This window comes from Mesorhizobium sp. WSM4820 (assembly GCF_055811075.1).
On sequence record NZ_JBVVQN010000007.1, the window covers coordinates 90,557 to 205,899 of the forward strand.

General features: G+C 59.8%; 92 protein-coding genes and 2 pseudogenes (2 of these 94 running past the window's edge). 57 read left to right on the plus strand and 37 right to left on the minus strand.

The genetic code is table 11. The features are described 5' to 3' along the window. On the plus strand, positions 1-1,037 hold the 3' portion of the coding sequence (locus AC0L2R_RS13535) for an SLC13 family permease (RefSeq protein WP_128172146.1). Its footprint begins 313 nt before the window's first position; only the last 1,037 of its 1,350 coding nucleotides appear in the window; its start codon lies beyond the left edge, outside the window; its stop codon occupies positions 1,035-1,037. A gap of 164 nt (positions 1,038-1,201) precedes the next feature. Here AC0L2R_RS13535 and hutC read toward each other — a convergent pair whose 3' ends face one another. The 8 genes from hutC to AC0L2R_RS13575 all read right to left on the minus strand — a co-directional run bounded on the left by hutC (position 1,202) and on the right by AC0L2R_RS13575 (position 9,366). Further along, positions 1,202-1,936: a histidine utilization repressor gene (gene hutC / locus AC0L2R_RS13540; protein WP_287307349.1), complete on the minus strand. Its 735-nt coding sequence runs from the start codon at positions 1,934-1,936 to the stop codon at positions 1,202-1,204. Next, complete coding sequence (locus AC0L2R_RS13545) at positions 1,933-2,955, minus strand: zinc-dependent alcohol dehydrogenase (protein WP_473509479.1); 1,023 nt, start codon at positions 2,953-2,955, stop codon at positions 1,933-1,935. The genes hutC and AC0L2R_RS13545 overlap by 4 nt, the downstream gene beginning before the upstream one ends. 6 nt (positions 2,956-2,961) lie before the next feature. Further along, the gene (gene hisD / locus AC0L2R_RS13550; RefSeq protein WP_473509481.1) at positions 2,962-4,284 is read right to left on the minus strand and encodes a histidinol dehydrogenase; all 1,323 of its coding nucleotides are present in this window, start codon (positions 4,282-4,284) and stop codon (positions 2,962-2,964) included. A gap of 35 nt (positions 4,285-4,319) precedes the next feature. Next, complete coding sequence (locus AC0L2R_RS13555) at positions 4,320-5,120, minus strand: ABC transporter permease (RefSeq protein WP_473509483.1); 801 nt, start codon at positions 5,118-5,120, stop codon at positions 4,320-4,322. Beyond that, positions 5,117-6,061: an ABC transporter permease gene (locus AC0L2R_RS13560; RefSeq protein ID WP_027156433.1), complete on the minus strand. Its 945-nt coding sequence runs from the start codon at positions 6,059-6,061 to the stop codon at positions 5,117-5,119. Before AC0L2R_RS13560 ends, AC0L2R_RS13555 begins: the two co-directional genes overlap by 4 nt. Positions 6,062-6,189: 128 nt before the next feature. Next, positions 6,190-7,296: an ABC transporter substrate-binding protein gene (locus AC0L2R_RS13565; protein ID WP_473509484.1), complete on the minus strand. Its 1,107-nt coding sequence runs from the start codon at positions 7,294-7,296 to the stop codon at positions 6,190-6,192. Between the two features lie 35 nt (positions 7,297-7,331). After that, a complete protein-coding gene (locus AC0L2R_RS13570; protein WP_473509486.1) occupies positions 7,332-8,477 on the minus strand; it encodes an ABC transporter ATP-binding protein in 1,146 nt (381 codons plus the stop codon). 115 nt (positions 8,478-8,592) lie between these two features. Continuing rightward, the gene (locus AC0L2R_RS13575; RefSeq protein WP_473509487.1) at positions 8,593-9,366 is read right to left on the minus strand and encodes an SDR family NAD(P)-dependent oxidoreductase; all 774 of its coding nucleotides are present in this window, start codon (positions 9,364-9,366) and stop codon (positions 8,593-8,595) included. 237 nt (positions 9,367-9,603) lie between these two features. On the opposite strand from AC0L2R_RS13575, the gene AC0L2R_RS13580 reads away from it, so the two are divergent. Continuing rightward, on the plus strand, positions 9,604-9,852 hold the full coding sequence (locus AC0L2R_RS13580; RefSeq protein ID WP_473509489.1) for a plasmid stabilization protein: 249 nt from the start codon (positions 9,604-9,606) through the stop codon (positions 9,850-9,852). Between the two features lie 212 nt (positions 9,853-10,064). Here the strand turns inward: AC0L2R_RS13580 and AC0L2R_RS13585 are convergent, their stop codons facing one another. After that, positions 10,065-10,307 carry a hypothetical protein gene (locus AC0L2R_RS13585; RefSeq protein ID WP_473509491.1) on the minus strand — a complete coding sequence of 81 codons (243 nt, stop codon included), beginning with the start codon at positions 10,305-10,307 and terminating at the stop codon, positions 10,065-10,067. Positions 10,308-10,831: 524 nt separating this feature from the next. On the opposite strand from AC0L2R_RS13585, the gene AC0L2R_RS13590 reads away from it, so the two are divergent. Together AC0L2R_RS13590 and AC0L2R_RS13595 are read left to right on the plus strand one after the other, a co-directional pair. After that, positions 10,832-11,458 carry a transglutaminase-like cysteine peptidase gene (locus AC0L2R_RS13590; RefSeq protein ID WP_473509493.1) on the plus strand — a complete coding sequence of 209 codons (627 nt, stop codon included), beginning with the start codon at positions 10,832-10,834 and terminating at the stop codon, positions 11,456-11,458. 302 nt (positions 11,459-11,760) lie between these two features. Beyond that, positions 11,761-12,498 carry a TylF/MycF/NovP-related O-methyltransferase gene (locus AC0L2R_RS13595; RefSeq protein WP_023799626.1) on the plus strand — a complete coding sequence of 246 codons (738 nt, stop codon included), beginning with the start codon at positions 11,761-11,763 and terminating at the stop codon, positions 12,496-12,498. 135 nt (positions 12,499-12,633) lie between these two features. Here the strand turns inward: AC0L2R_RS13595 and AC0L2R_RS13600 are convergent, their stop codons facing one another. Then, positions 12,634-13,035 (minus strand): class I SAM-dependent methyltransferase, encoded by a 402-nt coding sequence (locus tag AC0L2R_RS13600; protein ID WP_473509495.1) that lies wholly within the window; start codon positions 13,033-13,035, stop codon positions 12,634-12,636. A gap of 172 nt (positions 13,036-13,207) precedes the next feature. Further along, the gene (locus AC0L2R_RS13605) at positions 13,208-14,140 is read right to left on the minus strand and encodes a GSCFA domain-containing protein (RefSeq protein ID WP_473509497.1); all 933 of its coding nucleotides are present in this window, start codon (positions 14,138-14,140) and stop codon (positions 13,208-13,210) included. A gap of 405 nt (positions 14,141-14,545) precedes the next feature. Here AC0L2R_RS13605 and AC0L2R_RS13610 point away from each other — a divergent pair, with 405 nt between their 5' ends. The 8 genes from AC0L2R_RS13610 to AC0L2R_RS13645 all read left to right on the plus strand — a co-directional run bounded on the left by AC0L2R_RS13610 (position 14,546) and on the right by AC0L2R_RS13645 (position 24,185). Next, positions 14,546-15,193 (plus strand): FkbM family methyltransferase, encoded by a 648-nt coding sequence (locus AC0L2R_RS13610; protein WP_473475395.1) that lies wholly within the window; start codon positions 14,546-14,548, stop codon positions 15,191-15,193. 161 nt (positions 15,194-15,354) lie between these two features. Further along, a complete protein-coding gene (locus AC0L2R_RS13615; RefSeq protein WP_473509499.1) occupies positions 15,355-16,335 on the plus strand; it encodes a glycosyltransferase family 2 protein in 981 nt (326 codons plus the stop codon). 305 nt (positions 16,336-16,640) lie between these two features. Beyond that, a complete protein-coding gene (locus AC0L2R_RS13620) occupies positions 16,641-18,446 on the plus strand; it encodes an ABC transporter ATP-binding protein (protein ID WP_473509501.1) in 1,806 nt (601 codons plus the stop codon). Positions 18,447-18,452: 6 nt separating this feature from the next. Then, positions 18,453-19,631, plus strand: a complete 1,179-nt coding sequence (locus AC0L2R_RS13625; protein ID WP_473509503.1) for a hypothetical protein — start codon at positions 18,453-18,455, stop codon at positions 19,629-19,631. Between the two features lie 8 nt (positions 19,632-19,639). Next, the gene (locus tag AC0L2R_RS13630; protein WP_473509505.1) at positions 19,640-20,824 is read left to right on the plus strand and encodes a glycosyltransferase family 9 protein; all 1,185 of its coding nucleotides are present in this window, start codon (positions 19,640-19,642) and stop codon (positions 20,822-20,824) included. After that, positions 20,814-21,986 (plus strand): glycosyltransferase family 9 protein, encoded by a 1,173-nt coding sequence (locus tag AC0L2R_RS13635; RefSeq protein WP_473509506.1) that lies wholly within the window; start codon positions 20,814-20,816, stop codon positions 21,984-21,986. The genes AC0L2R_RS13630 and AC0L2R_RS13635 overlap by 11 nt, the downstream gene beginning before the upstream one ends. 154 nt (positions 21,987-22,140) lie before the next feature. After that, positions 22,141-23,214: a hypothetical protein gene (locus tag AC0L2R_RS13640; RefSeq protein ID WP_156942598.1), complete on the plus strand. Its 1,074-nt coding sequence runs from the start codon at positions 22,141-22,143 to the stop codon at positions 23,212-23,214. Between the two features lie 284 nt (positions 23,215-23,498). Next, positions 23,499-24,185, plus strand: a complete 687-nt coding sequence (locus AC0L2R_RS13645; RefSeq protein WP_473509508.1) for a sulfotransferase family protein — start codon at positions 23,499-23,501, stop codon at positions 24,183-24,185. Between the two features lie 21 nt (positions 24,186-24,206). Here AC0L2R_RS13645 and AC0L2R_RS13650 read toward each other — a convergent pair whose 3' ends face one another. Continuing rightward, positions 24,207-25,124, minus strand: coding sequence for a sulfotransferase family protein (locus AC0L2R_RS13650; protein ID WP_287258369.1), 918 nt, complete (start codon positions 25,122-25,124; stop codon positions 24,207-24,209). A gap of 174 nt (positions 25,125-25,298) precedes the next feature. Between AC0L2R_RS13650 and AC0L2R_RS13655 the strand changes: the two genes are divergently transcribed. The 7 genes from AC0L2R_RS13655 to AC0L2R_RS13685 all read left to right on the plus strand — a co-directional run bounded on the left by AC0L2R_RS13655 (position 25,299) and on the right by AC0L2R_RS13685 (position 34,845). Continuing rightward, positions 25,299-26,468 (plus strand): glycosyltransferase family 4 protein, encoded by a 1,170-nt coding sequence (locus AC0L2R_RS13655; RefSeq protein ID WP_473509510.1) that lies wholly within the window; start codon positions 25,299-25,301, stop codon positions 26,466-26,468. A gap of 107 nt (positions 26,469-26,575) precedes the next feature. Then, entirely contained in the window at positions 26,576-27,391 is an 816-nt protein-coding gene (locus tag AC0L2R_RS13660; protein WP_287341683.1) for a glycosyltransferase family 2 protein, read from the plus strand. Positions 27,392-27,469: 78 nt separating this feature from the next. Then, a complete protein-coding gene (locus AC0L2R_RS13665; RefSeq protein ID WP_091589996.1) occupies positions 27,470-28,201 on the plus strand; it encodes a glycosyltransferase in 732 nt (243 codons plus the stop codon). Positions 28,202-29,645: 1,444 nt separating this feature from the next. Continuing rightward, the gene (locus AC0L2R_RS13670; protein WP_473509511.1) at positions 29,646-30,365 is read left to right on the plus strand and encodes a Crp/Fnr family transcriptional regulator; all 720 of its coding nucleotides are present in this window, start codon (positions 29,646-29,648) and stop codon (positions 30,363-30,365) included. 409 nt (positions 30,366-30,774) lie between these two features. Next, positions 30,775-31,545: a response regulator transcription factor gene (locus AC0L2R_RS13675; protein WP_473509512.1), complete on the plus strand. Its 771-nt coding sequence runs from the start codon at positions 30,775-30,777 to the stop codon at positions 31,543-31,545. Between the two features lie 59 nt (positions 31,546-31,604). Then, the gene (locus tag AC0L2R_RS13680) at positions 31,605-33,545 is read left to right on the plus strand and encodes a GNVR domain-containing protein (RefSeq protein WP_236473250.1); all 1,941 of its coding nucleotides are present in this window, start codon (positions 31,605-31,607) and stop codon (positions 33,543-33,545) included. 433 nt (positions 33,546-33,978) lie between these two features. Further along, on the plus strand, positions 33,979-34,845 hold the full coding sequence (locus AC0L2R_RS13685) for a sugar transferase (RefSeq protein ID WP_236473089.1): 867 nt from the start codon (positions 33,979-33,981) through the stop codon (positions 34,843-34,845). Between the two features lie 73 nt (positions 34,846-34,918). Here AC0L2R_RS13685 and AC0L2R_RS13690 read toward each other — a convergent pair whose 3' ends face one another. Together AC0L2R_RS13690 and AC0L2R_RS13695 are read right to left on the minus strand one after the other, a co-directional pair. Further along, positions 34,919-35,161, minus strand: coding sequence for a hypothetical protein (locus AC0L2R_RS13690; protein ID WP_473509514.1), 243 nt, complete (start codon positions 35,159-35,161; stop codon positions 34,919-34,921). Between the two features lie 438 nt (positions 35,162-35,599). Continuing rightward, the gene (locus AC0L2R_RS13695) at positions 35,600-35,818 is read right to left on the minus strand and encodes a hypothetical protein (protein WP_473509516.1); all 219 of its coding nucleotides are present in this window, start codon (positions 35,816-35,818) and stop codon (positions 35,600-35,602) included. A 365-nt stretch (positions 35,819-36,183) separates the two neighbouring features. Between AC0L2R_RS13695 and AC0L2R_RS13700 the strand changes: the two genes are divergently transcribed. Together AC0L2R_RS13700 and AC0L2R_RS13705 are read left to right on the plus strand one after the other, a co-directional pair. Next, positions 36,184-37,833, plus strand: a complete 1,650-nt coding sequence (locus AC0L2R_RS13700) for an FG-GAP repeat domain-containing protein (protein ID WP_473509732.1) — start codon at positions 36,184-36,186, stop codon at positions 37,831-37,833. Positions 37,834-37,868: 35 nt separating this feature from the next. Then, complete coding sequence (locus tag AC0L2R_RS13705) at positions 37,869-38,195, plus strand: hypothetical protein (protein WP_473509517.1); 327 nt, start codon at positions 37,869-37,871, stop codon at positions 38,193-38,195. Here the strand turns inward: AC0L2R_RS13705 and AC0L2R_RS13710 are convergent. Continuing rightward, the gene (locus AC0L2R_RS13710; protein ID WP_473509519.1) at positions 38,181-39,878 is read right to left on the minus strand and encodes a glycosyltransferase family 39 protein; all 1,698 of its coding nucleotides are present in this window, start codon (positions 39,876-39,878) and stop codon (positions 38,181-38,183) included. The two genes, AC0L2R_RS13705 and AC0L2R_RS13710, sit on opposite strands and share 15 nt — an antisense overlap. Before the next feature lie 396 nt (positions 39,879-40,274). Between AC0L2R_RS13710 and AC0L2R_RS13715 the strand changes: the two genes are divergently transcribed. The 5 genes from AC0L2R_RS13715 (at position 40,275) to AC0L2R_RS13735 (ending at position 45,874) form a co-directional block, all read left to right on the plus strand. Beyond that, a complete protein-coding gene (locus AC0L2R_RS13715; protein WP_473509521.1) occupies positions 40,275-41,735 on the plus strand; it encodes a UbiA family prenyltransferase in 1,461 nt (486 codons plus the stop codon). A 23-nt stretch (positions 41,736-41,758) separates the two neighbouring features. Continuing rightward, positions 41,759-42,184 carry a GtrA family protein gene (locus tag AC0L2R_RS13720; protein ID WP_473509522.1) on the plus strand — a complete coding sequence of 142 codons (426 nt, stop codon included), beginning with the start codon at positions 41,759-41,761 and terminating at the stop codon, positions 42,182-42,184. A gap of 68 nt (positions 42,185-42,252) precedes the next feature. Continuing rightward, positions 42,253-43,497 (plus strand): FAD-binding oxidoreductase, encoded by a 1,245-nt coding sequence (locus AC0L2R_RS13725; RefSeq protein ID WP_236473090.1) that lies wholly within the window; start codon positions 42,253-42,255, stop codon positions 43,495-43,497. Next, positions 43,494-44,240, plus strand: a complete 747-nt coding sequence (locus AC0L2R_RS13730; RefSeq protein ID WP_473509524.1) for an SDR family oxidoreductase — start codon at positions 43,494-43,496, stop codon at positions 44,238-44,240. The genes AC0L2R_RS13725 and AC0L2R_RS13730 overlap by 4 nt, the downstream gene beginning before the upstream one ends. Positions 44,241-44,461: 221 nt before the next feature. Further along, positions 44,462-45,874, plus strand: a complete 1,413-nt coding sequence (locus AC0L2R_RS13735) for a hypothetical protein (protein WP_473509526.1) — start codon at positions 44,462-44,464, stop codon at positions 45,872-45,874. 205 nt (positions 45,875-46,079) lie between these two features. Here the strand turns inward: AC0L2R_RS13735 and AC0L2R_RS13740 are convergent, their stop codons facing one another. From AC0L2R_RS13740 to AC0L2R_RS13755, 4 genes and pseudogenes are all read right to left on the minus strand, one after another. Next, a complete protein-coding gene (locus AC0L2R_RS13740) occupies positions 46,080-46,670 on the minus strand; it encodes a flavodoxin family protein (protein WP_473509527.1) in 591 nt (196 codons plus the stop codon). 213 nt (positions 46,671-46,883) lie between these two features. Beyond that, positions 46,884-47,192: pseudogene (locus AC0L2R_RS13745) on the minus strand (ATP-binding protein); the annotation flags it as partial. A 222-nt stretch (positions 47,193-47,414) separates the two neighbouring features. After that, positions 47,415-48,611 carry an acyltransferase family protein gene (locus AC0L2R_RS13750; RefSeq protein ID WP_473509529.1) on the minus strand — a complete coding sequence of 399 codons (1,197 nt, stop codon included), beginning with the start codon at positions 48,609-48,611 and terminating at the stop codon, positions 47,415-47,417. A 121-nt stretch (positions 48,612-48,732) separates the two neighbouring features. Next, a complete protein-coding gene (locus AC0L2R_RS13755) occupies positions 48,733-50,169 on the minus strand; it encodes a polysaccharide biosynthesis/export family protein (RefSeq protein WP_473509531.1) in 1,437 nt (478 codons plus the stop codon). 466 nt (positions 50,170-50,635) lie between these two features. Between AC0L2R_RS13755 and AC0L2R_RS13760 the strand changes: the two genes are divergently transcribed. The 4 genes from AC0L2R_RS13760 to AC0L2R_RS13775 all read left to right on the plus strand — a co-directional run bounded on the left by AC0L2R_RS13760 (position 50,636) and on the right by AC0L2R_RS13775 (position 55,137). Beyond that, a complete protein-coding gene (locus tag AC0L2R_RS13760) occupies positions 50,636-51,919 on the plus strand; it encodes a glycosyltransferase (protein ID WP_473509734.1) in 1,284 nt (427 codons plus the stop codon). A gap of 233 nt (positions 51,920-52,152) precedes the next feature. Continuing rightward, positions 52,153-53,136: a class I SAM-dependent methyltransferase gene (locus tag AC0L2R_RS13765; RefSeq protein WP_473509533.1), complete on the plus strand. Its 984-nt coding sequence runs from the start codon at positions 52,153-52,155 to the stop codon at positions 53,134-53,136. A 25-nt stretch (positions 53,137-53,161) separates the two neighbouring features. Then, positions 53,162-54,121, plus strand: a complete 960-nt coding sequence (locus tag AC0L2R_RS13770) for a glycosyltransferase family 2 protein (RefSeq protein ID WP_473509535.1) — start codon at positions 53,162-53,164, stop codon at positions 54,119-54,121. 26 nt (positions 54,122-54,147) lie between these two features. Continuing rightward, positions 54,148-55,137, plus strand: coding sequence for a hypothetical protein (locus tag AC0L2R_RS13775; RefSeq protein ID WP_473509537.1), 990 nt, complete (start codon positions 54,148-54,150; stop codon positions 55,135-55,137). Here the strand turns inward: AC0L2R_RS13775 and AC0L2R_RS13780 are convergent. Then, positions 55,124-55,372, minus strand: a complete 249-nt coding sequence (locus tag AC0L2R_RS13780) for a hypothetical protein (protein WP_473509736.1) — start codon at positions 55,370-55,372, stop codon at positions 55,124-55,126. The two genes, AC0L2R_RS13775 and AC0L2R_RS13780, sit on opposite strands and share 14 nt — an antisense overlap. A 106-nt stretch (positions 55,373-55,478) precedes the next feature. Next, a complete protein-coding gene (locus AC0L2R_RS13785) occupies positions 55,479-55,625 on the minus strand; it encodes a hypothetical protein (RefSeq protein WP_473509539.1) in 147 nt (48 codons plus the stop codon). A gap of 21 nt (positions 55,626-55,646) precedes the next feature. Between AC0L2R_RS13785 and AC0L2R_RS13790 the strand changes: the two are divergent. Continuing rightward, positions 55,647-55,875 (plus strand): annotated as a pseudogene (locus AC0L2R_RS13790) (transposase); the annotation flags it as partial. A 26-nt stretch (positions 55,876-55,901) separates the two neighbouring features. On the opposite strand, the gene AC0L2R_RS13795 reads toward AC0L2R_RS13790, so the two are convergent. The 4 genes from AC0L2R_RS13795 to AC0L2R_RS13810 all read right to left on the minus strand — a co-directional run bounded on the left by AC0L2R_RS13795 (position 55,902) and on the right by AC0L2R_RS13810 (position 60,748). Then, the gene (locus AC0L2R_RS13795) at positions 55,902-57,347 is read right to left on the minus strand and encodes a lipopolysaccharide biosynthesis protein (protein WP_473509541.1); all 1,446 of its coding nucleotides are present in this window, start codon (positions 57,345-57,347) and stop codon (positions 55,902-55,904) included. A gap of 788 nt (positions 57,348-58,135) precedes the next feature. Further along, entirely contained in the window at positions 58,136-59,359 is a 1,224-nt protein-coding gene (locus AC0L2R_RS13800) for a class I SAM-dependent methyltransferase (RefSeq protein ID WP_473509543.1), read from the minus strand. Continuing rightward, positions 59,356-60,609 carry a class I SAM-dependent methyltransferase gene (locus AC0L2R_RS13805; protein ID WP_473509545.1) on the minus strand — a complete coding sequence of 418 codons (1,254 nt, stop codon included), beginning with the start codon at positions 60,607-60,609 and terminating at the stop codon, positions 59,356-59,358. Before AC0L2R_RS13805 ends, AC0L2R_RS13800 begins: the two co-directional genes overlap by 4 nt. 10 nt (positions 60,610-60,619) lie before the next feature. After that, on the minus strand, positions 60,620-60,748 hold the full coding sequence (locus tag AC0L2R_RS13810) for a hypothetical protein (RefSeq protein ID WP_473509547.1): 129 nt from the start codon (positions 60,746-60,748) through the stop codon (positions 60,620-60,622). A 535-nt stretch (positions 60,749-61,283) separates the two neighbouring features. On the opposite strand from AC0L2R_RS13810, the gene AC0L2R_RS13815 reads away from it, so the two are divergent. After that, complete coding sequence (locus AC0L2R_RS13815) at positions 61,284-61,703, plus strand: PIG-L deacetylase family protein (protein ID WP_329608778.1); 420 nt, start codon at positions 61,284-61,286, stop codon at positions 61,701-61,703. Positions 61,704-61,737: 34 nt separating this feature from the next. Further along, positions 61,738-64,017 (plus strand): FG-GAP repeat domain-containing protein, encoded by a 2,280-nt coding sequence (locus AC0L2R_RS13820; protein ID WP_473509549.1) that lies wholly within the window; start codon positions 61,738-61,740, stop codon positions 64,015-64,017. A gap of 207 nt (positions 64,018-64,224) precedes the next feature. Here AC0L2R_RS13820 and AC0L2R_RS13825 read toward each other — a convergent pair whose 3' ends face one another. Beyond that, positions 64,225-65,565, minus strand: a complete 1,341-nt coding sequence (locus AC0L2R_RS13825; RefSeq protein ID WP_473509550.1) for a nucleotide sugar dehydrogenase — start codon at positions 65,563-65,565, stop codon at positions 64,225-64,227. A gap of 324 nt (positions 65,566-65,889) precedes the next feature. Here AC0L2R_RS13825 and AC0L2R_RS13830 point away from each other — a divergent pair, with 324 nt between their 5' ends. Both AC0L2R_RS13830 and AC0L2R_RS13835 read left to right on the plus strand, forming a co-directional pair. Continuing rightward, a complete protein-coding gene (locus AC0L2R_RS13830) occupies positions 65,890-66,852 on the plus strand; it encodes an NAD-dependent epimerase/dehydratase family protein (protein ID WP_027153593.1) in 963 nt (320 codons plus the stop codon). 23 nt (positions 66,853-66,875) lie between these two features. After that, positions 66,876-68,165, plus strand: a complete 1,290-nt coding sequence (locus AC0L2R_RS13835) for a glycosyltransferase family 4 protein (protein ID WP_473509552.1) — start codon at positions 66,876-66,878, stop codon at positions 68,163-68,165. 583 nt (positions 68,166-68,748) lie between these two features. Here the strand turns inward: AC0L2R_RS13835 and AC0L2R_RS13840 are convergent. Continuing rightward, positions 68,749-69,792 (minus strand): NAD-dependent epimerase/dehydratase family protein, encoded by a 1,044-nt coding sequence (locus tag AC0L2R_RS13840; protein ID WP_473509737.1) that lies wholly within the window; start codon positions 69,790-69,792, stop codon positions 68,749-68,751. Further along, on the minus strand, positions 69,728-70,567 hold the full coding sequence (rfbF, locus tag AC0L2R_RS13845) for a glucose-1-phosphate cytidylyltransferase (protein WP_036262410.1): 840 nt from the start codon (positions 70,565-70,567) through the stop codon (positions 69,728-69,730). The genes AC0L2R_RS13840 and rfbF overlap by 65 nt, the downstream gene beginning before the upstream one ends. Positions 70,568-70,656: 89 nt before the next feature. Between rfbF and AC0L2R_RS13850 the strand changes: the two genes are divergently transcribed. From AC0L2R_RS13850 to AC0L2R_RS13865, 4 genes are all read left to right on the plus strand, one after another. Further along, the gene (locus AC0L2R_RS13850) at positions 70,657-71,481 is read left to right on the plus strand and encodes a PIG-L deacetylase family protein (RefSeq protein WP_473509553.1); all 825 of its coding nucleotides are present in this window, start codon (positions 70,657-70,659) and stop codon (positions 71,479-71,481) included. 510 nt (positions 71,482-71,991) lie between these two features. Beyond that, positions 71,992-72,267, plus strand: coding sequence for a hypothetical protein (locus AC0L2R_RS13855; RefSeq protein WP_473509555.1), 276 nt, complete (start codon positions 71,992-71,994; stop codon positions 72,265-72,267). 42 nt (positions 72,268-72,309) lie between these two features. Further along, the gene (locus AC0L2R_RS13860) at positions 72,310-73,173 is read left to right on the plus strand and encodes an FkbM family methyltransferase (RefSeq protein ID WP_236473096.1); all 864 of its coding nucleotides are present in this window, start codon (positions 72,310-72,312) and stop codon (positions 73,171-73,173) included. A gap of 153 nt (positions 73,174-73,326) precedes the next feature. Beyond that, positions 73,327-75,411 carry an oxidoreductase gene (locus AC0L2R_RS13865; RefSeq protein ID WP_473509557.1) on the plus strand — a complete coding sequence of 695 codons (2,085 nt, stop codon included), beginning with the start codon at positions 73,327-73,329 and terminating at the stop codon, positions 75,409-75,411. A 551-nt stretch (positions 75,412-75,962) separates the two neighbouring features. On the opposite strand, the gene AC0L2R_RS13870 is transcribed toward AC0L2R_RS13865, so the two are convergent. Next, entirely contained in the window at positions 75,963-77,174 is a 1,212-nt protein-coding gene (locus AC0L2R_RS13870) for a glycosyltransferase family 4 protein (RefSeq protein ID WP_473509559.1), read from the minus strand. A gap of 456 nt (positions 77,175-77,630) precedes the next feature. On the opposite strand from AC0L2R_RS13870, the gene AC0L2R_RS13875 reads away from it, so the two are divergent. Further along, complete coding sequence (locus tag AC0L2R_RS13875) at positions 77,631-78,536, plus strand: glycosyltransferase family 2 protein (RefSeq protein ID WP_473509561.1); 906 nt, start codon at positions 77,631-77,633, stop codon at positions 78,534-78,536. A gap of 173 nt (positions 78,537-78,709) precedes the next feature. On the opposite strand, the gene AC0L2R_RS13880 is transcribed toward AC0L2R_RS13875, so the two are convergent. Further along, positions 78,710-80,290, minus strand: coding sequence for a DUF4214 domain-containing protein (locus tag AC0L2R_RS13880; protein WP_473509563.1), 1,581 nt, complete (start codon positions 80,288-80,290; stop codon positions 78,710-78,712). A gap of 270 nt (positions 80,291-80,560) precedes the next feature. On the opposite strand from AC0L2R_RS13880, the gene AC0L2R_RS13885 reads away from it, so the two are divergent. The 4 genes from AC0L2R_RS13885 (at position 80,561) to AC0L2R_RS13900 (ending at position 83,144) form a co-directional block, all read left to right on the plus strand. Then, entirely contained in the window at positions 80,561-81,721 is a 1,161-nt protein-coding gene (locus AC0L2R_RS13885) for a glycosyltransferase family 4 protein (RefSeq protein ID WP_473509739.1), read from the plus strand. Positions 81,722-81,885: 164 nt separating this feature from the next. After that, the gene (locus AC0L2R_RS13890) at positions 81,886-82,140 is read left to right on the plus strand and encodes a FitA-like ribbon-helix-helix domain-containing protein (RefSeq protein WP_473509565.1); all 255 of its coding nucleotides are present in this window, start codon (positions 81,886-81,888) and stop codon (positions 82,138-82,140) included. Continuing rightward, positions 82,137-82,574 (plus strand): PIN domain-containing protein, encoded by a 438-nt coding sequence (locus AC0L2R_RS13895; RefSeq protein WP_473509567.1) that lies wholly within the window; start codon positions 82,137-82,139, stop codon positions 82,572-82,574. Before AC0L2R_RS13890 ends, AC0L2R_RS13895 begins: the two co-directional genes overlap by 4 nt. Before the next feature lie 114 nt (positions 82,575-82,688). Continuing rightward, the gene (locus AC0L2R_RS13900; RefSeq protein ID WP_473509568.1) at positions 82,689-83,144 is read left to right on the plus strand and encodes an NUDIX hydrolase; all 456 of its coding nucleotides are present in this window, start codon (positions 82,689-82,691) and stop codon (positions 83,142-83,144) included. A gap of 82 nt (positions 83,145-83,226) precedes the next feature. On the opposite strand, the gene AC0L2R_RS13905 is transcribed toward AC0L2R_RS13900, so the two are convergent. Together AC0L2R_RS13905 and AC0L2R_RS13910 are read right to left on the minus strand one after the other, a co-directional pair. Beyond that, on the minus strand, positions 83,227-89,256 hold the full coding sequence (locus AC0L2R_RS13905; RefSeq protein ID WP_473509570.1) for a DEAD/DEAH box helicase: 6,030 nt from the start codon (positions 89,254-89,256) through the stop codon (positions 83,227-83,229). After that, positions 89,253-92,477, minus strand: a complete 3,225-nt coding sequence (locus AC0L2R_RS13910) for an STY4851/ECs_5259 family protein (protein WP_473509572.1) — start codon at positions 92,475-92,477, stop codon at positions 89,253-89,255. The genes AC0L2R_RS13905 and AC0L2R_RS13910 overlap by 4 nt, the downstream gene beginning before the upstream one ends. Positions 92,478-92,833: 356 nt before the next feature. Between AC0L2R_RS13910 and AC0L2R_RS13915 the strand changes: the two genes are divergently transcribed. The 8 genes from AC0L2R_RS13915 to AC0L2R_RS13950 are packed head-to-tail and all read left to right on the plus strand — an operon-like array spanning position 92,834 to position 105,838. Then, on the plus strand, positions 92,834-95,887 hold the full coding sequence (locus AC0L2R_RS13915) for a BPTD_3080 family restriction endonuclease (RefSeq protein WP_473509574.1): 3,054 nt from the start codon (positions 92,834-92,836) through the stop codon (positions 95,885-95,887). Continuing rightward, a complete protein-coding gene (locus tag AC0L2R_RS13920) occupies positions 95,884-97,794 on the plus strand; it encodes a GmrSD restriction endonuclease domain-containing protein (RefSeq protein ID WP_473509576.1) in 1,911 nt (636 codons plus the stop codon). Before AC0L2R_RS13915 ends, AC0L2R_RS13920 begins: the two co-directional genes overlap by 4 nt. 7 nt (positions 97,795-97,801) lie before the next feature. After that, entirely contained in the window at positions 97,802-98,230 is a 429-nt protein-coding gene (locus tag AC0L2R_RS13925; RefSeq protein ID WP_473509578.1) for a hypothetical protein, read from the plus strand. Continuing rightward, positions 98,227-99,219: a PGN_0703 family putative restriction endonuclease gene (locus AC0L2R_RS13930; protein WP_473509580.1), complete on the plus strand. Its 993-nt coding sequence runs from the start codon at positions 98,227-98,229 to the stop codon at positions 99,217-99,219. The genes AC0L2R_RS13925 and AC0L2R_RS13930 overlap by 4 nt, the downstream gene beginning before the upstream one ends. Next, positions 99,219-102,188, plus strand: a complete 2,970-nt coding sequence (locus AC0L2R_RS13935; protein ID WP_473509582.1) for a site-specific DNA-methyltransferase — start codon at positions 99,219-99,221, stop codon at positions 102,186-102,188. Before AC0L2R_RS13930 ends, AC0L2R_RS13935 begins: the two co-directional genes overlap by 1 nt. A gap of 4 nt (positions 102,189-102,192) precedes the next feature. Then, a complete protein-coding gene (locus AC0L2R_RS13940; protein ID WP_473509584.1) occupies positions 102,193-103,038 on the plus strand; it encodes a hypothetical protein in 846 nt (281 codons plus the stop codon). A 56-nt stretch (positions 103,039-103,094) separates the two neighbouring features. Continuing rightward, positions 103,095-103,742 carry a hypothetical protein gene (locus AC0L2R_RS13945; protein ID WP_473509586.1) on the plus strand — a complete coding sequence of 216 codons (648 nt, stop codon included), beginning with the start codon at positions 103,095-103,097 and terminating at the stop codon, positions 103,740-103,742. A 2-nt stretch (positions 103,743-103,744) separates the two neighbouring features. Then, the gene (locus tag AC0L2R_RS13950; protein WP_473509587.1) at positions 103,745-105,838 is read left to right on the plus strand and encodes a 3'-5' exonuclease; all 2,094 of its coding nucleotides are present in this window, start codon (positions 103,745-103,747) and stop codon (positions 105,836-105,838) included. A 156-nt stretch (positions 105,839-105,994) separates the two neighbouring features. Here AC0L2R_RS13950 and phnF read toward each other — a convergent pair whose 3' ends face one another. Together phnF and AC0L2R_RS13960 are read right to left on the minus strand one after the other, a co-directional pair. Next, positions 105,995-106,780 (minus strand): phosphonate metabolism transcriptional regulator PhnF, encoded by a 786-nt coding sequence (gene phnF, locus AC0L2R_RS13955; RefSeq protein ID WP_236378600.1) that lies wholly within the window; start codon positions 106,778-106,780, stop codon positions 105,995-105,997. Continuing rightward, positions 106,777-107,958: an alpha-D-ribose 1-methylphosphonate 5-triphosphate diphosphatase gene (locus AC0L2R_RS13960; protein WP_473509589.1), complete on the minus strand. Its 1,182-nt coding sequence runs from the start codon at positions 107,956-107,958 to the stop codon at positions 106,777-106,779. Before AC0L2R_RS13960 ends, phnF begins: the two co-directional genes overlap by 4 nt. A gap of 120 nt (positions 107,959-108,078) precedes the next feature. Between AC0L2R_RS13960 and AC0L2R_RS13965 the strand changes: the two genes are divergently transcribed. From AC0L2R_RS13965 to phnE, 3 genes are all read left to right on the plus strand, one after another. Beyond that, positions 108,079-108,936 (plus strand): PhnD/SsuA/transferrin family substrate-binding protein, encoded by an 858-nt coding sequence (locus tag AC0L2R_RS13965; protein WP_473509590.1) that lies wholly within the window; start codon positions 108,079-108,081, stop codon positions 108,934-108,936. A 79-nt stretch (positions 108,937-109,015) separates the two neighbouring features. Then, a complete protein-coding gene (locus AC0L2R_RS13970; RefSeq protein ID WP_473509592.1) occupies positions 109,016-109,765 on the plus strand; it encodes a phosphonate ABC transporter ATP-binding protein in 750 nt (249 codons plus the stop codon). Further along, positions 109,758-110,552, plus strand: coding sequence for a phosphonate ABC transporter, permease protein PhnE (gene phnE / locus AC0L2R_RS13975; RefSeq protein ID WP_473509593.1), 795 nt, complete (start codon positions 109,758-109,760; stop codon positions 110,550-110,552). The genes AC0L2R_RS13970 and phnE overlap by 8 nt, the downstream gene beginning before the upstream one ends. A gap of 68 nt (positions 110,553-110,620) precedes the next feature. Here the strand turns inward: phnE and AC0L2R_RS13980 are convergent, their stop codons facing one another. Then, positions 110,621-111,730, minus strand: a complete 1,110-nt coding sequence (locus AC0L2R_RS13980; protein WP_473509595.1) for a calcium:cation antiporter — start codon at positions 111,728-111,730, stop codon at positions 110,621-110,623. Between the two features lie 396 nt (positions 111,731-112,126). Here AC0L2R_RS13980 and AC0L2R_RS13985 point away from each other — a divergent pair, with 396 nt between their 5' ends. Next, the gene (locus tag AC0L2R_RS13985) at positions 112,127-112,783 is read left to right on the plus strand and encodes a TerC family protein (RefSeq protein ID WP_473509597.1); all 657 of its coding nucleotides are present in this window, start codon (positions 112,127-112,129) and stop codon (positions 112,781-112,783) included. 111 nt (positions 112,784-112,894) lie between these two features. Here the strand turns inward: AC0L2R_RS13985 and AC0L2R_RS13990 are convergent, their stop codons facing one another. Beyond that, a complete protein-coding gene (locus AC0L2R_RS13990) occupies positions 112,895-114,025 on the minus strand; it encodes a site-2 protease family protein (protein WP_473509599.1) in 1,131 nt (376 codons plus the stop codon). A 441-nt stretch (positions 114,026-114,466) separates the two neighbouring features. Beyond that, positions 114,467-114,904 carry a CBS domain-containing protein gene (locus AC0L2R_RS13995; protein ID WP_473509601.1) on the minus strand — a complete coding sequence of 146 codons (438 nt, stop codon included), beginning with the start codon at positions 114,902-114,904 and terminating at the stop codon, positions 114,467-114,469. 283 nt (positions 114,905-115,187) lie between these two features. Here AC0L2R_RS13995 and AC0L2R_RS14000 point away from each other — a divergent pair, with 283 nt between their 5' ends. Continuing rightward, a protein-coding gene (locus tag AC0L2R_RS14000) for a DUF427 domain-containing protein (protein ID WP_473509741.1) crosses the window boundary here: on the plus strand, positions 115,188-115,343 show its beginning. Its footprint extends 255 nt past the window's final position; 156 of the gene's 411 nt are visible here — the first part of the coding sequence; it begins with the start codon at positions 115,188-115,190; the stop codon falls past the right edge of the window.

The window sequence follows — 115,343 nt, forward strand, 5'->3', positions numbered from 1 at the left end:
TCACCGGCTTCGGTGCGCTCGGACCTGCGGCGGTCGCCATCCTGGCCCCGGTGGCGCTGGGTTTTGCGTTCCAGTACCGCATCAATCCGGTCATGATGGGATTGATGGTTATTCACGGTGCACAGGCGGGCGGCTTTTCGCCGATCAGCGTCTATGGCGGCATCACCAACCAGATCGTCGAAAAGGCGGGGTTGCCGTTCGCGCCGACATCACTGTTTCTCTCCAGCTTCTTCTTCAACCTGGCCATCGCCGTCCTCGTATTCTTCGTCTTCGGCGGCTCGAAGGTGCTGCGTAAGTATTCGGTCGCGTCGGGACCGCTGCCTGACCTCCACCCCGAAGGCGTGACGCAGTCAATCGTCGGCCACGGCGGCACGCCGGCTACTCCGATCAGCCATCACGTCTTTGAGGAGCAGACAAAAAATGTGTCGGCGCTTTCCGGCCTGACTACGGAAAGGCTGACGACATTAGTCGGCCTAACCGCGCTCGCGGTCGGCGCACTTGTCTTCAAGTTCAATGTCGGCCTGGTGGCGATCACCGTCGCGGTCGCGCTCGCGCTCCTCTCGCCGAAGACCCAAAAGGCAGCGATCGACAAGGTCAGCTGGTCGACGGTGCTCCTGATCGCCGGCATCATCACCTATGTCGGCGTCATGGAGAAGATCGGCACGATCGACTACGTCGCCCAAGGCATTTCAAGCCTGGGCATGCCGCTGCTGGTTGCACTCCTCCTCTGCTTCACCGGCGCCATTGTATCGGCATTCGCCTCGTCCACGGCATTGCTGGGAGCCATCATTCCACTGGCCGTGCCCTTCCTCCTGCAGGGACAGATCAGTGCCATAGGTGTGGTTGCGGCGATCGCGATCTCCACCACCATCGTCGACACCAGCCCGTTTTCGACCAACGGTGCGCTGGTCGTCGCCAATGCCCGGGAAGCAGAGCGCGAGGGCGTGCTGAAGACGTTGCTGATCTACAGCGCGCTTATCGCCATCATCGGCCCTGTCATCGCCTGGCTGGTTTTCGTGGTCCCCGGTTTGGTTTGAACGGTCGGCCAATCAGTCTGGCCGCTCCGGTGCAATTTGACCGGCGGCCAGGCTTGACCCGAAATGATCTGATCGGCGGCGGCGCAGGCGGAGCTGATTGCCTATCAAGGCAGCCGTTTGGCCGATAGCGCCGCCGCCCGCCCTGCCTGGCGGGCCGTCGCTGCTCATGCGGCGGGTGAGGGCGCGTAGCGGCTGCCCAGCGAATAGCGGCTGCCGACATAGGTGAGCTTGTTGACGGTGGCGACCGCCGCGCCCGACCAGGTCCGCCGATGCAGGAGCAGGCAGGGGTCGCCGGGTCGGATCATCAAATGGCGGGCCGCCATCTCTTCTGCGGCGACGGCCGAGATCACATGCTCCACTTCCGTCAGCGGCGTCGCCCGCTGCAGGTAGTCGTAAGTGGTGGTCGCCACGAAATCTTGCCGATGGTAGTCGGGTGCGAGCGCCGGATTGACAAAGCGTTCCTCGAGCTGGACGGGCACATCGTCTTCGAAATGCACGATGATCGAATGGGCGACCGGTCTGCGGCGCGTGAACTCGAAGGCGACGACGAGGTCCAGCGCCGGATTGCGGATCTTCTCGAGGACGATGACCTCGGCCCTGTGGCGTGCGCCGCGCGCGGCGATCTCGCCGGCGATGTTCCTGATTTCGATGAGGGCCGATTGCGGTTTCGGCGGCGCCACAAAGGTGCCTACGCCCTGGATACGCAGCAGGTGGCCTTCCGAGGTCAGTTCCCTCAGCGCCCGGTGCACCGTCATCCTCGAGACGCCGAGCGTGCTGACCAGCTCGTTTTCGGAAGGCAGCCTGCGGTCCTTCGGCCAGTTGCCGCTGCCGATATTGCCAAGCACGTAGTCCTTGACCTTTTCGTAGAGCGGCCCGGCGGTTTCGGTAAGCCTGATCATCGTCCGCTCTCCATCCGGACGATGGTCTTCAACCCGCCGCTCACGCCGGCGATCAGGCGCTGGTAAGCGGCGGGAATTTCGCCGATCGCGATCTCGTCGGACACGAAGCGCGACAGCGCGGGCGCGAGATCGCCAAGCATCGAGACGGCCGGCGCAAGCTCGTCGGCGAAGGCGTGGCAGCCGACAAGCGCGATCTCGCGCTCGACCAGCAAGTTGGGGTCGAGGTCGAGGCGGCCATGCGAAATGCCGACCAGCGCCAGCGTGCCGCCGCCGGCCAAGACATCGAGCAGCCGCGCCATCACCGCCACGCTGCCCGTCGCGTCGATGGCATGGCGCGGATTGGGGGCATGGCGCAGATTGGGATCACAGGGCAGGGCGTCCAGGTCGACGACGGTCGCGCCGCTCACCTCGGCCACAAGCTCCGCACGCGCTGCATTGCGGTCGGCGACGAGCACCGGTCTCTCGCTGCGCCGCGACAGGAGCAGCGCCGCCAGCCCGCCGATCGGGCCGCAACCGGCAATAAGCACCGGCGCCCCGGCCGGCGCCGACAGCCGCCGCACTGCGTGCAGGGCGACCGCCAGCGGCTCCGCCATGGCGGCGATTGCGGGATCGAGCATGGGGTCGTGGCGCACAAGCAGCCGCGCCGGCAGCTGCGTCTCTTCCGCGAAGCCGCCGTCGCAGACCTCGCCTACAAAGCCCAGTGTGGCACAGACATTATGCCGGCCGCCGCGGCAAGCAGGGCATTCGCCGCACCAGAAGCGCGAATCGGCCACAACCGGGTCTCCGAGCGCAAACTGGGACACGCCGGCCCCCACGGCAGTCACTTCGCCAGCGAACTCATGTCCGGCGACGCTCGGCGCGCGGCTGATCCACTGACCGGTCCGGAAGTTGTGGAGGTCGGAGCCGCAAATGCCGGCGGCCGTCACCTTGAGCCGCACCCAGCCAGGCGCTGGTTCGCCGGGAGATGGCACGTCCTCAACCCGCAAATCACCCGCCGCATGGAGTCTGGCCGCCTTCATCGTCCGCTACCGCGCCAAATATCGGTCGCGCACGTCGGAGACGGCGTGTTCATGCGAGGAGAAGCCTTCATAGCGGGCAAGTGTGCGGGCATGGCGCGCGAATTCCGGATAGGCCGCGGCCGTCACGTAGCCGATCGAAGAGCGTTTGACGAAATCCGTGACCGAGAGCGGTCCACAAGTACGCGCCCAGCGACTGGTCGGCAGCACGGCGTTGGGGCCTAGCCCGAAATTGCCGATCGAGACCGGCGTGTGCGGTCCCATCAGGATCTCGGCAGCTTCGGTGATGTGGCCAAGGTGCGCGAAGGGGTCGGTGGAGAGGATCTCCAGGTGCTCCGGTGCGTAGTCGTTGATGAAGCGGTAGCTCTCCTCGATCGAGGCCGTCAGCACAATGCCGCCACAGGCGCCGGTCAGGACCGCGGTGGAGAACGCGACCCGTTGCTCGCTCATGCGCGCCCAGTGCTCCGGCAGCGCCGCCAGTGCCTCCTCCGCCACGCGGCGGCTGTGGGTCACCAGATAGGCAGACGAGTCCGGTCCGTGCTCCGCCTCGATGAGGAGGTCGAGCGCGGCCAGCCCGCCATGCACGCTGTCGTCGGCGAGGATGATCGCTTCGGACGGGCCGGCGGGAAGGCCAGGGTCGATGACGCCGGCGAGCAGCCGCTTGGCCGCAACCACCCAGGGGCTGCCCGGACCGACGATCTTGAGCGCGGCCGTGACCGTCTCTGTGCCGTAGGCGACTGCGGCCACCGCCTGCGCGCCGCCGCATTTGTAGACCGTTTCGACGCCGGCGAGGCGCGCCGCAACCAGCGTCGCTGCGTCCACCGAACCATCGGGCGCCGGCGGCGTGACGATGGCAAGCTCCGGGACGCCCGCCACCACTGCGGGCACTGCGGTCATCATTGTCACCGAAGGGAACGCCCCTTTGCCGCGCGGGACATAGAGCGCCACCGAGCGGATCGGCGTGAAGCGGTCGCCGGCAAAGGCGCCGGGCCGCATTTCCTTGAGCCACATCGCTTCCGGTTTCTGCTCTTCGTGGAAATGCCGGATGTTGTCGATGCCGAAGCGAATGGCGGCGATCACGTCCTCGTCGACCATGCCGAAGGCGGCGTCGAACTCGGTGGGGCTGACCTTCAGTCGCCTGGCATCGAGATCTGCCTTGTCAAAGTCGCGGGCGAAGCGAACGAGCGCGGCGTCGCCTTCTGTTCGGACCGCCTCGATGATCGGTGCGGCCTTCTCCATAAAGCCAGAGAGATCGGTCTCTGAGCGCCGCATCAATGCCGAACGAGCGGCGGCGTCGAGTTGGCTCAGATCGTGGAATGATACGTTTGGCATAGGATTTCCTTTGCGGCCCGACGAGCCGGCTTTCCTCATTTCGATTTCAGGAAGATGTCGAGCCCGACCAGCCTGTCGAGCAGGAAAACGGCGACGGCCGAGCAGGCGATGAAGACCACGGAGATCGCGGCGAGATCCGGCGTGATGATCGAGCGGATGGAGTTGTAGATCAGCACCGGCAGCGTCACGATGCGGGCATCGACGAGCAGCAGGCTGACCAGGAATTCGTTGAGCGCAAGGATGAACATCAGCAGCGAGCCGGTGATCACCCCCGGCATGACCGCCGGCAAGGTGACGGAGAAGAACACCTGGAGCGGCGGCGCGCCGCAATTGGCGGCGGCCAGTTCAAGGTCCGGGTCAAGCCCGGTGGCGCTCGCCGTCACCGCCCAGATCATGAAGGGCAGGTTGATGACGCAGCAGGCGATGCCGACTGGCCAGAGCTGGCCGAGAATGCCGGCGTTGCCGAAGATCAGCATGAGGCCGATGCCCGATCCGATCAGCGGGATGGTGAATGGCAGCAGCAGATAGATCTGGATCGTCTTCTCAAAACGCACCGCATATTTCGCCAGCGCGATACCGGCCAGCGTGCCCACTGGAATGGCAACGATCGTGCAGACCGTCGCGACCTGGAGCGTGCGCAGGAAAGCGTTGCGCAGGTCGGAGGCCTGCGAAATACGCGCGTACCACCGCAGCGACAGTCCATCCGGCGGAAACGTAATGATGTTGCCGCCGGTAAAGGAAGCGCCGAGCACAACGATCGTCGGCGCCGAAAGCGTCACCAGGGCGATCGTCACCAGGGTCCACAGGACAATCGATTTGCTGCGCGAGCCGATCACGCCCGCGACCTCCCCATGGCGAGCGTTCCGGCTCCAAACAGCGCGAACACCAAGCCGACAAGGATTGACCCGAGAGCGACCAGCATAAGCGCCAGCATCGCGCCGAGACCCTGGTCGGAGGTGCGGAAGAACTGGTCGTAGATGGCGTTGGCGATAAAGTCCTGCGAGCCGCCGCCAAGGATCGCAGGGACTGCGAAATCGGTGAGCGAAAGCGTCAGCACCACCACGCCGGCGCCGACGAAGCCTGGACGAGCGAGTGGCAGCACGACGTGGATGAACGTGCGAACCCAGTTCGCGCCGAGCGATCCAGCGGCTGCTTCCAACTCTTCGGGAATGGCGGTGAGTGCCGGCGCCAGCATCAGTACGGCAAACGGCAGCATGTATTGCACGAGGCCGAACAGCACGGCGGGGTAGTTATAGATGAGCCGCATCGGGGCCACCCCGACAAGGCCGAGCGCCTCGTTCACCATGCCCTGGTTGCCGAGGATGATCAGCCAGCCATAGGCACGCACCACCTGGCCGATGAAGAACGGCAGGAACAGCGCGATCAGCAGGAATTTGCGCAATCCCGGCGAACGCGTGCGCACCATCAGATAGGCGTAGGGAAAGGCGAAGACGAGCGTCACCGCGGTGACGATCAGGGCGGCAACGAGGCTGCGCTGCGCGACGACCAGGAACAGTGGCTCGGTCAGCGCGCGGCGGAAATTGGCGATGGAATAGTCGTCGGAGAACTGGAAGGTGGTGGTGTCTAGCGTGCGCAGGCTGGCATCCGCGATCTGGATGAGACCAAGCACGAGCAGCCCGACAAGCAGCACCGCCGGAAGCAGCATCAGATAGGGCGTAGCGCGCCTGAACCGCGCCGGCCAGATAGCGGCGGCAACGCCTTCCAACGCATCCATGATGCGCCATGTCAGGGGATAGGCTGTCCTGGCTGCCCGCATGAAAATCCGTATCCGACGTCGTCAAGGAGCCGGTGCCGCGCTAGAGCAATTCCAGGAAAAGTGTATAGCGGTTTTCCGTCCGGAATTGCGTAAAAACAAAGAGTTAGCGCAGCACCGGCCGACCGGCGTCAGCCCTGCATGATCGCCTTGAACTTGGAAAACCACTCGCTCTCATTCTCGACCTGGATCTTCGACGAGATGCGGATGAGGCGCTGGAAATCCGCTTCGGTGGTCGGATAGGACGGATCGCCCACCAGATCCTTCGGCGGCGTGAGGCCCGGCACCACGCCCGGCAAGCCAAGCCCGTCCAGCCAGATCTGCTGGGCTTCCTTGGTCAAGGCGTGATTGATGTACTGCTTGGCCCAGTAGAGTTCGTTTTCCGGCAGGCCCTTGGGGATCCACAGACCGTCAGTGTCGAATTTTGCACCCTCTTCCGGCACCACCCATTCGATTTTGACGCCGTTCTTGCGCGCCTCCCGGGCGTTGGTCGAGATGGTGCAGGCGGCGTCGATCTCGCCGTTCTGGAACCAGGTGGTGAAGTCGGGATCCTCGCCCAGCAGCGGCTGCTGTGCCTTCATCTTGGTGATGAAATCCCACGCCGGCTGCATGTTGCCGGGAATGTCCTCCAGCTTGCCACCACCGGCGACCTGGGCGGGGAAATGGAAGCCGATGCCGTCATTGTAGAAGGCAAGCCGACCCTTGAACTTCGGGTCGAGCAGATCTTTCCAGGACTTGGGCGGTCCATCCGGGAATGCCGCAGGCCGATAGGCAAGCACATAGACATAACCGTAGGTATTGACGATCGGGAAGCCTTCCAGGCCGGCCGGCTTGGCAAGGTCCGTCACATTGGCGAGGTTCGGCAGGTCGGAGAGGTCTTCCGTCACGCCGCGCAGTGCCGATTTCGTGGCATTGGTGGTGGTGTCCCAGTTGATATGGATCGGCGGGACGCGTTTCTGCGCTACGGCCGCCCAGACCTTGGGCTGAATCTCGTTGTCTTCGGTCAGGTCGTGACGGACAGCAATCCCCGTCATTTTGGTGAAGCTGTCGGACACGCCAGCCTTCAAACTATCCACCCAGCTGCCGCCCCAGGCGCGCACGATGATCTCCGCCGGCTTTTCCGGCTCCTGCGCATAGGCGCCGCGCAGGCCGAGCGCCGAGGCGCCGCCAAGCGCGGCGGTGGCCTGAAGGAAGGTTCTGCGGGAAAGATGGGATATCTTCGGCTTAAAGCGCTTCATCTGCATTCTCCTCTGGGTTTGACCGGTTTCCGGTTCTATCGAAAAACAAGCATGTCCCTGGCGTTCCACCCCAGGAACACGCTTTCGCCTATGTCGAACTGCGTGTGCGCGGCGGGATCATGGTCGAAAACGCGAATGACCTCGTCGCCAATCGCGGCGCAGGCGACCTCGTAGACCATGCGCTCGCCTTCGAAGATGGTGTCGGTGACAGTTCCGGCCAGCATGCAATCGAGCTTCGACAGCTGCGCAGCATCGCCGGCGAGACGGATCTGTTCGGCGCGGATCGCTCCCGATGCCTTGTCGCCCTCGGCAGGCGGATTGACCGGATCGCCGACCTTTCCGGCAAGCATCAGATCGCCCCGAAAGATAGAGACGTCGCCCGCTTCCGATACGGCCCGTACCGTGCCGGCAATGAAGTTGGTGACGCCGATGAAATTGGCGACGAAGGCGTTGCGGGGCTGGCGGTAGGTGTGGATCGGCCGTGCCTTCTGCTGGATCTCGCCCTGATCCATGACGACGATATCGTCGGAAACCACCAGCGCCTCGCGCTGGTCGTGGGTGACATTGATCGTGGTGACGCCGAGCTCACGCTGGATGCGGCGGAATTCGAGCTGCATTTCCTCGCGCAGCTTGCGGTCGAGTGCGGCGAGCGGCTCGTCGAGAAGCAGCAGGTCGGGCTCAAACACCAGCGCGCGCGCAATCGCGACGCGCTGCTGCTGCCCGCCGGACAGTTCGTGAATGCGCCTGCCGCCGTAGCCTCCGAGCCGGACCAGCGCGAGATATCGCTCGACGCGGTCGGGAATGGTGCGTGCGTCGCGCCGACGCATCTTCAGTGGGAAGGCGACATTCTCGGCCGCCGTCATATGAGGAAACAAGGCAAGTCTCTGAAAGACCATGCCGATCGACCGCTTGTGCGGTGGCACCGCGCTCACCGCTTCACCGTTGATGAAGATCTCGCCGCTGCTCGGGGTCTGGAACCCGGCGATCATGCGCAGGAGGGTTGTCTTGCCGGACCCAGACGGCCCGAGAATGGTGAGAAACCGGCCCTTCGGCAGATCGAAGGACGCATTCTTGACGGCTTGAACCCCATCGAAGTCCATCCCGACGTTGCGGACCGTGACGGCGATTTCCCTGTCGCCTTCCGCTTCGTGCGAAGCTGCGGCCCGAAAACGCTCCTGCATTGTGGTTCCCCTTTTGTCGCCGGTCGCATGCAAGAACGTCCAGCGTGTCAGGTGGTATATACAACCATATACAAGCTCGGTCTACACAGTCCTCGTTGCGCCGCATCTCAGTCGCTCAGATGGATGCGAGATAGCCGCCGTCGACCGGGAGGCAATGCCCGGTGACATAGGCGGATGCCCCGCTCGCCAAAAACACGACGGCGCCGGCCAGATCCTGCATCGTGCCGAAGCGCCGCTGAGGGATCTTGGCCAGCATCGCCGTCTGCCAGTCGGGATCCTGGTAAAAGGCGTCCGTCATCGCCGTATGGAAATACCCCGGAGCGATGGCGTTGACGCGGATGCCGAGCGATGCCCATTCCGCGGCGAGTGCGCGGGTCATGCCCAGAAGCCCGGACTTGGACGAGCCGTAGGGCACCGCGGTCGGAATGCCGACATAGGAGGTCAGCGAGCAAAGATTGATGATCGCGCCACCGCTGTTGTCGTCAGCCATCCGCCGCGCCGCAGCCTGCGCGCAGAAGAAGGCGCCCTTCAGATTGGTCGATACGATGCGGTCCCATACCGCCTCGTCCACGTCGAGCGAGGGCTGGACTTGTTCGTAGCCGGCGTTGTTGACCAGAATGTCGAGCCGACCAAAGGCATCCGCGACCTCGTCGACCACCACGCGGATGCGATCGGTGTCGAGCACGTCGAGAGACCGGCAAAGCGACCTTCGCCCATGTGCGCTAATTCGGTCCGCCGTTTCACGAAGGGAATTTTCGTCGCGGGCGGTCACCGCCACATCGGCGCCGGCCGCCGACAGCGCCTCCGCCAATGCCTGGCCGATGCCGCGGCTGGCGCCCGTCACCAGCGCCTTTTTTCCCGTCAGGTCGAACAGGCGAGCGGCGTCCATGGCGGTTTCCTGCATTCCCGAAAAAAAACCATGCGGTCGGATTGGAAACGAACACCAGTTGCGGCCGGTTGTCTATACATCTTGCGCTATTGCGGGGGGTGCCACCAAACGGCGCGGCGCCGGTTTGCGGCGATCGCTTGAACGACGGCATCCCGGATGGCCCCCCATCAGAACGCCATCAACTGGCGTCTCGCTAGCAAAGCCATTAAGCTCTATCAACGGCAAAGGGAGTCCCATATGGTCGAAGCGCGGCTTTCCGTGCGCAGCGCAAAGGCGCGTGATCTTGCGCACCGGCTGGCTCGGCGCGAGAACCGCTCGATCGCCGACGTGGTTGAGCGCGCGCTAGAATCCTATGAGGTCCGGCACGCCGGTCGTGAGCCGGCGTCGACGTTCTACGCGCGTATCGCTAGCGCTTATGGCGTCGAAATCGACCTTGAAGCGACGATCAGGGGCGCTCGGCAGGTTGATTCGGGACCTGAGCTTTGATCTTCCCCTGCTGCCAGGGTCATTTCCGAGACGCTGAAGAAGTCGCCCGAGCCTGCCTTGTCGCATGGTTGTTCGCCATGGCGCCTCGACACGCTCGCCTGAGACATTGAATTCACCCTATCGGCGCGATTTTCCCGGGCGCCCTTGTCCAACCACCCCCGCTGAATGCGGGGTGATTGGACAATTTTGCATGGGAGGAAAAGTTCAGCGCATCAACGGCCGCCCGCCCATGGCGCACGACCCCTAAGGACCTTGCCGGGCTGTGGCTGTTCTTCTTGCGGAGCGACCACCGGTTGAGGCAAGGAAGCCGTGTGACTGGTATCCAAGGTCATTCCGCTGTTGTCGACGCCAGTAGCGAAGCCGCGGGTCGGGTCGCGGTCCGGGTTTTGATTGGCAGCGAGCGAGACTCCTGTCGACAGGCCGAGGAGGGCGATAGCAGTTACAAGTTTGTTCATCGTACTGTCCTTTCATAATGAGCAGACCCGCCGACGGCGGCTCGCGCGGAATTGACTCCTGCTTTGCGAAATCCCGTCGGCTCTCTGTCTCGCCATCATGACGAGGCTTCCTGCTCACGGATGAAACTACGCTGGGCCTGTCGCAGAGGTTTGCCCGAGTGCTATCGAAGTGTATCCGAATGTATGAGAATCCATGCGAGGTCCCGCAGCTCTTGGACTTCGACAAATTTGGCTACAATTTTTTTGGCCGCCTGTCGGCGTTTGCGCGGCCAGATACCTGTCGGGCGCCGTCATCAGGTCCAGGTAAGCGGAGCTGCCGAAGAACGCCGATGACGTAAAAGCGGGACAATTCCCCTGATCGGGTGAACGCATAATTTGCTGATCGGGCGACCGCGCGGCGCCCACCATCAGGTGGTTCGCGACCGTCGCTTTAAAATGTGCGGCGGCTGTGTTGATGCGCTTATGAAAAGATGGTAACGCGGTATTAAAGATTGTTTCGGGTTGTTACCTCTGGGGCGGGGCGAATGGGATTGGTGGTACCGCGGGCATGGCTGTGTGCCGGCCTACTGATAGGCTTGATGATGTCCGCGACGCCGATGGAGAAGGCTTCGGCCGACGTCGTGCCTGGCGCCATGGCCACCGGGCAGCCAACCTCCATCCCTGTCGGCTACATCGAATTCTGCAGACGGCGGGCCGCGGAGTGCGCGATACGATCAGGCAGGAGCGCTCCAGTCCTTCTGTCGGCGGGCATGGAAGGCAAGCTCGCCTCCGTCAACAAGCTGGTGAACAGATCGATCAGGCCCGCGAGCGATTTGGACGTTCACGGCATGATGGAATTCTGGTCCTATCCTGACCACGCGCTCGGCGACTGCGAGGATTATGTCCTGCTCAAGCGCCAGTTGCTCAGGCAGCAGGGCATATCGCTGTCGAACCTTCTGATCACCGTCGTCAGGAAGCAGGACGGCGAGGGGCACGCGGTGCTGACCGTCAAGACCGACAAAGGCGACTATGTGCTCGACAACCTCAACGACGATGTGAAGCCTTGGTCGCTAACTGGATATCGATTTATAAAAAGGCAGTCGTCTACGCATACCGGGCGCTGGGTCGCGATAATCGAACACCCCGATGTTCTGGTCGGGGCAGTCGACTGAACCTCCCGAATTAGCGATCGACAATGCCTGGCGCTGGCGCTCATGCCGGAGAACGGCCAGGGAAGCCCGGCTGCGCGCCTGTTTCCGCACCGGCCCAGGCACATGACCCGTGATCTTGAGTCGCACTGCATGGGAGTTCCATTCCAGGCATAGGCTTATTACGAGCACCGGAAAGCGCTTCCTTGCGGCGCTCGATAAGCTAATGTCCCTCAGCCGGAACTCGATTTCATTCCGCGCCTGATGCCGGTAGAGCTTACTCTTCTGCCCGTGTTATGGACATGTCGAATGCTGGAGGATACAGGATGAAATTGAGAGACGCGGCACTTGCTGTCATTTCGAAAAAACGCAGAGGCGTGGCCTGGTATAAGGTCTCTCAGAAGAAGGCCGACAAATACGGCTTCTATGTTTATTCCAGTCATATGGTCTGGAAAGACCAGCCGTTTTTCCGAAAGGCGCTGCAGCGGGTCAAAAACATCCGTGGGATTCCAGATCCCCGGGCTTTCGTCCTGCAAAGCTGCTTGCGATCGATCGAGCGTATCGACGGCGATGTGGCCGAATGCGGCGTAAGGCAAGGCCGGTCGACGATATTCATGCTGATGAGCGATCTTCGGCCACGGCACTACCACCTTTTTGACTCGTTCGCTGGCCTCTCGGAACCGACCGCAGAGGACCGCAAGCCAAACGGCCGAACGCCATGGAAGTCCGGCGATCTCAGCACCGACGAGAAGGTAGCCAGAGAGAATATTTCCGACTTCAGCAACACCACTTTTCATGTCGGATGGATACCGGAAACTCTTTCCAACGTATCTGACCGGCGTTTCGCCCTGGTCCATATTGACGTCGATCTTTACGAGCCGACACGTGACGCGCTCGCCTTCTTCTACGATCGGGTCTGCGCGAATGGCATGATCATATGTGACGACTACGGCTCTGCGCTCTGTCCTGGAGCCCGAAAGGCCTTTGATCAATTTTTCGAAAACCGCCCGGAAGGTGTCATCGAACTTCCAACGGGGCAGGCGATTGTCGTAAAGGCAAGCTAGTGCGCGGCATTCTAGTGGCGATGAAAAGCCTGAACCGTGCAACCGCGCGGCGACTGGTGGCGATGAGATATGCTGAATCCAGCGCCCTCGATTAAAGACTGAAGACGAATATCTTTTTCTTTTGGAACCGCGCCACTACGGTCTGTGCGCGGTTGACGATGTCGGCAAAGATGCGATCAGCCTTATCCTGGCCCAATCCCTGCGGACATGCTGGTAAACAGCGAGGAGCAGAACGACATCATAGCTGTCCCTGAGAACGGATGGAAGCTTTCGGCTCCCCAAGTTCATGGCATCAAATCGGCTTTCGACGCCAGATCCCAGAAAGATCGAGCGAGCCACGCCGATATGCGGTTTCAGGATATCGATGCCGTGGATGTAAGCCGGCCTATGCTTGGCGATTTCATAAGCGACGATGCCCATATTGCAGCCGACGTCGAGGATCGTCTTGCCGGCGTAGTCTACCCCGCACGAAAACAGCCCGTCGAGTCGATCCTCCCACGTTCCTGCGAATTTCTTGCGGGTGTTCCAAAACGGCATGAATTAGCCTCTCATGGCTGGATAGGTCGGCGGCGCTATATCGGTCAAGAGCGCGCTGCGCTAGTCTAGTTTCCGTCCACAAACGTCTAGCGCTGAATGGCTGCGGCTACTCTCCATCGACACGAAGAGACGATGTCACGGCGGCAGGCACGGGGTGTCCGTACGATGACGCCTACGACGGAGCAAAGTACGCGTTGAAGAACTGTTCAACGATGTCGTCGACGACTGATCTCTTTACGTGCCGTAAGTCCTCTTCGTAGCTACGAGTGAGGCCTCCATAGGTGACAAGCTCGAATGAGGGAAGGTAATGGACATTGTCCCGTTCCCGGCAGACTTGACCAAGCACAGCCCGAAGAACGGATTTGCCTTCAGTGTTCGCCGTGACGACATCCGCGTCTTGAAACGTCCGAGCCAATGCAACCGGTGAGACTGTGAGAACTATCGGTGCATCGGGTTTGTGTTGACGGACCATGTCCACGGTAGCCATCACGTTGGCATAATTCTCCTGAAAGCTGCTGACGTGAAGCGTCGTTTCCTGCATTCCGCCTCCGCCACGATAAAGCGGTTTCTGTGCTGCTACCTTGCCACTGGCCCTGTTGATGAAGACCTCAGTCATTCCGAAGGTAAATATGAATGCCGTGGCCGAATCGAAGCCAGCCCGCATCTCCCTGTTCATGCTCTCGATCACCTCTTTGAGAACTTCCGGAGATTTGGCGAGGATGAGACGGCGGTAGGGGTCCTGAAAGCAGATCGGACCCCAAGGCGCAGGTTTTTTGATCTGCCACCAGTCGTCATTGGCTTGATCCCACAAGCCGAGCATTTGCTCAATCTGAAGGCGAACAGTGAAGGTGTTATAGAAGTTCATATGCTCTCGCCCGGGCAGCTCATCTACAATGGCTTGCGCTGGGTCGAAACTGATATTTCTGTAAGACGGAACGCAGGCGACCTGCTTGCTTGTTAACGCAAGACGAATTTCCTCCGCAAAGCAACTTCCCATCGTGAAGAATATATCGTTTCGAGTGAATACTGCGTTTTTACGGATTGTAATGACGCCTGAACTGGAAAAATCGCCATACTTGTTATTCAGTTTGTCCGCAGCCGCCAAATGGATAGGTTGAATGTACCCTAGTCGCTTGCGGAGCCGAAGATACTTTCGTCGAACTCGCTCTAGCAATGTCACATCGCTCCATGATCGTCATACTTGGCCGCTGACAGCAATGCCCGACATTTAGCCCGCTTCCCCGCTGGCCGCAATCCGGCCGGCACGCCGCCAAAGCCGTCGTGCGGAAGCCCATTATCGTCGCAAACGCTCGCTTCAAAGCCAACCGAAAATAGGCCCCAAGCCCCGATCATTAAAGCGACTGCTCTAAGACACGCCAAGAATCGCGGCGACGCTGTTGCAGAGCAGCACCAAAATTGGCATAGAACGTCTCCCTCTCGTCTGGATTTTGCGCATAGAGGATTTTGGTGCCGACGTTCAGTGGAGTCGACAGGATCTTTTTGTGTGACTATGAACGTTAAATTGCTAAAATATCACGCTTACAGCCGTTGGTTCGGGCGTCCCTCATGGAATGCTTCGTATCTGTTCGGACGGGCCTGCCGGCGGCTGAAGCCAGGCGATATTGTCATAGATGCCGGCGCGAATCTGGGTGAGATCACCTCGGCCTTGGCTAAGACGGGCTCGACGGTTCATGCCTTCGAGCCAGACCCCTACACCTTCGAACGGCTGCGCAAGAACGTTGGAGCGTTCAAAAATGTCCATCTCTATCAGCAGGCGCTTGCCGACCAATCCGGGACTGCGAAGCTCTACCGGTCACGTAAATTCAGTTCTGACCCAGACTTTTGGTCGCAATCCTCTTCCTTGTATGCCGACAAATCTAACATCTCGAAAGACGACTACACTGAGGTTGAGCAGTTAAGCATAGTTGATTTCGTTAGAGGGCTTGGATCTCCAGTGCGGATACTGAAGATTGATGTAGAGGGCGCGGAAGTGCCAATGCTCGAATCGATATTATCCTGCGGATTGATGAACAAGATCGATATGATCTTTGCTGAAACCCACGAGAAAAAAATCCCACAGCTTGCAGAACGTACGCGCGCGCTCCGCGAAGCAATCAAACGAGATTGGGCCAATAAAATCAACTTGGACTGGCACTAGTAATCTCCACTGGATGTTGACGAGTTGGATCGCGCCTTCATAGCACCTTTGCCATCACCTATAACAAGTCGAGTGATGAGCGACGTTCGAAAAAAACATGGCGATCCGAACATGGCCGCTGCGACCTTGTGCGGACAGCCCCTTGAAATTCGTGAGCTCAAATGAAGAAAAGAAGCCAGTTTCATATTTTCCGTAGATCGATTGCCGACACAATTCAGTATAGATTTCGCAATGCGCTGAGGAAAGACGATTTAGAAGCGCGTGGAAATCTATCGCCAGTTTCTCAAAAAGAAATCTTGCTTGTGGCAGTCGTCAGGAACGAATACCCTGAGATAATTCCATTCCTTGATCACTATCGATCGATCGGCGTTTCCAGATTTGCCATTGTCGATGACCGTTCTGAGGACGGGACACGGGAATTTCTGTTGAGCCAACCAGATGTGGACGTATTCATCTCACGAAAGACCTATGGAGAAGCAGGGCGCGGAACTTTCTGGCGACAGGATATAATCCGCAGATACGGGTTCAACCGGTGGTACGTGATCGTGGATGCGGATGAATACCTGGTTTATGATGGCATGGATCGCCACGATCTGCATGACCTTGCCGGTTGGATCCGAAAAAGAGGCATGAAGCACTTGCTGGCGCCGATGATCGACATGTATCCAGCAGGAGACTTAAGGGACTTTCCGTTTGACCCAAAACGCACTCCTTGGGAGATAGCCGATCATTTCGATGCTTCGGGATACGACTACACAACGAGCCCGCAAAATATCAAAATCCGAGGTGGCCCGAGAAGTCGGGTGTTTGGTACGCACACCCTAACGAAATATCCGTTCGTATACGGGGATCGATTGACGATCTTAAATTCAATTCACGCTCCGCTACCCTATTGGCGTAACCACGTGGAGAGTTATGGCGCTCTTCTTCATTTTAAGTTTTTCTCTAATTTCACGACGAAGGCTCAGGTCGCCGCCGATGAAGGCCAATATTGGAACGGTGCTTCAAAATACAAGGAATACCTTTCCGCCACTATCGACAAGCCGGACTTCAATGTGATGAGCGATATTTCGCAAAGCTATTCGGGTATTCAGGATATAATCGGTGCGGGCCTGACCCAAGCTATTTCTTGGAATGATTAGATCGATAACCCGGTCCTTGGCTGCTCACCAATTCTCGCGGTTGGGAGCCCGATTTTGCCGGAGGCTCTATTCCAAAGCCCAGGCGATCATTCCTCTTGGACCCGGAGAGTTGTGTATGCTCCCATGGTCGCCGATCCCGTCAACGCGGGCTGGCATCCGGATTCGGCATTGACTGCACGTCCGAACAAAGTCACAGACAAGCGATCCGACATAGATTTATAGCAGATGTGCGAGCGGTGTCGCGAAAGTCGCATGGATCGGCAAAGGCCAACTGACACCGACGACACATCGCAGCAGGAAACCGAATGAGCGCAAAGAGACGAATTTCAGCGGCCTTGGCGTACCCGCTGGTCAAGCGCCTGATCCTCGAGAACCTGCCGCCGCACATAAAGCTGTATCTCGCCGGTTTGCTGTGCACGATTGCCGGTGCGGCGGCGACCTCCGGATTTGCCTGGATCATGCGCGACATGATCAACAGCGTCTATATCGACAGGAACGCCGCCGCCGTTTGGGGTATCAGCGCGGCAATCATTGGACTTTCCGCTGTCAAGGGCATCGCGGCATACGGTCAAACCATTACGACCGGAAACGTCCGCAGGGCCATCGTGTCGGACCTCCAACACCGGCAGTTTTCCCGGGTGATGCGCCTCGACATTGGCCATTTCGTCAATCAGCATCCCGCCAAATTCATTTCCAAGATAATGTTCAATGCGCGCGCCGGTGCGTCCGTCATCATCACGCTGACGAGCAACACGGCCTCCGACGTTTTGACCCTGGTCGGACTGGCAAGCGTCATGGTCGTACAGGATCCGACCATGTCGCTTGTATCGGCGGCTGCTTTGCCGGTGATCTTCCTCTCGGTGAGCACGATCACGCGAAAGATCAAGTCGCTGGCAAGGGGCGAGACAGAGCTGGCGGCACAGGTTCAGTCGATCGGCACGGAAGCCATAGACGGCATTCGCACCATCAAATCGTTCCAGCTCGAGGACAAGGCGATCGCCAGCTTCGCTAAGGCTGTCCGCAAGATGGAAAGGCGCGGCGTCCAGATCAACCGGACATCGGCGTTGATGAGTCCATTGATGGAGACAGGCGGTGGCTTCATCATCGGCCTTTTCCTCATTTATGCCAGTTGGCAGACCCTCGGCAACGGCAAGACCCCGGGCGAATTCATGGCCTTCATAACCGCCTTTCTGCTTGCCTATGAGCCCGCCAAGCGGCTCGCCCGGGTCAATGTCGACATTCAGAAGCAAATGGTTGCCGTCGAGCAGATGTATGATTTGATCGACACGCCCGAACAGCGACAACTCGCAACCGCAGGCGAGCACCTCACCGGCGCCGAGGGCGGTATCCGTTTTGAAGATGTGGCTTTCTCCTATGGCGGCAACAGCCCGGCGCTGCACGGTGTTTCCTTCGAGGTCCGACCTCGTGAGAAGCTGGCGATCGTTGGCCGCTCCGGCGCTGGCAAGACCACCATCGTCAATCTGATCCTGCGCCTGATGGAGCCGGACAGGGGTAGGATCTTCATCGACGACAAGGACATTGCGAAGATCAGCCTGGCTGACGTTCGCGACAATATCGCACTGGTGTCACAGGATATCTTCCTGTTCGAAGGTTCTATCCGTGACAACATTCGTGACGGACGCCCGAACGCCACGGATCAAGAAATCGATTCCGCGGCGGAACTCGCCCGGGTCACAAGTTTTGCTTCGAACCTTGAAAACGGGCTCGACACCCTGGTAGGGCCGGGCGGTACCAATCTGTCGGGCGGGCAGAAACAACGAGTTGCCATCGCGCGCGCCCTGCTCAAGGATGCGCCCGTGATTGTCTACGATGAAGCAACATCCGCGCTCGACGGCGAAAACGAACGGGCGGTCATGGAGGCTGCGTTCGACGATGCATTTCAGCGTACGGTGATCTGCATTGCGCACAGGCTTTCAACGATCAAGGCGGCCGATCGTATTCTGGTGTTTGACGCTGGCATCCTCGCGGACTCCGGGACTCATGACGAGCTCGCCAGGCGCAGCGAAATCTATCGCTCGATCTTCCATCTGGAGGCGTCCGCTCCGCTCGTCGAAGGCGGCAAAACGCTGCGGCAGAGCGTATTGCGCTGAAGGCCGATGACCAGTTTTTACCACGGTTCCTACATCCGGTATGTGATTAGTGGATTGGGCCTGCAGTTGCGCCGGTACACAAAGGCCGTGCGGACGCTGTTTGCCGGCTCCAGGCCTCGTTCCGTTCTTGAGCAGCAGGCCAAGGTCGACGCGCTGATTGCGCGCCGGGACTGGACAGGGCTTGAAGCAAGTACCAATGAAATGGCCATCATGGCCGATCGTGCCCGCGACCCCGAAATGTTGCAGACGGCGGGCCAGGCGTTCGAACGGCTGGGCAACTTCGCACGGGCGGCCGAGCTTCGGCTTTCCGCTCGCCGGCAACGAAAAGGGAAAGGTGCCAATGAGTGGACTGGAGAAGACCTCGGTTCGGATAGGCTGCTGATCGATCTTGTGGAGGATGACCCTCGCAGTCTTGGCCGGGTTATCCGCCATGCGCGACTGGCCGGCGCCGCCGCTGCATGTGCGCAAAGTGCGACGATTAGGGTCGAGCCGCGCCTCGTATCGCTTGTGCAGCGGACGTTCCCCAACGCGACCGTGGTCCCAGCGCAGCAGAATGTCGTTGGTGACAAATTTGCGACCTTCGAAAATCTCGCCTGGATTTTCGGCCGCGATGCCGAAAGACTAGCCGCCGACTTCGTGCCGCTGCGGGCAGATCCTGAACTCGTCGAGATCTTCCGCAAACGCTATCGCTCGATGACGGACCTGCCACTGGTGGGTCTGTCCTGGGGCAGCAAATCACACACCAAGGACGTCCCTGATTTCCCCGAATGGGCACGGTTCGTCGCCCGGACACAGGCGACGTTCGTTTCCCTCCAATACGGACAGATCAAGCCGGCGCTGCGGCGCCTGCGCAACGGCAATGACGCACGGCTTATCTATGATGACAGTGTCGACCAGATGCTTGATATGGACCGTTTCGCCGCGCAGATCGCCGCGCTCGATGCCGTGGTGACGATCAGCAATACGGCGGCCCATCTGTCCGGAGCACTCGGCGGGCCGACCATTTTCCTGATCGATGACAAGTTTCAAACAGCGTGGCCGGTGACTGGCAATCGAACGCCCTGGTATCCGACCGCCGTCGTCATGCGCAAGGAAGGACGTCCGTGGCCGGTGGTGCTCGACGACGTCGGCCGGCGGCTCTCGTCGATTCTGACGGCGCGTTCGACGCTGTCTAGCGATAGTTGAGGGTCGCTGTGCCGAGCAGACGGTCCATCCTTGAAAAGGCAAAAGCCGCCGACCTGCGCCCGCAAGGTGTTGACGGCAAGCGGCTGCAGAAGGTTCTCGATCGGGCAAAGAAGTTTTTTAAGCGCCCCTCGCGCCATGCTGACGAAAGCGTCAAACGGCATGCGAGCCTGATGGCGCAGAGTGTCGAACGGCGTGACTGGCAGGCGGCCCGGGAACATGCGCTGGCACTCGGCCTGCTCGGTGAGCAGCTTGGCGATCGCGGGCTTGTCAAAAAAGCCGGGCGTGGACTGAGACGCCTCCGCGGCGGCAATCGTGCCTGGCAGTTGATTGCGTCGAGCAAGCAAGTGCCCGGCCGGCCCGAATGGGATGGCAGTGATCTTGCGGGTCGCAGGCTTGCCGTCGAGCGGCGCGAAGGCGATCTCGCAATCTTCCTCCAGTTCGCGTCGCTGCTTGACCCGGTGATCGCGGCCGCCGACCGGTGCACCGTCCTGATCGAGCCGCGACTGGCGCCACTTTATCGCAGAACATATCCCGCGCTCGATGTCAGACCAGAGGCGGAAGCGGCGGCGGCGGTCGACGCCGATGTCTTCGCCTGCTTTGAGACACTGGCGAGGCACTTTTGGCCGGATGAGCCGACAGCGCGTGCGCCCTTCCTTCCGTTGGAGCCGGACCGCCGGCTTGTCGCCGAGTTGCGCGGCGCCTATCTCGATCATGGCCCGGGGCCCCTGATCGGCTTTGCCTGGGGAAGTCTGAACAAAAGCAAGGACCTGCCGGTTCTGGATGACTGGCGGGCGCTGCTCGGCGGTCTGCCGGGCCATTTCGTCAGCATGCAATATGGCGATGTCGGGCCGGCGCTCTCCGAATTCGAGCGGTGGGCGCCGGGACGCATCATCCATGACGCGTCCGTGGACCAATTGTCGGATATGGACCGCTTCGCCGCGCAAATCGCCGCCCTCGACGCGGTGGTGACGATCAGCAATACCGGTGCCAATCTGGCGGGAGCGCTCGGTGTGCCGACCGTCGTCCTGCTCGACGATGGGTTTCGGCTGTCGTGGCCTGCCTTCGGCGAGACCGTCGCCACATATCCAAGCGTTCGACTGGTGCGAAAGGGCGGCCGGGCGTGGGCGTCCGCGATGCGGGAAGCAGGTGGACGGGTTGCGCAAATCATCGGTGGAGTTGGTGATGGAAGCTAGTCAACTGCTTCGCCGGGTTCGCCGCTTTGTCGCGCTCGCAGGCTACAATTACAAGGTCTGGTTCCGTCGTCACCGGCGGCAGCTTTTCCTGCGCTGGCGCGATGGCGACATTGCCGATCAGATGGCGGATTATAGGCGAAGCATCGAGGCGCGCGACTGGTCGGCGGCGCTGCCGAAAGCCCTGGCGCTGGGATCGATCGCGAAGTCGAGGCGCGAGGTCCACCTTCTGGACGAGCTCAGCAAGGCGCTGATGCGCATGGGCGCCTACGGCCCGGCGGCCGAACTCAAGATCGCCCGGCGCCACATCGTCGAGGGCCGCGCCGACGGCGAATGGCTCGGCCAGGATATCTCGGGCCAGGTCCTGCTCGTCGATCTGATGGAGACCGAAAAGCAGGGTCTGGCCACCGCGATCCATCATGCGAGTTCCGTCGGCCGCGCGCTCGCCCGGGCCGCTCGTCTGATCGTCCTGGTCGAGCACCGCTTGGTGCCGCTGTTTCAGCGGACATTTCCCGCCGCCGATGTGCGGGCCGTCGGTCAGGGGACCAAGGCAGCCTATGGCGAGGCCCACCTCTTTGCCGGCGTCCAGCATCTGACCGCCGTGTTCGAGACGGATGAGACCACGATCCGGGAGCATTTCGTCCCGCTGAAGCCGGACCCGGCGCGGGTCGCTGACCTTCGCGCCCGCTATCGCAGGAACGGCCGGCCGTTGGTCGGCGTCGCATGGGGCAGCTCCAATCCCGGCAAGGACCTGCCGCCACTCACGGCATGGCGCGGCCTGCTCGGTCGACAGGACCTGCAGTTCGTTTCGCTGCAATATGGCCGGATCGAGCCCGACCTGAAAATCCTGACCGATGGTGATCCCGCGCGCATCTTGCACGACGTCTTGGTGGATCAACTCATCGACATGGATCTTTTCGCCGCGCAGGTCGCGGCGATGGACGCCGTCGTAACCATCAGCAACACCGGGGCGCATCTGGCCGGCGCACTTGGCATCCCTTCGGTCTTCATCCTTGGTGACGGCTTCAAACGTTCCTGGCCGGTCGAGGGCGACCGCACGCCTTACTATCCTTCCGCCGTGCTGGTCTCGAAGCGGGAACGACCCTGGGCTGCGGTGATGGAAGACGCACAAAACCACATGGGCTCACTCATCAGCACTGTTTGAATCCACCACCCAAGGCATCGCGAGTGTCCCAGGCAGGTTACAACCAGCGGACAGTCAAGCGCCTTCTTGACGGCGAGACCAGTGTAAACTAACCGGCGGGCGGCCGTTCTAAATTTTCACGGGCAAGAGGCGATGCATATCTTTGGGTAGTAGTTTGGGAAACAAGGCGTCTTCTCCTGTCAGCGATGGCTTTGTGCAGCGGCTCCTCGCGGCGTACCGGCTTGTGCATCCAGGAAATCTGTTCAAGCGCGGGCGTATCTACGCTCGCGGCAGGGCAGCGACGAGGACGGTCTACTTCGTCCCACACAACCGCAACAATGTTCGGCTGCTGGCTGACGCGGCAGAAATTCTGGGTGACCGCGGCATCCGCTGCGTGTTCGCGCATCTCGATGGATTGAAACGCGGCGGCGTAGCGCGACCTGAACTCAACGCCCGAGGAATATCGCATATCGGCTTTGCTGACCTCGAGCGGATGATCAGGCCCGGTGACATGCTGGTGACTGGAAGTGACTTTGCGCCGCAATTTTTTAGGCGATTCATCGACTCCATCAACTTCGGCATGGTCCGTGTGGTCGGCCTCATCGGAGGTGCGCGAGAGCTGCGGCCGCATCGATTTGTGAGAGCTGACTACATCCTGTCGATGGGACCAGCGGCGCTGCAGCAAAGGCGACAGCCGACATATGTTGTCGGCTCCCCGGTCATTGAGCGTGCCGCCGCAAGCGCTGGTGCCAGGCACGACGAAGGGCTTTTTGTGCTGGTGAACTTCAAGGGGAATATCGAGGACCCCGCAGATCGCCAGGCGATTGAAGCCGTGGCAGCCGCATGTGCGAAACTCGGCCTTGCCCATGTCGTTAGCGTCCACCCCACGATGTTCGCAAAAGTCGACATGCCGAACAAATCGCCGCTGGATTTCGCACAGCTGCTCCCGGACGCTCTGGCGCTCGTAACGCGCCCAAGCACCACTGTTTACGAAGCAATCGCCTGCGGCATTCCGGTGGTGCTGTTTCCGCCGGTTTCGCCCATGGTCGAGTTCGACAGGCCCATGGGCGCCTTCAAACCAACATTGTCGGAGCATGACCTCGTCGAGGATATCCGCGCTGCGGTCAGGTCAAGACCGACCTATTTTGAGCAAAGCCGGGATTTCCTCAATGCCAATCTGTCGATTGATCCAAAGGTGCCGGCTTCGCAACGGATCGCCGAAGCCTTAATCGATATTTACAATCGCTGATCCTCTCGGAGTAGTGCTTGACGATCTGGGCGTGGCCGAACAGAAAAGCCTGAGGGACATTGCGCAAATCGACCCGACAAATCTCGCAGCAAACGGCTCCTAGCGCGACACTGCGGTGTCTGATATTTCAGGCGCAAGTCACGTGCGAAAGATTGCGCTTTCTGCGCTATGAAGATATGCGGCGGGATACAAATGATGCTTGCCCGGCTCGACTACTGGAAATGGCTCGATGAAGCCTTTCAGCGGCATGGCAGATCTCATGCCGACGACAGGGCAGGTGTGAATTGATCCGATGCAAAGGCTTTGTCTGCGGATGCGGGCATAGCGGCACCACGCTGATAGCGACGATCCTTGCCTCGCATGCCGATGTCTTTTTGCCATTCGAAGAAACCAACGTGTTTTTCAAATGGACCCCACTTGCGCTGTATCGCTACTCGAAGCTGAAACAGGCGGCCATTGGGGCGGGCAAGTCGGTGCTGCTTGAAAAGACACCGCGTCATATCAGGCGTGTCGACCGGATACGACGTCTGGTGCCGGGCGCGAAGTTCGTGATGCCGGTACGCGATGGGCGCGATACCGTTGCTTCGCTGACCAAGCGGCTTGGCGATGCGACCGAGAGCCTGGATCGCTGGATTTCGGACAACACAATGGTGCTTGCCGAGCTCGGCAGCACGGACGTCCTGATTTACCGCTACGAAGATCTTGTCAATGACCCGGAAGCGACCATCGAAAAGATCTGCACCTTCCTGGGATTGTCGTTCGACCAGAGTTTGCTCGACTATCATCGGAACCCGCAACGATGGTTCACACTCGATGCGCAACCCCAACATGCCGCGCTCCGCAACCAGCAGGTCAACAAGCCAATTTATGATGGCCGCGGCCGCTGGAAGACCGAACTGGGTCAAATGGAATTGAAGGAGCTTACCGAGGGACGCGGCAAACCGCTGATGCAGGCGTTCGGGTATGTTTGAGGGTTCCGTCGCGCGGATTGTTCACTCTGGAAGCGCGCGCGGATAGCCAAACTGATCGAAGTCGCGCTCATAGGCGCGGTAGATCGTATCGGCCAGTTCTGGCGTGAAATAGTCGGCAAGCCTGCGGCGCGAGGAGGTGTGCAGAGGTGGCATCGCCGCGCGTCGCATTTCCTCGCTTGCACCGACATGATCGAGAACCCGTTCGAAATCTCGTGCGAAAGTCTCGGTTTTGCCGATGAGGTCGAACACAACGCCTGGAAGGTCGACGATGTCGCTTTGCCTCTGCCAATGCTTGTCGATGCGCCATGTCGAGGTCGTGCAGGCAAAGGCGACGAAATCAGCAAACGACAGGCTCTTGTCAGCACCGACAGGCAGCGACGGATCCGCCCTTTCGCGATGGGCCAGATAGACCTCCACCCTGCCATAGCCAGGCACAAGGGGGCGGTCGCGATATTGGTCGGCCCAGCACGACAACAGCCTTGTATAGGGATTGCGAACGAAGGTGAACCGCAAGGCTTCGGGACTTGTGGCCATGCGATGGAACTGCACGATGCCATGGCGAGGCGCCTGCAAGCTCGACGCTTTTCGGTTGTGCACCTTCCAGTTCTGGTCGCTGCGCCACTCCGACACGGTGTCATTGCCGATCATGGCTGCAAGGTTGCTGCGAATGCGGCTGCTCGCCGCCTTCGGCGTGGCGAGATACAGGATCTTGAGTTGCGGGACGACGTCGATCAGGTCGTCCGGCAGATAAGCGGTTTGCATCGCTCTGCGGTAGAAAGCCAGAGCTTCCGGATGCGCCCAGGCTAGAAACGGCTCCTTGACCAGACCGCGGAGATTTCGCAGCCCCGGTCGCAACGAGCGCTCCAGGCGGCGGACCACGCCGACTTTGCGTTTGCCCGAGACGGTCTTGTCGGCGGGCGAGACATGGCTGGTGGTCATCGGCAAAAACCCTCGCCTTGAAAGCAGTCTACCGTCGTGGCATAGCCGCAACCACGCGGAACTATACGCCAGCGCCCCTATCCAGGACCGGCTTGCCACGCTTAATAGACTGCGAGCAAAGTCCCGCCAAGTTCGAAAGCTTGATCGGGGTGCAAAAGGGCGTAGCGAGGTCGCATGGATTTGTCACGGCATGATCAACGGGATCAAGCTGACCCGAAGAAGCCTATCCTGTTCGTGCGCCAGCGTTACGCGCCCTTTGGCGGAGGCGAGATCATGCTGGAAAACATCATGGCGGCGTTCGCCGCGCGTCAACGGCCGGTGGCCGTGCTGTCAGGCGACTGGCCGCGACACGAAGGCATAGAGTTCATCCAGTGCGCCGGCCGCCGCTTTCCCCGCTCCCTGCGGGCGACGTCCTTTGCTCGAGCCGCCTGCCGCAAGATCGCCGAAATGCCGCCGGCCCTGGTGCAGAGCAACGATCGCCTTCCGTGCTGCGACGTCTTCCGGGCCGGGGAAGGCGTTCATGCCGCCTATCTTGCCGAGCGACGGCGTTTCGAGACGCGGCTTGGCACGGCAGCGATGGCGCTGAGCCCGTTTCACCGCCAGACGCTGCGCCTCGAGCGCGCGACCTATGGCAGCCCACGGCTTAAAGCGGTGATTGCCATTTCGAAAATGGTGGCGCAGGACATTGTCCGTCACTACGACTATCCGGCCGAACGCGTGCACCATATTCCCAACGGCGTCGACCTGGAGCGCTTCAACCCTAAGTTGCGCCAACAGCATCGGGCCGTGGTCCGCTCACGGCTTGGCGTCAACGATGACAGGCCGGTCGTTCTCTTCGTTGGCTCGGGTTTTGCGCGAAAAGGACTTCTTGCCTTGATGAAGTCTGTCGCAATGCTCGATGGTGAGCCGGAGTTATGGGTCATTGGCCACGATTCGCGCGCCGATACGTTCCAGCGGGCCGGTGACAGGCTTGGTCTTAGTGCAAGGCTCCGCATGCTGGGGCCGCAAAAAGATACGCTGCCATGGTACGGCGCCGCCGACATTGCGGTGCTGCCTTCCATCTATGATCCATTCGGCACAGTGGTGATCGAAGCCATGGCCAGCGGATTGCCCGCCGTCGTCAGCACCGGGTGTGGGGCGCGCGAGCTTGTCGATCGCTTCGAGCCGACGCTTGTTTGCGACGCAGCCAGCGTAAACGACCTCGCCGCCGGGCTTGCCCGCGCCTTGCTGCTGTCGTCACGGCCCGAGACTGCGGCCAGGGTCAGGGCGGCAGCCGAACACTACGATTTCAACGTCATGATCAGGAGAATGATAGCGCTGTACGAAAATCTCGACCTGAAATAATTTTCGACATATTTTTTGAATCCGTTAGGATCACCGGAGTGCCAACCGGCCGGGGGACAGTTTCATTTGAACAACAGTCGCAGTTTTGATGCCGGAACCGTCTGACCGTGCCGGCGCTCTCAGTCGTCATAATCAGCCGCAATGAGGAAGCGTGCATTGCACGTTGCCTTCGCTCGGTACTTTTTGCCGACGAAATCGTCGTCCTCGACAATAACAGTACTGATCAGACCAGGGACATCGCCAGCGGGCTCGGGGCCAAGGTGCTGATCACCCTCGATTGGCCGGGTTTCGGCGCGCAAAAAAACCGCGCCCTCGCCGCGGCGACAGGCGATTGGGTCCTTTCGCTCGATGCCGACGAATGGGTCGAGCCGCCGCTGGCCGCGGAAATCAGGGCCGCAATCGCCAACCCGAAAGGCTGTGACGGCTTCGAAATACCAAGACGATCGCGTTTTTGTGGGCGCATTGTCCGCCATGGCGGCTGGTCGCCCGATCTGGTGCTTAGGCTTTTCCGTCGCCAGTCCGGCCGCTTCAGCAACGACACCGTGCATGAGAAGGTGGTGGTGAATGGCAAGGTCTCGCGATTGTCCCATCCCCTGGAGCATGACTCCATCGCCGACCTGGCGGACGCGCATGACAAGATCGGCAGATACGCGCAAGCGTCCGCCGCGCGGATGCTTGCCGAGGGGAAAAAAAGCTCGATCAGCAAGGCGGTTTTGCGCTCGGTCTGGGCTTATATGAACAGCTATGTCTTCAGGCTGGGGTTTCTGGACGGTTCGACCGGTGCGATGGTCGCCGCTTATTCGGCCGGCTACACCTATCAGAAATGGGCGCTTGTCGCGTTGGGTGGCAAGTCGAGGTGCGCCGAGGAAAGCCGGGCCGGGGTGAACGGCAAATCCGCGGGTTTCAGAAATCGCCCTGGCTAATTTCCGCGCCATTGTTGCCGAGTTGTTGCCAGACAGTTAGTGTGTGCCCGTTTTGAAATTGGAGCCAAGGTACTGAATATGACTGATGCGTTTAGGGTATTCGTTGGATGGGACAGCCGTGAGCCGATCGCCTACGACGTGGCGCGGCACTCTTTGCTCAAAAACGCTTCGGTGCCCGTCTCCGTCATTCCAATCAAGCAGGACGAGCTGCGTGCCCGTGAACTGTATTGGAGGGAGAAAGATCCGCTCGCGTCAACAGAGTTCACTTATACGCGGTTTCTCACGCCTTTTCTCGCCGACTATACGGGCTGGGCTTTGTTCTGCGATTGCGACTTCCTGTGGCTCGGTGACGTTGCAGGTCTGCTGGAATACACGAAGTCGAACAAGGCGGTCTATTGTGTCCAGCACGACTACACGCCGAAGGCCACCACCAAGATGGATGGCGTTGTCCAGACATCCTACCCTCGAAAAAACTGGTCCTCGCTGATGCTGTTCAATTGCGCGCATCCTGCGGTTAAATCGCTTACGCCGGAGGTCGTGAACCGCGAAAGCGGCGCCTACCTCCACCGAATGCAGTGGGTCGCCGATGAGGATCTGGGCTCGCTGCCGGTAGAGTGGAACTGGCTTGAAGGTTGGAACGAAAAGCCGGCGCATGGCACACCCAAGGCGGTCCACTATACAAGTGGCGGTCCGTGGTTTGCCGAGTGGCAGAATGTCGACTATGCGGATCTGTGGATAGCCGAACGCGACGAATTCCTGAGCAGTGCCGATCAAGCAGAGGCTGCTCTTTCGCGCTCGGCGAGCCGGTAGCCCAGCCAAAAAGCCCCAGCGGCTGGCGGTGGCGATGCCTAACGCCGCTTGGGGTTCCCGCGCAGACGGCCGGTCTTCGCGCCGTGCTGCGGCACGACCTCGCCGAACACCGGGTTGGGCGCGCTCTTCGCGGGCGCCGGGACGGCCCGTATCGTTTCGACCAGGGTCGGGCGCTGCTTCGCCCCGGCACAAGCGCCCTCTACATCTGCCCGTCCAGCCATTCCCGCAAATCGCGGTCCTGCTTGTTTTCGGCAACGGGCAGCGAGGGCCGCCTCCAGACATACCAGATGGCGGCAAGCACCCCGGCAGACCACGTGCCGGCGAAAACATTCGCAATGAGGTCGATTGGAACCTCCCAAGCCGGCTAGAACATTAGCACGGCATCATTTAGGAGGGCGACACCAATTAGGAGTAGAGCAGAGCGGGTGGAGCCGTAGGAGCCTCACGGCCATCCACCGTCTCAACCAGCTGTCCCTTGCGAGGTCGCGGCCAAGAAGGCGATGAGCAACAGCCATGCGGTCACCTTGAAGACGGCGCGTAGCATTCTTCGTCAATGGCAACGATCGGACGCAACGCTGCTCAACATGTCAAGGCGCCGAGCAATCCAGTGCGGTTGAAGCGGCCGCTCGCAGCGTCAGACATACCCCCTCTTCAGGGTACGTGGCGAGTGGTCTCTTCGCAGTTGCGAGGCAAGCGGGGGGCGAAGCTAACGCGAATGGAGTATACCTCGCGCCTGTGTCGCGGCTGAACCCGGAGACAATTTGGCTCGAAGGAGGGACTGTCAATCGACCTGTTCCGGTCCTGGAACTGCAGCGAAGGTTACTCATCGAGTCGCCGAACCTGTGAACGAACGCTCTTGTCCGTTCAAACCTCGTCACCGCAATGAGGAAATCTCGAACCGGGCCCAGCGCGACCTGCCGGTTTTGTGACGCATCTGGCCTGCGGCGGTTGCACTTGAGTGACCCGGTGTTGCTCGATCTGGCGGAACCCCGAGGTGCAATCTGCGAGTGAAATCAGAACGTTGCATGGATGGGGTAGCGGCACGTTCCGCCCGATTTTGAACGACCGCCGGTTCGCCCCCGACAACGTCAGCGCGACCGCAAGTCAGCAGCAATGCCTGGCATTGCTGTCGGTAGGGCGAGCCAGTCACGCCGAAAGCCGTAAGCGATCCGGAAGGGTGGCGTGTTCGAAAGTTGCACGGTGCCACCAATCGCATCGGACCGCCGGAGGCCATGCCATTCGAATGGATGGTGCAGAAAGTCGGTCGAATTCTATGATGAATTCGGGTCGTACTGCGCTCGACCAGGCGTGATCCTTGCTTTTTTGTGAGAGTGCAGTGCAACATCACCCAATGGTTGTAGCCCGTGCAGGGTACTCAACACGTCAAAGCTGGAGTACGTTTTTGCCCAGGGAGGTATCTAGGGGAGGATTGGCGGGGTTTCGAATGACGTATGCTACAAGCCTTTCATTGAGTGAGAATGAAAACCGTCCGACGTCAGTCGCAGTCAAAAGCGACGATAAGGCGTATATCAAGGCGCTAGGCTTCGTGCCGAAGCGATATGCGGCGGAGACCGCTATCGTCAATCAGGGGGAGGACGGCGATCGCGTCTTCATGATCGAGTCTGGCTGGGGTTGCATTTCTCATGACCTTGCCGGTGGACAGCGACAGATTTTGGACTTTGCCCTGAAGGGCGACATTGTCCTGCCACAGACCTACACGGGCGCTGCTCTTCAGACATTTGTGGCTCAAACCGACCTTGCGGTGCTGGAAGCCTCGGCTAAGACGCTTGCTCTTGGAGCAGCGAAGTCGCCACACATAGCCTCGCTTTTTCTTGAAACGCTCGCGCGCCAGCGAGCGCTTGTTGCCCAACACCTCACCAATATAGGCCGACGCAGCGCCCTGGCGCGTACAGCGCACTTGCTGCTCGAACTGAGAGCGCGCTTGGAGCGCGTCGGCGCTGCCAGCCGCACTGGCTTTGCATGCCCTCTCACCCAGTACGACCTCGCGGACGCGCTCGGCCTGACGCCGGTCCATGTCAATCGAATGCTGCGGGAATTACGGGAACGCGGTTTTTTGGAGTTCCGCCAAGGTCATGTCCGCGTGCTGGATCGGCTGGGCGTAACGAAGTTTGCCGAGTTCGACGACAGGTATATCGATGGTTGACACTTGTTTTGGCGCACGATGCAAACGCGGCGCGACGCGCCTTGAAGCCGCACTGGCTATCGGCGACGACGACTGTCTTTACCGACGGGCTACCCGCGCCTGGCAAACAACGCGCGGTCCAGATCGCGGTCGGTGTGTTCTCTGGCTAACCCCTCCTAGACCAAATTACTACGGCCAAGTGAAGGGGTAAAATTTTTTTACGTTTTGTTAACCTAAATTAGTGAAGGCACAGCTTTTAGGCTATAAACATTAGTGACGGGGTAGTGCTGTCCAAGGTGGGGCTTTGGGAAATCCCGCAGTTATAGTGAAGGCGACGCGAACAGAACACTGTTCGCGGGAAATAGTATTTGCCTGAAGTATATCTCGTACTGGATCTCGAAACGTTGGGTAGAGTTTGGGGAGTAAGTTCATGGTTCCGACAATTCAACTGGATAACAAATCACCCGGTGCACTGGAATTCGTATCGCGCAAGGCCGGGAATGGAATACATCTGCATAGACACGGCTTGACCGAATCCTGCCTGGCTCTGCTGGACGAGCGAGTGCTTGACCGACAATGTCTTGCGCAATGCCTGACCGCCTATGGCATCGGGAAGGAAATCCTGTCGTTCGGTTCGATCGAAGAGTGGCGGCATCAAGAGAATGCACTGTCGATATCGGCCATTCTGCTGAACGTGGGCAGCCGAAAGGTGACAGATGCAAGGACCGGCAGCGAAATTGCCGATCTTGTGAATGAGGCCCACCCGGTTCCGGTGGTGATTTTGGCCGATACCGACGATCTGGAGCAGATTCTCAAGGCGTTGAATTATGGCGCAAAAGCCTACATCCCTTCATCGATCCGGTTCGAGATCTGTGTTGAAGCCGTAAATCTTGTCCTTGCCGGTGGCACATTTGTCCCTGCAAGCAGCGTGCTTGCCCAGCACAAGGCAATCGACACGTCAGTCGAAATGACAAGGCCCATGGCGAGTGTGTTCACGGAGCGGCAAGAAGAGGTCGTCCAGGCTCTCAGGCGTGGGAAGGCGAACAAGATAATCGCTCATGAGCTCAACCTCCGCGAGAGCACGGTCAAGGTCCATATCCGCAACATCATGAAGAAGCTGAAGGCGACGAACAGGACGGAGGTCGTTTACAAGCTCAATGAGATGTTTCCTGGCGCCCACCTGTTGGGCCGATCGAGCTAAACGGTTGTCATCATAACAGTGGCGCGGCTGCATGCTCGAACCGGGACCCATCGGTGGCGATGCTGCTCGACCGTTGCAGTTCGCCGCTCTTTTTGTTGCAGATATGGATTGAAGCCATGCTAGACCGGCCGTCGGCGGCAATTGCTCACAAGCCATGGCTCGGGGCGGACGCACCGCAGGACTTTATCAGCCTCGCTGACGTCGTCTCGTTTGCTCGGCAGTATCTTTTCTCGATTCTGGCGTTCGTCGTCGCCGGAATCGTTTTCGCCACGTTCTACTTTGCAACCTCGGATCCGATTTATTCGGCGCGCACCCAGATCCTAATCGAACCGAAGATACCCAAAAACCTTCAGCAGCAACCCGCCGAAGTGAACCTGTCGCTCGATACCGCTCAGGTCGAGAGCCAACTTGCAGTGCTGCGCTCCCAGAAGATCGCGATGATGGTGATCGATGACCTTGGACTCATGGACAATCCAACTTTCGGAGATCTGGACGGTCCGACCATAGGCGAGAGGTTTCGCAGAGCCTGGACGAGCATCGTCGATGCCGGCGGGCTCCATGCCGGCAATGCTGCGCTGACGGATTTCTTCCATCGCGTGCTTCCCTGGCCGGATCGAATGGAGGCGAACAGCCCGCAGCTGGAATCCGAGCGTCGGCGTCAGGCGGTGGAGATGTTCAGCGATGGCCTGGATATCCAGCGTGTCGGTGTCTCCTATGCAATGGACATCACATTCCAGTCTCAGGATCCGGCATTGGCGGCACGCATCGCGAACGCCACGGCGGAAGCGTTCGTGCGCGAGCAAGTGCAAACGACAACGGCAACGGCTAGCGAAGGCATCGCATGGTTGGAAAGGCGGATGCGGGAGGTCGGTGATCAGATGAACCGGGCGACCCGGGTCGCCCAGCAGTTTCGCGCAAAACACGACTACAGCATAGGTCAGGACGAGACGTCCGTCGCCGGACAGGACCTCGCACACAGCGAAGGACAGCCAACACACCAGATTACGCTGGAGCAGTTGGAGGTTACCGCCGACACCTATCGAAAGATGTATGAGAGCCTGCTCGCGGCGTATACAAACTCGGTCGACCAACAGCCTTATCTGATCGCCAATGCTCGCGTCATCACGTCCGCGACGAGCCCCAAGACGGCAAGTCGGCCGCGCAAGACGCTGATCCTCGCCTTTGGCACACTTGCCGGGATGGTAGCTGGCATCGGGTTCGCCGTGGCGCGACGCGGGCTCGATCGGAACGTGAGGACCCCGCGTCAGATCCGTCGCGAACTGGGCCTGGCCTGTGTTGGAGAATTGCCGCCGGTCAGCTTCAGGCGGGGTGGTTTTGGCCGGCTTGACGAGGTGCTCAGGAACCCGGACTCTTCATTCAGCGGCAGCCTCAGGAGCGTCAAGGCGATCATGGGCCTGGCCGGGGCCAACCCTTCACGGCGTCGCATCGGAATTACATCCGTGTCCCCCGGCGACGGAAAGAGCACCATTGTAAGCAATCTGGCGGCGCTGTGTGGGAGAGCGGGCACAGCGACCCTCGTGATCAACGCCGACGATAAGTCGGCACTGGCCAACGAACGTCTCTTTTCCGCCGATTTCAATATGATCGATCGGGATTCCGGCAGCCCCAAAGACATCGGCAAGCAAATCCGATACATTGAAAAGGCATCGTTTTATTACTTGAAGAACGATGCGTCGAATTCGGCGAATTTGCTTGTTCCCGATAATATGGAGAAATTGCTGAACGAAGTTGGTAGTTACAATATCGTCATTGTTGAACTCCCGCCGTTTAGTTCAGGAGCCGAAGGCCTTGCTCTCTGCCCGCTTCTTGATGGCGTGATTGTGGTGGCGCAGTGGGGCGTGACGTCGCTTGATCAACTGGAAGACCTGACGCAGACACTCAAAAGCACCAATTCTTCCGTCCTTGGCGTGTTGATGACACGTGTTCGTACTGTTTCGGCTCGGCGTTACCGGAAGCGCGCAAGTCAGGCGCCGCGCTGACATCCTGTCCTCCTCGCGGTGGCGTCGAGCTAATGCATGTCGCGCAAAAGCATGCCCTCCGGCTCGAACCGAGGGTGCGCAGCGGTCTCGCGCGACGACGACATGCATCAGACAAGAACTTAAAGCGCGTCGCATGAATCCGTTCAAACGCGACGCGCTTTAGAGCCCAGCGGCAAGTCTCGACGCCGCCCCGTCAATCCGGCACCTGTCAAAGTGAATCCGCGCCCCTTCAGGGCGTCGCGAGCCGAACAATCGATTCCGAAATCATGCCAGGCATTGGACGGAGCAGCCATTCGTCCGTACCCGGCCTAGCAACTAAGCGGTAGGCCACGCTGCCAAACACCCCCGATCTACCACCTTTTCCCTGCTTGCCGGAGATCAACCGTCGTCGCCAAAATGCAAACGAAAAGTTGAAATCGAGCGCAAGCGGAAAATGTCCAACGTGATCGAAAGTAACCTGCGGCAGTGCGAAGACCTGGCTATTGAAGGCTGGGTTCTACTGGTCGGAGCCAGGCCCGCCGCGACTTCGCTTCTTCGGCATGAAAGCGATGCGGCCGCGAGATCGAATACGCCAGACCTGTCGTCGCCTCAACTCAACGCAAGCCATGACCATGGCGCCGTTCCGTTTGAGCCGGACATGCGCACGGCGAGCATTGACGATGGTCCGCGGAGCGAAGGCCGACAGCCGCTCGGCGGTTGGGCCAAGAGGCTGCTGGATCTGATGGTAGCCTCGACAGCGCTCATCCTGGCCGGTCCGATCCTGGTTGTGATCCCGCTTCTGATCAAGGCGACCACAGGCGGTCCGGTGCTGTTCGTTCACCAGCGCATTGGTTTCGATGGAAAGGCCTTCGACTGCTACAAGTTCCGCACCATGGTGCGGAATGCCGAGGAGGTGCTCGAACAGCATCTGAGTTGCAATCCACAAGCCGCCCAGGAGTGGGCGGCCAATCAGAAGCTGAGCTGCGATCCGCGTATCCTGTTTTTCGGAAGGATGCTTCGCAAATCGAGCCTGGATGAGCTGCCGCAGTTGTTCAATATCTTGCGGGGCGACATGAGTTGCGTCGGCCCGCGTCCTGTCGTTGCCGACGAATTGCAACGCTATGGCGCAGCATCGCATGAATATTTGAAGACGCGGCCAGGACTGACCGGCCTCTGGCAGATAAACGGGAGAAACACGACCGAGTATTCGCATCGCGTATTGCTGGACACGCAGTACGTTCGGACATGGTCTCTACGCCGCGATCTTTCGATCCTGATGCGGACGATACCGGCCATGATGAAGTTCGATCAGACCTCCTGACCCTTGGCTATGTCAGAGGGCGCGGCAGAAACGGCCTCAAGCGATTGTCGCCCACAACGCATTGTCGCCCACTCTATTGTCGCCTTGGGCGATGCCGCAGCACGGCAATTGCAAGGCCGACCAGGTAGGCAATTTGGGTGACGACAACGAGATAAAACGTCGAGCGGATGGTGTTTGGAACAGACAGGTGAAGAAAACTGCCTACAGCGACGCTGGCGACGATCACCACCAAGGTCGCCACGATCAGCGCCGGCGCGCGCAGCGTAAACCCTATTGCCAGGGCAAGACCGGCAACGCCGACAATGGCAAGCAACACGGCGACCTCCTCCCAGGGTCAATCGACGCCGCGCAGATGAACCCTGTCCCAAGGAAATCAGAGTCGCTCGTTTTTGTGAAGCCCAACCTTTTAGCTCGGCGGTTCCGGCGGCGCAGTCAGGGTCTGGACCATCGATCGTCGGAGTGTGAAATGCAGGTTTCCGTCGTAGTGGCATTGATTTGCACGGGAATCCTGGCCCTCGTCGTCTATATGCGCTGGTCGATGATCACTGCGCTCATAGCCTCTCTGGCGTTTGCTGCGACGGCAATCGGGACAATAGCCTCGAGTCTCGCTTGGCGGCTCTTCTGTTGGCAATGCCGGTGGGGGCGGGGTGGCCGCGGAGGTCGACCCGATCGCGTCGAGTGTCCGCGCTTGATCCGCAGCCGAACCCTCATCAGGCCAACGATCTGGCTTTTTTGGCGGGCAAACGCAGCCACTTCAGTCTGCTCTGTACGGAACCTCGTCGAACATGAAGCCGGCGAGTTTAATGATGCGTAGGGCTTCCATCACCTGACGATCATCTATCGCGCCTTCCCAACTGGAGAGTATGGTGTCGACTTCGAAGTCGAAGCCGTGCAATCCCATGACATCGGCCAGGTTCCTGCGGATTTCGGCCCTGATGGCCCCATCCAAAGAAATGATGTTGTCCTTGCTCATCGCCGAACAACATTAGCGGATCTTAATATTTCCGGTACTTGACCGAAAGGGGGAACCCTTCATTAGCCAACTCGCGAAGGAGCCGATCGCCTTCACCTCAACCACGGTTCCGGCTTTGCCAGGACCGCGCCCTCAAACGTGGTACACATACTCCCTTTGGGCCTCTAACGGCCGCCTAGCCTCACGTGCTTTGCTCGGGCGACTTGGAGGCCGGATCATTCTCGGAGAAACGGTGGCCAAAAAGGCCCAGTCGAGGTTTTCCTATTCGAGCCGATGTCGTGAGCATTAAGGTCTTTCAGATGCTGTTGAGCACATTGGAACGGCGGAGACGGCACTGTGCCGCTTGGTGGACCTGCTTGCTGGCAATGGCCGTGATAGTGGGGTGCACGAAGTTCACGGCCAGCGAGCCGGTGTCGCTGTCGTCGGCTGCGCTGTGGGATGGCCTCGAATTTCGAATGCAAGTCGTCGACGATCGATCCGGCGACGTAAAGATGGTTGGTGACATTGACGGCGACGGCCTCTTCGACCTCGTGATCGGAGGCGAAGTCAAGGAAGCGTTGGTCTGGTATCGTGCACCGGGTTGGCGTCCATATCTGATCGGACGGCCCAAAAACCAGTTTACGACCGACGGTGCGTTGGGCGACATCGACAGTGACGGCGATCTTGACATAGTCGTTCCCGATGGGCCGGAAGGTGCCAATCTAGTGGGGTTCCAGAATCCACTGCCAAGCGGAGACCCTACCGATGGCGCACAATGGCTCCGTCGCGAGATCGGAGAGATCGGAGGTTGGGGCAAGGATGTCAAACTCGCCGATTTCGATGGTGACCGACGTCTAGATATTGCAACGCGGTCGCAAGATAGCGTCATCATCTTTTTCCAGAATGCTGACGGATCATGGATGGGCCGCCCTTTGACGAGCCGCGACTTTGGTCAGGAAGGGTTGGGTATAGGGGACATAGATGCTGACGGCATACAGGACATCGTCGTAAGTGGAGCCTGGCTAAAAAATCCAGGATATGCACAAGCACGAGTGGACAAATGGGAGAGTTATTCGATAGGGCCGGCACCTGAAAACTTCAAAACGGTCGTTGCAGATATCGATCAAGACGGCCAACCCGACGTCTTGTATTCATCCTCGGAGGACGTTGCAGACATCGTGTGGTACAAAGCCAAGGATGGAAATCCCCGAGGATATTGGAAAAGCAACAAAATATTGCCTCTCGTCGAGAAGGCGCACACCCTGACCGTCGGCGATCTGGACGGAGATGGCGATCCAGACCTCATGGTGGGTCAGATGCATACCTCCAGCGACCGATTGATCGCCGCTGTCTACAATATCGACGGGCGTGGTGAGATGTGGAGGGTCCAGGTCATCGGTCAGGGTGGAGTCCACAATGGCGTTCTCGCTGATCTCGACGCTGATGGTGATCTTGATGTTTACGGCTCCAATTGGGTGACGAATCCGCCAGTTCACATCTGGGTCAATGCGCTCGATTTGCCCCGCGACCGGTTGCCTCTGGACCGATGGGAACTCGCGGCTTCAATAGACACAGGGCAGCAAACATGCACCCTCTCAACAGACGACGTCGATGGAGATGGTGTGACCGATGTGGCTTGCGGCGCATTGGCATGGCGCAACACTGGAGGCGATCTTGCAGAGGGCTGGCCACGAGCAATCAACGCCAAGATCAAAAACTCCGCAAACGATGAATCGAATGGGCCGCGGCTAGTGTCACCCGATCTTGCGCCTCTGTCGGCTGCCGACCTCAACAGCGACAATGCGCCGGATGTGATCGCGGCGGGTACTACTGGGTTGGGCGGCCTTTATATCCTCGCCGACCATGGCAACGGTCGTCGAGGCCTGCAGTATATTAGCTCCGGCAGTTTTGTGGCCGCGCGAGCCGTTGACCTCGATGTCGACGGCGATCTCGATATTGTCGCCCTCTCCAATGGCGAATTTCCGTCGCTTTGCATTCTGCGCAATCTTGCGATTTCTCGCGATCGTCGGGGCTAAGAGAGTGCCGTCCACAAAACGGCTGGAGGCACTTTTTGAACAGCCTGCCGCGAACTGCGGGTAGACATCGCAACAAAAAGAAAATGCCGGGATCCGGCGACAGCAAGGAGCGGTCGCGCTTCACCGTAGAATGCGGCCCGTGGCTCCGCCTGCGGCATGCGCGTCGGCTTCGACAGGTCGAAGCTGACGCAAAAAAGCAATGTCATATTTCGGTCGACCTGCCCCATGCTTCGGAGCTGCACTCAGGAGAATGTCCGCTTGCTTCGAAACTGCAAAGGATTAACAGGCGCCGTTCGGGCACGCGCAAGCCGCCTGCTGCGTTGGTATGGCACGCCGAAGGTCAAACCTTAATCATCGCGTAGTTCACCCTGTGCCGTCGGATCGTGAGCGGAGTAGCAGGTATACTTTGACCAGGGTCCGGTTTGTGTCGCGTGGCAATCAACGCCCTCAATATCCTCCATGACGGTATGATCATATACTGCCGAGAATCCGCGCTCGCGAATTCGCCTGATCTTGCCTTCGAGGTCAGACGGTATGGGGTCGGGAGAGGGCCCCGGAAAAATGCTCCAGATGAGACCACGTCCAGGCTTCTCACTGAGAAAGCTGATGAGATGCGGCCTCGGATCGGAGTATCCCTGATAATCGGGAACGAACTCCCGGACCCTTACGTCGGCTCCGGCGCGGGAAAAATAAAAGCCGAACACTTTGGGATGCAAAAATTCGGGGTAGGGAGTTGGGAAGCCCTGATCGAGGATGAAAAGGACTTCCGAGACTCCAGCGTCCTTCAAGATCGCGCTTTCGTGCTCCCATGTCAGGTGTTTGTTAATTTCTGTAGAGCTTTGGACCCCCCAGATCAAGGCACCTGCAAAGAACACGGCAACTGTCGCGTAGCGTGCGCATAAGCGAGTGCTCGGCATTGCGTCGATGAACCATATCAAGCCGAGGAAAAGGCCAGGTGCAAAGGGGAACAGGAAGCGAGGCATGAAAGTAGGTCGAAGTACTGCAATGCCGAGAAAAAGGCATAACCCAAGGAAGCTTACCAAGGCGGTCAGGAATAGCGGGGATGATCGGATGGAGTTGCGCAGGCGCGCTATCCACAACAACGCGACGTTGGTCACGCGATAGCGGCGCAGCGTGCCTTCATTAGCCGCGTTTTTGGCATCGATGAGAAGCGCCGCACCAATGATGCAGACCAGGAGGAGGGCGACATAGATTTCGCCTGCCAGGAACTTCAACGCACGTCCGAGATCGAAGAGCGACAACGGCTTGAGCCAGAAGTTCTGAGAAGTGGTTATGTGCAAAATGGCTTCGTAGTGGCTCAGGAAGACCGCGGCAACTGGCGTGTAGGCAAAACCTGCAAAGGCAATCGCGAGGGGCCGCGTTCGCCAAAAAAGAAGAAGAAGCGACACCCCCTGGACTGCTGACATGACCAAGGTCGTGTAATGGTTCAGTCCGAGAAACAGCCCCGACAGCGCCCACCCGGTGATGTCCCCGGTCTCGTCTTTGCCCCGTAGCGCACGAAAGAAGAAAACGGTTTGCAACACGGAACCGAGCACCGTGAAGGCGTAGCTTCTCGCCTCTTCGGCGTAATACAAGCTGGGAATCCACAGCGCGATGATGATCGTGAACAAGGCCCTTTGATGCAGTGGCATCCGTCCGCGCAGCAGCATCCATGCCATTAATGGCGCAGCGGCGGTGGCAATCATGCCAGGCGCACGAATTGCAACGTTAGACACGCCGAAGAGTTGCCCCCACCCCCAGACAGTCAGGTAGTAGAGGGGTGCGTTTACATCGATCCCCAGAATCTCACGTGCCCCGCGCCAGTCCTGCAGTGCAATCGTCGCGGTCCACACCTCGTCATACCAAAACGCCTCGTCTGAGTTGACGAGCCAACGCAACATTGCCCCCATTGCAATGGCGGCAAAGACGCAAAATAGGGTGAACTTCCTGTCAATTCCGTCCTTGGGCTCTGAAGCGACACTGTTACCATCGATGGAATTGTTCTGAATGTTATTACCTGGCTCGACTTTGAGAACACTCACCATTGCCCCTGATCCCGCCATCGTTATTCAGGACGCATTTGTAATATTGGCTAACATAGAGATTTATCGCCGTTATGGATGCAATTTTGAACGCGGTCTAAACGTCTGGAGCTCCCGCGGTGCGCTACCAAGTTTTTGAACATCGCTGTGGCCCGTTCGAGACGAATTTCCATATGTGCCAAAGCTTTGTGCGGCCCAGCCGCCCCCGCTGCAACGCATCATAATTCGTCGAAACTCACACGATGGTGGTATCGTTTACTTCGTTTTGCGCGCTACGCTTCGTCAATGAGCGCAAAACTCACACGATGGTGGTATCGTTTACTCCGTTTTGCGCACTACGCTTCGTCATGCGCGCGTGATCTGCTCAGCTCTGCAAACTGCAGAGTGGGCGAAGCGCAAATGGCGCAAGAATCGATAGATGTCGAAGTTGCGGCGCCGCAGCCGGCTTGCCGTCGCCCGCTCGTTGTTGATATGGACGGGACACTGGTTCGTTCAGACCTGTTGATAGAAACCGCCCTGTCGGAGTTTGCACGCCGACCTCAATCTGCGGTCGACATGTTAAAAGCACTGAGGCTTGGCAAGGCTGCGTTAAAACAGTGCGCTGCTTCCTCGGTAGAGTTCGACGCGTCTGCGCTTCCATACGACGAAGCTGTGCTCAAAGAGATTGAGGCGGCGCAGAAGGACGGGCGGCAAGTCTACCTTGCATCCGCCGCTTCCGAACGCATCGTCAGAGCTGTTGCAGATCACTTGGGCGTTTTTGATGGGTACATCGGGTCGGATGCGACCACGAACTGCTCGGGCAAGACGAAAGCAGCCAAGCTGGTCGCAGTGTTCGGCGAGGGAAGGTTCGACTACATTGGCAACGATGCCGACGACCTGGCTGTCTGGTCAAAATGCGGAACGGCAATTGCAATCCGCACATCTGGACGGGTTTCCAGAAGGCTTGCGGCAATGCCTGTCGAAAAGGAATACCTGCCCCACCAGAAACCAAGCTGGCGGACATGGGCGCGCCTTTTGAGGGTGCACCAATACACAAAGAACCTTCTGCTGCTGGTTCCGTTGCTGGCTTCCCACCAGTTCACTGCCGAGAACCTGATCGAGCTCGGAATCGCATTCCTCAGCTTTTGCCTTTGCGCTTCGAGTGTCTACATTATCAACGACCTCGTTGACCTTCAGGCCGACAGGGCGCACCCGACCAAGCGGCATCGACCGCTGGCGGAGGGCAGAATCCAACTGATCCACGCGTTGCTCGCCGCGCCGCTGCTTTTAATCGCGTCATTCATCCTCGCTACTGGTGTGTCTCCTGCCTTCTTTGCCGTCCTCCTTGGGTACTCCGTCCTTACCACGGCCTATTCGTTCTACCTCAAGCGCAAGATGCTCATCGACGTCGTTACGCTCGCGATGCTCTATACGGTGCGCATCATTGCCGGGGCTATCGCGATCGGAGTGCACGTCTCTCCGTGGCTTCTGACCTTCGCCATCTTCATTTTCTTGGCGCTGGCCCTGGTCAAGAGATATGCCGAACTTGCCACACGCCTAGATCTCCAACTGTCCGAGCCTTCGAACCGGAACTACAAGTTCGAGGATCTCGGCGTGGTTGCCGCGTTTGCAGCGGCCGCGGGCTACAATTCCGTCACCGTGTTCGCGCTGTACATATCCTCGCCGGACGTGAACGTGCTCTACCAACGGCCGCAAATGCTCTGGTTCGTCTGCCCCGTGCTCATCTACTGGACCAGCCGTCTGGTGATGATTGCTCACAGGCGCAGCATGACCGAGGATCCGATTGTGTTTGCGATGACCGACCGCAACAGCCTGCTGTCATTCCTCATTGCCGGGCTAGCTGTCGTGGCGGCGGTCTAGGCAACGCGAAATGGTGTAACGATATGCGTTCCCTTCAATTCACAACATACGCGACCCGTTATGCGACTTTCGCAGTCATCGCGACGGCAGCCAACCTCCTGTTGCAGGAGGCAACAGTTCGCGCCGCACCGTTTTTCACTCTCTTCGTTTCAATCACGGTCGGCACCGTCGGGGGATTTGTCGTCAAATATGTTCTCGACAAAAACTACATCTTCTTTGATCCGTTTGAAGGCAGGTACCAGGAAGCCCGCAAGGTAACGCTCTACGGGGTGTTCAGCGTACTAACGACGATTATCTCCTGGGCCTTCGAAATAGGATTCTGGCACATTTGGGGGACGTCTCTTGCCAAATATTCGGGCGCGATTCTCGGACTTGCCATCGGCTATGCAACCAAGTTCGCCCTCGACAGCAGATATACCTTCCGTTCCGGGAGGCCACAGTGGAGCTAAGCGGGTGGGGACGGTATCCGAGGCACAGCAGCAACGTCGTCAGCCCGGGATCTCCTCGCGAACTGGCGATGCTGCAGCGGCACATACCGACCTACGTGGCGCGAGGCAACGGACGCTCATATGGCGACGCCGGTATCGGTGCAGGAGTGACGCTCGATATGCGGCGCTTCGACCGAATGAAGGGTTTCGACGAAACCTCGGGCTTACTGACAGTCGAAGCTGGTGTGTTGCTAGCTGACCTAATCGACAGGTTCCTGCCTCGAGGGTTCTTCCCTGCCGTGGTACCGGGCACGCGCTTTGTCACGATCGGCGGCATGATTGCTGCGGACGTTCACGGCAAAAACCATCATTGGGTCGGGGGCTTCGGCGATCATGTAGAAGCGCTGAAACTGATGTTTCCCTCGGGACAGACGGTCCGATGCTCCCGGGATGATAATTCTGACCTCTTCAAAGCTACGATTGGGGGGATGGGCCTGACTGGAACGATTGTCGAGGCTACGATCCGGTTGATCAAGGTCGAAACAGGATGGATGAGGCAGAACACTGTACGAGCTGAGAATATATTATCGGCCGTGCAGCTACTGACAGCTAATGAAGGCGCCAGCTATGCCGTAGCTTGGGTCGATTGCCTTTCCAGGGGAAACGCGCTTGGCCGCTCGCTGGTTTACCTCGGCGAACATGTCAGCCTTGACGCTCTCCAGGAAAGAAACCCGGGTGCACCGATCTACCCGAATACCCGTGGTCGCGGGATTGCTGTGCCATTGGATGCCCCGGGATTTCTTCTCAACAGGCACTCCATCCGAGCCTTTAATGCGCTCCGTTACGCCCGCGCACGCACCAAGGATGAACTGGTGACGTGGCAATCCTATTTCTTCCCCCTGGACGGCCTTGACCAATGGAACCGGCTCTACGGCCGCCGCGGGTTCCTGCAATACCAATTCGTTCTCCCCCATCAGACAGCGTCACGCGTCTTGCCTGAAATCATGGGAGAAATTGCCACAACGAGGGACCCGTCGTTCCTTGCCGTCCTCAAGACGTTGGGCAAGGGTGGCGGCCAGCTTTCATTTCCTATGCCGGGAGTCACGCTGGCTCTCGATTTTCCCGTATCCGACAGCATCTTCTCACTTCTGGATAGATTGGACCGCTTGGTCGTCGAAGGGGGAGGGCGGCTCTATCTGGCTAAGGACGCCCGCCAGCGGCCCGAAACGTTCGAGGCGGGCTATCCGAATCTTTCTGTATTTCGTCAGCAGCGCCGCGCGATTGGGGCCGAAGGACGGCTCGCGTCGATGTTGTCGAAAAGGATCGCAGTATGACGACACAACCGGGAACCGCCTTGATCATAGGCGGCACTTCGGACATAGGGAGGGCAACGGCCCTCGTCTATGCCGAGCATGGCTGGAAAGTGATCCTTACGGCCCGAAACGACGAAGAAGGCCTGCGGGAGGTCAACCACCTTCTCACCGCCTCGCAGGCCAAGGCCGAACTTTGCCGCCTCGACATCTTGGATACTGAGTCGTTCGGGCCGTTCATCAATTCACTCGGCACATTGCCCAATACAGTCGTCTGCGTGGTGGGAATGCTTCCAACCCAGTCGAGAGCGGTTGCCGACACGGCATACGCCTCACTGTCACTCCGTACGAATTTTGAGGGACCCGCAATTCTCCTTGGCATGCTGGCGGACCGATTCGAGAAGCGGGGCACCGGCACCATCGTTGGTGTCAGTTCGGTCGCCGGAAACCGCGGCCGCGCCTCCAACTATGTCTACGGCTCCGCCAAAGCCGGATTGACTGCTTTCCTGTCGGGGCTTCGAGGTCGATTGTGGCGCTCAGGCGTGAGGGTGGTGACGGTCATGCCGGGTTTCGTCCGGACCCGAATGACAGACGGGATGAAACTGTCACCATTTTTAACGGCAGAACCTGATGAAGTAGCCGAAGCCATCTACGAGGCTGCGGAATCGCGGCACCGCGACATCATCTACGTGAGAAGAAGCTGGCGTCTTGTCATGGGGGTAATCGCCGCGATGCCTGAGGGCGTTTTTAAGCGGGTCAAGTTCTAGGGGCATTGTGCAGATGAAGCCATTGCGCGCCGCTGCTGGCGAGATAGCTTCGGCAAAAGGGTTCGAAGCCTGCAACGATATTTCCGCCCCAGCGCTCGAATTTTGCGTACAGACTATCTGGATTTCTTATCCTGAACGATGTCCCGCGTCGCTGCAATGTTCCTACTATCCAAACGCAAGTCAAAGCGATCGGTTCACGCCGCTGGGTTGGACATAGCGTCATGCAGGTCTCGTTCATCGGTCTCTTAGTTTGTACTGGAATATTGCTTCTAGGATGCTATTTCCGGGCTCCATTAATCATCGGGCTCATTGTGTCGCTGACATTCGGTGCAACAGCCGTTGTTACGCTAAGTTCGCTTGGGGGATCGTCGCCACTCATCTTCACGTTCTTCGCTGCGCTTCTGGTGACTGCCGTCGCCTTCAGGCGACGAATTTGGCGGCACCTCGGCGATGTATTCGGCGAAATCCGACCGATCTGGGCCCTCTGCGCGCTGATGCTCTATGCCATGGTCGGCGCCTGGTTGTTCCCGCGCTTCTTCGCGGGAGATACTATTGTCTTTGTACAATCGACAATGCGACGCGGAGTCGTGGAGGCTCCGCTTGCACCCGTGTCGGGCAATATCTCACAAACCGGATATTTCGTTTTGGGGGGGCTCACTGCTATCGCCCTGTGCGTTCTGCTTCTGCACAAGGATAGAATGGACCAAATTCGGCGCGCATTCCTTCTCTCATGCGGTCTCCACTGCGGGATGGGATTGATCGACCTAATCGGCAAGCTAGCAGGAGCAGGAGATGTCCTTCGGCCGATCCGCACAGCCAACTACGCGATGCTCTCAGAAGTTAAGACGGGTGGTTTTTGGCGCATTGCGGGTGCCGCCTCCGAGGCATCGGCCTTCGGCGGCGGATCACTCGCCTGCTTAGCATTCTGTTATGTTTACTGGCGCAAAACGAAGTCGCGGCTGGCGGGGGGGCTGGCTGTTCTGGTGCTTGTCCTTTTGGCCCTTTCCACGTCTTCGGTGGCCTATGTGGGACTAGCCATACTGAGCATTCCTGTTGCGATCTCTATCTTGCGCTCATTCCTTTCCGGCCGCTTCGACAAGACCGAAATCTTGATCCTCACCGTCGTTTCGCTTGGTGTTTGCATGGCCTTGGCGATCGGCCTTTATGATGAGGGTTTCTTCACTCCATACGTCCAACTACTTGATTCTATGGTTATAAATAAGGGAAATTCCTCCTCTGGCCAGGAGCGAGCGTACTGGAATGCTAAAAGTATGGAGGCGTTCTTCGAGACGAGCGGTCTCGGTGTAGGCTTGGGCAGTTCGCGTGCATCTAGCTGGCCGATCGCAGTTGCGTCACAGCTTGGCTTGGTCGGCGGCCTGATGATGGTAGTACTCTTGGTGGTGGTTTTTCGGGGCATGGGAAGCCTCAAACAGTATATCGATCCAGAAACCAACGCAGTGGTGTCAAGCGTACGAGCTTGTGCTCTGGCTTCCATTGTTGCCGGCTCTCTGGCCGGTGGGAGCGCCGATCCGGGTATCGGCTTTTTCATTGCTGTTGCGGTCATCTGCGCAACCAGGGTCCGTGCTCTAGGCGCAAGTACGCCCGTCACGCGGCTCCCGACGCAGGACTCCTAGGTTCGGCCCGCGACCGGCGGGTCGGATCGCCTGAAGGCTCCTGATACGGAGATCCTTGTCAAACGGCGTTGAAGATTGACCCCTTATCGGCGTGCAATATTGACCCCTAAGGTCGGTGAGCTGATCCGATCCGTCGAGGCTGCTCGGGGTTGCGCACCTGGGCGGTCGTGTCTCACCACGCGAGGAGGTAAGAGATGTGCCGGTATCACCTGCTCCCGACCCACTGCCGGATCTCGTCAGCCAATTGCTCGAGAACGCCCATCGTCCCGTCGGGGAGCGGGTCCGGAAACCGTTGCTCGGGATACGCGAGCGTTCCCCCCAGATGGACCGGCTGGACGCAGGGCATCTCGTGCTGTTCGAAAAACTTGATCATGTTGTCCGCGCATAGGCGCACACTCGGATCGTCCGCGGGATCGGTGGCGCCGTTGACGATGACCGCTCCGAGTTTTCCTTTGAGCTGTTGTCCGTCGCGCCACAGGGGATCCGATCTGTTAAGCAAGACGACGCCCAGGGCCGGCGGCATTCCGAAGCAGGTGGGAGTAGCCATCAGAATCACGTCCGACTCTTTCATGAGTGACAGAACACGATCGATCCCGTCGCCGTGGTATCCGAACGTTTGATAACACTGCTCGCACCCGAGACAGTCGATACGCTCATCGGCCAGACGCACCTGTTCCACGACCTTCACCCGCCGATTTCTCTCGAGCGAGCGAAAAACCTCGCCGAGCATCCGCGCTGAGTTACTGGACGCGCGTGGGCTGCAGTCTATTCCAATGATGGTCGTCGCTTTGTCCATGTGAGGATCCCTAGTAAGGCGTGACAGCTCGATACCGAATGGCACGGGGCGAAGTTTTGAGTATCCCCACCTATGGCCTCAAAGTCGACGATACTCGCTCTTTACCTTTGAATTTTCCGGATCACAATATTGACCCCCCTAAGGTCGGTGAGCTGATCCGATCCGTCGAGGCTGCTCGGGGTTGCGCACCTGGGCGGTTCAGCGGGTTGGGGTTCAGGCGCGGTTCTTGAAGCGCCAGCTCTCGTTGCCGGTCTCGACGATATCGCAGTGGTGAGTGAGCCGGTCGAGGAGCGCGGTGGTCATCTTGGCGTCACCGAAGACCAAGGGCCATTCCCCGAAGGTCAGGTTGGTGGTGACGATGACCGAGGTCTGCTCGTAGAGGCGGCTGACCAGGTGGAATAGCAGTTGGCCACCGGACTGGGCGAATGGCAGATAGCCAAGTTCATCGAGCACGACGAAGTCTTTGCGCCCGAGATAATCGGCCTTGCGTCCCTGCCGGCCGGCTCGGGTTTCGGCCTCGAGCGAGCCCATCGGCAACATGCCGCCGGCCGAAGCCGAGGAACGCTACGACGCCATGTTGGATGAACCAGCCATAGCCGCGTGACTCAAACGAAACAGCTTCGATCAACTCGGGGCGGTTCACATTTACGGGCGCCGGCTCTTTGCAAAGGTGTTGCTCCCGCGCCGCGCTGGCAGAGTTGGCAAACAAAAGCGAGAGGAAAGCAAGAGCAATACGCACTGTTGTCATGTCGGCATCTCGGAAATTTGCCCGGTGGGAGATCGCAGATTGTGGATATCCAGGAAGCGGCGTTCGAAAAATCGGAATGAAAGTTCTGCGGCGACAATCGTCAGAAGGTATGCCAACAAGAACAACGCGATCCACGTATGGATTGGCCTCGGGTTCGCCGAAAAGTCCATTATCGGAGAGAGGGCCAACTTGGCCGCGACGACCGCAATCGCATGGTAAATGTATGCGCCATATGAAATCTCTCCAATATGTTGGAGAGATTTCAGTCTCAAAAGCCAGTGAACGGAACGGTGCTCCACAGCGGCAAGGCTTACAAGGCCGGCAGAGGCGGCGGCTAGCGCACTGTAAAGGAATACTTCGCGATACTGCCCCCACAGAATTCCGGAGAGGACGTTTTTTAGAATGTCGATGCCCCGCGCTTCCACGACATAGTAGTTAATGCTTGTGTAAAGTATTACATAGATGAAAAGTAAGCAGGTTCCAACTATTGCAACAAATGGAGCTTTTCTTTGGAGCATTCCATATTTACTTAAAAAAGCTAGCAAACAGCCCGTCGCAAAGGCGTCGGTATGAAGAAATGATCCAGCGTAGACCGCGTACGCGCTGGTTTCGGCACCCCATCCGATTCTGGTTAGGCCAATCGATACGGCTAGGCGCAACATAGGCGCCAAGATGAGCATAGAAAGTAGCAGCAAGACTACGGTGCGGCGGGACATCAGGAACAGCGCAAAGCCGTAGATGACGTAGAACTGCATCTCCACTGAGATAGTCCACAGGTGCCCGACGGGCCAAGAATCAAGCTCACCTCGCCCAAGCGTCATGGCCAGATTGTTGATAAACCCCAGTAGCGAGCCAAGAGCGATCAGGTCGAGGCTACTCCCACTCACAAGGATGGTCACGACACCTGCGCAGATGTAGGCGAAATAGACAGGGACGATCCTAAGTGCGCGCCTGCGAAAAAACCCTACCAACCTTTCTAGCGCCGGTTGATCGCTTTCCCGGCTTATCACCGTAAGGGTAACAACGTATCCGGAGATCACGAAAAAGAGCCACACACCCGTCCATCCAAATGGTAACAATCCGCAATGCTGTGCCACGACCGCCGTCATGGCTAAGCCTCTCAATGCGTCAACTGGGCCAACTCGCTGGCTGTTTTTCGGCATGTACGGAGACATCATCGACTGCGTTGGCATGCTCATATTCCTTCGGTCCGAGCTTCTCCCTCCTGCTCAGGTGGCTGAAGGCGCTTTTGTGGCTTCTCCTCGTCGCCTCTCAAAGTCGTCTGCCTCATCCTGCCAAAAATCCGCCGGGAGGCTACGGAATGCCTACAGTGTCGCCGGCGGTCTCTGCCTTGAGTTCTATTCCCGGCGCCTCATGCCGCTCGGTCGATGTCAGGTCCAGCGCGCCCGTTTCATCCTCAGCCAGTGGTATTTCAACCTTGATCGTGTCTCCGGGCTCGACGGCACTCGTTTCGTCAGCTTGGATTTGCACTGTCGCACCGTCCGCCGACGGCCGGAAAATCGTGTAGATCGGCGCAGCCAGCTCCGCGTCGGCTCGGCGGGCAAGAAGGCTCGGGGCAGATACCGCGGACTCGTACAATAGCCGCCTTGTCGTCTCTGTCTTGCTTTCGAGAGCATCGAGCTCAGCTTGCGTTTGACGCAGATCGACCGTTATCTCATTTTCGCGCCCATCCTGGAGCTCGAGAATTGATATGTCAGTTTTACTGATTTCCTGGCGCCCGCGCAGCAGACTGGTTTCCGCCGACAACCTCTCGCTCTGCGCCTGGGCAAGGGCCCGCTCCAGAGAAAACTCGCGCGGCGCCGCCGCAAGACCTTTGGCGACAAGCGCCGAAACCGCTGTCAATTCTTTCTGGATTGAGCCGATCTGCTTGTCGAGAAAAACGAGTTGCGCTTCCAGCGAGGCAAGTTCCTTCTGGAGGAACTCGCGGAGACCAAGAAGCGCCTTGACCTGAGTGTCCAATCCCTCGCTGCGCGCCTGGAAGATCAAGCGTTCCTGCTTCAAGAGCACGGCAAAGACGTCGTCCTGAATACGCGACGTCAACTGGGCCGGAAACTGAATGTCGCTGGCATGCGAGAGTTCCGCCTCGAGCCGTGCCTTGCGAGCGAGGAGACTGGCCTCGCTCAGTCTAAGCAGGCTCACATCCCCTTGGCCCTGGATCACCTCGCGCTCGAACCTGGCATCCCTGTCCTCTCGAGTCCGCAACCCGCCCGCGATGCTCAATGCCTGCAAGATGGTCAGCCCGGGCCGGTATGCGAATTCTCCCGACTGCGTCACCTTGCCGACGACGTAGAACGGTCGGAACTGGACGATTTCAACAGCGGTGTTCGGTTTTCGCGAGAGGCCGACGCTTTTCATGAGGCTGTCGCCGATCGAGTTCGCGATCTCACCGGTGGTGAGTCCGGCAGCCTTGATTTCGCCGACCAGCGGTAGCGAAACGGAGCCATTGGGACCGACTATGTATTCGTCATTGAGAGCATCCCAGCCAAAAATCTTGTCGCGTGATGCACGCCATTCGTAGACCTTGACGCGGAGCTTGTCCTGCGGGCCGAGCACATAGTCTGTGGGGTTTGCAGCCGAGGCACCCAACATGCAGGCCAGGGACATCCCCGCATACACCACGACGTGGAGAATGCGCCAACCGTTGCGCCGAGCCGACAGGTTGCCCAGGCGCCGAACTCGATGATTTGAACGAGCGCCGCTGTCGACGGAAAAAGGCAGTTCCTGGAGCATCTCTTACCTCTGCACTAGATCTTCAGATTCTACTCGGGCTCCACCCAGCCCCTTGCGACTGTGAAAGAAGCCGAGTCACTTGTTCCTTGCGACCAAACGTTGCGACGATCACGACCACTATCATCGACGATCAACTCTCCTCGCGGGCAATGGGTACAGATACGGCGCGCGACCACTGCTTGCGAAGTGAGCGCGCCATGATCCTAATCCGCCGGTCGCGCCGATACAGCCTGCGCATAAGGTTAGCGTTGATGCGTGCTTAGACCCATCGAAGTAGGAGGCGTACCTCGTTGGAGTACATCGGGCCTCGGGAGGGTGCGGCGCTTAACCCGATAGGCAGCTTGTTTGGACGGGGCGGACGACACACAGTCGCTGAGCATCCGGGCAACAAAGAATTCCGGAAAAAGGTGCCAACATTCCGGGAGGGCAATGCATGCGCCATGTGCGACAGCCGAAAGCAACCACCATGGTGGGCCGGGATACCAAACATTTGCGATCGATCAGCAAGACGCCATTTGCCGGCATCGACCGCAACGCGCGCATCGCCGTCGTGCATGATTGGTGCCCGAACTTTCGGGGAGGGGAGCAGGTCCTTGCCCGGATCTGCAAGATTTTTCCGAGAGCCGAGGTTTTCACCCTGTTTGATTTTCTCCCGAAGGAGATCAAGGAAGAGTATTTTCCAGGCGTAATTTTCCACGTTTCCGGCATGAATCGACTTCCCTTCGTGGAAAAGTACTACAGGTCACTATTCTTTCTCTGCCCGTTTATGATCGAACAATTTGATGTCACGGGTTATGACGCGGTAATTTCCTCTTCGGCCGCATTCTCTCGAGGCGTTCTGACCCGCCCGGACCAACTACATTTGTGCTATGTGCACAGTCCGGTGCGATATGCGTGGGACGAGCAATTCTCCTATTTGCAGCAGGCCCGCTTGGGATTTGGGCCGAAGGGTCTCGTCTTTCGCTACATGCTTCACAGGCTGCGGACCTGGGACACGAGAACGGCGCACGGTCCTGACCTGATGCTGGCAAACTCGAATTATGTCCGCTCTCGAATCGAACGGATTTACGGCCGCGACGCGCGGGTCGTCCATCCGCCCGTCGCCACCGAGGATCTTAAACTCGTCGTCAACAAGGATGACTACTACGTCACGGCCGCGTTCCACGCCCCGTATAAACGAACGGATCTGATAATCGAGGCGTTCAGCAAAACGCCGTTGCGTCGCTTGGTTGTTGTCGGCGACGAAGTACAATCCAAACATCTGCGATCGCTTGCCGGCCCCAACATAGTCTTCACCGGCTATCTGCCGCGGCATGAATACATCGAAAAAATCGCCAAGGCTCGTGCGATGGTGTTCGCCGGATGCGAGGACTTCGGGATAACGCTTGCCGAGGCCCAGGCGTGCGGCACGCCATTGATCGCTTTCGGCCGCGGCGGCGCGCGCGACATTGTCCGGCCGCTTGGCGAGAGCGCCCATCCGACAGGTGTGCTCTTCGACCGTCAGGCCATCGATTCCGTAGCTGGGGCCATTGATCTATTCGAGAAAAATGCGCTGTCCATTACGCCGCACGCCTGTCGCGTGAACGCGACCCGGTTCTCCGAGGAAAGGTTCGACCTGGCGATACTCGACGCCCTTGGCCTGGCCCAGTCTGTCCAACTCGCTCGCGCGACCGAGTACAATGAACTCTTCGGAGCCGAGAGCTCGACGCGCGATATAACCGGTTCACTTGTCGAGCCAATTTTACAATGAATTCGGTTGACCTTCACATGGCAAGCAACAGAAAAGCGCTTCGACCGGCCGCGTGCCCGTGCTGCTCGGCGCCGGTCAGCGGGTCAATCTACCGGGTCGAATCCATCCCGGTGCATAGTTGTGTCCTGCTGAACTCGGCCCGAGAAGCCCACGCCTTTCCCCGCCGCGACCTTGACCTCGCATTCTGCGACGCATGCGGATTCATATTCAACAGGGCCTTTGACGAGACGATCATGGGTTACTCGACCAATTTCGAGGAATCCCAGCATTTTTCCAGCACCTTCAACAGTTTCGCGAAAGGACTTGCACGCGAGATTGCACAAAAATGTGCGATAGCCGGCAAGCACGTGTTGGAGATCGGCTGCGGCAAGGGTGAATTTCTCCGCGAACTTTGCATATCGGGCGGCTCCACCGGGCTCGGTATTGATCCAGCCTATCGAGCCGACAAAGGCCGCAATGATGAGTACGGCGACGTCAAGATCATCGTCGACTATTTCGGACCGGACTACCAGCATCTCCAGGCGGATACGGTCCTCTGTCGCCACACGCTCGAACACGTCAGCTCGGTGTCGAGTTTCGTGCGGCTGATCCGCAAGATGATCGGCAAAAGGACCCAGGATTGGGCGGTCTTCGAGACGCCTGATGCAAAACGTGTGCTCGTGGAGAGCGCGTTCTGGGACATTTACTATGAGCATTGCTCCTATTTCAGTCCTGGCGCGCACGCACGCCTGTTTCGCCAGGAAGGTTTCGACGTTACTGATCTGGAGCTCGTCTATGACAACCAGTACATCGTTCAGTACGCCCGGCCCTCAGCCGGCCGGACGATGCCGAGACTACCGCTCGAGCACGATCTGGAAGTGATGCACCGTTTGGCGGAAACCTTTCCCGCTCGCGTGCGTGCGGTTCAGGATTTCTGGCAGGAGCGCATCCGCGCCGCATACGCCGCCGGCCGGCGGGTCGTCCTGTGGGGCGGCGGCTCCAAGGCAGTGTCGTTCCTGACGACCTTGCAGCTTGGAGACGAAGTCTGGGCAGCAGTCGACATCAACCCATACAAGCAAGGCAAGTTTACGCCCGGGACCGGTCACCCGGTCATCGCGCCAAGCGACTTGTTGGACGCTCCCCCTGATCTCGTCATCGTCATGAACCCGATATACGTGAACGAAGTGGCGCAATCCTTGGTTGCACTGGACCTGCGGCCGGAAGTTGTCGCGGTCTGACGTCCACCCCAGAAGGAGCCTGGAAATGGAACATTCCAAGTCGCCAAAGGTATCCCTTGGTTTACCCGTCTACAACGGCGAGAATTTCCTGTCCGATGCGATTCAGTCGATCCTCGAGCAAGATTTCGGCGATTTCGAACTTGTCATCACCGATAATGCTTCGACGGACAGGACAGCGGATATATGCTTGGAATTTGCGCAGCGGGACAGGCGCATACGCTATGTCCGAAACGTTCGCAACCTGGGAGCCGGTGCCAATTTCAATCGAGCGTTCCAACTGAGCACAGGCGAATATTTCAAATGGTGCGCGCACGATGACCGCTTGAGCAGTGGTTTCTTGACAGACTGCGTGCGTGCGCTTGACGCGAATGCCCGCCACGTCATTGCCTACCCGCGACTGCTGGGGATCGACGAAACTGGTCAACTGACTTCCTATGTCGAAAGGGTGCTGCCGGACATGGGAGGATCGACGCCCGCATCCCGCTTCCGGTTGATGGTTGCTGCGCACGGTTGGGATGCTGCGATGTTCGGCCTCTGGCGCCGGGCGTCGTTAGCTAAAACGACACTGCACGAGCCCTACTACGGTTCGGATTGTGCGCTTCTGGCCGAGATGGCTCTTCTCGGGACGTTTGTTCATGCGCCCAGCGCGATACTATACAGCCGTGATCATCCGACGCGCTCGGTGCGATTGCCAAGCTCCGAGCGACTGGCTTGGCAAAATCCTGGTGGCTCCACGGCGAATGCCTTTGAGTTGTCGAGGCGGATAAAACACCTCGTCGCAATTGCCTATCGGCACAGGCGCAAAGCACCGTTGGGCATGACACTGCTTCATCTGGTTGCGTGGATCTTGCATCCGCTGCTTATCGCGAGACTGTTCCTGGAACTTGTAGGCGCTGTTTCTCCGCAGCTTCGTACCAAGCTCCGCGGCGCTGGCTTGGGAGCGCTGAAGCGCATTGATGCCGCGTCCAACCGATCGCCTGTCTAGAAACGTGACCCGCCGGGAGGCCTTGTATGAACCTTCGCCAAGTCACGCCCGCGGCCGCAGCAGTGTCAGCCTTCCGAAAATTGCCAGAGGGTTCGGGCAAGAGAAATCTGGTGATCGTCCGGGCGGGGCGTAGCTCTTTGCATGCCGGCTGGACTGAGGGGGCGGGCGACGCCGACTTCGATCTTCTCGTCGCCGCCTACGAGGCTGGCGTCTCCCATGGACAGAACGATTTCAGTGTATTTCTCCCGGGGCGCAAGATCGCCGGCTATCATGCCTTGTTTCAATGCTACCCCGAAATTGTGACGCGATATGATCTCATTGCACTGATCGACGATGACATCGAGACGACGAAGCTGGACTTGAATCGTCTGTTCGCCATCGGCCGCCGCTATAAACTTGATCTGTTTCAGCCAGCACTGTCTTGGGACAGCTATTTCTCCTACGCAGCGACGCTTGTCAGCGGCAAGCGATACTTGTTGCGATATACCAACACGGTCGAGATGATGTGCCCGGTGTTCAGCGCCAGGTGCCTGCAAACGGCGTTGAAATTGTTCGGGCTCGGCTACGAGACGGGAATAGACCTTCTTTGGACCCGCCTGACTGACATGCCTTGGTTGCGGTACGCCATCGTTGACGATGTCGTTGTAAGACACACGCGGCCGGTCGGGACAACAAAGTCGCTTCAAGGTTTCGCCGCCAACGAGCCTTATGACGTGCAGATGGATGCTGTGCTCAAGAGGTTCGGCGCTGCGTTTCGCGGGTTCGTAACCTATGCAGCGGTGGACCGGCGCGGGCAGCTCATCCGGTCTCGCTTTCTGATCGGCCTTAACTCCCTGTCCCTTTGGCGGGCGCTGTCCAAGACGCCACTTAGATGGCCGCAGTTTATGCGCCGCTCGACCGACTATACGCGACACTGCTGGCTGAGGCCGGTCAACCTGCAACGGATCGACGTCGATGGAGTGATAAAGTCAGGCCATCAGCCGCAAAGGGTGGATCGCAGGATCAGGCAACGATGATATCGGGGGCAAGACCAAGCTCGTGTGCCGCCTGGGCAACTTCGTCTCGATACAGCGGGTTCATCACGATGATTGACCGCACGGGTCGGCCGCGCAGGCTCTCCGGCCCAACCACAGCTGTGCCTGTGCCTGGAGCAAAGCGCCCTTGCTTGTGCGGGTTGACGTCGACGAGAGCGCTTATCCGCGCTCGGGAACGACGTTGACGAAAGTGATGCCCTTTGATCCCGCACCCCAGACAAGGTAATGGGTAATCGCGCCACCAGGGGCGACTTTGTCGCGATAGTTTTGGTCGAAGCGGCGGACCAAGGTATCAATCCTTCCAGGGCTTGAAAGACCAGCGGTCATCCCGGTTTCGGGAGGCTTGCTTCGATGAAGAGATACTGGTCACGGTCGCGTCCCCACAGGTGGTGTAGCTCGGCGGTAGTGAAGCCGCTCGCGAGCGCGCCCTCGATAGCGCTGGAGCGAGCGAGCGGCTTTGCGGTGGTCATCAACAGAACCTACGCGCGCTCGTGGAGAAGACTCCGGAATTCCGATCTCTTGCGCGAGATGATTGGCTTTACCGCCGAGCGGCTGATGGAGCTGGAGGTTGGGGCCGCCACCGGCGCCGGCTATGGCGAGAAGAACCCCTTGCGCACGGCCCAGCGCAACGGCTATCGCGAGCGCGACTGGGAGACGCGCGCCGGCACCGTCGAGCTGCGCATCCCCAAGCTCAGGAAGGGCTCCTATTTCCCCGGGTTCTTCTAGAGGTCGCGCCCGACACCAAACTAGCCGCGAAGCCTGAGGAACAAGTCTCGCGCATTGAACAGGTCAGAGCGCACCAGCACGAAGAGAGCCGTACAATAGACAGCGGCTCCAAGGCCAATAGCGCTAATAAGAAGCGTCTCCTGCGCGGCGTGCTCAGGCGCGCTGCTTAGCCACGCGCTGACGGCGCCGAACATCAGGAGGGCGGCGAGAGCCAGTCGTGGGAAGATCTCAAGGGGTCTCAGCACGTCGATACGCGCGATGCGCTGAGCGTAGAAGAGGAAGACTGGTAGGAGGACCAGGCCGCAGGCTACGAGCGCCACCATCGTCATCTCAAGGCTGATCTGCGCAGTGACGGACAACAGCATCGTTGCGACAACAGAGTAGGCAATGTTCAACTTCAGGATCAACCTGGAGTGACCCATTGCAAGGATCGTAAACGCGCAGAGGCTGTCAATCGTGCGTTGCAGGCCCAGCAGCATGAGAATCTGGACAGCGACGACCCCGCTGGCCCATTGCGGGCCGAAGATAAAGGGAACCGCGATCGGTGCGATCGCGGCAAATCCGATGAATGCAGGAAACCCTGCTATCCCGGCGATGCGGACGGTCGTGTTGAAGAAACGGTCGATCTTTTCGGGTTGATCTTGAATCCGTGACACGGTGGGCATAGTGACAGCCATCAGCGGACTGAGGAATACTTGCACCAGAAGGTCGAGCGGACGACGGGCGAGAGCATAGACTCCGACCGCGTGGGGGCCGAGGAACGTGCCGAGTAGGACCTTTGGAATTTCCTCATTCAAAAAACTCCAAAAAGTCTGGACGATAAGCGGGCCGCCAAATCCTAATAGGTCACGAACCTTTGCATAGGAGAAGGTCAGACGGGGCCGCCAAGAACTGCCAACGAGAAGGACAGCGGTTTCCACAGCCGCTTTTGCAAGGTGCATCCAAATCATGCTCCATACGCCGAAACCGGCTATTACCAAGACGATGCCGAGTGTGCCGCCGACGACGGTGCCGGCAAGTGTACGCAACGCGAACAAGCGGAACTCGAGTTGGCGCTTCAACACAGCCGCAGGTACCGACGAGAGGGCCTGAATTACGACGACCACGCTGCTCCAGCGGATGAGATCTTCGAGAATGGGCTGTCCGAACGCTGCAGCAATCAAACCGGCAGACATCCAGATGAGCCCGCTAATCACTGCGCCGCTCGCGGCGAGAAGCCAGAAGGCCGAGTCAAAGTGTAAGGACTCAATTTTAGGGTGCTGAATGAGTGCCTCCGGTATTCCGATCGTGACCGGAACAGCAAGAATGACGGGTACAACCATGGAGAGGGCGGCGAGGCCGAATGCCTCAGGTCCGAGGTGCCTGGCCAATACGACAAAAATGGCAAACATGGCTGCTTGCCGCCCCCATGTTTCGACTGCTGTCCAAGCTGCGCCGCTGACAATCTTCGCGCCGATCGATGTCATCGCATGTCTCTTTGCCCGTTGGAGGACGGAACTGCGACCTTCGATCGCGCAGTCAAGGCTTTCCGTCTTCGTCTCACGGCTGCGCCGTTAGCGATCTGGCCTGGTCTACGTGAATAAAAAGGAGAGCCGTCGATCTCTCTCCGGCCATCGTTTATCGAGCTGGAATCTCGCGAACGCAGAGTCGTCGCGGGACACAGATGGCGTTTCGCATGTTTGCTCGTCATTCTATTCCACCATCCACAAGCACGCATGGCTGAGGATGCTGTGGTTAGCGAGGAAGGGTGGCTGCATCCAGTTCTTATTGGTCATAGGCAGCTCCTCTGGAAATCCTCTTTGTAGCGCAATCAAATTAGGCGGTGTTGGCTGATATCCTGATGATATCGCTGCGGCCGCGTTGCCGGGATTCGAATTCGTTCGAGTGCATCTTGCAAACCTTACGCCGGAGCGTGGGAACGTAAACGTCCCCAAACGACGTATGTCTTACGCACCCGTGGCAGTTTGGTGCAGTCCGATTACCGATGGACCATCCCGCGTCCCACACGCCCATCCGCGCAGGCGATCAAGAAGCGCCTCTTTCAGCGCTGGCTGATATTCAAGGGCAAACGAGGTGCGCCGCGGCAATCAAAGTGAGAGCGCCTCTCTGCCAGATTGTCGGGCTATAACGTGGCGAGAATGTCCGATGACCCTTGGTGGAATGGCCATGTTGATCTCGACCGGCACGGTCATTGGACTGTATCCCCCACCAATCCCGTTCTGCGCTTTCGTGCCGCCGCGGTTGAATTGAACTTTCATGCAACCGCAATCTCGGGTGTGAAGCCGAGTTCCGCTACGAGACTGGTGATCTCCTCGCGGTAGAGCGGGTTCATGACGATGATTGATTCGACTGGCTGGCCGCGCAACGCCTCCGGAGCAAGGATCGGAGTGCCGGTTCCTGGCGCAAAACGACCTTGCTTGTGCGGATTCACATCGATGATCGCGCGGATCCGATCGGCGCCTGGCACCACGTTGACGAATGTAATGCCCTTCGATCCCCCTCCCCAGACGACGATCTGCTGGGGATTGCGTCTCGCGATGTAACCACCCAATCGCTCGATCTTGTCGCGATAGGCGCGCTCGAAATCGCGGACGAGCATCTCGATTTCGCGGCTGTCAACGGAAGTAGCGTACTTGGGGGCAGCCGGCCGCGCCTCAATGTAAAGATACTGGTCGCCGAAAGACGTCCCTGCATCCAGCACTCGAAAGCCAGCCATCTCGAACGCCGCGTTCAGCGAAGCTGGCGTGAAATAGGAGGCGTGCTCATAAATGAGGTCCCAGATTCCCATATCCCGGAGCGTGTAAAGGACATTCGGGACTTCAAAGAAGAACACCGTCTCCGGTGCGATGCCCGGATGGGCGCGAAGGGCGCGCAGGAATTTCACCGGCTCGGCGATATGTTCGAGAACCTGGCGGCATACCACCAGGTCAGGACGCAGATCCGCGTAGGAATCGCCGAACCAGTCTTTGATAAATCGTACTCCAGGGACCGCGTCCCCCCGGTTGTCCTCGAAGCTCTTGTCGAAACCGATTCCCTGCGCACCGCTGATCAAGCTTAGCCGCTTCAGGAAATCCCCCTTGCCGCATCCAATATCGACGATCGTCTTCCCCGAGAGCGCGTAGGTCCTGCTCAGGCGCTCGGCCAGCGTTTCAACAAACGCCACGAAACGGGGGGAGTAATGAAGCGAATTCTCGTAGCTTTGCGTATAACCGATGCGATTTTCCTCGAATGAGGCGTTGAAGACGTGCGTGCAGCCGAGGCAGAAGGTAGTCGCAAATCTGCCGGTCTGTGCCGCGCGCGCCGATGCCGCGTCCGCACAAAGCGCGTTGCAGAGCAGGGGCAACGCTTCGAATAGCACCGAATTGAGCAGATTTCGCTGACCGCAGACCAAGCAATCGGTTCGAATGGAACCCGTCGACTGCGTCGGTCCATCGGCTTTCAGGCAAGCTATCTGTGCGCGGTCCGCCTGTTTTGTCATATGATTCTCGGCGTTGGGACGGGGAGGATGAATTTTCCGCCGCGTGCACGATACTCGGCCTGTTGATCGAGAATTTCGTCTACGAAATTCCAAGCAAGGAGAAGCACGTAGTCGGGTTGCACCTCGAGAAGCGCTTCAGTCGAGCGGATCGGCAGGCGCTGTCCGGGCATATATTTGTTGTGTTTATAGACGTTGCGATCCACGACGAAGTCCACGAGGTCGCGTCCGATGCCGACGGTGTTAATCAGCGTTGCTCCCTTGGCTGCCGCTCCATAGGCGGCAATCGTGGCACCCTGCGACTTTAACCGGCGTAAGAGCGTGGAAAGATCGCGCTTCAGCGCGTCGACCTTGGTGGAGAAATCGCGGAAATAGCCGATCGCATCGATCCCGCGCGAGGCTTCATGGGCAAGCTGGTCCTTTACTGTCGCACCCACGTTCTCGCGCGATTCCACATAAAGGCGCAGCGAACCGCCATGGATTGAAAGGTGCTTGACCTCATTGAGGTAAAGCCCGTGGCGGCGAAAGAGCTTATCCAGTGCAGTAACTGAAAAATAGCAAAGATGCTCGTGATAGATCGTGTCGAACTCACAATGTTCGATCAAAGGTTCGACATAGGGTGCCTCGATAACCGCCACACCGTCATGCTTGAGAAGTCGGGCAATTCCTGCCACAAATCCGTTGGTGTCGGCCACGTGGGCGAGCACGTTATTGGCATGGATAATGTCCGCGCGCATGCCTTGCGCGCGCAGCGTTTCAGCGACATCGCGGGTGAAGAATGCACAGCGCGTGGGCACGCCGACCCTCTCGGCAGCGGCGGCAGGTCCGTCGGCCGGATCAATTCCGAGCACCCGAATTCCCGCCTCGACGTAGTTCTTCAGCAGATAACCATCATTGCTCGCCAATTCGATGACAAGGCTCTCCGGGCCAAGACCGCGGCGATTGATCAGATCAAGCGCATTCGCACGCGAATGCTTTAAGAGAGCAGGGGAGAAAGAGGAATAATATGGATAGGAATCGGCAAAAAGAATTATCGGATTCACCGTCTCGGTGATCTGGACGAGGCTGCAGTCTTTGCAGAACGCGACGCGCAGCGGAAAAATGGGCTCCGGTTCGCCGATGTCGCTGCTGGTGAGAAGGCGATCGGCCAGTGGCGTTTTACCGAACTCGAGAAACGTCTCAATGGCAGTTCCACCGCAAGATCGGCAGGCCCGCTCGGTTACCGACTTCGCATCTAGGCACATCATGTCCATATCGTCCCCCTTAGCCCGGCTCAGTCTGCTTTGGCCAGAACGGGAACGCGACCAGGTGCTCGTCCAGTTCGCAATCGCGGATCAGCTTTTTCACGTGGGCGATGCGCTTGAAGCGCTCCCCCTCGAACTCTTCAAGCAAGAGACCAACAGTGCCGAATGCCTCATAGAGCTGCGCGACGTCGCGTCGGGCCGTCCGTTGCGGCTTGAACGCGTGCAGGCTCTCTGTTCCTCGGCCAGCCGTGTCCCAAATCCGCCCGCGAGGATACCCACTTTCATAAAGTCTTCCCCACCAACAAACACACGTCTCGAACGTCCGTGAGTTCTGTTACCATGGGCGATCGGCGTTCAACAACGCGAGCGAACGGATGATGGAAGCGCACCAATGTGGACCTTTAGGCGGACCTTCAGCACCATGCTTGATAGTCAATTGCGACTGCGACTTAGGCCGTTTGAAGTAGGCGACTGGTCAGCGTCGGCTGTCATTGTTGCGCCGCATCCGGATGATGAGACGCTGGGTTGCGGTGGCGTTGCGGCCAAAAAGATTGCCTTGGGTGCCTAGGTCCGTTTTGGTTTTTGTCACCGATGGCGCCGCGTCCTCATCGCGACCTTAGGCATCCTGAAACCTTGCGGACGACACGCGAGGCCGGAGCCATAGAAGTGAAGTAGTTCATCGTCTGGGCGCATCATCCGAAAGTGTTACATTCTTACGACTTCCAGGCGGGGCGGCCAATCATCACGTTCATGCGATAACACATGCGGTCGTGTCGATGCTCAACACATGGCGGCCGCAGAGCGTTTTCGTGAACTATGCAAAGGATCCGACTTCCGATCATGTCGCCGTCAATGCAGCAGTTCGCGCGGCGCTTCGTGCTTATGGTCGCCCTGTTACGGTATTCGAGTATCCAGTCTGGATTGGTACCATTGCGTCGTCCACGCTCAATAGCCTCGCCTGTCTTGGCGATGTTATCGGCGTAATGCGGGAAGCGCTGGCGGCGCATGCGTCGCAGATGCAGCGCCTGGAGAACCAAGATGAATGGCGGACGCTGTCGGACTTGTCGGGGGGAGATTTCGTCGGGCGGTTGCTGGCCGACTAGGAAATGTTCACACGCTACGAAATCAACATTTAGCATGTTCGGCCGCCTGATCGCGGTCCTGATGATCGGCTACACCCTCGCAAGTTGCGAGGCCGCTCAGGGACAGGGACCTCCCGAAGAAATTCTACAGTCGGGTCTTGTTTTTGAACGCAAAGAGATTGCCCCCTATTCAGGAGACGTAAAGCTTGTTGGCGATATAGACGGCGACAGTCGACTGGATTTCGTTCTTGGCGGCTTCCCCGAGGATGCGATGTCTTGGTGGCGGTGGCCCGATCTGGTTCACACCGTAATCGCGAGGCCCCGCGTCGAGTTCACCACCGACGGAGTGCTTGCCGACATCGATGGGGACGGTGATCGCGACATCGTCACGGCCGATGGGCCCGATGCTGTCAATCTCGTCTGGTTCGAGAACCCGCGGCCGAATGGTAACCCGACCCACGGTCCCAGCTGGAAGCGTCGGGAAATCGGTGCAGTCGGCAGCTGGGGCAAAGACATCAAGGCCGCTGATTTCGACGGGGACGACCTCGTTGATATCGTCGTTCGAGCGCCTGGCGAAGTGATGATTTTCTTCCAGGAAAGCCCCAGCTCCTGGGCCCGCGTGGGCTTGTTCTTCAACCTTGGCGAAGAGGGAATGGCAATCGGCGATATTGACGGCGATGCTGATGTCGATCTCGTCCTGCACGGAGTATGGGCGTCGAATCCAGGCGCAGCGGCAGCACGCGATGCAGCACTATGGCGCAGCTACGAGCTTGGTCCGTTCAATCCTGCATTCAAGGCGCTCGTCACCGACCTTGACCAGGACGGCCGCGCCGACATTCTGACTTCAAGTTCCGAGCACACTGACGACGTTGCCTGGTTCCAGCCCCTCGCCGGACCGACGGGCCGCTGGATCCGCCATGTCATTCAGCCTTCTGTCGCGGGCGCCCATACGCTGCAGGCCGCCGACATGGACGGAGACGGGGACAACGATGTCGTTGTCGGGCAGATGCATACGACCGAGGAGCGCAAGCTCGCGATCCATTACAATGTCGACGGGCGAGGAACGCGCTGGGCCCGTCAAGTGATCGACGATGTGGGTCTCCACAACGGCGTCGTCGCCGATGTCGACAGGGACGGTGATTTTGACATCTATGGGGCGAACTGGGTGGGCAACCCGCCTGTCAGAGTGTGGATCAATCGGCTGGATCCGCCTGCATCGGTCCGCCTCGACCGCTGGACCTATCATCGCATCACGAACGGGCACGTCCGCTCCTTTGGGATCGCTTTTTCCGCCATGGATGGTGATGATCTCACTGACATCATCTCGGGTCCGTTCTGGTACCGTCAACCGTCCAAAGCCTGGAACACAGAATGGGAACGGACCCCGCTTGCCGAGGGTGTGGACGCGGTCGCAGCCCTGGATCTCGATGGTGACGGGCGCGGGGAGGTCATAGCACAGCGCGGCGGAGGTAGGGCGCTGCACCTGGTGTGGCTCCATGCCGAGGACATTGAAGCGCACCGCTTTGAAGAGCACGAGATCGGAGAGGTTCCCGCCGCCAGTCATGAGCTCGGCTCTCAGGGCCATGTGCTAGCCCAGGTCGTAAAAGGTGGGAAGCCGGAGCTGGCGGTCTCGAGTGGCGGTGGGGTTTTCTATTTTAAGATTCCTGACGATCCAACAGTCGAGCCATGGCCGCGCACCCGCATCTGCGCCGAAGCGTCTGATGAAGGGATCGCATTCGCCGATATCGATAGGGACGGTCTACTTGACCTTGTCGCCACGACCGGCGATGCAAAGACGGCCGCATGGTGGCGCAATCCGGGTGACGGCTCGCCAGACTGGGAGCTTCGGCATGTTGGAAAAGTTCCTGAAATGGTCTATCCCGACCGCGTCGCGGCCGCCGATCTTGATGGCGACGGACGTGCGGACATCGTCGTGACCGAGGAAAATGGCAAAGCCGACAGCGCTAAGGCGTATTGGTGGCACAACCCCGGCGACAGCTCCTCCGACTGGGAGCAACACGAAATCACCTCGCGCGGTTCCCTTAATAGCCTTTCAGTGTCCGATATGACTGGCGACGGCAGGCCGGATCTTATCATGGGCGAGCATCGCGGCGCACTTCGTCTCTCGAGCTGGCATAATCTGGGTGGGGGACGGTTCATCGAGCAGCTGGTCGGCGAAGGGATGGAAAGCCATCTGGGAGCAAGGACGGTCGATCTCGACGGTGACGGGGATCTCGACATTGTGTCGATCGCATGGGACGCATTCGAAGCGATCCATGTCTGGCGGAATGACGCGGTCGGCAAGGATGCTGATGGCGACCAAAAGGCCCGCTGACGAGGAGGGGTGAGCACCTGCCGGCGCCGCATGAACCGTAGCGAGCTCAGCCGGCTCCACCTGTTTGCACGGCTGCGCAGGCGCTCATGCCTCGACGCTCAAGTCCGGGAAAGTGCGATGCGCTGAATGAATTCAACCGCTCGACGTGCTAAACCATTCGACGTTGTCGCTAGCAGGTTCACCAAGCCAGTGCGCAAGTCGGGTCGCTCATGCCTTTACGACGTTGTCGGTGCGTGACTGACTACGCGCACACGCATTTCGGGTATCGAGCACCAGCTTTGCGTGCTTGGTGATGTTCTGCCAATCGATCGCATCGTGATCTGTCGAGATGACAACGGCATCATACGATGCCAAACTGCTAGCGCAGATATCCACAGAGGGGCGACCTGCTAGGTTGGCGTACTCTCTTGTTCCGGGTATCTCCGGTACGTAGGGGTCGTGGTAATCAACGACTGCCCCGCGTCGCTCCATGATGTCGATCAGCTTCAACGATGGGCTTTCTCGTGTGTCACCCACGTTTTTCTTGTAGGACATCCCGATCACCAAGATCCGCGAACCGCTCAGGCCGCGGCTCGCTCGCCGGTCCAAGGCCTCCACAAGGCGGTCAACCACATAATGCGGCATGTTCGTGTTGATTTCACCGGCAAGCTCAATGAAGCGTGTTGTTACTTCGTACTCTCTTGCCTTCCAGGTCAGGTAGAATGGGTCGATCGGGATGCAGTGCCCGCCGAGGCCGGGGCCTGGATAAAACGCCATATATCCGAACGGCTTGGTCTTGGCGGCTTCGATCACCTCCCAGACGTCGATGCCCATCCTGTCAAAAATCACCTTTAGCTCATTGACCAACGCAATGTTCACAGAGCGGAATATGTTCTCGGTCAGCTTCACAGCCTCTGCCGTTGCGGTGGAGGCCACGGGAACGGTTTGCACAATGATCTGATCATACAGCTCCTTGGCAACTTGTAGGGACGATGGGTCGTCGGCGCCTATCACCTTTGCAACTTTGGCGGTGGTGTGTACGTCGTTGCCTGGGTCGACCCGTTCGGGCGAATAGGCGAGAAAAAAGTCCTTTCCTAGAGAAAGATTCGTCGCCTCGAGCAGCGGCTGCACGACCTCACGCGTCGTTCCTGGCCAGGTCGTCGACTCCAGGACGACAAGTTGACCAGGGCGCAGCCGCTCCGCGATCGCACGTGCGCTGTTTTCGACGAACGAGAGGTTCGGCTCCCGGTTTTTGGTAAGCGGCGTTGGCACCGCTATCAAGATCGCGTCGGGTTCGCCTAGGTCGGCGAAATCGCTGGTGGCGCGAAACCGCTTGCTGTCGACAGCCACTTTGATGGCAGCGCCAGGCAAATGATCTATGCCTGTTTCTCCGCGGTTAAGAAGTGCAACCCGAGACGCGTCAATGTCGAACCCGATGACTTTGAACCCCGCGTCCAGCGAGATCATGGCGAGCGGCAGACCAACGTAGCCGAGGCCCATGATGCCAATGGTGTAGTCCCGCGTTCGGATGCGGTTAACCAGTTCCTGAAGGTCTGGAGCAGTCTGCATGGGATGCTGGCAACTTTCGCTTCAATGTCGACAATAAAGGATCGCCTCAATTACCGCGGGGAAGCAGTTCACAGCAATCAGCAAAATGTATGCGCTTAGCCAACCCCAGAGCTGAAAACAGCACGGATTGCACCATTGGGAGAACAGCCGAAATGCTTACCCCAAGCCACGTTGTCAAATAAACCTGGCGCTGCCACATTTAACTTTCAAGCGACGTCCGAAAGGATCTGGGAGCCACCTTCGCTCGCGAGAGCGAAGATGTCGCGTTGGCGAAGGGACGCACCCTGCGTCAGTCGATTAAACTGTTCGGTTGAGGTGGGGAATATGACGCAATCGATCCTGGTAACTGGTGGAGCGGGCAATATCGGCAGCGCCCTCACTCGCGCGTTGGTCAAGCTACCTCAGACCCAGGTGGTCGTCGCTGACAACCTGTCGACCGGTAGTCGAGACAAGGTACAAATAGACGCGGGCAATCTGACCGTAGTAAAGGCGGATGCGAACGATTTCGACGACATCTCATCGTTGTTCTACCGCTTCCATTTCACCCACGTCTTCCACTTCGCAGCCGTGGTCGGTGTGCAGCGGACTTTGGCAAATCCGTTGCTCGTGCTGCGCGACATCACCGGTATCGAGAACGTGCTGAGGCTATGCAAGAACACCGGCGCCGAGCGTGTCTATTTCGCTTCGTCATCGGAGGTATATGGCGAGCCTTTCGAGATTCCTCAAAACGAGAGCACCACGCCGCTTAACTCTCGTCTGCCGTATGCAGTGGTGAAGAATCTTGGAGAGGTCTATCTGCGCACTTTTCAGCGTGAGTTTGGACTGCCATTTACCATTTTTCGCTTCTTCAACACCTACGGACCACGTCAGAGCGAGGATTTCGTTCTGCCGCGATTTGTGCGTGCCGCCCAGCGCGGCGAGCCCCTGACGATTTACGGGGACGGTTCGCAGACCCGCACCTTCTGCTATGTCGACGACACGGTTGACGCCTGCATCGCGGTTCATCGAACGCGCGCGCACGAGAACGAAGTGATCAACGTGGGCAGCGACGTGGAAATGAGCATTCGACAGCTGGCCGAGTTTGTCATCGAAGTGCTGGGCTCGTCATCGAAGTTGGAATTCCGACCGCCCCTTGCGGAGGGCGACATGACGCGCCGCTGTCCTGACACGAACAAGATGAAAGCTATATTGAACCGTCCCCTGGTGCCGCTCGAAGAGGGCATTCGCCGCCTCGCCGACCACCTCTCCCGACCGGAAGACCGCCCTGCACTTAGAAGAGTCGCCTGAACGAGCTGACGGTGGGGAGTGACATGAAGCTCGTATACGTCGGTCAGCCGTACGATAGACTTTTTCCGCCTGTTCAAAACTCAATCGGTCTGATCGTCTACAATACGGCGCTGCGGCTCGGCGAAGGCCTGCAGATTACGCTCTATGGCAAGCATTATCGAGACGACACGGTGCCCGCGGACCTGCCGTTCGCGGTGCGGCGGGCTGCGGCGCGGCGTGACCGCGCGTTGCAGCGGATCATCCGCCAGTTTCCGCGCCTGGCGCGCTGGCTGCGGCTGGATCGGAAGGCCGATGACCACTCGCAATATCGTAACAAGGTTCGTCGCTACCTCGCCGTCGATCGACCAGATATCGTCCATTTGATGAATTACTGGGCATGGTGCCGGGAACTGAAGGCAGCCAGCTCATCCCATCGGCTCGTGCTTGAGATGCAGTGTGAGTGGCTGTCACAGCGTGACCGCGATCAGGTGGCCGGTCAGCTCAAGGTGGTGGATGCGGTGGTCGCCGTCAGCGACCACATCGCAAGCACCTTTCGTTCTGCATTCCCGGACTATCCTGGCGTCGTTGCCACCGTCGGTAATGGCGTGGACGTTTCTTACTTTCGGCCGAGCGAGCAGCGGGCCTCCGCATCCACCAGAACCCGACGTGCCATCTTGTTCGTTGGGCGGGTATCGCCAGAGAAGGGGCTTCACACACTGATCGAGGCCTTCAGTGAGGTTGCGGCCAGGTTTGCGGACGTCGACCTTCGGATCGCAGGGCCGCAATCGCCGCTTTCCGTAGACTTCCTGACCAGCCTCTCGTCGGATCCGCGGGTTACCGCATTGAACCGTTTCTACGATTTCTGGGGCAATTGCAAATATCGGGAACACTTAGAAGAACTCATCGAGAGCCACGGGTTACGTGATCGAGTTCACTTCATGGGCAACGTGCCCCACAAGGACCTCGTAGCGACGTACCATGAGGCCGACATTGTGGTGAATCCGTCACTCAGCGAGAGCTTCGGAATATCGGTCGTGGAGGGCATGGCCTGCGGGATACCGGTGGTTGGAACGCGCGTGGGCGGGATGTGTGAATCCATTCTAGCTGGCAACACCGGGATGCTGGTCGAAGCCGATGCTCCTGGCGAGCTCGCCCAGGCATTGATCACGATGCTGGAGGATACGGTCCGGGCAAGCGAAATGGGCAGCGAAGGGCGCAAGCGTGCCGTCGAGCTGTATTCGTGGGAGGCGCGCGCAGAACGGCTCAAGTCAGTCTATCAGAAGCTGCGCCCAGGCACGCCGGTCCATGTTTCCACAAAGGTCGTGAGCCATTGAGCCTTAGCGGTGGGCGGCGCTCGCCAAGTGCCTCACAGCATGTGTAGGCCGATGTGATGAGCATGCGGCGACCCTCAGTGTAGCGCTCAACGCGGTGGGAGTATCGGTTTACCGGCCAACCCGTATCGGATTGAAATGGGCCCGTCAGGCCCGCCGTTCTTTCCCTAACGGGCGTCAGGGGCACCCAGCCCAAAGGGCGGAGAGAGGCCGAGTGAACCTGTTCTACAATTCGCAACACATTGCTGGTGGCGAGGCGGTGGTCTCGGGATCGTAACGCGACGCGGCGACCAGATTTTGCGCGACGCATCCAGAAAAGCCGGCGTATGGGCTGGTCGGAGTTCGAGACCCTGACGGCGCGCGGGTCGCGAAGAGCCGAGTGCGGGAAAGCCGCACGCCCGGATCTGTGAGGGCGAAAGCCGAATGGCTGAGCTACTCGACCTTGAGGGAAAGCCTATCGGCTAGGGGCGTCGTGCCGAGCTTCAGGAAAGTGTCGATGTGACTTCCGCCGCAGGAGCGGCAAACCTGCTCGGTTACAGAGCCTGCACCAGCAATCATCATGGCCATGGCTCCCGGCTGTGTTTGTTCAAACCGCTACCGCTAACTGCGACGTGCGGCGCAGATCGGTATCCAGTTCGCCATCTTGGATCAGCTTCTGCACATGGGCGATGCGCTTGAACCGCTCGCCCTCGAAATCCCCAAGTGCAAGACCCGCCGCGCGAAATGTGTGATAGAGCTGTTCGATACCGCGCCGCGCTGTCCATTGCGGCTTAAACCCGTGCAGGCGGCGACCAATATAGGTGCAGTCGACGCGATAGCACCGTTTGTCTGGCCCGGCGTCGGGCGCGAACTTCACCCGGCTGTCGGGAACGATCGTTTGCACCAACTCCGCGATCTCCCGAATCTGATAGTTTTCCGTGGTCAAGCCGACATTGAATGCCTCGTTGTGGACCAGCTCTCGCTCGGCCTCGAGTACCGCGGTATAGGCCAGCGCAATGTCTTCCACATGGACGATCGGACGCCATGGCGAACCGTCGCTCTTGAGATAGACCAGGCCGGTCGTGTAGGCCCAGGCGGTCAGGTTGTTGACCACCAGGTCGAAGCGGATGCGAGGCGACAGGCCGTAAGCAGTGGAAGCACGCAGGAATGTCGGGCTGAACGATCGATCCGCCATCGGCGCGACCGCTCGCTCCACATTTGCCTTCGAGGCGCCGTAAGGCGTAACCGGGTTGAAGGGAGCATCTTCAGTTAGAAAGCTGTCGCCGGCCGCGCCGTAATTGCTGCAAGAGGAGGCATACAGGAACCGCTGGACGCCGGCGGCCTTGGCGAGCTGCGCAAGCCTTACCGAAGCGCCGCAGTTGATTTCCTCGGTAAGCAGGGGTCGGTAGTCCCCCAACGGATCGTTTGACAGTCCGGCGAGATGGATGATCGCGTCGAAGCCGGCGACGTCGTCGATGTCGATGTCGCGGATGTCTTTCTCGATCGTCGGCACTTCGGCCAACGTCCCTACGAAAGTGCATGACCGGAAGATGTCGCTGTCTAGGCCGGTGACGTCATGGCCGCGTTCAAGCAGCATCGGAGTCAGGACGGAACCGATGTAGCCGAGGTGGCCTGTAACCAGAACTTTCATCGATCGATTCCCATGTTTTCCAGGGCGCTTGCCCGCTGTCCCACAATTTTTGAAGGAGATGCTTTTCACGGATGGTGTCCATGCATTGCCAGAAGGATTCGTGGCGATATGCCATCAGTTGGCCGTCAGTCGCGAGCCGCTGCATTGGCGCGTGTTCGAACATGACATCGTCGCCGTCGATATAGTCCTTTATGCCCGGCTCGAGCACGAAGAAGGCGCCATTGATCCACCCCTCCGAGGCCTGTGGCTTTTCCGTGAAGTCGACGACGCGATGGCCATCGAATTCGATGTGCCCGTAGCGTGCTGGCGGACGCACCGCCGTCATCGTTGCAAGCTTGCCATGCGATTTGTGGAAGGCGATCAGCCTATCAAGGTTGACGTCCGAAACGCCATCGCCCCAGGTGAGCATGAACGTCTCGTCGCCCATCCAGTCGATCAGGCGTTTTATGCGGCCGCCCGTCAGCGTATTCAGTCCCGTCTCCACAAGATCGACGGACCAGTCAGGCAGCGAGTTCGAGTGGCGCTTGACGCTTCCCGATGCGGCATTGACAGTCAAGCTGCCATCGAATGCGACATAGTCGCTGAACCAGCGTTTGATGTATTCGCCCTTGTATCCCAGGGCGACGGCGAATTCGCGGTGTCCATAGGCATAATAATGCATCATGATATGCCAAAGGATCGGCTTTGCTCCGATTTCGACCATTGGTTTCGGCCGGATCTCGGTTTCTTCCGCCAGCCGTGTTCCCAGTCCGCCAGCAAGAATTCCTACCTTCATTGTTTTCTCACCCCAATCGCCTACAGTGTTTTGCTACCATGCGCAGGTCGGGTTGAACCACACCGAAGAAGGGATGATCGGAACCATCGATGCATGACGTCAGGCATACGATTGGCGCTATGCTCGATAGAGCGATGTGTAACCAGTCTCATCCATTCGACGTAGCAGACTGGCAGGCATCGGCGGTCATCATCGCACCCCATCCCGATGATGAAACGCTGGGATGTGGAGGGGTCGCCAGCAAGAAGCTTAGCTCGGGCGCCGATGTCCAGTTTATTTTCGTCACCGACGGCTCGGCGTCGCATGCACATCGGGTTGAGGGCCAGGCCCTACGGATCATCCGTGAGGGCGAAGCGATCGAGGCGGTTTGCCGGTTGGGCGGATCTGCTGATCGGGTGAGATTCCTGCGTGTTCCCGACGGCATGGCTAAGCATCATGTCGGCAAGATCGCAGACGCGATCGCTGAGTTGCTTTTCGCTTGGCAACCACAGAGCGTGTTCGTCACCCATGCAAAAGAGCCGCCGGCGGACCATGTTGCCACCAATCTTGGCGCGCGAGGCGCGCTGCAACTGTATGGCCGGCGCGTGACCGTGTTCGAATATCCCGTCTGGTACTGGTATCAGTGGCCGTGGGTTCGTCTGCACGATCGAGTGCGTGGATTCAATCGCACCGCATTGCGGCAAACGGTCCGGACCCTTGCCGGCTTGCGGGGCGTTAAGATGTTCAACTCCCACGCTTTTATCGGCGACGTGATAGATGTAAAACGTCACGCGCTGGCAGCTCACCGGTCCCAGATGGAGCGGCCGGCGGGACTCGACGACTGGCCTATCCTGGCGGACGTAGGTGGGGGCGATTTGCTGAATCGGCTGCTGAGCGAGCACGAGATGTTCACGCGATACGAGCTTAATGCGTGAACGTAGGCGGCCTGAAGCGTCTCGGGAGGAAGTCGGCGGGTGGTCATGACCTGTTCGGGTTCGACCCAAAGCTGCGGTGCGGCTTCGATCCCTCTGCGACTTTACTTGCGGCCCGTTTTGGATGCGCCGCCGTTCCATCCAAAGACAGAGCCTCGGGTCCGTTCTGGTATCGCCGGCCGGCCGATCCCTGGCAAGGTGAATGGGAACAGATACGGCTCGGCGTGGGAGTGGATGCGATCGCGGCAATCGATGTTGACGACTGATGCGCGGAAGTGATCGCCAGCGCGGCGCAGGCGAGACGCTGAACTTGGCGTGGCTTCAGGCGCAGCAGGCGTCAGCGCGGGGCTTTGAGGAACGTGCATCGGCGAGGCCGGCAGCCACGAGCTCGGGGCTCAGGGCCATGCACTGGCGCAGATCGTCGAAGGCGGCCGGCCCGGCGACCTCAGGCCAAACTGGGAGCAGCAGGAAATTACCTCGCGCGGCTCGCTCAACAGTCTTTCGGTGGCCGATATGAATGACGACGGCCGGCCGGACCTCGTCATGGCCGAGCACCGCGGCGCCCTGCGCCTTTCGCTCTGGCGCAATTTGGGCGGCGGGCGGTTCATCGAGCAGGTGGTCGACGAGGGCGTCGAGAGCCATCTCGGCGCCCGAACGGCGACCTCGACGGCGACGGCGATCGTGAGATCGTTTCGATCGGGTGGCGATGCTCCCCACGCGATCCATATCTTGCGCAACGATGCCACCGTTCCATCGGACCGGGAGGCCGGGCAGGTACCCCCAAGATGAGATATGGCCCGACAATCGGAGTAGCGATCAGCCGGAGGGAGTATGAGCCGGCGACCGTTGTCGGGCTCGATCCCGAGCGCACAATCTGTCACCTTCGCGGCGAGCGGCATGGGCTGGCCCCGTCCCGAGGCGTCGCAAAATGGGGAAGAGCGCGTGACATTGACGGCAAGGTTCCTCAGCGTGTTCGGCGACGCGCGCGTCATAGCCAAGGGCGAGGCCGCCGGTCTCAAGCTCGTGGCGAAGCGCGCCGACCCCAACTTTGTTCGCGGCACCTACGAGCCGCCCATCCAACAGGCGATCGCGGCAAACCTGGCGCCTGGGGACGCCTTTTTCGACATCGGCGCGAATATAGGTTTCTTCAGCCTCATCGCCGCGCGCCGCGTCGGGCCGCGCGGCCAAGTCTATGCGTTCGAACCTGTTCCCCGCAACGCCGCCGCTGTCGCAGAAAGTGCACGGCTCAGTGGGTTCGACACGATACGGGTGTTTGCCGAAGCCGCCGGCGCCACATCCGGCCGTGGCCAGCTTCTGCTCGCCCATCACATCGGCGGCGCCGCGCTTGCCTCGGCGGGAGCACCGCCGGACATGAGTGGCCGGCTGGAGGTCAGCATAGTCGCTATCGACGATGCCATCGCCCACCGAGGCCTCAGGCCGCCCTCGCTGGTCAAGATCGACGTGGAAGGCGCCGAAATCGACGTCCTGGGCGGTATGACGGAGACGCTGCGGAGTCACCGTCCGAAGGTGATTTATGAGGTCGACGATGCAACGCGCGAGGGGCTCGACCGCAAGGCCCGAAAGATCGCGGAACTCCTGACTGCTTCCGGCTACGCATTGAAACCGCTGCCAGCCTCCTATGGCAATGGGGAATGGCGGGTCGAACACGTCTTGGCGCAGCCGGTGGGCGCTTAAGAACTGGATTTGCGGCGTCATGGCAGGGATTCCACGCAGGGACAGCAAGCCTGATCAACGGGACAAGCGAGGCAGTGCGCGACTTCTGTCCGGGACTGCGACACGACATCGATGCCTTGAAGAATCTCGTACGACGACGTGAGGAGGGTCTTGTTGTTGCACCGTCATGACTGGGTAGAAACTGCTGAAGAGGCTGGGTCCGGAGTTGCCCGGCCGGAGGTTCTTGTCGCAGACGATTTTCAAGATGAACGCGCCCGCGGTGCGGTAATTGGCACCTTGGCAGTCAAGGGAGGCGTCAGGCGAGGACGCGACATCGAACGCCAGATCGCGATCGATCACGGCGCACTTCGTTTCCAGCCGCTCGTCAGGCCAGGTTGGGGCCGGCAAGGGATCTCCTATGGTCCCTTTCAGCGAGAGGCTGGTCTGGTGCTATTGGTCTCGATCACCAACGGCCACAACACATCGCAGGGATCGCCATTGCCTGATGACCTCGCCAGGCGAGTCTACCGTTGGCTGCGAGGACCCGGCATTGATCCATGGCCCGGCCGTCTGGTTTCCCTGATATATGCGCCGCGAAAGAGGCTCACCCTTCGCCGTTTTTGGTGGTGGACGCTTAGCACCTCCAGAACCTACCGGGGACCGAACATCGACGAGAACCTGGCTGTCGGTTGGTTCCCCAGTGAGGCGCCGATTAATCCCGTGGAAGAGGGCTGCGGCTTTGTCGTTCATGCCGCCGAAGGCGAAAACGGCGAGCTGTGGGCTCGTGTAGGAAAGCAATGCCTGAGTGCGTTTCGGCGCCTAAAGAACGTTCATGTCTATTATGTCGTGGCGTTGCGAGAGCAGGGCGCTGTCTATTATGCGGCCGCCGACCAAAAAGCCCACGGTCTTGCCGCTTTTCCGATGATGCGTCCGATCGCGATCGATCCTTTCAACAAGGACGAAAAGCTGTTTGCGGGTGTTCATCAGTCGGCACTTGGCCAGATCGGGTTTCGGGTCGACACACGCGTCCAAGCGGTTCAAGTCGGGCGGATACCTGAATTTTCGACGCTGTTTGGCACCGCCCACGCTGCCGATGCACTCGTCGAAGGCTGGCCGGGGCAAATCGCTGCAATCGGGGGGCGGTGGCATTTTTCGCAGGACGCTGGCGATAACCTATCCGTCGTCGATCCTGGTCGCCCTTCAGGATTGATCCACGGACTGCTGGCAATTGGCGCCATCTCGGATGTGTGTGGTCTTGTCTGTCGGTTTCGGGACAACGACAATTTCTGGGTGCTGAAACTGTCGACGCTCGGATGGACCTTGGTGCGCAAGCAATCGGGCAAAGAGATTACGATCGCGACCGGTACGGAACACGCTTTGCGCAAGTGTTCTATCCATTCGGTCCAGATTCTTGACTGGAACGGTCAGCTGAGCTGCTTTCTTGACGGGGTTCGCCTCTTCGAATCGTCTGTCAGTGCCGATTCAGTTGAAAACGCTACAGGAGTAGGTATATGGAAAAGCTTCGACAGTGAGCCGCGCTGGCATAATTTCGAGGCTCATCCTTGCGAAGTTCCCATCCCATTGATGGCGCCTCTGGAGGCGCCTTGGAACCAACTCGGAACAAGCCTGTCCTACGCCGACGGCTTTGCCGGTATTGCCGGCGAACTGGATCGCCGCACGTCGGAGTTGGGCGACGGACAATGGGTCAGAACACTGGGCGCCGGGGTCATCGACGTCGACGGGCTGGGCAGCGCCCGTGTGCGCGCGAGCGTGGACAGACCGAACCCGGGTCGAACATTCTATTCGCTGCCATGGGATCTACCGGGATTCGCCGATCTCGAGGTCACCATCGAGCCTCCTGGGGAGCGCCGAGGACAAGATCAGCGCAGCCGGGCAGGACTGCTCTTCTGGCAAGACAGCGACAACTACGTTTGTGTCACGACCTGGCTCGACGATGTCCACCAGGGTGCTTCGATTTCGGTGTTCATCAAGCGGCTCGGCTTTGAGGAACTTTATGACGCGGTTTGGACCAATGTGGCGGACAAGGTCGTTTGGGGAAAACGCTTTTGCATGCGCGTTGCATTCGACGGAAATCGGTTTGCGATCCTGATCGACGAGGAACTGGTGATGCAGCGAAGCCTCACCGACATCTATCCCGACGATGCTGCCCTTCAAATTTTGCGGGTCGGGCTCGCCGTCAACTGGGAATGGGAAGATGACACGGGCTCGGTGTTCACGTCGTTCAAGGCCCGGCGCTGAGCGAAAGAAGGTTTTCGTTTTCCAAGCCGTGAACGGTGGGTGACGATTGCCTTGTCATACAGGTCCCGGGTCGACTGGGCTATTTTTTCCCAGGCATAGAGATCGGCGACGGGCGGCTCCCCGGCGTCCGACTTCATTGCTTGACTCAGGATCGGCGAAAAGGCGGACGTTGCGTTCGAAAGTGCGGCCGGATCATTTTTTTCGTTAATCCGATTCTCCATGCAACTGAGAAATGTTGCAGAAGGCTGATGTGAGAACGCCGGTGTCGCCCGAAGCCAGACGAGGGCACGGTTTGGCCCATCGCGGGCGCGGCATGTTCGTTTGACATGGATCCACCTTGGCGGAGACTTTCACGTTAACACCGCCGTAGCCGGCCAAAGCTGGTGCTTTCGTTCGCCTTCGAGGTTGCGCGGACGGTCCGACCAAGATGTCAGGGCGTCGAAGCAGCCAACGTCAAGACCGCCAGGCGGCCGCCCTTTGACGCGACCGGCATGCCGCCCCCGATCGACGGCCTCCGGTTCGAGTCGTTCGATAGGCTCAGCGGATCTTGATCAGCGCAGAGCCATTGCGTCCACCTGCAGCATCAGCTCGAGGTAGATTTCAGCGATGGAGCGCCAGGAATAGCTGAGGGATTTTTTATGGCCTGCCTCGATCAACCGTTGGCGCAAATCCGGATATCGCTGGATGTCGAGTACCGCTCTGGCCCAATGTGCCAGATCATCCGGATCGGCATAGAGCGCTGCGTCCTGGCAGACCTCGGGGAGGCAAGGCGATGTCGAGGCCACGACCGGGCATCCGATCCTCATGGCTTCGACGGCAGGCAACCCGAAACCCTCGATCCTGGACGGAAAAAGAAAGCACAATGCACCCGACAGAGCTTTCTTGAAATCATCATCGCTGATCCGTCCGAGGAGCCGGAGATTGTCTGGCTTCGGCTGCGCAAACCGGGAAATCTGCGCTTCGTCGATTTCGCCCGCCATCCACAGGTCCAAGCCCAACGCGTCAAGCAGCGGAGCAAGCCGGACCAGCAATTCGGCGTTCTTGTATTTTTGATCGCGCCCCAGGCATAGCACATAGGGGCGGTCGGGCCGGATTTGCAGCTTCGATCGATCGGCATCCCATCGTTCCGCATGGTCGCTGCCGTTATATGTGACGGTGATCTTCTCCTGCGGTGCGATGCCGTATTTGATGAGATGCTGCCGCGAAAGCTGCGAGACGGTGGTTATATGTGCGGCCCGTCGGCCAAGCAGCGGAAGAATGAAGCGGTGGGCCCATCGGAAGCCGCGCCCATAACTCTCCGGCATCAGCCTGGTATGCAGGTCGTGGATGCATGCGATTTGCCGTGTCAGCGCCACCGGCGCCAGATTGCAGAAGCTGAGCAACCCGCCCTCAACGTGGCGTGGCAGTTGCATCTGCACCCAGAATTGCGGAAGGCGCGGTTTGTTGAATTCGGGGACGACCCGAATGCCAATCGCCTGCAGCGGCAATTGCTCCCGACGCGGGACTGCCAGATCAAGTTCAAGTCCCTGCGCCAACGGATGGCCCTCGTCCAGGAGAGCGTCGAGCGCAAGCGTGACCTCGCGCGCATAGCGGGCAACGCCGTTTGGAGGCAGCGCGACGAAATCGCCATTTATGGTCCAGCGCCTGGTGCGGCCACCGCGGGCCCCCCCGTCCTCAGCGGGAACCGCCGGAAATGAGCTCTTGCCATACCTCTCGAATGGAAGCGGGTCGGCGCCGATTGTCCCGGCCGCCCTGGCGGCCACGGCGGCAGGTCTTCCGTAATTTCGCTGTCCCATAAAGTGCACCATGTCGCGCGATCCACATTCAACCTAGCATCCGGGAGACAGTGCGAACCTCTGCACCTTCGAAGTATGAGCTTATCCCTTGGCGTTAATCCGAGGTCCGCACTGCCTCGCGCTGCTGACGGAGCAGAGTCATGCCCGCGACATTGAAATGAAATTGGTCGTGCCACCTGTCCGGCCGCGTGAGGCGTTCACCCTGGGAAGATTCGGGCACCAATTGTGGAAGGCCGTGAACCTGCGCGGCCGCTAAGCCCAAAGGAGAGGCATGCGATCCGAAGATGGGGTTGCTACACCTATCGAGGCAGGCGGTAGCGCCGGATTAGCCCCGCAGCCCCCCTTTTTAACAGGCTGTCTGCCCACATCCCAGGGCTTACCGTCGCAGCGAAATCGCCCTTGTCGCCTCTGGCTGGATTGTGCATGAAGCTCGTCGTGATCATTGCAACCCTTGGCCGCGGCAGCCAACTTTGCCGATTGCTGTCGCATCTGCAGCGCCAGACGCAACCGCCTGACGAAGTTGTCGTTTCCGCGCCCGATGCCACGCATGTCGAGCTTCCTGAGACGATCAGCTTCCCGGTTTCCCTTGTCTTCGGGAAGAAAGGGTCATGCGTGCAACGCAACAGCGCGCTCGACCACGCGAGCGGGCGTTTCGATGTCGTCACCTTCTTCGACGACGATTTCGTGCCGGCCGACGACTATCTCGAGCGCGTCAAGAGAGCTTTCGAAGAGCATGACGACTGGGCTGTTGTCATGGGCAGAGTGGTCCAGGACGGCGCCGTCAACGCCGGGTTGGATTGGCACGACGCCATGCTGGCTCTCCACCAGTCGGAGCAGGAGCCGCCGCCGCAGCCCGAGGTCGTCCATCATCTCGGCGCATATGGTTGCAACATGTCCATTCGGGCCGCCAGGATCGGCAAGTTGCGCTTCGACGAGCGCCTGGTTCTCTATGGCTGGCAGGAGGACATAGATTTTTCCAGCCAATTGAGGTCGTGCGGCCGCGTCGTCGCGGTGAATACGATCCGCGGCGTCCATCTTGGTATCAAGACCGGGCGCGTGAGCGGCGAGCGGTTCGGATATTCGCAGATCGTCAATCCGGTTTATCTGATCAAGAAGGGAACCATGCCGGCTACATTCGCACTGCCGCTCATGGCGCGCAATGTCGCCGCCAACCTTGTGCGCAGCGTGCGCCCAGAGTCTTACATCGACCGCCGCGGAAGGCTGCGCGGCAACATCCTTGCCATGCTTCATGTCCTGACGGGGCGCATCGAACCCGAATATGTTCTTGATATGGGCAGAATCCGCCATCCCGGAGATCCTCACTCATGATCCTCGCAATTGGCGTTGCCCGTTCCGGTAGTCGCGAAAAAGGCGGCCGGGGCACCGCTCGGGCCACAGGACAATGCGCAAAGATGGTGCTTATGGCGAACTGCCAGCATCATGTTTCGACCGCTGTCCAGGCCACCCCAACGACAATCTTGCGGCCAGTAATATTCATTGAACTATTGAGGCTCGTTCGGAAACAGAACCTTGTGTCTGGAGCGGAACTCAGGTGAATGGATCAATTCCGCCACGATCCGTTCTCCACTCGCCTCGCCGCTGTCCAGTTTCGACACGTAATCAGAAAGCCCATGGCCGTCTGGCTCCCGTCCCAGCAATGTCCGATAGAGAATGGCGATATATTGCGCATTTCCAAGACCAACTGGCTGATTGTCGGTCCTGAATTCGACCGAAAGCAACAGCTTTGTCAGTATCGGAAATATGGATGGATCCTTCTTCATCGCGACGACCTCGCGCCACTGCTCGGCTGGAGACGGCATGCGATGCAAGATAACGCAGTAAGCATATGCAATCTGGTTGGCCGGGAGGGCAGACTTGTCGAACGCATCAAGCGAACAGGGCTGAAATGTGTCGGTCACGGGAACGCTGGGCACCGACACCTGGCCCGCAGGCGGCGGGCTCTCCCTCGCGACCGTCGACGAACTCGAGCCTGCATTGCCGTTCGCAATGGCCTTCTTTACGGCATCATATGCCGGCTTTCGCCCGCTCGGCGCCCATAGCCCATCGCCGCGCTTCTTCAGGTGCACGAGGCCCATAAAGGCCTCGTAGCTTGGCGCCCAGTACGGCTCGTCGAGCAGTTCGTAGATATGGGCTGCTTCCAATCCATATGGAGATTGATATCGGCGCAGCATAGTCATCGTCTGCACCAGTCCGTCCGCCTGCTGATTTTCTCCCCCCTGGCTGCCCCCAGGGTAGTTGAATTCGGTCAGCCAGATTGGACGACCGAAAGTGGCCAGGAACTTGAATGCTTCCTCGGGGTCGCCCCCGTAAAGATGCCAGACCGATATATCCCATCTGATGCCGTCCTGCAGCATCCGGGTGAACGCTCCGCGGTGACCCCAGCCGGCCGTTCCCATTGCTTTTCTTATGGTCGGATCCACCGCGACGGTTGCATCCGACAGACCGCGCAGCACCGCGCTCACCTTAGACCAGCGTGGGCTGAAGTAATGGGACGTCTCGGTGCCGCCGGCAGGGCCCCAGGAGCAATTGTATTGTATTCCGCCTTCCCGCATCTCGCAGGGCATCAAGATGGCATAATTCTCCATCTCGTTGCCAAGCTCCCAAACGCGGATGTCGTCCTTGAAGCGGGATACCAGTGTCGACGCGAGATGGTAGGCCTGCGCATAGAGGTCATCGACGGTCCCATTGTCCAGGTCGAGGCCGGGCGTGATTACCGGCAGGATCTCGACTCCGCGCTCCTTGCCCGCCTTGACCAGTTCGGCAAGTTTGGTGGCGCTGTCGAGACTGGAAATGTTGACGCGATACGACTTCATGCCGAGGTCGCGGACATAATCGATTTGCTGTTCGATCGATATCCCGGGATAGGCGGTAAAGGGATGGCCATTCACCCCCCAGAGCAGATCCGCTGCGCACGAAGCTGTCATGCCCAGCAGGCATGCCAGGGTTGTCCACAGACGTCTGGTCGCGGCGACGGCCCGTCCAACGGAACCTGGTTGCGATGGATTGGTCGGCCGCTGCATCAGCGCGAACTTGCATGTTTTGCGCCAGACATCATGCGGCATCACTCCACTCGCTGAACTCGCCTGACATCCATCCGAGCACGACGATTGAGATCTGCCGCACTGCCCAACGCAGTCTAGCAAAACCGCGCCACGCAGAACCTCACACATTTGGCGTAAACGCCCATGATTGGCCTCGCCATTCGGATGAGAGCTGCCGGGAAGCCTCTGAAGCAAACGACCGGGTACGTCCCAAAGGCCAGGATGACCCTGCTGTCCTGGTCGTCCAAAGTTTGGAACTGAGGCATGGCGCTGGTGATCAAAAACCCTGTGATGACACGACATTGGACAATCAACGGCCGCTTTCTCGCGCAGCCGACCACCGGAGTTCAACGCTACGCACGCGAGATCGTTTCGGCGCTGGATGCCTTGATCGTGGGCCAGGCTGCCTTGACACGGGATCTGACGGTCGAGTTGCTGGTCCCGCCGGGGGCGCTCGACAATATGCCCCTGGCAGCGATCCGTGTCCGGACTGTCGGCAGCTTTGGCGGACATTTATGGGAACAGGCTGTGCTTCCGGCCTGTCTTCGCGGCGGGCTGCTTAGCCTCTGCAATACGGGCCCTGTGACGGTTCGTCGACAGGTGCTGTGCATTCACGACGTCAATACACGGGCATGCCCGCAGAGCTATTCATTTCCATTTCGGCTTCTCTACCGCACCTTGGTTCCTGCCTTGGGCCGGGCCGCGCATAAGATTACGACGGTGTCGAAATACTCTGCGGGTGAACTGGCGCGCTATGGCGTGTGCCCGGCGGCAAAGGTCGAAATTGTAGGCAATGGGCATGAACATGCGTTGCGATGGGCTCCTTGCCACTCGCAACAAACACTGGCAGTGGCCGGCCCTGCTACGATCGTCGTGCTTGGCAGTTCTATCCCGCACAAAAATGTCGGCTTGATCATCGGCATGCACGAGCGTCTTGCCGCGGCGGGGCTGCAGATTGTTGTTGTCGGCGCGTCAACGTCCCGCGTTTTCGCCAGCAGCGGCGACCAGAAATCGCAAAACGTCATTTGGCTGGGAAGAAGGTCGGACGCGGAACTCGGCGCGCTTCTGCGCGATTGCCTATGCCTCGCGTTCCCCTCCTTGGTCGAGGGTTTCGGGCTGCCGCCCCTCGAAGCCATGGCACTGGGATGTCCGGTGGTCATGTCGGACCGTGCCAGCCTGCCCGAAATCGGCGACGATGCGGTGTTGTACGCATCACCTTGCGACGAGAATGCGTGGTTCGATTGTTTTATGCGCCTGGTCCACGAAGAAGGCCTCAGAACCAAATTGATCGCACGCGGTCGCGCCAGGGCGGCGCGATTTCAGTGGGCCGCGTCGGCTCAGCGCTATCTGGAACTGATGGCCAGCGTGGATGGATTTCCGTCACTACCACCGCTCATGGAAGTCGAATGCGACCCGAATGAGCGACTTGCGGCGGCGGCCAGTATCATTTGAGATCGTCTCGAGCCCAACGGAAATTTGCCATTCAGGCGCACCACTCCCGTTCAACTCGCATGAGTAGATGGGGATCGGGACCAGATGTTTCCGGTCAGGGTTGCGCCTATTGTTGCACTTGCGTAGAATGCAAGCATGTCAATCATCTTGAGGGCTTGCAAGCAATGCCATCTATCACAGTCCGCAACGTGCCCGACGAAGTGCACCGCGCCTTACGGGTGCGCGCAGCCATGCACGGGCGTAGCGCAGAAGCCGAAATCCGCGACATCCTGGAGAAGGCGGCGCGGCCCGAGGGCCGTGTCAAGCTCGGCTCGCTCCTGGCCGCCATCGGCCGCGAGGCCGGACTCGCGGATGAAGACGTGCGCGCATTACAGAACCTCCGCGACAAGACCCCGGCCGAGCCGATGAAGTTTGAATGATCCTCGTCGACACAAACGTGATTTCCGAGCCGTGGAAGCTCGCGCCCGACCCGGGTGTCGTGGCGTGGATCGACGCGCAGGCTATCGAAACGCTCTATCTATCGGCCATCACTGTAGCCGAGTTGCGTTTCGGTATCGCAGCGCTGCCTGCCGGCAAGCGCCGCGAAACCTTGCACGAGCGCATGGAGCGGAGCGTGTTGCCGCTGTTCAGGGCGCGCGTGTTGCCCTTCGATCTTGACGCTTCGCAAGCCTATGCCGAACTGGCGGCGAACGCCAAAGCGGCCGGCAAGGCAATCGGCAAGGCTGATGGCTATATCGCCGCCACAGCCGCTGCACGGGGCTTCATGATCGCGACACGCGACACCAGCCCTTTCGAGGCTGCGGGGCTGAATGTCGTCAATCCCTGGGTTGGCCAAGCAACGAGCGAGATTTGACCTGGCGTCAGTAGCCGGTCGCATCGACGCAGGGCAGGGCAGTCTTTCGACAAACGGAACATGTCCCGTTCAGCCTGCCTGCGATGATAGGCTGGATGGCGGAGGCATGAGGCGATGGCGAAAAGAAGTGCAGGCGTCCTGCCTTACCGCAGATCGACCGGTGAACTGCAGGTGCTGCTTGTCCATCCGGGCGGGCCGTTCTGGCAAAGCCGCGATCTCGGCGCATGGTCGATTGCAAAGGGCGAGCATGGTGATGACGAACAGCCGGAAGCTGCGGCGCGTCGCGAATTTGTGGAGGAAACCGGCTGGGAGCTTAAGGGAGCGCTGCTTCCGCTGGGAGCGCTGCGCCAGCCCGGCGGCAAGCTTGTTACGGCCTTCGGCGTCGAAGACGATTTCGACGCCGGCACCTTGCGCAGCAACATGTTCGAGATGGAATGGCCGCCGCGCAGCGGCCGCATGCAGACTTTTCCTGAGATCGATCGCGCAGGGTGGTTCGGCCTCGAAATGGCCCGGGAAAAGCTGCTTGTCGGCCAGCGGCCTTTTCTCGACCGGCTTGTGATGTCTGTCTAAGGGTCGACCCAATGGCCCGACTGACATCTTCAGCCTGGGTATATGATCGATAGATGGGTGGCGATCGCTGCCCTGGTCCGGCCTAGCTTCGCCACACTACCATCTGGCTGTCATGATCATGCCTACGGTGGAGCTTTCCCGTGAGGTTTGCAACACGACCTGCCGCGGCATGCGGCACGGCACTTGCTTCGAAAGAACGATCGTGACCGTCATACATCTGCCAGCCAAAGCCCTGGTCCAAATCAACAATCAGCCGCTTCCCCGATTCATAGGCGAGCGTCAGGCTTCGTTTGTGCGGCGGCTGTCCGACCGCGAGCGAGACATCAAGATTGCGACGGTCGCCGTACGCTCCGGCAAAAGCGTTCAACAAATCGTCGTCAGCAATGTCCGAGGCTACGTGGAGCCGTGAGAAACCAGAGCCTTTATCGGGAGCGGTTTCGATGGAGACCGAGATCGTCTCGCCATCGGCAAGCGCGGACACGGTATCCAGCAGGAGGCGCAGTACGATAGGGGAGCGAGCGAAGCGGTCACGGTAGATAACTTCCACCGGCCGTTCCCTCGTCGCAATGCCGCAATCCGCCGCCGCTTTGCGGATCGCTTTTGCCATCTTCTCCCCGAGCACGCCTATGGCGCCCTCGAACGCCTGATCGAGGACGACCACGGCGGCGCCGCTCGCCGGGGCCAGACGCTCGGGGTCGACCGTCTTGATCGTTGGCTGGAAGGCAAGCGGCGCGTGGGCGATGGGGAGGCTGTGGCTGGCGCCCCAGTCAGGTCCAGCCAAACCGACCGCATGGTCCCGGCTAGCCCAGCCTTTCCCGGCTGCCCCATCCGTCGCATAGGCGAACAGGATGGCGCCATTGTCGAAGCGCATCGGGTCGCCCTCGGCGATCATGAGCTGGTGCCGCGACCCGTAGTCGCGAAGATAGAGAAGCTGCGCCGCGTCGAGCGAATCGACCGTACCTTCGGGAAGGATCAGCGTAACGGACCGTCCATTGCCAGCCCAGCGCCGGAACAGGGCGGTCGGGGGCCAATCCTCGAGCGATGCGGGATCGCCCGCCTGCGTCCAGAAAAACAGTCTGGTTTGTCCGCGCGCGTTCAGCCAGTCGTCGATTTCGGCCAGCGGCCGCTCGGAGATGTCGGCATCGTGCGCGAACAGATCGTCGGGGCTGATGACGTCCGGAAGTGCAAGATGGGCATCCATGAATCCGATGGCCTTCCTACGGTCGAGTTCTTCCTCCTTGTCCGGCGCGTCCGAGACGAGGACGCAGGACGAGCAGGCGTGCGTACAATCGCGCGGGCATTCCAGAATGGCGCGAGCACTCTTCAGGATCGTGCGCATATCGTCAGCGGCGCGGACGACGTAGCCAGCGCCACCTGCGGCGCGGTCGTGCAGGAAGATCGAGAGCGTCGCGCTGGTCACGGCATTGCGCGAGGCGCCGATGCCATAGCCCATCTCGTCCGGCTCGATGCCGAGGTGACGTGCAACCGCTTCGCGCATCGCAATAGCGATCGCGTTTGCCGCACCAATATCAGGCGTAGCTGCTGGTTGGAATTCAAGGACATCGGTGTGAATCTCGTGGCCGAGATGAAGGCCAACCTGAATGGCGAAAGCCTTGTCGTTGCCATCGCACGGCTCCTTGAAGTTCTCCGGCGAGCGGAGCGGCTTATGGTCTTGAAGGCCGACACATACTATCTGGCCGGCACTCATCGGCTCCATTCGGCCGCAGCGAAGACATAGCCCGTAGCCGCCGGCTGCCTCGCCGGGCCCCTTAGTATGGTAGTAGACGGTCCCACGGCGGTTGAGCCTTAGTCGGCCCGCTGTCGGCTTGCTCAGCGCCTCCCATTGCGCCGACCCAGCTGAAATTCGGGCCGGTTCGGGCCGCACATAGGCAACTTGGTCGACATCTGCGTGCGGGTCGACGTGGTGGTCACGCAGGAAGCCGGCGGGCTTGAGGTAATTCTCCACGGTGACGGCTGTGTCGCCGCACGACCGGCAGAGGTCAGGCCATGAGCCGGCCCCGGTCCAGGAGTCACCACAATGGGTACAACGCACGGCCCAACGCAGTGCCTGAATCTCGTGGACGCCCTCTTCACTGGAGGGCCGGTGCCAATTCAGCGTCACGCCGCCGACCCGGTAGACCTGCCCATCGACTACTGTCTCCGACCCCGGGGCGTAGTCGCGAATGGCGATGTCGAGCGGCCGCTTCGGTCCGCCATGGCGCTGGCCGACACGGCCGTCGCCCACGTCATCGTCGGAAACGGCGCGGCCAAGCTCGAATGAGACGACATTGTTTGGAAAGCCGTGGCCTGGAAGGAACCCTCTATCAGAGAGATCGGCCAGCAGAAATTCGCTGCACAGGCGCTTCAGGTGAATCTCGATAGATTTCGCGGCACCAATCTCGGCTGCGCCGGGCACCTGCTCCTGTAAGGCTTGCCACTCGCGAAAGAAGTCGGATTCGACGTCGGCCATGGCGTCAGCGGTCAGTGCGGCGAGGTCGCGCCGTCCATCAAGGACGGTTCCACGCACAAGTCGATGAAGCGCCGCTTCATTCTCACTTGCGGTGGTAGCAAGGCCTAGCCAATTGAGGAAGAGCGCGACAGGTCGCTCAGCCTTGACTGGACGGGACGAACGCGGCGATTCGGGACAACCAAAGAAATCACCGGCCTTCATGCTCATGGCATTGCCGCTATGCAGCGAAAGGAAGCGGCCGAGCAGGAAAGCGCCGACATGGCGCAGCACAATAGGTCGGCTGTCAAGTGCGACGCGTGGCGCGGCTATCGTGCGCTTGAGAAAGCTTGCGGGCGCACGGAAAGCTTCGCGGTCAAGCGGCCGGTCCTTGGCAAAGGTGAAGGCGAGCGACAAGGGCTGGCCGCGTCGGCCCGCACGGCCGACACGCTGGCGATAATTGGCGATCGAGGGCGGAACGTTCGTCATCATGACACCGTTCACCGAGCCGATATCGACGCCCATCTCCATCGTCGTCGAGCAATTGAGAAAATTGATTTCGCCGCCTTTGAACCGGGCCTCGTAGCGACGCAGCCGAGAGGGCGACAGTTGCGCGGAATGCTCCGCCGATCGAGCATAAGGCGAAAAGAGCGCAATGCGGTCGTGCAGATTTGTCCAGAGCCCACGCGCGCGCAAGCTCGCCACCGTTTCATCGGTTTCAATAAATGCGCGACGGGCCATCTCACCCTCGCCTACGGGGCAGATCGGCAGCGTGATCGGCTCGGCGCGATCCTTGGCCGTGCGGGCATAGGGCGTTAGCCCGAAAGGCGCGACATCGACGATGCGACGCGTGACCGGACAATGATAGGCGCGTTGCAGCGCACCAACTCTAAGGAAGTCGAAATTCAGGGCCCGCTCGCCGCTCTCATTTGGCTTGAAAAGTGGCAGAAGCTGGTTCCACGCCTTATCGAGCCAGTTGTTCATTTCCATTCGGTCTTCCCGCGACCCAGGATTCAGGCCCAGGCCGATGCGAAGGAGCTCAATGACCTGCGCAGGATTCGAAGATGCTGTAGCTTGTGGCCAAGCCTGCTGTCCCTTTCCCGTTTCTAGGCCGGGAGCAGCAAGCTTTTTCGGAAAACCCTTCCGCGCAATCCAGCGAAGAAGCTCGCGGGAAACTGCGACGGAAAAAGTGCTGCGGACCGAAAAGATGAGAATGCACGTCAGAAGTGCCTTCCAATCATCGAGCGTCGCACCGCGTTGAAGGAAATTCCGCGGAGCGTCCACCACCTTGGTGACGGCCGGATAGAGCAGTTGAGCAAGGCCTATTGTTTCGGGTGTGTTCGCCCTACGGGGGCGGCGCAACATTTCGCGCAGAAGAAGCGCGTCGGCCAACTGGGAGGCGGTCGACGATTGGGTTGATTTGAACATGTCGGCGCGATCGCCCCAGACCTGCGGCAGCCATTCGCGCACTTCGATACGCTCGGCGAGACCGTCGCGCAGTTCCTTCCATTCAACGCTCCCGCCGCCAAATTGATCGGAAAGCCGCTGATCGAGACTCTTGACGGTCTCGGCGATGGGACTGTCTTCCCAGCCGGGCAGACCTTTAAGGGTCTCAATCTGACGGCGCAGGCTAGCCGTCTCCTCGGTCTCGGCACCAGCGGCCTTCAGCTGGACTGCCTGGTAAATGAACGAGCGAGCGAAGGCGCGTTCGGATTCGATCTGCAGGCGCGCCGCCATCCGTGCCGTGCCTTGGCGGCTGTCGGTGAAGCTGATGAGCTGGCGCCCGCTCGCCGGAAGGTCTGGCGGCATCTGCGGAAGGGCGGGCACAACCACTTTGTCTGAGGGAGGCATGGCCGAGAGCAGCATCGGCGCAGCGTTTCCGATGATGAAGGGCGCGCCGAAACGGAAGGGATAGAGCTTATCCCCGGATCTGTTCTTGGCGCTGCAGGACGGGCAAGGTCCTCTGCCGTCGCCGTGGGACGTTAGTCGGTACCGGCCCTCGCCGCCGCCATCCGCTGTACGGCCAGTCTTCTCGTCGATGAACAGTGGTCTGAGGCCTGCGTCTGACAGCGAGAAGCAATGGCGGATGGACGGCATGTCGAGGAGAATTTCCTCCTCATTCTTGTCGTCTTCCGCCTCAGCATCAGTACTTTCGCGTAAGGCCTCGAACAAGAATTCGTCGGCGGGCGGCACATTGCGTGGCGGAGTGAGGCGGTCGCCCTTCTCTTCAGCGACCATGAAAGCGTCGCCGCATTCATTGCAGGAAAACAGCTCGGCGATTGGCATGCTGCAGGAGGGGCAATTTTCCTCGCGCTCATAGAGAACGCGTCCGGCGCTCCAATCTTCGCCGACAGCAGAGTCCGGGCAGCCTGGATTTGTGCAGCACCAGAGACCGGGCAGCGCGCGATGGAACGAGTGGACTCGAAGAGGCGCGAGGGTCTCGCGAGCGGCGCTTTGCGCGCGGGTTAGCGCCATGGCAAGGGTTTCGCCATCAGTACCCATCCTGCTGCCGAGTTGGTCAAACTCTTCGGCAGTGACAGATTGGTCCTTTAACTTCTCGACGAGCGACCAGACTGGATCGTGGCCGCCGAGCGCGTCGAAGAGCGCAGGTGGCGGCAGCGCGGACAGCGCAGCCGCGTCGGGGGCCGCGCCTCCCTTCGCCGGGCGTCGCGGCAACTGCCGATCTCCGGTGATCATGACGACATTGTCGAGCGAGATGCCGCCGATGTCGGCGAGGAACCTACGCAGCTTCGCCTCGACATCGGCGCCTTCTCCGATCGTCGCGGAGGTAGCAACGAAGCGGACGGTCGCCGGGTCGACTTCGAAGGCTTCCATGACCCGGCGCAGGAGCAACGCCACTTCCGCCGCCGCCGAACCGACCAGCGTATGCGCCTCGTCGAGCACGATCCACTTCAGCCGGCCCCGGGACGCCTCCAGGATCGGCCGGTCCTGTGGACGGACCAGCATGTATTCGAGCATCGTGAGGTTCGTCACCAGAAGCGGCGGCGGATCGTTGCGCAAAATCTGGCGGTCAGGCACTGTCTGGGGCGCACGCGACAGCGCGTCCCTCTGCTCGTTGGCCTTTAGCTTTTCAGGTAGGTTGCCGTTGTAGAGGCAGTAGCGGATGGTGCCCCGAGCAGGCTTCGTCCAGGCATCGAGGCGTTCCTGCTGGCTCGCGATCAACGCGTTCAGCGGGTAAAGCATGATCGCCTCAACGCCGCTCACCCTCTCGTTGCGGCGGTAAAGGCTGTCAAGTAGAGGCACGAGGAAGCATTCGGTCTTTCCAGAGCCAGTGCCGGCGGAGATGACCGCGCTTTTCGGTTCCGGTCCTCCAAGTGTCCGCCAGGCTGCGATCTGGTGGCGGTACGGAAAGCGCTTCTGCGGGAAGGAGTAACCTTCGCCGCTGTCATCTCCGACAAGGGCCGCGACAGTCCGTCTGTCGAGCAAACTGCCTGAGAGGGCGTCCAGTGTCTCGTCGGCAGTTACGAACGGGAAGGCTCCCTCCAGGACGGGAGGTGGGATCAGCGCGCCCTCGCCGTCGGGACTCGCCAGCGTCTTCCGGAGGTGTGCAGTCAGAGCAGGATGCCGCAGTCCTGACTGGGCGATCACAGCCTCGGCCATGCGTTGGCGCAAGCGGGCTAGAGTCTCGAAGGGTCGAATGGTCATTTGGTGAGGAACTCGAGGCAATGAGGATAAGCCGCAGCGATGTAGTTGCGGTCGATATCGAGCGCGTTGCGTAGACCCGCCGCGATCTCCGCTGACATAGCGAGTTTTCCACACGCTACCCCTGCGAGGCAGAGCGGAACGAGAAGCATCGGGAAATGGTGATGGTCGAACCCATCAAGCCCAGGCGGCACGCCGAGACTTGCGGCTCGCTCGGCGAGACTGCGCGGCAGTTCGTCGTGCTGGTCATGGCGCAGGCGCATGTAGTCTTGAGCAATTGATCGGAGACCCTGAGGGGGGTTCTTGCCGAAGCCAAGGGAACGAACGATTCCGGCAAACCAAAAGGTTCTCTCGACAAGCGTTTCGAAGCGCTTTTGCATCTGTAGCGTGGCTTGGGCCGTAGCCTGTCCGGCTTCGAAAACCGTCGACAAGTCTGACAAGGCCCGATTCCATTCCGTTCCCGCGGCCAGATTCCAGGCGTCGAGCGGCAATGCCATCCAAAGGAAGGGCAGATCGCGTTCCAGCACCAGTATGGAATCAAGTCGCTCGGGGCTTGCGGCAAGCAACAGTCGGCATAGAAACGTGGGGCATGAAGGCAACTCGCGCGTGATGTCCATCGCTCGCGGGCTGAGGCCGTTGAGGGACGCGACGATGCGGATGAGCTGCGAAATCTCGGCCCCTCTTTCCCTATCATCGGCTAAGATCCGCAGTTCCCTTTGGATGGCTTGTCGGCGGGCGTCCTCATCCGAAATAACCGCGATGTCCTGCAGCCGCGTGAGCGTTTGACGCCGGACAGAATCGATCGGCGCTTCAACAATCGAAGGACGCGTCAAAACTGCGTCACCCCTGCGGCAATACACGAGATATGAACCATCGGGATTGGCCGGCAGTTGGAACAAGCCGTTGCCAATTTGCAGGAGCGCGATCTCCGTTTCCGGTTGCAGGAGCGGTCGCGCAACCGCTCGCACGTCAGCGCCAAGATTCGCAAAGAGGACCTTCCCGTCTGTCACGAGCGGGACGTTTTGATTCCGGCGTATGGTGCAGAGTGGGCGATTGCGATCGTCCCTTATCATCACCCTCGGGCCGCGTTCAGTCGACAGGCCGAGTAGGCTTTCAGCCAGCGCACCAAAGCGCACCATGGGGGTCGAGCCTTCCACGCGGCGGGCGATCAGCGCCCGTGCATCGCCCGCTCCGCGCAAGTCGAGATCGATCGTGACCGGCTCACCAGTCATTAGAACGGCGCCGCGTAGATCGGCGGGCGACAGCTCCGGCGCGTCTTTGCGAATCTTGCCTGAAGCGTCAATGAGCAGAGTTTCGCGCGCGACGAGATGGAGTGACGCCATCACTGTGGCGCCTTCGGGATCGGTCAGCCGGAGGCGCTGCTGGGCAGTAGGCGCATCGCGCCATGACGCTAGGAAGCTGTTACCCGATCGTTCTGCCTCGATCGTTACACCGTCCGTATCGACCGGCGAGATGTCCCAATCCCGCAGGCCGCGCCAAGAAACACGCGCACCCGCGGGTTCGATGCGCCCTTCAATGCTGAAGCCGTTAGGTAAGGCGAGGACGCGGGCGCGGTCGACCAGGAATCCTTCTTCATCCAGCCACTGGACAGTAACGAGTCCTTCCAAAGCCTGTCGTGCGTGCACTTCGCGCCCGTTCCGCAGGATGCGCAGGCGTGGTGTGCCGGCGGAGCCGTTCGTGCGGACCAATAATGGCGCGGCGACAGGCTGGATGGACCCATCGTCCAGTGACAGCGTTGGCAGATAAATCGTCTCAAGATCAAACCGCCGTTCCTCGTCCGAGGATGCACCCGCCTGAACGCGGTAGCGTTCGCCCTCTCCTGTCTCGACGAGCGCCATGCCCTCCACGCGCCAGAGGGCCCGATCGTCGTGCTGCCATATGAGTTCCGCGACGCCGTCATCGTGTCCTAAGACCCTGGTCTCTCCCGATACCCATACGAAAAGGTTTTCCAGGGTCGAACGAACCGAGCCGGTCCCAATGAGTTCTAGCCGATCCTCTCGCTCCGTTTGCCGCAGCACGTGACAAGCCGAGGCCGCAGTGCGGCCGCCGGGCCAGCACACGGCCGGCAAAGTACTGCCCTCGCGCGAAAGTGTCACTGCTATCGCGTCTGAGAACGGCAGCGGGCCGACGAATCCGGGACGACCGAGCGCCTGCGAGGTCACCTCGAATTTGCCCTTTGAATCCGTTTCCGACCGATAGACCAGCGCGAATTCGCGAGAGGTAAGCCGGGCGGCGCCTCCTGCGAAATAAGCGCGAAAGCGGCCTTCTTGCTCGTTGGCCAGCGCATCGAAACGGAGCGGACCGTCGGCTTGCACGACGAACCCCTCGATCCAGTTGCCGCCGGGCGCGCGTGCGAGAAGGCGCCTGAGCCCGATGCCGCCGCCCAGCGCCGTTGGCGGGACTGTGAGCAGATCGTTAAAGAGCCTGCTGCAGGCAGCCTGGTCCTCGGGCAGGTGAATCGGAAGGCGGTCGCGCCAGCCTTTTGCTTGCGCATCCAGCCAGCCAGCAGGGTTGTTGTTTAGCTGATCCTTCGGCAAGGCGCGGCGACATTCGATCAACCCGGCGATCAACTCAGCAGCCAGAGCGAAAATGCTGTCGTCCCGGTAGCTGGTAGGCAGTCCTTCTGCGTGACGGATGGCGATCGTCAAACAGTCGGCGTGGGATAAGGGCCACCCCAATGCGAGCGAGTCTGCCATGACATTCTCGAAATAGCTCCGCACCGCGTTGGCGCGTTCGCCCACGAGAAGCGTCGATGGCAGTCCGCCATTGCGAGCGAGCGTCATCAGGTACTCGTTGCGGGTACGCTGTGGTCCTTCAGTGACGATGGGATCCAGCCCCCACCAGCGAAGTCCGGCGCGTGTAATCTCGTTCCGCTCGTTGATGGAGATGTCGTCCGGCACTACGCCGACATCTTGCCAGCGCCGCCACAAGGTATTGGCCTCTCTGCGAAACCACTCCGACGTAACGAGCGCGAAGATGGCGCAAAGCGGACGGTTGCTTCGGTCCAGCAATGCTGAAGCCCTTCGCACCAGTAAAAGACCATTCTGATATTGAGAGTCGCTGATGCGATAGCGGTAGAGCGGACGACCATCGGGCTTGTTAAGACCGTGTTGGGCGAGGATCTCGCTCAGTAAGCGATATGACGGCGATGCTTGAATACCCGCCGGAATTGTTGGCGAGCTGCCCTTAAGACCTATATTCACGAATCATCCACCCAAACCCTTATTGCCCCGATCCAATGAAGCGCCATAGCCGCCTCTTGTCCAGCGTGTTTGGCCTGCGACGCTTCGATGGAATATGAGCGCAATAATCCAGCGTCGGTAACCATAGCGTTACATCGCGATATAAAATGTTAAAGCTAGCTGCTTCGGGTCGTAGGGTGTGGTAACTGGGCTGACTGTTTCGGACCATAATTCGGTCCTCCACCATTCGAGGAGAGCTTCGGCCGATGGCGCCGATTTCCAGTTGAAGAACCAACTTTCCGGAACAACAGCCCGCTCAGGGTTGATAAACGAATTCCATCCCATGCAATATGCGCAGGATTCGCTCTGGGGGGAGCATGACGAAACCTTTTTATGCCGAGCCGATCCTCAACTCTCCGTACATGCCGCCGACTCGGCATCACGCGCTTGGAGACGACGGCCAGCCGCTCGAACATCCTCCGATCGAAGGTCGACGGCGGTCGAAGTATGTCACACCGGTCCCGAAGGCGCGGCGCACGAAGGCGGCGGCCGCGCGCAGCCAGACGTCGCTTGCATTCGATGCCGAGGAGAGTGACAGCAGCGGCTACAACCCAACTCCGATTATCAACGAAATCCGCAATCACCTCGAATCCTGGCGGGCTCTGCCAAACCCCAACGACTGGGGAGTGACGCCCGTCACCCAGCGTCTGTTGCAGCACTGGCGTCATCACGAATTCTCCAACCAGAAACCCTTCTTTTGCCAGATCGAGGCGGTCGAGACGGCAATCTGGCTGGCCGAGGTCGCTCGCGGACGAAAACAGTACGCGCACATCTTCCGGCACCTGCAGGAAGCCAACCGGGACGCAAATCCGGACCTGTTCAGGCTGGCGCTGAAGCTGGCGACAGGTGCGGGCAAGACAACGGTCATGGCCATGCTGATTGCCTGGCAGTCGATCAATGCAGCGCGACAGCCCAATTCATCCCTCTTTTCGCGCGGTTTCCTGCTCGTCGCGCCGGGTATCACCATCAAGGACCGACTTCGCGTCCTGAATCCTTCAGACCCGGACAACTACTACCGCACCCGCGAGCTCGTCCCGGCCGAATTGATGATCGACCTCGGCAAGGCCAAGATCGTCATCACCAACTACCACGCCTTCCAGCGCCGCAAGGCGCACGACCTGAACCCGGTTGGCGAGCGTCTGATGCAGGGTCGCACCGGCCAGCCGATCGAAAAGCAGGAGACCGAGGGCGAAATGCTGCAGCGCGCCTGCGGCGAACTCCTGCCCCTCAAGAACATCGTCGTCATCAACGACGAGGCGCATCATTGCTACCGGGAACGGCCGGGCAGCGACGAGGAAGCCGAAGCAAAGGGCGAGGAAAAGGAAGAGGCAAAGAAGAACAACGAGGCCGCCCGGCTCTGGATCTCCGGCCTGGAGGCGCTGAAGCGCAAGGTCGGCCTGCGTGCCGTCTACGACCTCTCCGCCACGCCCTTCTTCCTGCGCGGCTCAGGCTACGAGGAAGGCACGCTGTTCCCCTGGGTGGTGTCCGACTTTTCCCTCGTCGACGCCATCGAGTGCGGCATCGTCAAACTGCCGCGCGTGCCCGTCGCCGACAATGCGGTGAACGCCGACACGCCCGTCTACCGGAATCTGTGGGAGCACATCGGCAAGGCAATGCCGAAGAAGGGCGCGGGCAAGTCCGGCGAGCTCGACCCGTTCTCGATCCCGGCGCAGCTGCAGACGGCGTTGATCTCCCTTTACAGCCACTATGAGAAGGAGTTCGACGAATGGCAGCGCGTCGGCATCGGCGTGCCGCCCGTGTTCATCGTGGTGTGCAACAATACCGCCAGCTCGAAGCTCGTCTACGAGTGGGTTTCCGGCTGGCAGCGCGAACGCGAAGGCCAGTTGCAAACGATCCATCATGGCCATCTCCCGCTGTTCAGCAACTTCGACAAAAACACTGGCGAACCGCTGCCTCGCATGAACACGCTGCTGATCGATTCCCAGCAGATCGAGTCCGGAGAGGCGCTAGACGCGACATTCCGCGACATGGCGGCGACCGAGATCGAACAGTTCCGCCGCGAGAAGCAGGAACGCGAGGGAGCCGCGGCCGGGAACATCTCCGACAGCGAACTCCTGCGCGAGGTGATGAACACTGTTGGGCAGAAGGGCAGGCTCGGCGAGCAGATCCGCTGTGTCGTCTCGGTCTCGATGCTGACCGAGGGCTGGGACGCCAACACCGTCACCCACATCCTCGGTGTCCGCGCCTTCGGCACCCAGCTTCTGTGCGAGCAGGTGATCGGCCGCGGCCTGCGCCGCCAGTCCTATGAATTGAATCCCGAAACCCAGCTGTTCGAGACGGAGTATGCCGACATCCTCGGCATTCCCTTCGACTTCGCCACCGAGCCGCAGAAGGTCACCAAGAAACCGCCGAAACCCGTCACGCGCGTCGCGGCGGTGCGTGAGCGCGAGCGCCTTGGCATCCGCTTTCCGCGTGTCGCGGGCTACCGCACCGAGCTGCCGCCGGACCGCATCCAGGCGACCTTCAATGCCGACTCGACGCTAACGCTCACGCCGGAACTGGTTGGTCCTTGCGAGACCAGGCTCGAAGGGCTAGTCGGCGAAGGCCACGACATCTCGCCGGACGCGCTGGACGAGATGCGGCCGAACACGGTCGCCGTGCATCTGACCAAACGGCTGGTCGAGCGCTATTTCCGCGACGGCGACCAGGACCCGCCCTATCACCTTTACAACCTCATCCAGCCGATCACTCGGCGCTGGATCAGGGACCATCTGAAAACGGTCGGCGGCACCAGGATCGGCATGCTCACCTACGCCGAGATCGCCGACAAGGCGGCCAGCCTCATCTATGCCGGCATCGTTCGCGAGGCGAGCGCCGGCGGCGAACCGATCGTCAAGGCGATGCTCGACCCCTATAATCCGCACGGTTCGACCAACCACGTCGCCTTCAGCACCACCAAGCCCGTGCAATGGACTGCGCCTGACAAGTGCCACGTCAACGCGGTGGTGCTCGATTCCGACTGGGAAGCCGAACTCGCCCGCGTCGTCGAGAGCCATCCCGCGACAATCGCCTATGTGAAAAACCAGGCGCTCGGCTTCGAGGTGCCTTATCTCGCCGGCTCGGTGACGCGCCGCTATTTGCCCGACTTCATCGTCCAGATCGACGACGGTCGCGGCACCGACGACCCTCTCAACCTCGTGGTCGAAGTAAAAGGATTTCGCGGCCTTGACGCGCAGCTCAAGGCGCAGACGATGGAGACGCTTTGGGTGCCCGGCGTCAACAACTTGAAGAGATACGGGCGCTGGGGTTTTGCCGAGTTCCGCGATGCGTTCGCGATCGGGGAGGAGTGGGGGAATTTGATGCAACGTCTTTCGGAGCAGGCAACGGCAGGAATGGTGGCGGCCCAATGAGCAGCGCATTCCAGACGAACAAGGTGGCCCTCAGCGACCTTCTGCGTGCGTGCCACGAAGGCAAGCTTCAGCTGCCGGACTTCCAGCGCAGCTGGGTCTGGGACGAAGACCGCATCAAGAGCCTGATCGCTTCGATCTCCCGTGCTTTCCCCGTCGGCGCGCTGATGACGCTGGAAACCTCCGGCACGGTCAATTTCAAGCCCCGCCCGGTCGAGGGCGCCCCCGAGGCCGCGCAGACAACTGTTCCGGACGAGCTTCTCCTAGACGGGCAGCAGCGCATGACCTCGCTCTACCAGGTCACCCTGCGCAACAAGGTGGTGCGCACGGTGACGCCAAAGAAGAAGCGCGTCGACCGCTGGTTCTACATCGACATCCGCAAGGCGCTCGATCCGGAAACCGACCGCGAGGATGCAATCATTGGATTGCCACAGGATCGAATTCTACGCGACAACTTCGGCAAGGACGTCGTGCTGGACCTGTCGAGCCGCGACAAGGAATTCGACGCGCTGATGTATCCGCTCTCCATGGTGTTCGACTGGAACACTTGGCAAATGCAGTTCGTGGGGCATGCCAACGCCAAGGACACCTTCAACGAGCAGTGGCCAATCATCAGCCACTTCCACACCGATGTGATCGATAACTTCGCCAAATACCAGGTTCCGGTCATCGCGTTGGACAAGTCCACCTCCAAGGAGGCTGTTTGCCTCGTCTTCGAGAAGGTCAACACCGGAGGCAAGCCGCTTGACGCCTTCGAGCTCGTCACCGCCATGTACGCCGCCGACGGGCACGAACTGCGCAAGGACTGGTACGGCGACGGCAAGGCGGATGGCGGCCGTCATGGACGCTTCGCCTCTGCGCTGAAGCTGGCTGACGCCGAGAAGGGAATCCTTGCCGAGGTCGGCAATACCGACTTCCTGCAGGTCGTCTCCCTTTTCCATACGCGTGAGCGGCGGCGGCAGGCCGAGTCCGAGGGAAAGCAGGGCAAGGAACTCCCGCAGGTCACCGGCAACAGACAGGCGCTGCTCAACTTGCCGCTTGAAGCCTACCTGAAATACCAGGCCCAGGCGGAGCGCGGCTTCCTCACCGCCGCAAAATTCCTGCATATGCAGCATATCTACCGGATCTACGACCTTCCCTACCAGTCGCAGATCATCCCGCTCGCCGCCATCCTCGCCGACATCGGCGACGCCTGGGAACACGAGGCGGTCCGGGCGAAACTGGTCCAATGGTACTGGAACGGCGTATTCGGCGAGCTCTACGGCTCGGCCGTCGACACCCGGATCGCCAAGGATTTCATGGAAGTGCCCGCATGGATCCGGGGCGGGCCGCCGCCCTCCACCGTCAGCGAAACCATCTTCCGCGCCGACCGGCTGAAGACTATGCGAATGCGGCTTTCGGCCGCCTACAAGGGAGTCAACGCGTTGCTGATGAAGGAAGGGGCAAGGGACTTCCGGTCAGGTCAGGGTTTCGATCATACCGTCTTCTTCGGCGAGTACGTCGATATCCACCACATTTTCCCGCAGGCCTGGTGTCGCTCGAAGGGCCTCAAGCCGGATGTCTTCGACTCCATCATCAACAAGACGCCGCTCTCCTACCGGACGAACCGCATCATCGGCGGCGAAGCGTCGTCCGGATATCTGTCGAAACTCGAAGCAGGCAATGCTTCAACGCCGCCTATCAGTCCGTCAAATCTCGACACCTATCTCGCCTCCCATCTGATCGACCCGTCCCTGTTGCGCGCCGACATGTTCGACGCCTTCATGACGGATCGCCAGGCGAGACTGCTTGCCCTGATCGAGAAGGCCATGGGCAAGCAGTCCTATCGCGGCGACGTGCCGGAGGAAGGGATCGACGACGAACTCGACGATGATGGCGTGGAAGCCGAAATGACGATCGCGGCGGAGTGAACAGGCGATGATCTACAACGACCTTAAGACGGACGTGATCAAGCGCTTCTGGTTGTATATGTTCGGCCGTCACAAGGGCGAGATGCTGCATGGCAAGGCGCAGCCTGTCGGCGCGCGCTGGCATGCCATGCCGGAACTGGGTCTGGCGATCAGCATCACTACCGGCATCGATTTCGTTCGCGTGTTCGTCCGGACGACGGACGGTGGGAAAGCGTCGAAATTGCGCGAGCGCCTGGCACACTGGCAGGACGAACTGGTTCCAGCACTTGGCGCTCCGCTGAAAAGCCCGGGCGAGAGCGACAGGTTCTTCTCGAGCAGGCTCGATCTCGACATGAACGACGAAGGCAACTGGGATCAGGCAGCCGATTTCCTGTGGGAGACATCGCAGCGCTATGAAAAGGCCTTGGGTCAGACGTTGGGCGGGACCACTGCATGACCGACCCACGCGAGCCGCACTTCGTCCAGCAGGAGCGCGCGCGCCAGTCGGCGTTCTTCCTCGCGACCTTGCCCGACGAGTGCGGGTTTGAAGGCTGCGACTACCGCCTCGCACCCGCCAACAGGCTTTCCAACCTCAATCCTGAGATCCGCGACATTGCCGCGCGCTATTTCTCCGACAATGCCGTCGCCTGGCACCAGCACGCGGCCCATGGCCTCTCGTCGCAGGTCTGCTGCCTGAATTTCCTGATGCCTCTCGCGACGCGCCCGGAGATGTTGGCGCGCCTCGTCCAGCAGGCGGTCGGCGGCGACCTTCCCGAAATGCTGGAGGTCGAGAAAGGACCCGACGGCGAACCGTGGTTCGTCGGGTTCGAATGGATCGGCCGCAAGGACTACTTAAACGAATGGCCGCGAACCGGCGTGCCGAAGCGCGGCGCCAATGTCACCAGCGCCGATGCGATCCTGCGCTTCCGTCAGGCTGGGCGGATCGAAACCTTGCTGGTCGAGTGGAAGTACACGGAATCCTACGGGACGCCGCCCGAACCGAAGCGCGAGGCGGAGCGTCTTCGCCGATACCAGAGCATCGCATTCGCGCCGTTCGGCCCTGTCCGCAGCGATGCTGGCCTAAAGCTGACCGACCTGTTCTGGGAGCCATTCTATCAGCTTTTCCGCCAGCAGATGCTGGCGTCTCGCATGCAAGCCGAGCAAGAGGACGGGGCCGAGCGCGTCCGCGTGCTCCATATCGCGCCCGCTGCGAACCGGCGGCTGACCCGCGTTACTTCGCCCGCGTTGCGTCCGCTTGGCGACAACGCCTTCAAGGTTTACCGCGCGCTGCTGGTCGAACCCGACGACTTCATCAGCCGCTCGACGGAATTTCTGTTCTCGCCGCTGATCGCCGATGCGCCGGCTGACGATGCCTGGGCGAGCTACCTTCGCGGCCGTTATGCTTTCCCCGAGCATGCCTTCGACATAAAAGACGAGAAATCCTGATGGTCAAAACGCCGATACAGAAGGCGATCGACGCGCTCACCCACGACCAGGCGCGGCGCATCAACAACCCGACCGCCGAGATGGCCTCGCTGTTCGAGCAGCAGGCGGAGATGCTGGGCGAGAGCGAGCGCTCCATGAGCCTGCCACGCCCGCGGCCGCTGGCTCGCGGCGAGACGCGCGACCGCGACGGCGACCTCGACCCGCAGATCGTCTGGAACGGCGCGCGGATAAAAATCACCCGGGAGCAGATGCGAAAACTCGCCGAGACCGGCGAGATCGAGATCGGCGCCGCGCAGCTCGTCTGGAAGGGCAAGGACACGCAGGACTGGTCCGACCTCGTGGTCAACGCGCCGCCGATCTATGTGCAGGAGAAGGTGCACCCGAAGGCGATCATCGACGAGTTGAAGCGCAGCACCAGCGCGAAACGGGCGGCTGAAACGGATGCGCCCGATCTGTTCGCCGATTTCAACGGGCTGACCGACCCGGAAGCGCGGGCCGAGTTTTATCAGCACTCCCAGCACTGGACGAACCGTTTTGTCCTTGGCGACTCGCTGCAGGTGATGGCGAGCCTGGCCGAGCGCGAGGCAATGCGGGGCAAGGTCCAGTGCATGTATTTCGACCCGCCCTATGGCATCAAGTTCAGCTCGAACTGGCAGGTTTCAACTCTGTCGCGCGATATCGACGATCGCAAGCGTGAAGGGGTTTCTCGTGAGCCAGAGCAGGTGAAGGCTTTCCGCGACACCTGGAAGGACGGCATCCATTCCTACCTCACCTATCTACGGGATCGGCTTTCAGTTGCGCGGGAATTGCTTTCAGACAGCGGTTCGATCTTCTTGCAGATTGGCGAGGAGAACGTTCACAAGGTAAGGAGCATTCTGGACGAAGTTTTTAACGAGAAGAATTTTGTATCTCAGATATCGATTTACAAAACAACAACACCGCGTGAACTTCTCGACAATAATCTATACTATGTCTTGTGGTACGCCAAAGACATATCACGAGTGAAGTTCAGGCAGATATTCGACGAGAAAGTTCTTAAAGAATGGACGAGTGAAACGAAAGGTGGATCGTGGGGAGTCACGATCGACAATCGAGATAGGCCGCTGTCGCCCTCGGAGAAATCTGATCCGGGAATATTGCCACCCAATTCATCGGTATACCAGTTAACTGATATGTTCTCTTCGGGTGCTTCGAAGGAAGTTACCACGTTTGGCTATAACGGAGAGACTTATCGACCACGAGCGAATACTCATTGGAAAACCACAATATCGGGTTTGGGCGTTTTGGCTCGTGCCGGCCGCATGGAGGTTCGCGGCGGGCGGCCTTGGTTCAAGAGATATCACAGTGATTGGCCGCTTCGACGAATAACCAATGTTTGGGCTGATACCTCGGGTAAGGCATCAGAGCGGATCTACGTAGTCCAAACACAGGATAAGGTCATCGAACGGTGCATCCTTCTTGCTTCGGACCCAGGCGATCTTGTGCTTGATCCAACCTGCGGTTCCGGCACGACGGCTGCCGTAGCTGAGCAATGGGGCCGGCGCTGGATCACCATCGACACCTCCCGCGTCGCGCTGGCGCTTGCCCGCACGCGGCTCATGGTAGCGCGCTATCCCTATTATTTACTCGCCGACAGCCCCGAAGGCCGCGCGAAGGAGCAGGAGGTTTCCGGCAGGATCCAGCCACAGACGTCAACCGCCGGCGACGTTCGACAGGGCTTCGTCTACGATCGCGCGGCACACGTAATGCTTGGAGGCATAGGAAAGAACGCCGAGATCGATGTCATCTGGGAGAAGTGGCAGGCGGTGCTGGAGCCGCTGCGGTGGGAGATGAACGAGAAGCTACATACCTCCTTCGAGCAATGGGAAATCCCGCGCGACCTCGACCAGTGGCTGGAGACGAAGGACGGCGCTCCGAAGGCCGGCCTTGTCAGCGCCCGCGTGCGCGAGTTGCACAAGGGCTGGTGGGAAGGCCGGATCGCCCGGCAGAAGGATATCGACGCCTCGATCGCCAAGGCGGCCGATGTCGAGATGCTTTTCGATCGCCCCTACGAGGACCGGACAAAAGTGCGCGTCGCCGGGCCGTTCACGGTGGAAAGCCTGTCGCCGCACCGCGTCGTCACCGCGCGCGACGACACGCTGGGCGCGGAGATTTCGGCGGGCGAGGGCACGATGCAGCCCGCGCCGAAGAACGTGCCCGAGCTGGATTTCGGCCAGATGGTGCTCGACCATCTGCGCTCCGCCGGCGTGCACCAGCAGGAGAAGCGCGACACGATCCGCTTCAACTCGGTCGAGCCCTGGCCAGGCAATTTTCTTGCCGCCGAAGGCCGCTACAACGACGGCGACGGCCGCGAGAAGCGCGCCGGCATCCTGATCGGCCCGGAATTCGGAACGCTGACGCGCAGCCAGATCACCGCCGCCGCCCGCGAGGCCTCCGACGCCCGCTTCGACGCGCTGATCGCCTGCGCCTTCAACTTCGAGGCCCAGGCGAGCGACCTGAACCGGCTCGGGCCGCTGGCGATTCTGAAAGCCCGCATGAACCCTGACCTGCACATGGCCGAGGATCTGAAGAACACCGGCAAGGGCAACCTGTTCGTCGTCTTCGGCGAGCCCGACGTCGACCTGATCGAGACGGCGCAAGGCGAGCTTCAGGTGAAGGTCAACGGCGTCGACATCTTTGACCCCTCGACGGGAGAAATCCGCTCCGACGACGTCAAGGGCATCGCCGCTTGGTTCATCGACACCGACTACAACGAAGAAAGCTTCTTCGTCCGCCACGCCTATTTCCTCGGCGCCAATGATCCCTACAAGTCGCTTAAGACAGCACTCAAGGCCGAGATCGACGAGGACGCCTGGTCGACGCTCTACTCCGACACGTCACGGCCGTTTCCAAGGCCGAGCACCGGGCGGATCGCGGTCAAGGTGATCAACCATTTTGGCGATGAAGTGCTCAAGGTTTTTGGGGTGTAGCCACATGGCCAAGTTTTCGCTTCCGAAGCCTCTCAATCACACGCAGCGGATATTTGCAGAACTCTGCGCCAAGGGCGGCGGCATCAAGGGAGGGCCCGCGCGAACCCGTCTTCAGGAACTTCTCAAGGAAAGCGGTCAACAACTGAACAAGCTGGCGAAGGAGGAGATCGACCACGCACTTGATATCTGTTCGGGCCGCAACCCTTGGCACGTCTGCTTCGCGGTTGGCGTCGCTTGGGGCCACCTGGCGATGTTGAACGACGACTATCTCGTAGCAGCGGTGAATTGCCTCGAGAACCTGAATGACCACGATCTGAAGATCGCCCGAGCATATCACTATGAACGTGGCGCGTTGCCTGTCGAGCAGTCGCTCAAAGGCGGCTATCAAATCTTCTCCACCATTGCCTTCCCCACGACCCTGCCTACAAGCCTAAAGGGGATGCGATCGGCGCAGGAGCGATGGCTTGGGCGCATTCTGTCAAAAGACAGACCGAAATACATCGGCAGCTGGAATGCGACCGCGATGTTCATGGTGGCGCTTATGTCTGACGATGCGCTCAAAAGCGCCATGACAACTGCCGAGGTGATGCTTCCCCCGGGCGGGCCGATCCACGCGGCTCTTTCGATTCTGCATCACACCCATGTTCTGCCGAGGAAGCCGGAAGGAAGCGAACTCGATGACGAGTCCTTCGAACCCGGGGCAATTCATGCCAACACTGGGCTGATGGAGGACCTTGCCAAAGGATGCGCCGGATGGGATCTCCTTGACGTGCACAGCGGGCTCTACCTCCTCGGCACGCGCTATCCCGACTCCGACAAGTGGCTGACAGAGGGACTTCTCCGGGCATGATCCATCCACACGCTGACAACTCGTTCTGAGCAGCTGATAAGGGGGATTGTATCTGGATGGACCATACAAGGATCGCGGTACTCGAGAGTAACTGGTGGCGAAAATCGAATGTATCAGTGCGAGGTTTGTTCGATCTAATAGCGAATATCGCCTGCGAGAATCCAAACGCCTATCACTATGAAATGGCGAATAGCCGATCAGCAATGAAAGAGGCCATCCCCCGTATTGGTAGCTACAGAGAATGTCGGTATCTTTACATTGCTACCCATGGTAATTGGGACGGCTTGCATCTCATCAACGGAGAGACTTTCTCACGCCGCTCCTTGCGGGATGCGTTCATTCAGATCCGCGAGACGCCACAGTCGAGGTTAAAAGGCGTCCATCTCGGTTCATGCTTGTTTACAACTGATCGCCTTGCTGACTTCTTGTACGCAGAGGACATCGGCGTGAACTGGATTGCTGGTTACACGGAAGAGGTCGACTGGATCGAGTCCTCGGCTCTCGATCTACTGTTTTTCAATGAGCTCATGAAGTGGGATGGTGACGCCGAGGGCCGAGTAATCAGGGCGGTCGCCGAAACCCTAGGTCGGGTCGCACCCGGACTCGTCAAGCAACTTGGCTTCAAGGTTTATGTAAGAAGACGTGGAGGTGGCATAGCGAACCTTCTCGATCAGCCTGGATCTACGGAATTTCGGGACATCTAATTTTGCCCACCATCCTCGCCGACAGTTTCACAGCCTCCCTCGCAAAACTCGCCAATGACGAGCAGAAGCAGGCGAAGCTGACGGCGTTCGACCTGCAGGCCAACCCGGACCAGCCGGGCTTGCAGTTCCACCGCATCGACAAGTCAAAGGACCCGAACTTCTGGTCGGTGCGGGTCAACCGGGACCTGCGCATCATCATCCACAAGACCGGCGGCAGCGTAATGCTGGCCTATGTCGACCATCACGACGACGCCTACAAATGGGCGGAAAGACGCCGCATCGAGACGCATCCATCGACCGGCGCCATCCAGATTGTCGAGGTGCGCGAGCGCGTCGAGGAAGTGGCGCTGCAGCCTGCATCCCAACCTATCCAGGCCGACCTCCCGTTTGATGTCGCTCCGGAGAGCATCCCCGCGCCGCCGCTATTCGCAAGGCTGACGCCGGACGATCTTCTCTCCGTCGGCGTGCCGCAGGACTGGTTGGCCGACGTCGCCGGGGCAACCGAGGACAGCTTCTTCACCCTGGCCACGCACCTGCCTCAGGAAGCGGGAGAGGCGCTGCTCGAATACGCCGCCACGGGAATCCTGAAACCCGCCGCCGCCCCGGTCGAAGACCCGCTTGAGCATCCCGACACGATGCGTCGGTTCCGGGTGCTGGAAGGGATGGCCGAACTTCAGGCAGCACTCGACGCGCCGTTCGAGAAATGGGCGGTGTTCCTGCATCCTCTGCAGCGCGGCGTGGTCGAGCGCGACTACTCCGGGCCCGCGCGGGTTGCCGGCTCCGCGGGAACGGGCAAGACGGTGGTGGCACTGCACCGCGTCATGCGCATCCTTCGCCTCGATCAGGACGCGCGCGTGCTGCTGACGACGTTCTCCGATCCGCTGGCGGATGCGCTGAAGCGCAAGCTCGCCGTGCTTGCGGGTGGCCGCGACGATCAGGAGGGCCGTGTCACCGTCGCCTCCTTCCGCAGGATCGCCGAGGAACTGTTCGGGCTGACGACGGGGCGAAAGGCGCATATCGCCGACCGCGAGACGGTCCGCGGACTGATCGAGAGGGCGGCGAACGATGCAGGCGTGCACGGCTTCTCGCCGCGCTTCCTGATCTCCGAATGGGAAAACGTCATCGACGCCTGGCGAATCGACCGCGCCGAAGCCTATGCCGAGGTGCCGCGCATGGGCCGCAAGAACCGCCTGGGGCAAAAGCAGCGCGAGGCGCTGTGGCAGGTGTTTTCGCGCGTGCGCGAGGCGCTTCGACAGAAGGCCCTGTTCACGCCGGCTTCGCTGTTCGACAGCGTGACACGGACATATGCGGCGCGTGCCGAAAAGCCGTTCTCGCATATTGTGGTCGACGAGGCGCAAGATCTCGGCGTTCCGGAACTGCGCTTGCTCGCGGCCATCGCGCCCGACAACCTCGATGCGCTCTTCTTCGCCGGCGACATCGGCCAGCGCATCTTCCAGCAGCCCTTCTCCTGGAAGGGGCTTGGTATCGACGTGCGCGGCCGCTCCATCACGCTGAAGGTGAACTACCGCACCTCCCAGCAGATCAGGCAAATGGCCGACCGCCTGCTTCCCAAAACTATCCGTGACGTTGATGGGCTAGAGGACGATCGGCGCGGTGCGGTCTCGGTCTTCGAGGGGATCGAGCCGACGGTGGTGATCGCCGACGACGAGGCCGCGGAGCGCGACGCTGCCGCTGCCTTCATCCGCGCCTTGCTCGAAGACGGCATCCCGCCCGACCAGATCGCCATTTTCGTCCGTTCCGCCCCCGAGATTCCGCGCGCCCGAGCGGTTGCCAAGGCCGCCGGACTGCCTTACCGCACCGTGTCATCTCAAAAGCCCGGCGATGACACGGCCGCCCTAGTCGGCGCCATGCATCTCGCCAAGGGCCTGGAGTTCAGGGCGGTGCTCGTCGTCGCCTGTGACGAAGGCATTCTGCCGCTTGCGGCCCGAGTGGCGGACGTCGCCGACGAGTTCGAGCTGGACGAAGTCATCGCCACCGAACGGCAGCTTCTCTATGTGGCTGCGACCCGGGCACGGGATCGCCTGTTCCTGTCGAGTGTGAAGCCGGGTTCAGAATTTCTCGAGGACCTCATATAGCGGGCGCTCGCGGCAAGGATACGCCAATGAGCCTTTGGCAGCTGGATTGCCATAGCTGAAGGCGAGTGAGTGACTCCCGCTTTCTGTGGGCCGCGCTCTGCATCGCGACCGCATGGTTTTGCGATCGGACCACGTGAAGACGAACATGCGCCATAATCAGAAGACGAATTCGACGGATGTCAGCGGCCAGCAGCCGCGGGTCCATTCGATTGGTACGCCGTTGCGGTCCTCGTTGACAGCATTGATCCGGAATACTGGCGTTCCGGGCGTCAGCCGCAGGATTTCCGCTTCATCGGGGGATGCAAAGCCGCCACTGATGCGCGTCTCGGCCCGCCGGTAGTTGTCGATGCCATGCGCGCGGAAAACATCGGTCACCGACTGACGCACATCGTATCTCTGCTCGAAGTCGGGGAAGAGATGCGCCGGAAAGAACTTGGTATTGACGTAAACCGGCTGCTTGTCCGACGTTCTGATCCGGCACAGCCGGATAATGGTGGTGTCAGGTGCGAGACGCAACCGTTCCGCCACGGCCGCTTCGGCCGGTTCCCGGACGATCAGCAGCGTATTGGTGCCGATTTCCTGGCCGTGGGCTTCGAAATTGTCGAGAAAGCGCTGTCCGTCGCGAACAGTGAATGTCGAGGGCAGGTTTCGCACGAAGATACCGACGCCCTTGCGGGCGGTGAGGTGGCCCTCATGCTGTAACTGCTGCAGCGCCCGGCGAAGCGTAATGCGGGTGACCGCGAGTTTCTCTGCCAGATGCGTTTCTCCGGGAAGCTGGCTGCCCGGCGCAAGACTGCCGCTCTCGATCAGATCGAAGATGTGATCGTAGATCTGCTGCCAGATCGGCGTATCGCTGCGAGGCCGAAAGACCAGCCCGTCAAAGGCCAGAAGGCGATTGCCATTGCGCTCGTGTGGTGTTGAAATTTTCGTGTCCAAGTTCATGAAACCTTATCCACCGGCGACCGCTGTGCAGACCGTCGGTCTGTGCGGGAGAGCCCGGAGCTATAGACAATTTGTCCATGGACCATGGTGGCCACCACACGCGGATGCTCTGGATCGCCAGCATCGACCAGGATCAGATCCGCCCGGCGGCCGGCAACAAGCGAGCCGCGATCGTCGAGGCCGGCCACCCGGGCCGGGTTTGCCGAAACCAGATTCCAGATCGAGGGGAAGTCGCCGGCGTCTGGCGAAGACAGTCTGAAGGCCGCATGCAGAGGCGAAGGGTAGTGGTAATCGCTGGTCAGCACCGTGCAAAGTCCGGCTCTGACGGCCTCGGTGGCATTCAGCGCTCCATTATGGCTGCCGCCGCGCACGACGTTGGGCGCGCCGAGGATCACGTCCTCGCCCATTTGCCGCGCGGCCTTGGCCGTTTCGAGCGTTAGCGGAAATTCCGAGGCCTTTGCGCCGAGGGCGCGAAAATACATGCGTTCCTCGGGAGACGCTTCGTCATGGGCAAGAAGCACATTGCCATTGGCCCGCGCAGTTGCGGCCAGCTTCCCGATCGCGATCTCAACCTCGGCGCGGCGGGACCAAATCTGGCCGAGCAACGTCATGTATTGCTCGCGGCTCAAGCCAGACCGCTCCGCCATCTGACCGATCTTGCGGGCAATCGTGCCGTTCAGCACCGACCCCGTGGTATGATCGTTGACGGCGATGATCGGCCGTGGCGAAAGCGAGAGCCATTGTACGACCTGCGCCATCTGATCAAGCGCGAAGGTCTCCCAGCGCAGATGCAGACGCGTATCGCAGCCAAGGCTATCGCGGAGATCGCAGACCGCGCCGATCAGCTGTTTGGCAGCGTCGAGCGAGCGAAGTCCAGGCTCCCACGACACCGTGACGCCGTGAAAGGCCGTGGTTACGCCATTGGCGACAAGCTGGCGGTCCGTATCTTTCAGCGCCAGCGCGGTGTCGAAGCGGACACCGGGCCGCGGCATGATCTGGCGCTCGAAGCCGTCGCCGTGGATATCGACGATCCCCGGAAGCACGAGCAGACCATCGGCATCGATTGTGGAGGCATGGGCCGCTCGCAGCTCTGACAGGGCGCCGCCGGTGACGCTCAGGTCCGCGGTTTCAAGTCCCCGTTCGGTAAGGATGCGACCACCCTGGATGTGCCAGTTCACTGTATCCCTCAAAAAGCAAAGGCTGCCGGTGGCGCCGGCGAAATGTCACGAGCACGTCATCTGCTGCGTATACGGATTAGCGGGTAACAGTTTCCTGTCTATACAGCAAAGGAAAAAACGATGATCCGCAGCATCGCAACCGCACTCGCCCTGACGCTTGCCTCCGCCGTTCCAGTGTTTGCGGAGCCAGTGAAATTCGCGGTAACCGACATGGAGGGACTGGAGGCTCTTCAGCAGGAATTCGGTGCTTTCCAGACCGCTCTTGAGGAGGCGACCGGCCTGGATGTCGAGCTGTTTCCGGTCAGTTCGCGGACCACCGCAGTCGAGGCGATGAATTCCGGGCAGGTCGATCTTGTCCTGACCGGTCCTGCAGAATACGTCGTCATGAAGGAATTAAGCCAGCCGAAGATTGTTGTCGCCTGGCAGCGCCCCGACTATTTCGCTCAGATCGCCGTGCTGGCGAATGGACCGATCCGCTCGGCCGAAGACTTGAAGGGCAAGAAGGTCGCATTCGGCTCGGTCGGCTCGACCTCCCAGCACCTCGGCCCCGCGCAGGCGCTGGCCGATTTCAACCTGAAATATGCCACCGATTACGAACCGGTAATCATATCGCGCAACATCGCGGCTGAGGCTCTCATCCGCGGCGACATCGCCGCTATCGGCTTGAATTTCGGCTATCTCAACTCGGTCCGGGAAGCATTCCCCGGCGTTGCCTTCTCGGTCATCGCACGGGGCCGCGATCTGCCGAACGACATTCTTGTCGCCCGCAAGGACATTTCAGATGACGTGTTCGTCAAGATCCGCGATGCCTTTGCGAAGAATGGCAATGAGCTGATGAAAGCGATCCTGACCGGCGAGGACAACCAGAAATTCAAGGGCGGTTTCTTCCTGACTGATGTCAGGGACTCGGACTACGACTATGTCCGCTCGATGTACCGCACGATCGGAATCGAGACCCTCACCGACTTCGTAAACTGAGGCTCGCTCCTTTTCAGCGACAAGGCCGGCGGCTAACCGCCGGTCTGTTTCGCAGTTCGGTCTCGGCCAAGAGGTCACTATGACAGCCATCATTCGGGCGCACGATCTTGCGAAGAGCTATGCGAACGGAAAGGTCATTTTCTCCAGTATCGGCCTCACCATAGCATCGCGCGAACGGGTTGCCCTGATTGGCTCGAACGGTGCTGGAAAATCCACCCTGCTCAAATGCCTCATTGGCCTTCTACCGTCGAGCGGTGGCGAGGTCGTCACCCTCGGCGAGAGCTTCCGCTCGGCGCCGTCCGTCGCCCAGCTGCGGCGCATTCGCAGGCAGATCGGATTTGTCTTCCAGCACCACGGACTGGTCAGCCGCCAATCGGTTCTTACAAACGTTTTGCAGGGCAAGCTCGGGCTGCCCGGCGGCTGGCGCGGCTGGCACCATTCCATCGCAAAGCAACACTGGCGCGAGGAAGCAATGCAGGCCCTCGCCGAAGTGCGGCTTCTCGGCAAGGCGGGCGCCCGCGCCGACGCGCTTTCTGGAGGGCAGGCGCAGCGGGTGGCGATTGCCCGTGCGTTGATCCGGCGTCCGAAGCTTTTGATAGCAGACGAACCGGCGGCAAGTCTCGACCCGGCGGCTGGACATGATGTGATGCGCGTCTTCTCCGAGCTGACCCAGGATCAGGCGATCACTTTGGTCTACACCACGCACGACATGGAACATGCTCTCGACTACTCCGACCGCTTGATAGCGCTCAAGGCGGGCAAGGTCTTCTTCGACCGACCGACGGCGCAGGTGACCCGCGCTGATCTGAAAGACGTCTTCGATGCATGACCGCCTTTCGCCGAGCCGGATTCCATCGATCTCGCCCGTCACTTTCAGCTTTGCCGTCGCTTTGGCCGCTCTCGTGATCGTTTCCGCCGGGCAGGTCGCACCTTCGCCGGAACAACTGGCAGGCGGGGTGCCCCGAATGGTCCATCTCGTCGGCCGCATGATACCCCCAAATGTCGAGCCAGGGTTCCTCCTGAGGGTTTTCTGGCGCATGGTCGAAACGTTTCAGATAGCGCTCGTGGGGACAGCAATAGGTGTCGTCCTCAGCTTGCCGTTTGCCTGGTTCTCGGCCAAGGACATAACCCCGATCGGCCCGTTCCGGCATATCTCCAGGATGCTGGTCTCGTTGTTCAGGACTGTTCCAGATTTGGTCTGGGCACTACTTTTCGTGTCAGCCGTTGGTCTCGGGGCGGTTGCCGGCACCATGACCATCGTCATCGATACGATTGGCTTTTGCGGGCGCTTCTTCGCCGAGGCGATGGAGGATGCCGACGAAAGACCTCAGGAAGCGCTGTTTGCAATCGGCGCCGGACGATTCTCTGTTCTGTGCGGGGCAGTACTGCCTGACGCCATGCCGTCCCTGATAAACACCACGCTCTTCGCGCTTGAAAAGGCAGTGCGCTCATCAGTTGTTCTCGGCCTCGTTGGAGCCGGTGGCATCGGCCAGGAGCTGAAGGTCGCGTTCGATCTTTTCCAATACAGGAATGCCTCGACCATCATTCTCGTGATCTTCGCCATCGTGGTGTTGATGGAGTTCGTGACGGATCGCCTACGCTCGAAGGTCCAGTAATTGCAGGCTAGGCATGTGCGCCGCAAATCGACAGAACGCAGCGATGGCCGAAGACGGCGGGCGATCACCTACGGCACGAAGATAAGGAACAGATAGGCGACAAACACGACGAGATGAACGAGCCCCGTCAGCATCGTTGTTCGGCCCGTCCCAAAGCTCACGATGCTGATGGCAAGCGCGAGGAGGAGAAGCACGGTATCCCCCGGACCCAGACCAAGAGTCAGGCTTCGTCCGGTGAGCAGGCTCGCCGCACCGATCGCCGGGATTGTCAGGCCGATTGTGGCGCAGGCCGAGCCGAGGGCGACATTCAGCCCTCGCTGAAGCTCGTTATTGAGCGCTGCCCGAACCGCCGATACCGCCTCCGGCATAAGCACAAGCGCAGCGACGAAGAAGCCCACGATGGCGTCCGCCTGGGTAATATGAAGAAACTCGAGCCCATTCTCGATGCTGCCGGCCACCTGCTCGGTCAGAAGAACGATCCCTGCCAGTCCGACAAATAAGAGGAGCACATTGGTGGTCACTCTCCCACCCTCAGATACATGCTTGTCATGTTCCGCGCTGGACGTCAGGTCTTCGATAAAATCGCCCCTATGACGCACCATCTGGGCAAAGACGAAGGCACCATAGAGAAGGATTGAAAGAACGCTCACGAAAGCGAGCTGCGAGGCGGAGAACGTACCGGGGCTTGTTGCAAGCGTGTAGTTTGGAAGGATCAGCGTAAGAACTGTCAGCGCCATAATGACGGCAAGCGAGGCGTTGGTGCCCTGTCGTTTGATGTCCTGATATCGATGCTTCAGCCCACCCAGGGTGAGGCAGACCCCGACGACGCCAGCGCAAACGATCATGACCGTCGAAAACACGGATTCGCGTGCCAGCGTCGGGTTGTTCTCGCCGTGCAGCATCATCGAAACGATGACCGATGCTTCGATGGCCGTCACCGAAAATGTCAACAGCAGCGTGCCATATGGTTCACCGAGCCGCAGTGCGACGGCTTCTGCATGATGCAAAACCACAAACACTGTCGCGAAGATGAAGATAGCGACGACGATCAACGCAAGGGTCTTGATCGAGAGCGGCGAATGCTCGATCGACGCGGCGCCGAAATGAATGAGTGCGGCCAGGCCCAAGGAGCCGATTGGGAACAGATATTGGCCGATCGGTCGCCGATGAGCAGCCAAGACGGAATTCCCTTCATCGCCATCGACGGTCACAGATCGGGTGTTGGAGAAATTGACCGAAGCCCACTGTATCAACCTTACTTGCGGCTGCCGACCCGTTCAATGGCCGCGTGGCCGATCGACCTGGCTTAACCAGCTTGCCGAGCGATGCCGCATATGCGGATCACAATTAAGCCTTGAGTTTTTGCGCTTGGGGCAATAGCTAGGTGCTACCAGGCCGGGCCCCTCTGGCAGTCCTTCAGGACTGCGATGTCGGACTGGAATTCCAATCCGGGTGGCCTGGCTTTGAGTTTTCTTCAGCTGTAGCGGCATTTCTCTTGTCATACGCGGTGTCCGCGTTGCTCTACGGTTATACTCGCAAGCCGCGTCACCCCTAGCTGAACGCAAGGGTGCCGTATGACAGATTTTTTCAGTCCCGAAGCAATGACCGCTCTCATGCAGGTCATCATGATCGACCTGGTGCTGGCCGGCGACAATGCCATCGTTATCGGCCTTGCCGCGGCCGGACTACCCAAAGAGCAGCGCAGAAACGCAATCGTCGTTGGCATAATCGCAGCGGCCGTTCTGCGCATCGGCTTTGCGGCCGCGACAACCCAGCTCCTGCAGATCGTCGGGCTGCTGTTCGCCGGCGGTCTTTTGCTGTTGTGGGTCTGCTGGAAGATGTGGCGCGAACTCCGGCAAAACCATGCGCAGGAAACACAGGCGATCGAAGCGCTTTCGGAGAGTGATGTCGACTACGATGGCGTCGTAGCTGGCAAGGCTCCGCGCAAGACCCTGGCCCAGGCAACCTGGCAGATCATCATCGCCGACGTCTCCATGTCACTCGACAATGTTCTGGCGGTAGCCGGTGCTGCGCGCGAACATCCGAACGTGCTGATCTTCGGCCTTGTCCTCTCCGTAGCGCTGATGGGCGTCGCTGCAAACCTCATTGCCAATCTGCTTCAGAAGCACCGTTGGATTGCCTATGTCGGCCTGGTGGTCATCCTCTACGTCGCTGGCGACATGATCTATCGCGGTGCGCTTGAACTTCTGCCTCATGTCGGGGGCGCTTGAGGCACAGAAAAAAGGGCCGGGACGACCTTCGTTCCGGCCGATTTCTGCTTATCGCTCCGCTACGATTTAGAGCGCACTCACCCGATCCGGCAGTGAAAAGAATCCTCGTGCTCAGATCCGTGTGAATCGTGGCTTGGCCCCACGCAAACGACCAAATCGGAAGGCATCCGACACGGCCGAGCGGATCATGAGCATCTCGCCTATGGTTTCGTGTGTCATGAGCCCGACCAACCGGTCGGAACTGTCGACGACGGCTACAGCAGGCACATCTGCCTGCTGCATCAGCCGCAGGCTTTCCTCGAGACTTTTGCGGTAATGTATTTTCGGGATATCGTGCCGCATTGCGCTCGCGACCGGTGCGGCGGGTCCCTTTTCCTTCAATGTCCGGATCATGTCGTTGCGTGTCACCAATCCTTCAAGATGGCCAGCGGAGTCGACGACAGGGAATTCGTGCTGCGTCGTCGCGAGCAGCATCTCGATTGCCTGGTCGAGCGTCGCCGACCGTTCCAGCCGGGCGAACTCGGTGATCATCACATCCGCGACAAGGACGCTTGTGGCTACCTCCCGGATCTGTGCGTTTTGCGCTTCCGCTGCCGCGGCGAGATAGACGAAGATGCCGATGAAGATCAGCAGCGGATTGTAGAACAGCCCAACGAAACCGAAGACGAAGGCCAATCCTTGCCCGATCGTGGCTGCGATCTGGGTCGCGCGCGACCACGACAGGCGGGCGGCGAGTGCGGCGCGCAGGATACGGCCACCATCCATCGGGAAGGCTGGGATCATATTGAAGATGACCAGGAAGACGTTGACCCCGGCAAGCCTGGCGAGAAAACTCATGCGCGGATCCTCGATCCCGGCCATCTGTTCGACGCCCGCCGACCCGCCGAGCAGGACGAAGATCAGTGCGGCGATCGCGACATTGACCAGCGGCCCCGCGACCGCGATCACGAACTCCTGCCCCGGCTCTTCGGGCATGCGTTCGAGCCTGGCGACGCCGCCGATCGGGAAAAGCGTAATGTCCGGCGTGTTGATGCCGAAATACCGCGCAGCGGCGATGTGGCCGAACTCATGCAGGACCACGCAGGCAAAAACCGCAATGATGAAGGCAACGCCATGCCAGGCCGCTGGCGTGCCGCCGATCTGATAGTGCGTCAGCCAGATCCAGACGAGCAGAAGCAGGAAGGTAAAGTGAACGCGCACGGTGGTGCCGGCGATCGTCCCGAGGTTCAGCGACCAACCCAAATCCGTCCACTCCGAGAGGCCTGACCTTCGCAAGAGGCCCCACCTTGGCAACAGGTCCCACCTTCGCAACAGGCGTTGGCAGGACGCTTGCAATCGTTCGAGAACATCAGGTGCTCAAGCTCATCGTCTGCGACTAAGGGCTGCCCGGCCGCGAGATGCCCGCCTCGGTGTCGCGCGGTCCCGTCGCAAGAACAGCTTATCACGACACGACATCCGGGTGAACGTCTCGGCGCGTGATCTGACGCGTCCGCGCCTGCACGATGATTTCGCCCTGTCGCGCTTTTTTCGGCGCTGAAGGACACGGTGCTTCGGATCGTTGTCATGGATGCTCCTGAACCTTTGCCGAAGAACATCGCAGAAGGCTCCGGCGGGGCGCCGGCGTTAGCCGACGCACCGCGAAACGAGTGATGTTGACCTTGCGCCGACATGTCGCGGCGTTAGTCAGTGAGCAGTCTGGGAATGCTCGCCGCCCGGCTTCGAGATGTCGCTTAAAGCTTCGCCCGCTTCTGCCGCTTCGCCATTCGTCGCGAGATCGCCAAGCGAGATGATGCCGACGAGCCTCTTGTCGCGGTTCAGAACCGGGAGCCGACGTACCTGCAGGTCGCCCATGTTTTCAAGAACATGCTCGACGTCTTCGTCATCGAAGCAATATTTGACCTCCGGGCTCATGACATCACGCACCTTCGTGTCAGGTCCCTTACCCAATGCTACGCCGCGGATCGCGATATCCCGATCGGTGATCATTCCGACCAGCCGGTCGTGGTCGTCAACGGGCATCACTCCAGCGTCGAGCCTGCCCATGTTCTCAGCCACTTCGCGGATCGACTGTTCGGGGTTAGCGACCTGTACATTCCTCGTCATGCAGTTGCCGACCTTCATGGCAATCTCCCTTAACTTGCGAAGCCCCGCCGCCGGTTCCGGTTTCAATCTAGGAAACGAACTCTTCGGCGGTAACGTTCCCTTGAATCTGAATGCCTCGCGGGAGGTTTTTCACCTGGAGCCGGAAGGCTGGGAGCGCCCGCGTCGCGGGCATCTTGCGGTTGTCTTTAACCACCCGATGTCGCCGGCTCCCCGGTGTCGCCGCTCCAATGAGCGTCTCGCGGCTGGAACCCTGATGGGCGATACGACGTTCCATGAGATCGGCAGCCAACGGAGAAGTCGAATGCAGCCCTTAGCCGCAAATTCCACCAGCCGTCCCGGCGCGCTGACGATTGCCCCGTTCAATGGAACCGTGACGGTCAGGTTCTCCGACGCGATCATTGCCTCGACAGAGCGGGCAAAAGTGCTCCATGAAGAGGGGCAAGATCCGGTCGTCTAT

Bases quoted from the DNA above. Each gene is read 5' to 3' on its own strand.
- hutC (WP_287307349.1), bottom strand. From the start codon at position 1,936: ATGATCAGGCTTACCGAAACCGCCGGGCCGCTCTACGAAAAGGTCAAG.
- AC0L2R_RS13545 (WP_473509479.1), bottom strand. From the start codon at position 2,955: ATGAAGGCGGCCAGACTCCATGCGGCGGGTGATTTGCGGGTTGAGGAC.
- hisD (WP_473509481.1), bottom strand. From the start codon at position 4,284: ATGCCAAACGTATCATTCCACGATCTGAGCCAACTCGACGCCGCCGCT.
- AC0L2R_RS13560 (WP_027156433.1), bottom strand. From the start codon at position 6,061: ATGCGGGCAGCCAGGACAGCCTATCCCCTGACATGGCGCATCATGGAT.
- AC0L2R_RS13565 (WP_473509484.1), bottom strand. From the start codon at position 7,296: ATGAAGCGCTTTAAGCCGAAGATATCCCATCTTTCCCGCAGAACCTTC.
- AC0L2R_RS13570 (WP_473509486.1), bottom strand. From the start codon at position 8,477: ATGCAGGAGCGTTTTCGGGCCGCAGCTTCGCACGAAGCGGAAGGCGAC.
- AC0L2R_RS13575 (WP_473509487.1), bottom strand. From the start codon at position 9,366: ATGGACGCCGCTCGCCTGTTCGACCTGACGGGAAAAAAGGCGCTGGTG.
- AC0L2R_RS13580 (WP_473509489.1), top strand. From the start codon at position 9,604: ATGGTCGAAGCGCGGCTTTCCGTGCGCAGCGCAAAGGCGCGTGATCTT.
- AC0L2R_RS13585 (WP_473509491.1), bottom strand. From the start codon at position 10,307: ATGAACAAACTTGTAACTGCTATCGCCCTCCTCGGCCTGTCGACAGGA.
- AC0L2R_RS13590 (WP_473509493.1), top strand. From the start codon at position 10,832: ATGGGATTGGTGGTACCGCGGGCATGGCTGTGTGCCGGCCTACTGATA.
- AC0L2R_RS13595 (WP_023799626.1), top strand. From the start codon at position 11,761: ATGAAATTGAGAGACGCGGCACTTGCTGTCATTTCGAAAAAACGCAGA.
- AC0L2R_RS13600 (WP_473509495.1), bottom strand. From the start codon at position 13,035: ATGCCGTTTTGGAACACCCGCAAGAAATTCGCAGGAACGTGGGAGGAT.
- AC0L2R_RS13610 (WP_473475395.1), top strand. From the start codon at position 14,546: ATGAACGTTAAATTGCTAAAATATCACGCTTACAGCCGTTGGTTCGGG.
- AC0L2R_RS13615 (WP_473509499.1), top strand. From the start codon at position 15,355: ATGAAGAAAAGAAGCCAGTTTCATATTTTCCGTAGATCGATTGCCGAC.
- AC0L2R_RS13620 (WP_473509501.1), top strand. From the start codon at position 16,641: ATGAGCGCAAAGAGACGAATTTCAGCGGCCTTGGCGTACCCGCTGGTC.
- AC0L2R_RS13625 (WP_473509503.1), top strand. From the start codon at position 18,453: ATGACCAGTTTTTACCACGGTTCCTACATCCGGTATGTGATTAGTGGA.
- AC0L2R_RS13635 (WP_473509506.1), top strand. From the start codon at position 20,814: ATGGAAGCTAGTCAACTGCTTCGCCGGGTTCGCCGCTTTGTCGCGCTC.
- AC0L2R_RS13650 (WP_287258369.1), bottom strand. From the start codon at position 25,124: ATGACCACCAGCCATGTCTCGCCCGCCGACAAGACCGTCTCGGGCAAA.
- AC0L2R_RS13655 (WP_473509510.1), top strand. From the start codon at position 25,299: ATGGATTTGTCACGGCATGATCAACGGGATCAAGCTGACCCGAAGAAG.
- AC0L2R_RS13665 (WP_091589996.1), top strand. From the start codon at position 27,470: ATGACTGATGCGTTTAGGGTATTCGTTGGATGGGACAGCCGTGAGCCG.
- AC0L2R_RS13670 (WP_473509511.1), top strand. From the start codon at position 29,646: ATGACGTATGCTACAAGCCTTTCATTGAGTGAGAATGAAAACCGTCCG.
- AC0L2R_RS13675 (WP_473509512.1), top strand. From the start codon at position 30,775: ATGGTTCCGACAATTCAACTGGATAACAAATCACCCGGTGCACTGGAA.
- AC0L2R_RS13680 (WP_236473250.1), top strand. From the start codon at position 31,605: ATGCTGCTCGACCGTTGCAGTTCGCCGCTCTTTTTGTTGCAGATATGG.
- AC0L2R_RS13685 (WP_236473089.1), top strand. From the start codon at position 33,979: ATGTCCAACGTGATCGAAAGTAACCTGCGGCAGTGCGAAGACCTGGCT.
- AC0L2R_RS13695 (WP_473509516.1), bottom strand. From the start codon at position 35,818: ATGAGCAAGGACAACATCATTTCTTTGGATGGGGCCATCAGGGCCGAA.
- AC0L2R_RS13700 (WP_473509732.1), top strand. From the start codon at position 36,184: ATGGCCGTGATAGTGGGGTGCACGAAGTTCACGGCCAGCGAGCCGGTG.
- AC0L2R_RS13710 (WP_473509519.1), bottom strand. From the start codon at position 39,878: ATGGTGAGTGTTCTCAAAGTCGAGCCAGGTAATAACATTCAGAACAAT.
- AC0L2R_RS13715 (WP_473509521.1), top strand. From the start codon at position 40,275: ATGGCGCAAGAATCGATAGATGTCGAAGTTGCGGCGCCGCAGCCGGCT.
- AC0L2R_RS13720 (WP_473509522.1), top strand. From the start codon at position 41,759: ATGCGTTCCCTTCAATTCACAACATACGCGACCCGTTATGCGACTTTC.
- AC0L2R_RS13725 (WP_236473090.1), top strand. From the start codon at position 42,253: ATGCTGCAGCGGCACATACCGACCTACGTGGCGCGAGGCAACGGACGC.
- AC0L2R_RS13730 (WP_473509524.1), top strand. From the start codon at position 43,494: ATGACGACACAACCGGGAACCGCCTTGATCATAGGCGGCACTTCGGAC.
- AC0L2R_RS13735 (WP_473509526.1), top strand. From the start codon at position 44,462: ATGCAGGTCTCGTTCATCGGTCTCTTAGTTTGTACTGGAATATTGCTT.
- AC0L2R_RS13740 (WP_473509527.1), bottom strand. From the start codon at position 46,670: ATGGACAAAGCGACGACCATCATTGGAATAGACTGCAGCCCACGCGCG.
- AC0L2R_RS13750 (WP_473509529.1), bottom strand. From the start codon at position 48,611: ATGCCAACGCAGTCGATGATGTCTCCGTACATGCCGAAAAACAGCCAG.
- AC0L2R_RS13755 (WP_473509531.1), bottom strand. From the start codon at position 50,169: ATGCTCCAGGAACTGCCTTTTTCCGTCGACAGCGGCGCTCGTTCAAAT.
- AC0L2R_RS13760 (WP_473509734.1), top strand. From the start codon at position 50,636: ATGGTGGGCCGGGATACCAAACATTTGCGATCGATCAGCAAGACGCCA.
- AC0L2R_RS13765 (WP_473509533.1), top strand. From the start codon at position 52,153: ATGGGTTACTCGACCAATTTCGAGGAATCCCAGCATTTTTCCAGCACC.
- AC0L2R_RS13770 (WP_473509535.1), top strand. From the start codon at position 53,162: ATGGAACATTCCAAGTCGCCAAAGGTATCCCTTGGTTTACCCGTCTAC.
- AC0L2R_RS13775 (WP_473509537.1), top strand. From the start codon at position 54,148: ATGAACCTTCGCCAAGTCACGCCCGCGGCCGCAGCAGTGTCAGCCTTC.
- AC0L2R_RS13785 (WP_473509539.1), bottom strand. From the start codon at position 55,625: ATGACCACCGCAAAGCCGCTCGCTCGCTCCAGCGCTATCGAGGGCGCG.
- AC0L2R_RS13795 (WP_473509541.1), bottom strand. From the start codon at position 57,347: ATGACATCGATCGGCGCGAAGATTGTCAGCGGCGCAGCTTGGACAGCA.
- AC0L2R_RS13800 (WP_473509543.1), bottom strand. From the start codon at position 59,359: ATGACAAAACAGGCGGACCGCGCACAGATAGCTTGCCTGAAAGCCGAT.
- AC0L2R_RS13805 (WP_473509545.1), bottom strand. From the start codon at position 60,609: ATGGACATGATGTGCCTAGATGCGAAGTCGGTAACCGAGCGGGCCTGC.
- AC0L2R_RS13820 (WP_473509549.1), top strand. From the start codon at position 61,738: ATGTTCGGCCGCCTGATCGCGGTCCTGATGATCGGCTACACCCTCGCA.
- AC0L2R_RS13825 (WP_473509550.1), bottom strand. From the start codon at position 65,565: ATGCAGACTGCTCCAGACCTTCAGGAACTGGTTAACCGCATCCGAACG.
- AC0L2R_RS13830 (WP_027153593.1), top strand. From the start codon at position 65,890: ATGACGCAATCGATCCTGGTAACTGGTGGAGCGGGCAATATCGGCAGC.
- AC0L2R_RS13835 (WP_473509552.1), top strand. From the start codon at position 66,876: ATGAAGCTCGTATACGTCGGTCAGCCGTACGATAGACTTTTTCCGCCT.
- AC0L2R_RS13840 (WP_473509737.1), bottom strand. From the start codon at position 69,792: ATGAAAGTTCTGGTTACAGGCCACCTCGGCTACATCGGTTCCGTCCTG.
- rfbF (WP_036262410.1), bottom strand. From the start codon at position 70,567: ATGAAGGTAGGAATTCTTGCTGGCGGACTGGGAACACGGCTGGCGGAA.
- AC0L2R_RS13850 (WP_473509553.1), top strand. From the start codon at position 70,657: ATGCATGACGTCAGGCATACGATTGGCGCTATGCTCGATAGAGCGATG.
- AC0L2R_RS13855 (WP_473509555.1), top strand. From the start codon at position 71,992: ATGAATGACGACGGCCGGCCGGACCTCGTCATGGCCGAGCACCGCGGC.
- AC0L2R_RS13860 (WP_236473096.1), top strand. From the start codon at position 72,310: ATGAGCCGGCGACCGTTGTCGGGCTCGATCCCGAGCGCACAATCTGTC.
- AC0L2R_RS13875 (WP_473509561.1), top strand. From the start codon at position 77,631: ATGAAGCTCGTCGTGATCATTGCAACCCTTGGCCGCGGCAGCCAACTT.
- AC0L2R_RS13880 (WP_473509563.1), bottom strand. From the start codon at position 80,290: ATGCCGCATGATGTCTGGCGCAAAACATGCAAGTTCGCGCTGATGCAG.
- AC0L2R_RS13885 (WP_473509739.1), top strand. From the start codon at position 80,561: ATGACACGACATTGGACAATCAACGGCCGCTTTCTCGCGCAGCCGACC.
- AC0L2R_RS13890 (WP_473509565.1), top strand. From the start codon at position 81,886: ATGCCATCTATCACAGTCCGCAACGTGCCCGACGAAGTGCACCGCGCC.
- AC0L2R_RS13895 (WP_473509567.1), top strand. From the start codon at position 82,137: ATGATCCTCGTCGACACAAACGTGATTTCCGAGCCGTGGAAGCTCGCG.
- AC0L2R_RS13900 (WP_473509568.1), top strand. From the start codon at position 82,689: ATGGCGAAAAGAAGTGCAGGCGTCCTGCCTTACCGCAGATCGACCGGT.
- AC0L2R_RS13905 (WP_473509570.1), bottom strand. From the start codon at position 89,256: ATGACCATTCGACCCTTCGAGACTCTAGCCCGCTTGCGCCAACGCATG.
- AC0L2R_RS13915 (WP_473509574.1), top strand. From the start codon at position 92,834: ATGACGAAACCTTTTTATGCCGAGCCGATCCTCAACTCTCCGTACATG.
- AC0L2R_RS13920 (WP_473509576.1), top strand. From the start codon at position 95,884: ATGAGCAGCGCATTCCAGACGAACAAGGTGGCCCTCAGCGACCTTCTG.
- AC0L2R_RS13925 (WP_473509578.1), top strand. From the start codon at position 97,802: ATGATCTACAACGACCTTAAGACGGACGTGATCAAGCGCTTCTGGTTG.
- AC0L2R_RS13930 (WP_473509580.1), top strand. From the start codon at position 98,227: ATGACCGACCCACGCGAGCCGCACTTCGTCCAGCAGGAGCGCGCGCGC.
- AC0L2R_RS13935 (WP_473509582.1), top strand. From the start codon at position 99,219: ATGGTCAAAACGCCGATACAGAAGGCGATCGACGCGCTCACCCACGAC.
- AC0L2R_RS13940 (WP_473509584.1), top strand. From the start codon at position 102,193: ATGGCCAAGTTTTCGCTTCCGAAGCCTCTCAATCACACGCAGCGGATA.
- AC0L2R_RS13945 (WP_473509586.1), top strand. From the start codon at position 103,095: ATGGACCATACAAGGATCGCGGTACTCGAGAGTAACTGGTGGCGAAAA.
- phnF (WP_236378600.1), bottom strand. From the start codon at position 106,780: ATGAACTTGGACACGAAAATTTCAACACCACACGAGCGCAATGGCAAT.
- AC0L2R_RS13965 (WP_473509590.1), top strand. From the start codon at position 108,079: ATGATCCGCAGCATCGCAACCGCACTCGCCCTGACGCTTGCCTCCGCC.
- AC0L2R_RS13970 (WP_473509592.1), top strand. From the start codon at position 109,016: ATGACAGCCATCATTCGGGCGCACGATCTTGCGAAGAGCTATGCGAAC.
- phnE (WP_473509593.1), top strand. From the start codon at position 109,758: ATGCATGACCGCCTTTCGCCGAGCCGGATTCCATCGATCTCGCCCGTC.
- AC0L2R_RS13985 (WP_473509597.1), top strand. From the start codon at position 112,127: ATGACAGATTTTTTCAGTCCCGAAGCAATGACCGCTCTCATGCAGGTC.
- AC0L2R_RS13995 (WP_473509601.1), bottom strand. From the start codon at position 114,904: ATGAAGGTCGGCAACTGCATGACGAGGAATGTACAGGTCGCTAACCCC.